The organism is Blautia sp. NSJ-140, assembly GCF_022868965.1.
Taxonomy (GTDB): domain Bacteria; phylum Bacillota; class Clostridia; order Lachnospirales; family Lachnospiraceae; genus Blautia_A.
Map to the genome: position 1 here is coordinate 57672 of NZ_JALIFS010000001.1, position 115343 is coordinate 173014.

Sequence of the window (115343 nt, forward strand, 5' to 3'; positions counted from 1 at the left end):
ACAGCCAGTTTTTTTGACACTTCCCTGTTGGTCATCCGGCTCATCTGTTCATGTTCCAGATATATCGTTCCACTGATCAGAGAAAGCTGTCTTGTGATACTCTTCAAAATAGTAGATTTTCCGGCACCGTTGGGACCGATCAGTGTCAGGATCTCTCCTTTATTCAGCTGAATATTGATCTCTTTGATCAGTGGTTTTCCATCATAGCCTACGGTCAGCTGATCTGTATAAAAAAAATATGATTTCATCGTTTATATCCTCTGCTGTCTGCGAATCATGATATAGATAACTACCGGTGCCCCGAAAACTGCCGTCACAGAACTGATGCTCAGCTCCGTCGGTGCAAATACAGTTCTTGCGATCAGATCACAGAACAGGCAGAACACTGCACCGCCCAGAAAACAGGCCGGGATCACAAGCAGCGGTCTGGCAGTCTTCAGGAGACTTTTTGCAATGTGAGGCACAGCGATCCCCACGAAAGAGATTGGCCCTGCAAAAGCAGTCACACAGGCAGAAAGAATACTGGAAAGCAGGATCAGAAGTATCCTGAAAACCTTGATATTAACTCCCATATTCTGCGCGTAAGTCTCCCCCAGCTGATAGGCGCTGATCGGTTTTGACATAAAAAATACGATCACCATGGTAAGAAGTACCACAACAGCCATAGTCTGCACATTCCCCCAGGTCATACCGGAAAAGCTTCCCAGTGACCAGTTGTGAAGATTGACTATGTTGGAATCATCTGCAAAGGTCACCACAAAGTCTGTGATGGCCGAACAGATATAGCCAATCATAACACCACTGATGACCAGCATGGACATGTTGTGGACTTTTTTTGCCACAAGGAGCACAAAGCCCATGGAGATCATTGAGCCCGCAAAAGCAGCCAGGATCATGGCACCGGAACCGATGGACACCGATCTGCTTAAAAAGAAGATCATCAGAAGCGCCACGATCAGCTTGGCACCGGAAGAGATTCCCAGTACAAAGGGTCCCGCGATAGGGTTGTTAAAAAAGGTCTGCAGCAAAAATCCGGAAACAGAAAGTGCTCCGCCAAGGATGATCACTGCCAGTATCCTGGGAAGACGGATCTCCCAGACGATATTATAAGAAATTTCATCTCCCTGATGCCGGAATATGATGTTCAGGATCTCCTTCACAGAGAGGTGGATACTTCCGGAATTTACATTCCATATAAATAAAAAGATCAAAAGTACCGCAAGGATCACAAACGAGACCCCGTATCGGACTGCGCGTTTTCTGTCATTCATTTTTTCTGGTACACTCCTCTTCTGTTTTGTTATCATATCCTTTCGTTTCCTGCTCACAGGTGGAAACCGGCAAAGGAGTTAAAGCGAACACTGGAATTTATTTCAGTTTATGCATATAGGTCAGCTCATCCAGAAAATCATCATCTGTAGTCAGCATGGTGTGGATATCCTCGATCATGGTTCCAAGTCCGGTGGTTTCCTGGAAAAGATTTTTGCCTGTGCACCAGACATTTCCGTTCTTCACTGCCTTGAAATCTGCAAGAAGCTTACTTTTGGAAAGAAGCTCATCAATGGTCTTAAGTTCCCCGTCGATCGTACTGTTGTAGATGATATAGTCTGCATCCTTCGCCTTGGCATAAAATTCTTCCATCTGCATATTCATGGTAGAAAGAGCATTGTCATTTACTCCCGTATCCTCCGGAACATAATTTCCTCCTGCGAGGGAAATCATTTCCGAAACATAGTCGCCGCTTTTTCTTATATTTACCGCACCTACGGAGTTGATATAAAAGAACGCCACGGTCTTGTCTGTTTTATCTGCGGTGAGAACCTTATCCAACTTGTCCGTCTGCTCTTTGAATACCTTTTCTGCCACATCTTCTTTTCCCAGAAGAACTGCGTAAAGTTTCATCCACTCGGTTCTTCCAAGAGGATGACTCTCATAGCTGGAACGCTCTACCATTACAGGGATCCCGAACTGCTCCAGCTTCTCCTGTACCTCCGGATTGTGATGGATCATGGTGGATTCAATGGCAAGATCACAGCCCTCGTTCAGGATCAGCTCGTAATCCGGAGCACTGTACTTGCCGGCATAGATCATCTTTTTCTGTTCCATGGCGTCCTTTGCTTCCTGGATATACCATCCGTCTTCCTTGGTTCCGGAAAGCTTGATGCTGTCAATCCCGTCGATAGCGCGGAAAAGATCCATGGCCGAGGTTGCTACCAGATAGATATTGTTTATGGGCTGCTGCAGAACCGCAATGTCAGGATCCAGCCCCTCCGGTGCTTTCCTGCCCTCGGGAACTACAAGAAACTGTCCTTCCTGATCAATGGTGAGCAGCGCATAGCCATCGTTGTAGTAATCCACATTAAATTCCTTTGCGTAGGAAAGATCCATACTGTGGTCAAAGGTAAGGCCTGGAATATCCGCAGGCTTATGTTCTGTCTCTGCTGCCTGCACTGCAAAAGCACACCCCAGGATCAGGGTCAGCGTCAGAAATATGTATGAAATTATTTTTTTCATTTTTCTTCCTTTTTCATACTTGAAGAATCAAAATTCAGAGTATACTCAATCTCGTGAGGCGTACTCATGGCTACAGTATCTGCAGTCACTTCCATTTCTGCATCAAAGACAGTGACCGGGATCTCAAATGTGGAGTTTCCGTCTTTGTTCACCGGCTCATATTTTTCGCCGTCCACGATCATATAATCATAATTCGGACTGCTCCAGATGATGGTTGCCGTAGCTTCTTTGTCCTTGATCTCTACTTTGGCCGGAGATTCTACAGATGCTCTTCCTGATCCGCCTGTAAGGGTTACATCAGTCTCATAGGTTCCATCCTCCAGCTTCAGATCTTCCGGCTTTTTCCCTTCGGATTTCTTGTCGTCAGAGGTTTCTCCATCTTTGGACTCATCTGACTTTTCTGCTGTCTTTTTGTCAGAGGCAGCTCCTTCTTTTTCTGTATCGTCCGCTGTTTTTTCAGCAGTATCCTCTGTTTTTACAGGATCCTTTACGCTGACTTTATGGTCGTACCATTTGCCTTTTTCTCCCAGGATCGCCACGTTAAATTCCTCACCAATGGCCGATACCGGGATATCAAATCCGTAAACCTCTTCTGTATAACCATCGCTGTACTTAACTGTATCTGTGGTCGGATCGATAATCTCTGCTCCGTCCTTCTGGGCATCCTCGGCAGTTCCCGCAAACAGGTTAACGATCTTCTTGGAAACCAGACTTACGTGGATGGTCATTTTACCATCTTTGACCGTGAGTTCTCCTTTTTTGTCATTGGCCTCATTTACATGAAACATGCTGCTGTCTGTATCAAACTCTGCTGTATAAACGCCATCTTCCAGTGTATCTGCTTTGTCTGCATCCGTATCCTTTTCTCCGGAAGTTTCTGCTTCCTCACCGGACTCGGTTTTTGTTTCGTCTGTTTTTGCCATCGCAGGCACAGAACCCAGCACCAGGACTGATGCACTTGCCATTGCAAGAATTAAGTTTACATAGCGTTTTTTCATGATAATCTTCTCCCTTCCATAGATACAGCAATCTGCCCGGAAAACAGTCTTCCTGATCTTTCCGGGCAGTTACATTGATTTCTTATAGGTATCTGAACTCACTCAGATATTTTTGTATTTATTATTCTGCGGACTCCTCAGCAGAATCAGCCTCTGTATCTGCTGCATCAGAATCTGCGGATTCATCAGTGCTTCCCAGAGAATCGATTGCTGCCTTTGTATGCTCTACATAAAGCTTCTCAACGGCTTCGATCCTTCCAAGACCCTCGATCTGGCAGTCAACCTTATCGAAGTTTCCGGATGCTACAAACTGGCTCTTCCAGGAATCCTCATCATCACCGGCCATATCGTTGTTTGCATGGTCTCCGGCAACAACCATCAGCGGACGAAGAACAACGTTCTTGTATCCTGCTTCTTTTACTTTCTCGATAACCTTGTCGCAGGCTGTGTCTTCCGGCTCACCCTCTACAGTACCGATGAATGCGTTCTTGAATCCAAGGTCTTCCATCTGTGTCTGCATCTGATCGTATGTAATATTAGCTGTATGGGATGTTCCATGTCCCATAAATACGAATGCTGTACCAGCCTCAGCTGCTGCATCCATACTGTCAAATCCTGCCTCTTTGCAAGCCTCATCTGTGATCGCCTGAGCAACTGCTTTCTTGTCATCGTTGATCACTGTTGCATCATCTCCAACCTCGCCGAGCATTGGCTCTGCGATAGCTACAGACTCGAATTTATCTTTATATTCATTGATCGCTTCTGTCATCTCATCGTACTCAGCACCGTGCATCAGGTGAGTAGGCTGTACAACCAGGTTCTTAACACCATTCTCTACTGCACGGTCAAGAGCCTGCTGCATATTATCGATCACTTCATCATCTCTTGCCTCTACATGGTTGATGATGATCTGTGCTGTAAATGCTCTTCTTACAGACCAGTCCGGATAAGCTTCTGCAAGAGCATCCTCGATTCCCTTGACATCCTCTGCACGGCTGTCATTGAAGGAAGTACCGAAGCTTACAACAAGAAGCTCATTCTCACCGATCTCATCCTGGTTACGCGGATCGTCCTTGGAAGCATCTCCTGTGTCACGTCCAAAGTAATCCGGATCTGCATTCTCACCCTCTACCAGCTCTTTCTGAGCGTCTGTCAGAGCATCCCATGCTTCTTTGGCTGCCTTGCAGTCCTCATCTGTTGTGTCGTTTCTTTCCTGTACATAGATCTTGTCGATCAGAGCTGCTACATTATCTGCTGCTTCCTGATCTGCATCGGAAGCCTCTGTGGTATCAGCTGCCTCAGCGTTCTCTTCTGTAGCAGAATCCTCTGCTGCCATTGCTGTTGTAGCTGCACCCATAGAGCATGTCATGGAAACTGCGAGCATCAGAGCTAACATTGTTTTTCTTTTCATTTCTTATTGTCCTCTTTTCATGTATTTCCAGAATACTGATATGTACAAAAAACGGCAGCTCTCTGCGGCTGCCTGCTCACACATGATTCTCTGCGCAATACAAATACATAAAAAGAAGTTCTGTATTGTTATGGAGAATACAGATTCGTAAACCGCGAACCCTTGAATCTCGCAATAAGGCAGTTCTCCTGACTTGGTTCCACGCTGCTTTCCCTTCCCGGTCTCCCAGTGGTTATAAAAGCAGCTCCCCTTTCACAGTGACGGTATCGTTCCGGATTCTCACCGGATTCTCTTTTGCACATCCGACTGGATGCAACCTTATCGTTATAACATTTGCACATATTTTCTTTTATCTGGTTATCTAATTTTTACCACAAACTCACAAATTTGTCAAGATTGATGTCGGACGATTCACGGTTTTCTGTGACCTTCAGTTACTGTTCACTCCGTTCTCAGTAACACGCTTCGCGATGCACAGAATTTATGCTGATCGCATAAATTCGCGCGGTATGTCTCGGTTTTTCTGTGACCTTCGCTCACAAAAAACACCTCGCGGGACATTACCAGTGAACAGTAACGACCTTCACTCACAAAAACAGCCCCTTTCTGTCATCACCCTGATATCAGAAAAGGACTGTTTTGCTCATAATCGATAAACTGCTTCGCAGTTTATCTGGTTAAACGGATATTCGCAATCCGCTTCGCTACTTGCTCATAACAGATAAACTGCTCTGCAGTTTATCTGTTAAAATACTTCTGCTCCAGGTATCTGGCTACGTAGATTCCGCTGGCAGATGCATGGGAAAGAGAGTGTGTCACACCGCTGCAGTCTCCGATAACAAAGAGACCCTTGTGGCAAGTTTCCAGATTTTCGTCGATCTCAACCTCCATGTTGTAGAATTTAACCTCCACGCCATAAAGCAAAGTATCGTCATCCGCGGTTCCCGGTGCGATCTTGTCCAGGGCATAGATCATCTCGATGATGCCATCCAGGATACGTTTCGGCATAACAAGGCTTAAATCTCCCGGTGTCGCAGAAAGTGTAGGTGTTACGAAGCTTTCCTCAATACGGGCTTTTGTGCTTCGTCTTCCGCGGATCAGATCTCCGAACCGCTGTACCATAACACCACCGCCAAGCATATTGGAAAGTCTTGCAATGCTCTCACCGTATCCGTTGCTGTCATGGAACGGCTCTGAGAAATGCTTGGATACCAGAAGGGCAAAGTTTGTATTGTTGGTATGCTTTGCCGGATCTTCGTAGCTGTGACCGTTTACTGTGATGATACCGTTGGTATTTTCATTCACGACAACACCTCGCGGGTTCATGCAGAAGGTACGGACCATATCCTCAAACTTCTCAGTTCTGTAAACGATCTTGCTCTCATAAAGCTCATCTGTCAGACGGCTGAAAACCTCTGCCGGAAGCTCCACACGGACTCCGATGTCCACACGGTTGGAAAGAGTCGGGATCTTAAGCTCTGTACATACAGTTTCCATCCATTTACTTCCGCTTCGTCCTGCGGAGATGATACAGTAAGTTCCCTCGTAACGCTCATCGCCTACAACAACTGCGTAACCATCTTCTGTTTTCTCCACTTTATCAACAGATGCGTCAAAATAGAAATCCACATGGTCTTTCATTTTTTCATAGAGGTTCTGCAGCACCACATAGTTGATATCTGTTCCCAGATGACGGACTGATGCATCCAGAAGATGCAGGCCATTCTGAAGGCAGAGCTTACGAATCTCACTGTTTGTGGTGGAATAAAGCCTGGTTCCTTCACCGCCATGCATCAGGTTCAGTTTATCTACATATTCCATCAGCTCTGTGGCTGTATCCTTGCCGATATGCTGGTACAGAGTTCCGCCAAACTGATTGGTGATATTATATTTTCCATCGGAAAAAGCACCTGCACCGCCAAATCCCTTCATGATCGCGCAGGTTTTGCAGTGGATACAGGATTTTACTTTCTTTCCGTCGATGGGACATTTTCTTTTTTCCAGAGGATGACCTGCTTCAAAAACTGCGATCTTTTTCTCCGGATCATTATTCATCAGTTCATAGGCTGCAAAGATCCCACCGGGACCTGCCCCTACGATCAGTACATCATACTTCATAAATAAAAACTCCTTATTTTGTATTGCACATTTTCAGTGCTTTGTTTTTGCACAAACCCTGTCTATTCTACAACAAACGTGTTCAAAAGTCACCGTTTTTTTTCGGTTTTGGAAAAAAATCCTCAATCCTTCCGGAACCTTCCGATCTTAAGCTTTTTTCCATCTGTTTCCACAGTGATAGCACCGTTTTTCATGGTGTATTCCACCTGACTTCCGGCCTCTTTAAGCCGCTCTACGGTTTCCGGTGACGGATGTCCGTAGGTGTTGGCGGAAGAACAGGAAATGATCGCCACTTCCGGCTTTATTTTCTCAAGAAATGCTTCTGTGGTAGAATAACGGGAACCGTGATGTCCCACCTTCAGACAGTCAACATCCTCAAGCACCCCGGCTGCCAGAAGCTTTTTCTCCGTATCTGCACCGATATCTCCGGTAAAAAGCATCCGGAATTCTCCAAAAGACAACTTCATCACCATTGCTTCCTCATTCACATCTTTTCCCGCAGCATTTTTTTCCGGCCACAGAACAGAAAAAGATACCCTTCCGCAAAGCAGCTCATCTCCCTTTTCTGCTGTCACTACCTTAACTCCGGCAGTTTTTGCTGTCTCTGCAAGCTCCCTCCACGCATCTGGTCTTTCAACCCAGGCAGGCAGGATCAGATATCCGGCCCGGATGGTTGTGAGACCTTTTCCCATATATTCCAGAAGTTCCTTCACACCGTTGATGTGATCCTGATCTGTATGAGAAATAAAAATCCCATCCAGCCAGGAAATCCCCTGACTTTTCAATGCCGGCAAAAGACAGTATCTTCCAAGGTCCGACTGGCTGCTGCTTCCTCCGTCGATCAGAAAATGGTGATCCTCCGGGGTCTCCACAAGAATACCGTCCCCTTGTCCTACATCCAGGCAGATCACCTTCAGACTTCCTGCCGGATGATATCCCAGTATCAGGATTCCGACTGCCAGAAAAATACCGGCTGTTATCCGGATAGCATATAGCTTCCGGCAACCTGCTTCCGACCGCTCCCCTGATAGCTCCGTTTCCTCACAGACTGCTTTTTTCTTCCGGCGCTGTTCTTTTATATACTGTCCCATAAACAGAACTGTGATCAAAAAACCATAATATACCAGGATCTGCCATATTTCCGGCTCCCCTCCGATCCAGGTACTCCATCCCGACCTTCCTGCCAGACTGCAGAGATATTCATAAAAAAGCAGCAGTACCCTTGCCGGCAGGAGCACCAGTTTTGCTGCGGGAATACTGAGAATCCCCAGCAGCAGCGCCGCCATTCCTCCAGTCAGCACTACCCCCACACTTGGAAGCACCAACAGATTCAGGATAAATCCGGCAATAGAGACTTCTCCGAAAAACTTCAGCATCACCGGCAAAGTCACAAGCTGAAGAGCTATAGGACTTACCAGTGCCTTTGTCCATTTTTTCTCCGCTCCTGCAAGGGCACAGATCTTTTCCGCAGCGAGCCCCATTCCCAGAACACAGCCAAAGGACAGAAGAAATCCGCTGTCCAGGAGATAGGCCGGAGATTCCACAAGGATCATCATGGCAGTTACGGAAAGAGCACTCATCATATCATAGATCCGTCCGGTGATCCTGGCTCCCATGGCGATCAGAAACATAGTTACTGCACGCATGGTGGAAACACTCCCTCCGGTCATGATCCCATACTGCAGCATCACTCCCAGAGAAAAAATCCCGGCAGGCCAGATTCCCAGTCCCATCTTCTTTAGAAGGTTGTAAAGCCCCATTCCCAGAATACTGATATGAAGTCCGCTGATGGCAAGGATATGTATGATTCCGGCCAGCTGATAGCGCATCTGTGTTTCCGGATCCAGTTCCTGTTTGTCTCCAAGCGTCATGGCACAAAAAACAGGCGCATCTTTTCCTGCTGCTTCCTTCAGGATCTGTCTGCAGCTTTCTTTTATCTCCAAAAGGAGCTGCCTGTAGCCGGAATACACGGCTGTTTTCTTTTGGAGCACAGCGTTCTTCATGAAATAATAAATATGACGACAGGCATAAAAGTGTTGGCTATCAAAGCCCCCCGGATTCGCAGGACCTTCCACTCTTTTCAGCGTTCCCTTGACCAGGATCCGCATTCCCGGTTTCAGATCTTCTTCTTTTTTGAGAAATATTCTTACATTTTCAATTGGAAATTTTTTTGACTGATGGATAAGATATGTTTTTTTCAGATAAACAGACTGGGAAAATTCTGTGTTTTCATACTGTTCCACTTCCCCGCAGATCATGGAACCAGGATGCGCTTCGATCTGCTCCTGCACATTTACCGGAAGGGGATTCCCCCTGATCAGAGGAATCCCCATAAGCTCCAGCGTGCCAAGACTCAGCACCATAAGAAAACACAAAAGACACATCGGCCTTTTCACCATAAATGTTCTCCCGTTTTCTGATATTTTGAAATGTTTTATTTTTTCTGTTCTTTTTTAGCCTTTGTGTGTGCCAGCAGGCTGTCGTTCCACTCATAGAACTTATAAAGCTGCATGTTCTGGCCAAAGGTCACTTCCTTGTTTCCTTCGATGGAAATCTCAACTTTGTCCATATCTGTTGCCGCGATCAATGTATTTACCACCGAATACACGGCAACCTGTTCCGAAACATCCAACGCATAATCCTGAAACACAGAATTATAATCTACATAGCAGATACCGTTTGCTCTCGTCAGGGAAAGTACCTCTGAATTCTCCGGTATTGTAGGATAATGTCCTTTTTCCAGCGGACCTCTTGCAAGCTGCTCCAGAACCACCGTAGCTTTCGGAAGATTTCGTCTGTAGCGGACACTTCTCTGTTCCGCTACCAGTTTATCTCCGTTTTTGTTTGTGAAATACAGAGTAAAGGTGTCATAACTGTACACATCCCCATCGGAGCCGGAAAACTCCACAAAGGTGTCGTTATTCATGGCTCCCACTTCTTCACCCCTGGTATCTGTCAGTGGCTTTTTACCCACACAGATCTCAACGGACTCCACTCCTGGAACCTGCAAAAAGATCTTCACTATACCTGCCCGCACCAGAAGTTCCCTGGTACGTGACATTTTATCATAGGCCTCATTGAATTCTATGTTCAGGACTCCATCCTGTATGGAATAAGAAGAAATCTTTACCCCCTCCGGAAAAAGTGAGATTCCGTTTTCCCTGGTCTCTCGGTTATTCAGACTCTCGGAAAAATTGCGCAGCATCACTTCTGTTGTTTCCTTCTCCGGAGTATATTTTTCTTCTTTCAGTCTCGTTTCATCGCTGTTGATATAATAAAATCTATACTGCTGTTCTTCGTTTTTATTTCTTCCCGACAAACCTATAAAAGCAACCAGACCAAGAAGGATGCAGGCAGCGGCCACACAGATGATCAAAATCGTTTTTTTCATTCTGTACCTCCTAGGACGGGATATAGGACAGTGGGATCTTCACGGTAAATGTGGTTCCCTCGCCCTCTTTGCTGGATACCTTGATGATTCCATGATGCATGGCTATGGAACTTCTTGTAATGGCAAGTCCAAGACCGGTTCCGCCGATCTCTCTGGAATGGGATTTATCCACACGATAAAAACGCTCAAATATCCTTTCAATGGAATCTTCCGGTATTCCCAGGCCGGAATCTGCAACCGTTACATAGAAATCCTTATGATCCGCATCCAGTGTTACGCGGACCCATCCCTCATCTACATTGTATTTGATACCATTTTCGACCAGGTTACTGATGGCAAGGGTAAATTTCACCTCATCCACATCTGCGGTTACCGGTCGGAACGAATCCAGGATCAGGTCAATCCTTCTCTGATCTGCAATAGGACGGAGACGCTTCAGAATATTCTCCAGCAGCTCATTGATATTCATATTACTGATATTCATATCTGCTGCTTTTTTGTCCATTTTTACCAGGGAGAGCAGATCGGTGATGATCTTGTTCTCTCTGTCAATCTCTTCTGTGATATCAGAAAGAAATTCCTGATACAGTTCCTCCGGAACCCCCTGCTGTCCTACCAGCGAATCCGCCAGAACCTTCATTGAAGTCATAGGTGTCTTCAGCTCATGAGACACATTGGATACAAACTCCTGTCTGGATTCATCCAACGTCTTCATTCTGGAAAGCATCTTGTTAAATGCATCTGTGATCAAAGCTGTCTCTGTATAATCCGGTACCGAGATCTCCTCATTCTGATATCCGTCTGTAAGGTCCTCGATTGCTTTCGTTACCCTGGCAAATGGCTTCACCAGGATCGTGGAAAGAATATAACCCAGAAAAATGGCCAGCACTACAATGATACCGATGATCAGAATCCCTTTCTGCTCCAGTTCATGGATGGTTGCTGTCACCTCACTGGAAGATGCCATGATCATCATGGCACCCTGCACCTGTTTTACATCCGGACTTTTTACCGGAACTGCCAGGATCAGCTTCTGGCTGTCAGAGTCATATTGGTAGGCATCTTCTCCTCTAAAACAGTTCAATACTTTCTGAGAAACCAGAGTCCTGCCCTCATCCACACCATAGGTATCCTTGATGATCCTGAAATCCCTGTCTACAATGAGAATCCTGCCACCATAGCTGTTGGACAGTAATTCCAGCTTGCTGTTCACCGTCTGAGAGCTGGTATCATTCAGATAATTCTCCTTGATCAGCAGGTCGCACATGATGTCACAGATATTCTCCATGCTCTGCACACGGTTGGCAATGGCACGGTCTTCATAGTTGGCAATGACCATTTCCGTTACAATGACACTCGGTACGATTCCCAGTATGATCAGGATGATCAGAATACGAAAGCGGAGACTTTTAAAAAATTTGCCGTTCTTTTTGATCTTCACAGGTTATGCCTGGAAATAGTATCCCACACCCCATTTGGTGTGTACATATTTCGGCTCACTGGGATTGGCCTCGATCTTTTCTCTCAGGCGGCGGATATGTACATCTACGGTACGGACATCTCCCGGATATTCATAGCCCCATACGATATTCAGAAGATTTTCCCTGCTGTATACCTTATTCGGATTGAATACCAGAAGCTCCAGCACATCAAATTCCTTGGCTGTGAGATTGATCTCTTTTCCGGAGATAAATACGCGGCGTCCTTCGCAGTCCAGCTTCAGTTCTCCGACTTCCACAGTCTTGGCCTTTTCCTGCTTCTCCTGTTTGCTGCCTGCACGGCGGATGATTGCCTTGATGCGGGCTTTGACTTCCAGGATGTTGAAAGGCTTGGTGACATAATCATCAGCTCCGTATTCCAGACCCAGGATCTTATCCATATCTTCTCCTTTTGCTGTAAGCATGATGATCGGAACATTGGAAAATTCACGGATCTGCTGGCATACCTCAAGACCGTCCATTTTGGGAAGCATCAGGTCAAGAAGGATGATATCGTACTCTCCTGCTTTTGCTTTTTCCAGTGCTTCCTCTCCGTCATAGGCACAGTCCACTTCCATTCCGTCCTGCTCCAGACTGAAGCGAAGTCCCTTGACAATCAGTTTCTCATCATCTACTACCAATACTTTCCTGCTCATTTAGCGCTCCTTACTTTATTGCTATTTTATCCTTTATCTTCTCATAGGTTCCTTCTTTGATGCCTGGTACATTCATGATATCCTCTGCTGAAGTAAAGGGACCGTTCTCTTCCCTGTAAGCGATGATCGCCAGGGCCTTGGACTCCCCTACACCTGTGAGAGTAGTAAGCTGGGATACATCAGCGGTGTTCAGATCGATCTTCTGCTCTGTACCGGTATCTTCTCCGGAAGCTTCCTGTCCGGTTCCGTTGTCCGTGTCATTTCCGGATGAAGCTTCTGTTCCATCCTGAGTGACTGCAAGGACCTGACTGTTTACTTCTTCCTGCGTTGGCACATAGATCTGCTGTCCGTCAGAAAGTTCCTTAGCACGGTTGAGATAGCTTGCCGCAGCTTCCGGAAGATATCCTCCGGCCTGCTCGATAGCCTGAAAAACACGGCTGCCATATGGAAGCTCATAGACTCCCGGGCTGGTCACTGCTCCACATATATCTACATAAATGTTCTGAGGAGTGTCTGAGATCTCCGGCAGCTGTTTTTCGACCTCCGGAGCCTGTTCCTCTGCAGACTCATTCTGTTTCTTCTGTGATATATCTGCCTCATCCTCTGCAGATTTCTTCCCGGATACTTCACTTTCCGTATCCTTCGGTTCTTCCTGCTCTGCATCTATTCCGGATGCTTCCGTACTTTCTTCCTGCACCAGTTCTTTCTCCAGAAATTCTGTTCCGTCATCCTTACAGCCTGTCAGCCCTGCCAGGATCAGTAACAAAAATATGGAAAAAACAAGCCGAACACTTCTGATATGTGATCTTATTTTCATAGGTAGGCGGTTCACTCCTTTCCGCCGATATGGCGGCAGGTGCCCCGTTACTCATGCAAAACCATACCTTATTTTAACGAAGTATTACAAATATTACAATACTTTTATTTCTATTTCCATTTGAAAATAACTACACCTGCAATACAAATCAGCATTCCCAACAGCTTTCTCCACTGAAAATCTGCTCTTTCCACACCGAAAATCCCCAGCAATTCTATAAGATACGCCACCGCAAGCTGAGAAATGACAATAAGCATAACCGCCCGCGCAGGCCCCAGACTTCCCATACTCCGGATCACTGTGATAGTGATAAATGCACCGATCACTCCTCCAAGTAAATTATATTTATCCTCCACCTGCCACAGCATGCCGATACTTTCTCTGCCTGTGAAAAACCATGCTGCCACACAGACCAGAAATGCAGAAAACTGTACCCAGCCGGTTGAAACCCACAGACTGGTCTGCTTTGTTACATTTGTGTTAAATACCCCTTGAATACTCATCAGTGCACCTGAGATCAGTGCTGACAAAAATCCCCACATAAAAATCCCTCCATACATGCTCCGTTTCCGGTATTACTGCCTGAAAAAGGCGCTGCATATTTCTGCAACGCCTTTACGGTTTCTTATAGTTTAGTTTATGTGATTTTCCAGCAATTATACACACTGCCGCCCTGTTTTCTCATCCGCATAATATTTATATGCATGATCACAAAACGCTCTTTATTCCTGAAAATATTTTCTGAGATATATCCTTCCGGAAAACGCAATATGCGGCATCTCATAAAAAATGGCTGTTTCCGGACAGATCGGACGATAGAGCGGGTCTGCCACAATGATCCTGGCTGTTTTCAACTTTTCTTCCATGGCTTCCTCGCCACAGATGGCTTCATCTCCCTTGCGCAAAAGTCCCTCCGTGATCTCCAGCGGACAGAGCATCTGAACTTTTTTTCCGTATTTCTGCTCTATGACTGCTGCCAGGGAGCCCATGGTAACCGGTTCTCCGATGATGGTAATGTCCGGTGCGGAAAAAAACAGCTCATCTCCATCGGACAATTCCCTGCTTTCTCCTGAAGGGGCCGATACTGCTGACAGACTGTTCCTTCCCTGAAAATAGATCACCTGCTCCGGAGTTACTTTCCACAGTTCCTCCTGTTTCCCTAAAATCTGCCCTCCGCTTTCCTCTGCGGAATTATCATTCTTATTTGTCCACTCTCCACAGGAGCTGTCCGCTATCCGCTCAAGTGCATCCGAAATCTCTCCCTCATAGTCTTCCACCGGAGTCCCCACAAGAAATGGCGTACCGAATTTTTCTCTCAGCACATTGGCCGCCGGGATCCCCACAGAGGATATCACAAGGTTTACCGCTGCTTCACCGGCATGGGACAAAGCTTCCAGCGTATCCCCCATAGCCCAGGTGGAAAGTATCTCCCAGCCATGGTTTTCCAGACGTTTTTTCATGGCATCTACTGCAGACTGCGGGCCAAGATCAAGGGGTGTTGCTCCAAGAAGATTTAATTTCCGGCTTCTCTTCTCTGCAGATCTTTCCACAGATCCCGTCGGTGCTTCTGAACACCTTCCGATTTTCTCTGCTGCTCCTGTGAAATGTCCTGCGATTTCTGCCAGCGCCAGCCCTGCTCCATATACATAGTCGTGCATGCCGCTGGTCGGAACCGAAAATGCCGGGATTCCGGTCCTTGCTGTAAGTGCACGGGCCAGTCCCGGAAAATCTGTTCCGTTCATAAAGGGGATCGGTGAACTTGCAAGTGCAATAAATTTCGGTTTCAGCTCCTTTGCCGCCTCTTCGACATCCTGAAGAAATTTCTCATCATTTCCCATAATTGCATCGATATCCGTAAGACCTGAGATAAAGATCAGACTGTCCTGGTCGTACCACCGGATCTCGTCATGGGTATTATAGGTAGAATTACAGCCGGAGGGATCATGCATCACTGTCATTCCTCCAAGCTCATACAATGCGGAGCAGACGCCGGACACGTCTGCCGTGTAGATCGGTATGATCCGATATGCCTGTCTCATATGCAGCTTTCGCACCCCCATCCCTTTCGAACGATCAGATCCTCCGGAGCTTTTTCCTCATTAAATGCCTCCAGCATCAGCTGTGCAGTACGTCTGATCCCGTCAAAGCCCCAAAGCCCGCCACCCTGTACCATATTAACAAAATTCCGGCTTCCGGTAAACCAGGCTGCTTTTTGTCCGACAGCAAGGATTTTTCCGGAATGCTGCCGTGGCCGCACTCTCATCTCCGGGCGGACAGTAGAAATCAGCTTCAGCTTCGGATAATTCTCCTTCAGCCAGAAAAATACTTCTTTTTCTTCCGGGCTGATACTGTCCAAAAATACGGACTGTACCTGAAATCCATGAGTAAGGAGAAGCTTTGTAAGTCCCAATGGCCTTGGATGAAAAAGATAATCCACAACTATGGGAGTGTCACCGATGATCTGGTGTGCATAAGAAAGAGTCTCCTCGCATTTTCGGATCTCCGTTTCGATATCCAGGCCATTTTTACCGCCACTGTGCTGATCCAGCAGCTCCAGCAAATACTTTTCCTGCGTCTCTATCTCCTCATAGTCAAAGCTTCCGGGCAGGTATAAAAACGGCCTTCCAAGTCTCTCCGCCTGCTGCTGTACTCCGAATTTTCCTGCCGGATAACAGTTAAGGATCAGGCTTCCCTCTCCCAGGCTCTGATAATCCTCCCAAGTCTTACAGGCCGGTGCTTCCCGGAGACGGATTCCGTTTTTCTTCAGGATCCGGCAGATATCTGCACTCTCATCCAATACAAAATCACTGCCCATGGCTGTGACACATTCCGGATCTGCCTCTCTCTCCGGTACTGCATCATACATGGCACGGCGCAGCTTCTGATCCGGAGTCGGGCCTGTTTTCTGCATGACAGGATCCATAAAACACCGCATAAAAAAAATCTCCGGAAATCTTTCTTCCAGTTCTCCGTAGATGCGATCCAGATCACTTCCCAGAAAATGATGAAGACACACGGTAAAAAGCAATACTGCCTTCGGCTTCTCATCCAGCCGGTTCAGAATGTCCGTCACTCCTTCAATGGTCACATCCTCCAGATTTCCGCCCAGAAGATCCTTTTCCTCCACAATTACAAAGGAAAAACGGTCTGCCGCATTCATCTCTGCGGCAGTCAGCACAACGCCACGCATGCAGTTATCCGCACAAACGTAGATCTGTCTTGCTTCCGGAACCAGCATTCCCGTATGTACAATATTCCAGTTTCCATGGGCCGGTGAATTAAATTCCAGCCCCGGCTGAAAGGGAACCGGAAAAGAGGCTTCCTTTATAAATATTTCTGTTTTTCCCGAAAGCCCTCTGCTACCAACTCTTTTTAACATGGGCTTTCCTCCCTGCATGTACTCAGGATCTGCTCTGCCAGCATCCGGTACTCTTCTGCCATCTCGCTGTCCGGATAGGCTTCCAGAAGAGTTTTTCCCCTGTTCTCTGCTTCCAGGACCAGCTCACTTCTGGAAAGCGTTCCCACAACCTGCGTATGAAAGTCCGCCGCCAGCGCCCGGACTTTTTCTTCCTCTCCCGGCACGTTCCGCCGGTTCAAGATCACGCCACCAAGGGACGCATATCCTCTGTTTCTGAAATTATCCACTGCCATGGCAATATTTGCCCCTGCATGGATGGCCATATTTTCTCCGGAGGTGATGATAAATACCTTATCTGCATACCCCTTTCGCATGGGCATGGAAAATCCACCACAGACAACATCTCCCAGTACATCATAAAAAACAATGTCCGGTTTATAGGTCTCATAAGCTCCGTTTTCCTTAAGCTTCTCAAGAGCGGTAATGATACCTCTTCCCGCACATCCAAGCCCCGGTGCAGGACCGCCGGCTTCCACACAGACCACACCTCCATATCCGATCTGCACCATATCCGTAAGCTTCAGCTCCTGGCGTTTTTCGTTATACAGTTCCAGCACAGTGGGAACTTTTTTTCCATGCCTGAGAAGGATCGTGGAATCTGCTTTTGGATCGCAGCCGATCTGCATCACTTTCATTCCTTTTTCCGCAAGGGCAGCTGCCACATTGGAAACCGTAGTAGACTTTCCGATGCCGCCCTTTCCGTATACCGCAACTTTTATCATTTTCTGTCCTCCGCTTTTGTGATCACATTGGAATATGCCGTTTTGGCGGAAACTCCACTGAGGCGGCCGATCTTTCCGGATAAGGAGCTGATCACATCCTGTGGTGCATCAATGGCAATACTGATGATATTGATGCCTTTTTCCCGGTAAGGGATCCCCATTCTCCCGATAATATATTTTCCCGCTTCATGAAGAAAACGGTTGATATCATCGATCACGTCATTGTTTTCCACAATGATCGAGATCAATGCCACTCTTGTCTCCATAAGATCTGACTCTCCTTTCCGATATTATCAGCAGATCCTCGGCAGAAGCTCTCCTCCCGGCTGCGGAAGAAGTGCCTGCGTTCCGATCTCCGTAGTCATGACAACCTTTCCCGGCTGGTCTTCCGTAACTTCACCGATAATGGCTGCGTCCCTGGAATAAGGACATTTACGCAGTGCTTCCACGATCCTTCCTGCCTCTTCCTTTGGTGCCATGATCACCATTCGTCCCTCACATGCCAGATAAAGCGGCTCCAGGCCAAGCATGCCGCAGACACCCTTTACCTCCGGAGCTACCGGAACAGCTGCTGCATCCAGGCGGATCCCTACGTTACTCTGTCCTGCGATCTCGTAAAGAACCGTTCCGACACCACCTCTTGTGGCATCACGGATCACATGAATGTTATGGGTGGCATCCAGCACCTCTTTTACAGCTCCCCACAGCGGTGCGCAGTCACTTGTCACATCTGCGTCAATGCCGAAATCCTCTCTTGCCAGAAGAATGGTGCATCCATGTCTTCCCACATCACCGGTTACAATAATGGCATCTCCCGGTTTTGCCAGCTCACCGCCTACCTGAACGCCTTCCTGGATCTCACCCATTCCGGTTGTTGTGATAAACACACCGTCAACCTGGCCTTTTCCTGCCACCTTAGTATCTCCGGAAACGATACGCACTCCGGCTTCTTTTGCTGTTTTTTCCATGGCGGCGGCGATCTCCTCCAGCTTCTCCATGGGAAAACCCTCCTCGATGACAAAAGCGCAGGTAAGATACATCGGTTTTGCTCCCATACAGGCAAGGTCATTAACTGTTCCGCAGATGGAAAGCTTGCCGATATTTCCCCCAGGAAAAAATGCCGGAGAAACAATAAATCCATCGGTGGATACTGCCATTTTTCCTGCAGGCGGAACCAGCACTGCCGCATCATCGGCTGTGAGATCCGGGTTTGCAAAATGTGCTTTGAATACTTCATCGATCAGTTCTGAAGTCTGACGGCCTCCGGCACCGTGTGCCATGGTCACTGTTTTATTTTCCATAATATTATCTTCTTTCTATGCTGGGTCAAAGGAATTTCATATCGGTTTCATCCTGTCAGATTTTCCGGATACGATCCTTCGTTTGTACTATATGTAATGTATCATATTTTGCAGTCCATTAAAGCGGACATCAGTTTCCGTACATAAAATATGCGGAACATGCTCCTTCATTGGATACCATACAGGCACCTACCGGATGCTGCGGGGTACAGACCTTTCCGAATACCTTACAATCTGATGGTTTGCAATTTCCCTGAAGCACATCCCCGCAACGACAGGCTGGATTTGGCCTGCCCTGGATCGGCGGCACTGCATATTTTTTTCTGGCATCAAAGGCTTCCCACTCCTTCCGGAGCACCAGCCCGGATCCCGGGATCACACCCAGGCCGCGCCATTCGGAATCGCAGGGCTCCATCAGTTCACCGATCAGCTTCTGCGCCTCCGGGCTTCCCTCACTTTTTACCACACGGGGATAGCAGTTTACAAAGAACGGTTTTCCTTCCTGAAAACGTACCAGTGCAACAGCCAGTGCCGTAAGCAGCTCCTTCGCTGTAAAGCCTGCCACCACACCACTGATGCCTTCCTCTGCCAGATGCTCGCAGAGCGCAGTTCCTGTGATCGCATTGACATGTCCAGGATAAAGGAACACATCCGCACTGCCCTTTAATGCCTGATAAGCCTGGGGCATAGTCTTGTTTGCCACAAGGAGCGAATAGTTGGAAAGTCTGTCCTCTCCGGCCTTTTTCACGGAAAGACAGCCAGCAGGCGTGGTGGTCTCAAAGCCAACGGAAAGAAATACCACCTGCTCTTTTGGATGCTCTTTCGCATATTTTTCTGCATCTGCCGGTGAATAGACGATCCGTATCCTGGCGCCTTCTGCCCTGGCATCTGCAAGGCTTTTCTTTGTTCCCGGTACGCGGACAAGATCACCGAACGTGCAGATCGTCACCTGTTTTTCCAGAGCAAGATAAACGGCCTCGTCAATAAACCCTACCGATGTTACACAGACCGGACATCCCGGTCCTGAGATCAGCTCCACCTGAGACGGCAGAAGCTTGCGGATTCCCAGACGGAAGATCTCGTGGGTGTGTGTTCCGCAGACCTCCATGATCCGCACCGGCGGCCCCTGATATCCTTCTATGATCTCTCTTGCTGTTTTTTTCTTCTCTTCCATCACAGCAGTTCCTCCATCAGCTGGTCTGTCTCTTCCTCGTCATCATCGGTGATCTTTGCAATGGCAACACCAGCATGCACCATCACATAATCCCCCGGCTCCAGGTCTCCCAGAAGCTGGGCGGAAACCTCTCTCTTTGCGCCGCCTGCGTCCACCACTGCTGTTCCGTCACTGATCTTTACTACTTTTGCTGATAATCCTACACACATATCTGTGCCTCCCATCCTGCATTTCTGCTGTATGCTCCATGCATTATCATAAAACATTTATGATCCGTATCTGCATGATATTGTCTATATTTATCTGTGCCGCTGCACATAAGCCATCCCATACACCGCCTGTCCCAGTGCGATCCCTCCGTCATTCGGCGGGATCAAGCTGTGCTTCAGAACTTCAAACCCCATTTCCGTGAGGCCATCATCTACCAGTTCCAGAAGCAGCCGGTTCTGAAAGACACCACCGCTTAATGCCACTTTCCGGATTCCGGTCTGTCTCTCTGCTTCCTCACAGGCTGCAAGGATCTCATCTGCCAGTGCCCGGTGAAATCCATAAGCCAGCTTCCCGGGATCCTCTCCTGCAAGCCTTGCCCGGACCAGATATGCAACGATCTCACCTGTATTTAAAATAAATTTTCGTTCATCTTCAGACGCTTCTGAGATGCCTGTGCTTTCCGTAATGTCTTCCTTTTCTGACACCCGTATCTTCAGATTTTCTTCCGGATTTTTCTTCTGCATCTCCCGCTGCTTTCTCCAGGCTTCCGCCGCAAATTCCAGCGCTGTGGACGCTTCTCCCTCAAAGGTGGACGCTCTCCGGATCCCCAGGATTGCACTGACACCGTCAAAAAGTCTTCCCGCACTGGTGGAAGTCACGGCATTGATCTTCCGCTGTGCCATAGTCACCAGCACCTTTGCTTCCTGGTCTGTGCAAAGTCCCAGTTTACGGACAGTATTCAGGGTTCTTTCCAGATTTCCCGTATTCTGCCAGATCAGGGAAACGGCGATCCGCCAGCCTTCTTTTGCAGAAATATCTCCGCCAACCTGGACAAAGGGTTCTATACTTCCAAGCCTTGTAAATCCCTGACAGTCTGCGGCCAGGATCTCTCCGCCCCAGATGGTTCCATCGGTTCCATAGCCTGTTCCGTCAAAGGAAACCCCTATCACCTTTTCTTTGCAGTCATTTTCTGCCATGCAGGATAAAATGTGTGCATAATGATGCTGCACCCTCAGAACTGGAAGCCCAAGCTCCTCTGCCACTACTGTGGAATTATATTTAGGGTGAAGATCACAGACTACTATCTCCGGCTGCACCTCCAGAAGTGTTTCCAGCCGCCCGATCGTCTCCTTCAGGGCTTTTACCGTTCGAAGATCCTCAAGATCTCCTACATAAGGAGAAGGATAAAAACGGTTATCCACACCAATGCAGAAGGTGTTCTTAAGTTCTCCACCTGCTGCGATCACCTGGCCTTTCCAGGGTGTGGAGACCATAAACGGCAGAGGCGCATACCCGCGGGAACGGCGGATCATATAGGGTTCACCCTTATAGAAATCCATCACCGAATCGTCGGCCCGGATACGTATCTTCCTGTTGTGGGAAAGAATACAGTCACAGAGATGGGAAAGCTCCTCTGCCGCCTCCTCATCATCTCTGCAGATAGGCGCCCCGGAAGTGTTTCCACTGGTCATTACCAGAAGCCCGGGCATCCGGATCCCATCATCATAATGATAAAGAAGCAGCTGAACCGGTGCATAGGGAAGCATGACACCCACCTTGGGATTCCCGGGTGCAATGCTCTCACAAAGCCCTGTTTCTCCCGGCAGCTTATCCAATAGCAGGATTGGCTTCTGATGCCCGGTAAGGATCTTCTCCTGCTCCTCACTGACCTGACAGATCTCCTTCACAGCTTCCATATCCTGTGCCATCACTGCAAAAGGCTTCACCGGACGCCGTTTTCGCTGCCGCAGACGCTGTACAGCCTCCTCACTGGTAGCATCACAGCAAAGGTGAAAACCACCGATCCCCTTGATAGCTACGATCCCGCCGGAAGCAATGATCTTCCTCGTATAAGTGATGGCCTCCCGTCCCCTTTCCTCTCTTCCCGCCAGGTATACCTCCGGACCGCAGTCATTGCAGCACACCGGCTGGGCATCATAGCGTCTGGTGTCCGGGTTATGGTACTCATCCGCACAGGAAGGACACATGGGAAATTCCTTCATACTGGTCCGTTCACGGTCATAAGGAAGCGAATCCAGGATCGTCAGTCTCGGACCGCAGCAGGTACAGTTGATAAAGGGATGAAGATACCGCCTGTTTTCCGGATCAAACATCTCCGCCTTACATTCATCACAGATCGCGATATCCGGGGAGACAAAGATCTCACCCTTTGTCTTCTCACTTTCGATGATATCAAACTGTGTAAATTTCTCCGGCTCCCCCACCGGTTCTTCAAGAAGCTTCAGGATAGCTGCACGCTTCGGCGGCTTATTCCCGATATCTGCGATAAAGGCATCCACATCCTGCTGCTTACCCTGAGCAAAAATCTCCACATAAGGTCCTTTATTGGACACACTGCCACGGATTCCTCTTGCCATAGCATGACGGCTCACCGTAGGGCGAAATCCCACTCCCTGTACGATCCCGTAAACACGAATCATTTTCGTAATTTCCTGCTCCATATGTTTCTCCATTCCCTGCAGCTGTTTCCACTGATCCGGCTGCAGCCTGCATGTAACTTTATGTCCTGCCCTTATGGCCTACCTGCATTTTCCGGATACCGCAAAATGCACTGTATCTACAAACATTCCTGAAAAAGCCTTTGTCATCCGCTTCATACATGGATCTGCAAAGATCACGTAATATCCGCCCTTCTCTGCCAGCTCCATGTAATCTTCCTCATCCCTTAATGACACATCACCCTCCTCCAGGAGATCTTTTTCCATGGAAAACCAGCTTGCCACGGTGATCTCTCCGTCCGCGCCACGTTTCCGGAGTTCATCTCTTATAGCACCGGCTATCACCTGCTGCTGCACGATGAGAATCTTTTTTCCTGCATAGTCCATATCAGGAACCAGCTCTTCCGCCAGAGGATATCCCACCTCATAAGGTGTTCTGAAGGTTTTCTCCAGATATCTGGCACATTCCAGTGCCGCAGGAGAAACTACGATATTTTTTTCCGCAGAGGAGGCTTTTTTTACTTCAGCAAGCCCGTCTCCCATTCCATAGCAGACGGCTCTCTGTCCTCTGGTACGGAACTTTTCACGGATCTTATCTGCTGCTTTCAGGTCACTGACATCCTGAGGTGTCATTCCGAGAACTCCTGTCTTACCAGCCTCCACAGGCAGCTTTTCCCGGGCAAAGGCTTTAAAAAGCTCCAGATAAGCTTTCCGCTCTCCCGCATCATAAAGCTCCATTCCGTTGGTATTTACCGCAAGCACCGGAAGATCTGTTTTCTTCTCGCACATCCGCCGCAGTGCCTGATGATCCGTTCCGATCACAGCCGGTACCGGTGTTCCGACAATGGCTGCAAAGCCTGCCTCCACCTTTTCTGCCGCATCCACAAGCTTGGCAACCAGGCGGTCATCCCGTCCCAGGATGGCATCCATATCCCGAAGTCCTGCACTGAATACCGCGCTTTTCTGTTCAAACCATCTTGGTTCATCAAAGCCGCAGACATTTCCCGCACATCCTCCTGCATCACAGATCACGATGATCCCGCCAAGCTCATACAGCACTGACACGGCTCCGGACTGATCTGGTGCAAAGGGTGTCAGATATTTCCGAAGTCCTCTCATACCTTTTCTCCCTTCTGCAAAACTTTCTCTGTCAGTGTCTCAAACAGCCTGCGTACCCCTGCATAGCCATAGGGCTGCCGGTCCTGATTCCACACTGCATTTGGCTGATCCCGGTGATAATATCCTGCATCCTTTCCTATGGTAAGGTTCACTCCGCTCCCGGACGGATCGTAATACAGCATGGTGGGTTCCATATTGGAAAAAACCTTTGTATCCGGACTCAATTCCGCAAGATGCCGTATATATACAAAATTCTCGGCTGTGATAGTTCCGTAGATCTCCGGCACCCGGAAACCATACCGCACCAGGGCCAGGGCCAGCTCAAAGGGATCTCCGTTCATGCACTCCCCTACAGCAAAAGACGCATCCGGACAGACTTCCCGGAATCTCTCCACTGCCTCTTCTGCTGCTTTTTTATACACTCTCTGATCAAAAGAGACTCCAAGAACCTGTCCCAAGGCACGATACTGATTTTCGATCTTATCTGTCTGGTAGAGCCTCCGAAGCTCAATAAAAGGAATCTTCAGCCGGTCATGAAAATCCTCCGCTGCAAACCTTGCTTCCGGATGAAGCACCAGATTAAAATTGGCCTGTGACATAGTCTGATATTCTTCATAATCCTTACATCTTGAGATCTCATGGATGGTCTTTACGCCTGCCTGCTGCAGCAGCTCATAAATCTCGCAGTCATCAACCAGCGGCGAAAAAAATCCCAGAAGATTGACCACATTTCCCTTTTTCTTCTGTGGCTCAAGGAGGGAGTATAAGGACTGGCGCACATGGACCATAGGCGGCTTTCTGCCCTCACGTGTCAGTGCGTACATGTAACAGGGGCGTACCGGAATATCCACCTTTTCCTCTGCCTTCCGGCAGACACGTTCCATATCCGTTCCCAGAAGTGCATCCACACAGGTGATACAGATCATCACCACAGACGGCTTCTTCTCACAGCAGTCGCAGATCTCTTTTACCGCTTTCGGGATCTTTTTCAGGTGACGGCCTGTAACAATATCCGTCTCGTCCATCATCAGATAAAAAAATCGATCATTGTACTCCGGCATGGAACTGATAAGAGAAGTATTTCTTCCGCAGCATCCCGGTGCCACGATCAGCATAATGGAGTCCGGCACTGCAAGCCCGGCCCGCTTTACGCCAAAGCCCTCCGCTCCCGGAGAGTTAAATGCCAGAGTTGCCGGAGAGCTGTAGATCAGATGCTTCCCGGAGATCATCTGCGGAGGGATCATTTCCAGCCCGCCCCGGGCCAGTTCTTCTGCAGTTGCAAAATATGCTTTCTTTTTCATATATCCTCCTTCTCCGTTTCTTCACTTTCCAGTAGCTTCCTCGCCAGTGCAAAAAATTTCTCACTGATCTCAGAATTCTCGTCTCCCTCGATCACTGTTTTGCCCTGATCCTCCCATCGGATGATCTCGTCACTTCTCGGGATCTCACCCACGATCGGGATATTGTTTTTTTCTGCAAAAGCATTTACTTTTTCCGTTTCATTCTCCACATTCCTGTGATTCAGCACGATCCCGAAGATCCTCGCATAGCTTCGATCCTCAAAATTCCGCACAGCGCTGGAAATATTATTGGCTGCATAGAGCGCCATTTTCTCTCCGGATGTAACAATGAGTACTTTTTCCGCATAGCCCTCCCGGATCGGTGCCGCAAAACCGCCGCATACTACATCCCCAAGAACATCGTAAAGCACTACATCCGGCTTCCAGGTCTCAAAAAGCTTCAGATCCTCCAGAAGCTGAAAGGTTGCGATGATGCCTCTGCCTGCACAGCCAAGTCCCGGTGTGGGGCCGCCGGTCTCAATGCAGAGGACTCCACCAAAGCCCTCCTTTGAAATATCCTCCAGCTTTTCCGGCTCCTCATCCTCTTCCCGCATATAATTCATTACCGGTCGTAGAGGTTCTCCCCCAAGAAGATTGATGGTGGAATCCGCCTTGGGATCACAACCGATCTGGATCACTCTCTTCCCCATGGCTGCAAAAGCCGCCGCCAGGTTGGACGTCACTGTAGACTTTCCGATACCGCCCTTTCCGTATACTGCTACCTTCAGCATAAAATCCTCCCTAATTCATTCTGTCCGCTCCCGCAGGTATTTTTCATAAAAAAAGCTCTTTCACGCACAAGGTGAAAGAGTCCCGTATTCCGCTCACAAAACATAGTCAGGCGGATATTCGCGATCCGCATTTGCTGCTTGTTCATAACCGAATAACTGCTTCGCAGTTGATTCGGTTAAGCTGTGCCGGATGAACAACGATTCCTGCTCGGATATTCCTTGCCGTCAAAGTCTGTTTCCTGCTGTATTTTGTTTTAATGCCTCATCCGGATAGAAAGAAAATATTTCATTCCGTCTGAATTTTTCTGTTTTTATTATACAATAGTGTACATTAGTGAGTCAATTGCAACTCTGACTTTTTATACAAAAAAAGACCTCCAGGCGAAATATTTTTAAGCATTTCGCCGAGAAGTCTCTTCTCTGATCTGCCGGCTCAGAAGCTGCGGCAAAGTTATTCTTATGATAAAGCTTTACTGGATAGAAACTACGTGATATCCCCTGTCTTCCACTACCTTCTTAAGCTCTTCGTCGGATATCTCTCTGTCGTAGGAAACCACTGCCTCACCTTTTTTCAGGCTTACTTTTGCTGCCGCACCGTCAATGCGGTTGATAGCTCTTGTGACACTGGCCACACAGTTCTCACAATGCATACCGGTGATCTTCATGGTTTTCTCGCCCAGCTTGGTTCCATCCAGCTTCTTCTTCGGAATCTCCGGCTTGCTGCCGCCTCCGCAGCAGGCACCTTCCCCCTTCAGATGTTTATATGCACCTTTTCCGGCAAACAACATAATGATGATAACAGCAATGACAACAATTGCATTTGCCATGATTTCTTTCCCTCCTGATCACTTATGCATTCCATTGCACCCGGAGCAGCCGGAACAGCCGGAGCAATGGCCGGCACAACCGCCTGTACGTGTATTACCGGCACAGCCGACACAGCTGAGCCCCTGTTTCTTTCTTGAATAGAGATAACTGATCACAAATACGCCATATGCGATCACCAGTGCCAGTACAATAATATCCGCTATCATACTCATATCTGTCACCCTTTCTTTCGCTGTACAGCCGGTAAACTGCTGCCAGCCTCTGATGAATACTTTTGTAAAAAACTTCTATATTTTTTCAGGCTTATTATAGCACAGAAGACCAGGTATTTACATCCCCGGTCTCCTGCATTTCTTATCATATGTACCGGATCGTTACTGTATGACCGGTTTTCAATTAATCTGCTGCCTGTACAGATCTCTTTGTAACATCGTTCTGGTTCTTGTACGGATCTGGTCTGAACAGAAGGAAGAGCAGGATCGCTACAAGGATCAGCGCTACGATCGTTCCGATTCCGAAGGAACCGGCACCTGTGACAACAAGACCGATCTGATATACACAAAGTGTTACAACATAAGCAAAAATGTTCTGGAAGAGAATTGCAAACCAGAACCATTTTCTGGACTGCATCTCATGTGCCATTGTAGAAATAGCTGCAAGGCACGGAGAGTCAAGCAGGTTGAACAGCAGGAAAGAAAATGCTGCTACTGCTGTCGGGAACCATGCTTTGATCGCTGCACCAACAATCATGGTATCCTCTGCATCATCTCCAGCTACGTTTGCAAGAACACCCATTGTACTTACGATGGACTCTTTTGCGGAGAATCCGGAGATGGAGGCTGCAACCGGCTGCCATTTACCAAATCCAAGAGGGGCAAAGATCGGAGCAAGGATACCACCAAGGATAGCCATGATACTGTCGTTGCTGTCCTCAACAAATCCGATTCCGCTTCCTGTATTTCCGATGCTGGAAAGGATCCACATGATAACTGTTGCAAGGAAAAGAATGGTACCGGCTTTGATGATGAAACCTTTCAGTCTCTCCCAAACGTGAAGCAGAACTGTCTTTACAGACGGAATATGATACTGTGGAAGCTCCATTACAAACGGAGCAGGTTTACCGGAGAAAGGTTTGGTTTTCTTCAGAATGATAGCAGATACAAGAACTGCTATAACACCGATAAAGTACATCAGTGGTGTGATGAAACCAGCAGCTACGTAGTCACCGGTTGCATAAGCTGTCATGATGCCACCCATAAGAGCGATAACAGGAAGCTTGGCACCACATGGGATAAATGTCGCTGTCATAATTGTCAGACGACGGTCATTATCTGCCTCGATCGTTTTGGAAGCCATGATTCCAGGGATTCCACAGCCGGAGGAGATAAGAAGCGGGATAAAGCTCTTTCCGGAAAGTCCAAAATGACGGAATACACGGTCCATGACGAATGCGATACGAACCATATAACCGCAGTCTTCAAGGATGGAAAGGAACAGGAACAGAATCGCCATCTGCGGAACAAATCCAAGCACTGCCCCAAGACCACCGATGATACCGTCAGATACAAGGCTTACCAGCCAGTCAGCAACACCAGCATTGCCGAGTCCATCCGATACAACACTCTGGATGGTTCCCACAAAGCTGTCATTTGTCCAGTCTGTTACCATGGTACCAACTGTTGTTACCGATACATAATAAACGATGAACATGGTAAGGATAAAGATCGGAAGGCCGAGAATACGGTTCGTTACAATACGGTCGATCTTATCGGAAACTGTCATCTTATTTCCGCTTCTCTTAACGTTTGCAGAAACAACCTTCTGGATGTACTGATATCTTCCATCCGTTACGATACTCTCTGTATCATCATCCTCTGCCTTCTCAAGCTCAGAAGCGATCTCCTCGATTCTGGACTGTACAGAAACCGGAAGGTTCAGTCCTTCTTTCACCTTGCTGTCTCTCTCAAGAAGCTTTACTGCATACCATCTTCTGTTCTCTTCAGAGATATTTGCAGGAACAAGTCCCTCGATCTCGTTTACAGCCTTCTCAACTGCTTTCGGAAATTCCATCTGCTTCGATGGTACTCTGTGCTGGTTTGCACATTTGATTGCCTCATCAACAACCTCTTTAAGGCCTGTTCCCTTAAGAGCAGATGTCTCAACGATCGGGCATCCAAGTGCGGAGCTTAAGCCTTTTACATTGATATGGATATTGTTCTTCTTCAGAAGATCCACCATATTAAGAGCGATAACAACCGGGATACCGATTTCAAGAAGCTGGGTTGCAAGATACAGGTTTCTCTCGATGTTTGTTGCATCCACAAGATCGATGATCACATCCGGTTTCTCTTTCAGAAGGTAATCACGGCTGACAACCTCCTCAAGTGTATACGGGGAAAGTGAATAGATACCCGGAAGGTCTGTTACCGTTACGTCCTTCTTGTTTTTCAGTTTTCCCTCTTTTTTCTCTACAGTAACACCTGGCCAGTTACCAACGTACTGGTTTGCGCCTGTAAGAGCATTGAACATTGTAGTCTTACCACAGTTCGGGTTTCCGGCAAGAGCTATTGTTACAGACATTTTGCATCCTCCTTTTTTCAGGTCAGAGCCTGACGTTCTGTCATTTTTCGAAGCTTATTTTACTTTACTTCCACACATGCTGCGTCATGCTTACGCAGAGAAAGCTCATAGCCTCTGATGGTGATCTCAACCGGATCTCCAAGAGGAGCTACCTTTCGGATATAAACCTCGCTGCCTTTTGTGATTCCCATATCCATGATACGACGCTTGTAAGCCGGGTCGCCGGTTATCTTGGAAACAACTACTGTAGAACCTACTGCTGCATCACGTAAAGTCATTTCTCTTTTCCTCCCTGTTCATATTCCAATTCCTAATCTATCCTCAACTGCGCCTTCCGCAGTTTGGGGCAAATCCACTACCGGTCACTGCCTCTCAGTCCGGTCACACCATAATGTGTCTGGCCATTTCTTTATTGACTGCTACTCTGGAATCCTTGACATTTACGATCAGATTGCCGTCAAACTGGGAAACAACTGTCACTTCCGCATTCTCAACAAAACCAAGGCCTGCAAGAAATCTTCTTGTATCCTCCGCTCCTGAAATACGCTTGATCGTGCCCGTATCACCTGACTGTAAAAATAAAATCGGCTGCATGGAATCCCTCCGTTTCTTTCTAGTAATTAGCTTAATCTAATTAGTTAATTCTAACTCATAGGTTAGTTTATACTAAGTTTTTTCGAATGTCAATCCCCTAAATGAAAAAAGTTAATCAAGATTAAGTTTTTATAAACAAAATATAAAAAAAGTTCCTGCATTTTGAAGTACTTCTGTCTGGCAGAAGGTTGCCTCTCCTTTGCAGGAACTCTGTTCTGATTCTTTTTTTCTGTTTGCAGCCTGTTAAGCTAAAAACCCCTTCCGGAACTTTTTCTTTCTTCCGTGCTGCTCATATTTTATCTCTTAGTGGATCTGATCATCCAGCAGCTTCAGGATCAGATTCTCCGTTTCATTGATTCCGTAGCTTGCGCTGTTGATACAAAGATCGTAATTATCCGGCTTGCCCCACTGAGCTCCGCCGTAAAAATTGTAATACTGTCTGTGCTGGCTGTCCATCTTTTTCAGGAAACGGACTGCCTGCTTCATATTCATCTTCCTTACATCCATAACATGCTGCACACGGATAGCAAAAGGAGCTGTGATAAACAGACTGATATGTGGAATGTGATTGTTTTTGAGGATCGCATCCGCACACCTTCCCATAATGATGCAATCCTCTTTTGAGGCCAGATCGCAGATCAGGTCACTCATGTTAAAGAATACCGCATCCTGTTTCGGAAGGCCATGGTAACGGTTGAATTCCCGGAACCAGCCCTTGAGATCAAATTTATGCTTCTTCTCATATTTATTGAAATCCGCAAAATATTCCGCATCGTTGACCGCGCCCTTTTCCGCCTCAAGACGCCTTAATACCTGATCAAAGATCTCCACATCATAATAGTTGATCCGAAGCTTGTCTGCCAGTCCGAAACCGATATCATTACCGGCACTTCCCTGTGTACGGCTGATACAGATGACCAGATGGTCATTCTCAGAGATTTTTTCTCTGCGCTTGATCATATGATTCAGCGCCACACGTTCCTTATCCATGATATCCGTAGCAACAAAAGTCTCCGGCAGCGTCAGGATCTCCTGAAAGATCTCATCATATTTCTTCATGAGACGGCTTTTTTCTTCTTTATCCTTGATGGTCCTGGCCATGTTGCTGATCAGTGCCATCTCGCTTCGAAGAAGATGTCCGTCCGGTTTGGTATACATCAGAGCACTTAAGTTCCGGATAGTGCCTTCTCTGTCACCGGTGAAGGTACGTCCAAGGGAAGATCCTACGCTTTCATAAACCTCGCCATCCAGTTCATAAAGTCTGGTGGCAAGCTCTCTGCATTTCTCTCGAATGTTATTATCCTGCATATTGATCCTCCTCCCTTATAAAAAGAATACCAGCATATCGATGATGAACATCGGTACCAGGAAACAAATGGACCATGCCATATATCCGAAGAAGGACGGCATGTTGATACCATTTTCGTCAGAAAGTGTCTTGACCATAAAGTTCGGAGCATTGCCGATATATGTATTGGCGCCCATAAATACAGCACCGCAGGAAATCGCAGAAAGAAGCTTTACAGGAACTGTTCCCAGCGTTGTTGCGATTCCGTTTGTAAATCCAAGAGTTCCTGCTGTTGTCAGAAATACCAGATAGGTCGGCGTATTATCCAGGAAACTGGACAAAGCTCCGGTCGCCCAGAACATCTGGTACGGCTCGGTGATACCAAGATTCGGTCCTACTGCTTTCAGAAGCATCAGGGCTGGCTGCATGGTGATAAAAATACCGATGAAAAGTACTGCAACCTCCTTGATCGCACCCCAGGTAAAATGGTTCCGCACACGGATCCTTTTATCTGTTGTCTTAAAGGACAGAAATGCAGCTGCCAGGATCAGGACGATCTCAATGATCGACGGGAAGCTTAAAGTAACCTCACCGAAAATATGAAGCCCCTTTACATTTCCGGCTGCATCCTGGAATGCAGGCATACCGGGAAGCATTCCACTTAAGATAACACCCACAACGATCATCACAAGGAAGATGATATTATGAAGACCCTCGATCTTAAACTCGGTACCCGGTTTGCTGATATCCGGTTTACGTCCCTCTGCGATATCCTTCTTGTAAGAGCGCATATCCAGATGATAGAACACAAACAGAAGGATCACCATATTAAAGATCAGTACCGGAAAAAGATGAAGGCTCCAGAAAAACGGAACTCCTCGCATGAAGCCCATCAGAAGCGGCGGATCACCGATCGGTGTCAGGCAGCCACCCATGTTGGATACCATAAAGATGAAAAAGATCATAATATGACCCTTTCTCTTTCTCCAGGAATTCATTTTGATCACCGGACGGACCATCAGCATGCTGGCTCCGGTAGTTCCGATACAGCTGGAAAGCAGGGTTCCCAGTGCAAGAAGTCCTACATTTACTCTTGGCGAACCCGCAAAATCGCCCTCAACTGTAATGTTACCGGATACACAGAACAGTCCAAATAACAGGATGATAAATGTAAGATAGTCATTGATCACGCACTCCAGTACTGTTTCCGCAGTTTTTCCGGCACCGTAAACAACTGCAAACGGAATGATCATAAGAACGATCCAGAATGCAACCACAACGGGCTGATGTGACTCCCACCACTCACCCTTTACCAGCGGCATCACTGCAACACACAGAAGGAGGCCCGCAAAAGGGATACAAAGCCACACCGGCACACCAGATCCTGTCCCACCGTTTCCAGCTGCCCATACACCCACAGGACATGCCAGAAATACTGTCAGAAAAGTACACATGACGGTTAATAATTTTTTCAAAATTTTCACCCCTCACATAAAATTTTTTTACCAGTGAAATTATAACATATGGCGTCCTAAAATCAACTGTGTAGATGTGCAATTTATACTCGAGCCCTCTCGCTTTTTTGTGCATTTTGTCGGTGTGTCATAGCAGTTTTTGTTTGTTTTCAAACACACGACCAGATTTTCGGATATTGTTTTCTATATCTGTTATATAATTTATATATATTGTCTCTCTGACAAAAAAGCAGCCGTATTCTCCATCGGCACACTGCCCTTTCCTGAAAATACTGCTGCTTTTGTATCTGTTATTTTTTATTCCATACACTCGTCAAGGATCTCTGCCATCTTGTCGATATCCTCTTTTGTGATCACAAGAGGAGGAACGAGGCGGAGAACATCACTTCCTGCTGAGATCACCAGAAGGCCTTTTGCAAGAGCTTTTTTCACCACGTCTCCTACCGGACGTCCCTTGATCACGATACCCTGCATGAAGCCTTTGCCTCTTCTTGTTTCTGCACAGTCATGCTTTGCAACCAGTTCGTCCAGCTTCTCCTCAAAATACGGAGTAAGTCCCTGCACATGGGAAAGAATCTGATCTTTTTCAAAAATGTCAAATACCTTGCTGACTGCTGCACATACGAAGGGATTTCCGCCGTAAGTGGTTCCGTGATCGCCTGGCTTCAGGGAAGCTGCAGCTGCTTTTTTGTTCAGCACAAAAGCCCCTACCGGAACACCACAGCCAAGTGCTTTGGCACAGGTCATGATATCCGGCTGTACTCCATATGCCTGCCATGCAAAATAATGTCCGGTACGTCCCATACCGCACTGGATCTCGTCCAGGATCAGGATGATATCCTGCTCATCACAAAGCTTACGTAAGCCTTCCAGGAACTCTTTTGTAGCCGGATAAATACCGCCTTCTCCCTGTACGGTCTCGGTGATGATGGCACAGGTCTTATCTGTGATCTGAGCCTTTACACTCTCAAGATCATTGAAATCTGCAAATTTTACCCCACCCATCAGCGGCTCAAAGGGCTCTCTGTAATGTGCATTGCCTGTCACGGAAAGAGCGCCGATGCTGCGGCCGTGGAAGGAATGGTTCATGGCAATGATCTCATGGTCTGCATGGCCATCTCTTTCGTAGGCATATTTCTTGGCAGCCTTCAGAGCACCCTCAATGGCCTCTGTACCACTGTTTGTAAAGAAAGCCTTTTCCATATGGCTTGCCTGTACAAGTCTGGCTCCTGCATCAATGATCGGCTCATTGTAGTACAGGTTGGAAATATGCATCAGCTTGTCGATCTGGGATTTCAATGCTTCGTCATAGCCCGGATAATGATATCCCAGAGCATTTACAGCGATACCTGCCGCAAAATCCAGATATTCCTTTCCTTCGGAATCATAGAGGTAACAGCCCTCGCCTTTTTCAAAAACTACCGGAAAACGGTTATATGTATGAAGAATACTGGCTTCAGATTCTTCCATCTGTTCATTCATGCTCATTGTAATATTTCTCCCCATCATCTTTTAAAATTGCAGTACCAATACCTTTGTTTGTAAATATCTCAAGCAGTAAGCTGTGCGGGATCCTTCCATCCAGGATATGGACTCTGTTTACACCATGCTCGATAGCGTCAATACAGTTTTTCAGCTTCGGGATCATACCGCCGCCCACAGTACCATCTGAGATCAGGTTCTCAGCCTCATCTACACGAAGCTCGGAGATCAGAGTGGAGGGATCATCTGCCTCTCTGTAAACACCCTCAATGTCAGACAGGAAGGCCAGCTTCTCTGCCTCAATTGCCTCTGCAATGGCGCAGGCTGCATCATCCGCATTGATATTGTAGGAATCAAAATTTTCGTCAAAGCCGATCGGGAATACGATCGGAAGGAAATCTCTTTCCAGAAGGTCCTGGAGGATCTTCGGATTAACCTTTGTAACCTCACCTACGTAGCCGATGTCTTCGCCTTTGGAAAGCTTCTTTTTGCACTGGAGAAGACCGCCGTCCTTACCGCTGACACCTACAGCCTGTACGCCGAGAGATTCTACCAGAGTAACAAGCTCCTTGTTTACTTTTGCAAGAACCATCTCTGCGATCTCCATAGTGTCTTTATCCGTTACACGGAGACCGTTTACAAAATGCGGCTCCATGCCGACTTTGCCGACCCAGCGGCTGATTTCCTTGCCGCCGCCGTGAACAATGATCGGTTTGAAACCGACTAATTTCAGAAGGACTGCGTCCTTGATGACGTTACGCTTTAATTCTTCATCAAGCATGGCGCTTCCGCCGTATTTGATGACTACGATCTTGCGGTTGAACCGCTGGATATATGGCAGAGCTTCTATGAGCACCTCTGCTTTGTCAAGATATTTCTGATTTACCATGTGGGTGTCTCCTTTTTTTGAAAAATGATATGGGTGAAAAAGGTTTTGTTGTTGTGTGTTGGACGGATTTGTTTTTTGTTGTAATTTTGTCTCAGCTGACAGCTGTGGGATTTGCGAGGAGGGGAAGCACTCGGAGTTCCGAAGGCCGTTTCCCCTCCTCGCGCTCCTCCCCTCCGGCCACGGGAAACGGGCTGTTGCCCGCGTTGCGGGCAAAGCGCCTGCTGCGGACAGGCTGCTGCAAGCAGCCGCTTCCGACGCGCTTTCGCCGAAGGCGAACAGCCCGTCAGGCAGTCTTCGTCGACTGACGTTTAACACGACACAACTTCCGAGTTCCCGCCCTGAGGTTCCTCACGTTCGTCACTCAGTCTTCGTCGACTGAAGTTCAACACACCACAGCCAAGCGTGCCCAACGGAGGGGGTTCTTAGGGGGAGCGTGCGGGCTTCGCAACTTTGAGCTCGCTCCCCCTAAGGGTTTTCTCAGCTTACAAACTGAAACAAAACTACAACCAAAATCCACCCATAAAAACCATTCTACAGAGTTCTTACATCAAGAACGATAATCCGCATTGATCTTTATGTAATCATAGGTGAGGTCGCATCCCCATGCAGTTGCGGATGCATCTCCCATCTTCATATCCGCAATGGCTGTCACTGCCTCTTCGGAGAGGATCTTAGTAGCTTCCTCCTCGCTGTAGCCTGTAGAAACTCCATTTTCAATGATCTTGATCTTTCCTGCTTTGCTCTCAAAGTAAAGATCTACCTTTTCCGGATCGAACTGAACGCCGGAGTAGCCGAGGGCGCAGAGGATTCTTCCCCAGTTTGCATCGTGACCATAAATGGCTGCCTTTGTTAAGGAAGATGTTACTACGGATTTACTTAAGGTTACGGCTTCTGCCTTGGTGGCTGCGCCGATGACCTTGACCTCGAAGAGTGCAGTTGCACCTTCTCCGTCACCTGCGATCTTTTTGGCAAGAGTTGTGTTTACGTAGTTAAGAGCCTTTTTGAATTCTTCATAATCTGCGTTTTTCTCTGTGATCTTCGGATTGCCGGCCTGTCCGTTTGCAAGGAGGAGGACGGTATCGTTTGTGGAGGTATCTCCGTCAACGGATACCATATTGTAGGTGTCCTTGATATCCTCACTGAGTGCTTCCTGAAGAAGCTCCTTGGTGATATCCACATCACTGGTGATAAATCCAAGCATCGTGCACATGTTGGGGTGGATCATTCCGGAGCCCTTGCACATACCGCCTACCGTTACGGTTTTTCCACCGATCTCGATCTCTACCGCTGCCTCTTTCTTCTCGGTATCTGTTGTCATGATGGCTTTTGCTGCCTCAAGGCCTGCCTCGCGGCTTCCCTCAAGCTTCGGTGCCATGGCTTTTACTCCGTTTGCGATACGGTCAATAGGAAGCTGCATTCCGATAACACCTGTGGATGCTACCAGAACACTATCCTCCGGGATCCCAAGGCTTTCGGATGCTGCCTTGGCTGTTTCCCTGCAATAGCCAAATCCTTCCTCACCGGTACATGCATTGGCGATTCCGCTGTTGCAGATCACGGCTCTTGCGCCCTGATGATTATATACAATGTCCTGATCCCATCTTACCGGAGCTGCTTTTACCACATTGGTTGTGAAGGTTCCTGCAGCCACACAGGGAACCTCACTGAATACCATAGCCATATCAGTACGGCCTTTATATTTGATCTCTGCTGCAGTTGACGCTGCCTTAAAACCTTTTGCGGCTGTAACGCCGCCGTCGATGATCTTCATATTATATATCTCCTCTCAACGGTGATGCCGGATCCTGTCCGCTGTACCAGATCGAATATCTCAGTCTATTCAGTCAAAATCCTTCGGCATCCACCATATTTTATTTGTGATCCGCCTGTTTTACGGGCACATCGGGATCTGTTTCAGTCCTTCGTTCTCGTCAAATCCAAACATCAGGTTCATGTTCTGAACAGCCTGTCCTGCTGCACCCTTTACCAGGTTGTCGATAGCGCCCATCATGATGACTCTCTTTGTTCTCGGATCGATCTTGAAGTTCACGTCCACAAAATTGCTGCCTTCTACATTTCTTGTCTGCGGGCATACATCCTTGTTCAGGACACGTACAAAAAACTCGTCCTTATAATATTTGTCATAGGCTGCTTTTACTTCCTCGTAGGTAACATCCCTGGTCAGGGAGGCATATGCTGTTACCAGGATTCCACGGTTCATCGGAACAAGATGTGGGGTAAAATTGATCATCACTTCCTGTCCGCATGCATATCCAAGCTGATCCTCAATCTCCGGTGTATGCCTGTGTGTGGCAACACCGTAAGCTTTGATGCTCTCGTTTACCTCGCAGTAGAGATTCGGAACCTTGGCTCCTCTTCCTGCTCCGGAGGTTCCGGACTTGGCATCAATGATAATGGTGTTCGGATTAATGAGGCCTTCCTTTAACAACGGATAAATAGACAGTGTGGAGCATGTCGGATAGCATCCCGGGTTGGCGATCAGCCTTGCATTCTTAATATCCTCACGGTTGATCTCGCAGAGACCATAAACAGCTTCCTCGATAAACTGCGGAGCCTTATGCTCGATCCCGTACCACTTCTCATATTTTTTCACATCTTTAATACGGAAATCTGCGCTTAAGTCGATCACCTTACATTTGGAAAGGATTTCTTCATTGATAAGGGATGCACAAAGGCCCTGTGGTGTTGCTGTAAAGATCACATCTACCTCATCTGCAAGTGCAGCCATGTTGTCATCCATACATTTGGCATCCACCAGCCTGAAAAAATTCTGATAAATATCTGCATACTGCTGATCTATGTAGCTTCGGGAGCCGAACCATTTAATCTCAACGTCTCTGTGTCCAAGAAGAAGTCTTACGATTTCATTTCCTGCGTATCCTGTCGCACCGATAATTCCTGCTTTAATCATCTTTTACATTCCTCCTCTGCCGTTTTTCCTACGGCTTAATACCCCCTGCAGAAGCGTTTGCTATTCTTATTTATGCCTCTTTTTTATGTCTTCTGATATCTGAATCTTCTGCAAAGGTCAGACAGACATCTTAAACCTGTCCGTACTGCCAGTTCATATGTCCGCCTTGTCAATGGATAGATTATACATCTTATCTGCATATTATGCAATAGTCATTTTTTTGATTTTTCACGGCCTTTTCTGTTTTTCCTGTATTTTCTTATAATAACGCCTACTTCCAGATGTATTTTTATGCAAAATTTTTTTCATATTTTTCAAATTATCTCTTGCATATTTATAAAATCTGGTGTATATTAAGCCATGTCGACAGGACAGCCGAAAATTTTGTTTTGTTGTACATGAATATTTATTCACTCTGGTAAAGTTGTAAAACGGTATAATTTTTTCCAGATAACGTAAAAAAATCCACCGTCCCGGAAATGTCCGGAGCGATACAAAATCAAAAAAATCCCAGGAGGACATATATTATGAAAGAAAAAGTTGTTTTAGCGTATTCCGGTGGTCTTGATACCACAGCCCTGATCCCGTGGCTGAAAGAAACCTTTGATTACGACGTTGTCTGCTGCTGTGTAAACTGCGGACAGGGAAACGAGCTGGACGGTCTTGAGGAAAGAGCAAAAATGTCCGGTGCTTCCAAATTATATATCGAGGATATCGTTGATGAATTCTGCGATGACTTCATCATGCCATGTGTAGAGGCTGGTGCTGTATACGAGCATTCCTATCTTCTCGGAACTTCCATGGCTCGTCCGGTCATTGCCAAGAAACTGGTTGAGATCGCACGTAAAGAGGGTGCCGTTGCTATCTGCCACGGTGCTACCGGTAAAGGAAATGACCAGATCCGTTTCGAGCTTGGCATCAAGGCTCTTGCTCCGGACATCAAGATCATTGCTCCATGGCGTATGACAGATCTGTGGACCATGCAGTCCCGTGAAGATGAGATTGAGTTCTGTAAGGCTCATGGCATCACTCTTCCATTTGATGCAAGCCACAGCTACAGCCGTGACAGAAACCTCTGGCACATCAGCCATGAGGGACTCGAACTTGAGGATCCATCCCAGGCTCCGAACTATGATGACATGCTTGTATTAAGCGTAACACCTGAGAAAGCCCCGGATAAAGAAACTGAGATCACCATGACATTCGAGCAGGGTGTTCCGAAAACACTCAACGGAAAAGCAATGAAGGTTTCCGAGATCATCACAGAGCTGAACAAGCTTGGCGGCGAGAACGGCATCGGTATCGTTGATATTGTTGAGAACCGTGTTGTTGGTATGAAATCCCGTGGCGTTTATGAAACTCCTGGCGGAACGATCCTGATGGCAGCACATGACCAGCTTGAGGAACTGATCCTTGACCGTGAGACAATGGAAGCCAAGAAAAAACTTGGCAGCCAGTTTGCACAGGTTGTTTACGAAGGAAAATGGTACACACCTCTCCGTGAGGCTATCCAGGCATTTGTTGAGTCTACTCAGAAATATGTTACCGGCGAGGTTAAATTCAAGCTTTACAAAGGAAACATCATCAAGAATGGTACAACCTCTCCGTACAGCCTTTACAATGAGTCTCTCGCTTCCTTCACAACCGGTGATATGTATGATCACCATGATGCAGACGGATTCATCACTCTGTTCGGTCTGCCGCTGAAGGTTCGTGCCATGAAGCTTGCAGAAGTTAAGAATAACCAGAATCAGAACTGATCTTGCCGGATATTGCTCCGACAGATCATAAAAATGCCCCGGGAAGCTATATAAGTTCCCCGGGGTCTTTTGTTATGTACTGCTTTGATCTTATAATAGATTTGATCACATAATATCTAATAAACGAAAGGTTTTTTATCATGAACTCACAGAAAATGCCTCTGAAAAATTCTCTCTGCCTGCTTCTGGCCGCAACGATCTGGGGAATCGCCTTCGTTGCCCAGAGTGTAGGCATGGAATATGTTGGCCCCTTCACCTTCAACGGCGTCCGTTCCCTGATCGGTGCCGCTGTCCTGGTTCCGGTGCTCTTTATCCTGAACCGTTCCGGAAATAAATCCTCTGCTGCCACAGATTCCGCAATACCGGAATCCTCATCAACACTTTCAGAAAAAGCTGTATCCGCCACTCCATATAACAGCCGTGACCTGTGGCTGGGCGGCATTGCCTGCGGATCCGCTCTTTTTGCTGCGAGCAGCTTCCAGCAGTTTGGTATCCAATACACAACTGTAGGAAAAGCCGGCTTCATCACCGCCTGCTACATTGTCATCGTCCCGATCATCGGAATTTTCCTGAAAAAGAAATGCAGTCCCTTTATATGGGCAGCCGTTGTCATGGCACTGGCCGGGCTTTATCTTCTCTGCATCACAGACGGATTTTCCATTGGCCTCGGAGATATTCTTATGCTGGTATGTGCTTTTCTCTTTTCCCTGCACATTCTGGTCATTGACTATTTTTCTCCGAAGGCAGACGGTGTAAAGCTTTCCTGTATCCAGTTTCTGGTCTGCGGGATCCTGTCCATGATCCCGGCACTTATTCTGGAACATCCGCAGATTTCTTCCATTCTCACTGCCTGGCTGCCGATCCTGTATGCCGGTGTAATGTCCTGCGGTGTTGCCTACACCCTGCAGGTCGTAGGCCAGAAAAATGTGAATCCCACAGTTGCTTCTCTGATCCTTTCTCTTGAATCCTGCATCTCCGTGCTTGCAGGCTGGGTGCTCCTGGATCAGAAGCTTACCATAAAAGAGCTCCTTGGATGTGTCATCATGTTTGCAGCCATCATCCTGGCACAGCTGCCGGAAAAAGAAAATAAATAAAAAACAGGCAGCCGGTTTGGTATTTTACCTTCCGGCTGCCTGTCTGCATGCATGTTTCTTATTCTGCTGCTTCTTCCTTCTTAATGAAGTTATTATAATGTGCCTTGATCTTATCAAAGCTCTCCTGGCTGATGTCGTGCTCCATCTTGCAGGCATCCTCCATTGCAATCTCGGCCGGAACCCCAAGTCCCTCCAGCATCCTGGCAAGAACAATGTGACGCTCATAAATCTGATTGGCGATCTCTGCCCCCTTCTCCAGAAGTGTCACGGTACCGTAACGGTCCATAGCAATATAACCATCCTCACGAAGAAGCTTCATTGCGTGACTGACGCTTGGCTTGGAAACACCAAGTCTGGTCGCAATATCAATAGAACGGACTCCTCCACCTTTTTTGGATAAAACCAGAATTGATTCAAGATAATCCTCTGCTGACTGTCTGATCTCCATACAAAATCCTCCCTGCAAAAATTTAACTCTATATAGACCCTCTGAAGGGATCTGAATCCCATTCCTTCCCTGTTCTACAGGCAAATATTAACTTTTAATATACCGCTTAAAGGATGTTGTGTCAAGCATTTCGTACATGTTTATCTTGACATTAAAAATAATTTCCCCGATAATAGTAGCTGAACAATACAGCTGTTCTATAGCAGCCCGGAATCCTTTCCAGTGGTGCTGTCTTTTTGAACAGTAAAGAAAGGAGATTTTTTATGCTCAAAACCCTTCTGGCCCAGGTCAGGGAGTTTAAAAAGGCATCGTTTCTCACGCCTTTTTTCATGATCCTGGAAGTTCTCTTTGAGACTCTGATTCCCCTGGCCATGGCTTCCATCATTGATAAGGGTGTGGAAGCCGGAAATATCGGCCATATCTATCGGATGGGTGCAGTTATGGTAGTTCTTGCCCTGTGCGGACTCTGGTCCGGCGTCATGGGAGGAAAATACGGAGCACTGGCCTCCACAGGCTTTGCCAGAAACCTCCGAAAAGCCATGTACACCAACATCCAGACCTTTTCTTTTTCCAACATCGACAAATACAGCACTGCCGGCCTGATCACCCGTCTTACCACAGATGTGACCAACCTGCAGAACGCTTATCAGATGATCCTTCGTATGTGTACCCGTGCACCGGCCAGTCTGATCTGTGCCATGGTCATGGCATTTCTTATCAATGCAAAGCTTGCAAGCATCTATCTTGTCGCTGTTATCTTCCTCGGAGGCTGTCTGATCTTTATCATGCAGAAGGCCACTGTATACTTCCAGGCCGTATTCCGTAAATACGACGATCTGAACGCAAGTGTCCAGGAAAACATCGGCGCTGTGCGTGTGGTCAAGGCCTATGTCCGCGAAGACTACGAGATCAGTAAATTCCAGAAAGCCTGCAACAAAGTATACGAAATGTTCTTAAGTGCTGAGAAGATCGTTGTCATGAACATGCCCCTGATGCAGTTTACCGTTTATGCCTGTATCCTGGGGATCAGCTGGCTCGGCGCCAAAATGATCGTAGGCAGCTCCCTTACTACCGGTGAGCTTATGAGCCTTCTCACCTACTGCATGAACATTCTCATGAGCCTTATGATGCTTTCCATGGTTTTTGTTATGGTGACAATGAGTATTGCCAGCGCAGAGCGTGTTACGGAAGTTATCAATGATACTGCTGACATCACAGATCCGGAAGATCCGGTAACAGATGTCCCTGACGGAAGTATCGTCTTCGATCATGTGAATTTCAGCTATAAGAAAGACAGTCAGGAACCCGTTCTGAAGGATATCAATATCTCGATCTGCTCCGGCGAGACCATAGGGATCATCGGCGGTACCGGAAGTGCAAAATCCAGCCTTGTCAACCTGATCAGCCGTCTTTATGACGTAACGGATGGTTCTGTTTCCGTAGGAGGCATCGACGTCCGTAAATACCATCTGGAATCTCTCAGAAATCAGGTTTCCGTTGTTCTTCAGAAAAATGTACTTTTCTCAGGAACCATTCTGGAAAATCTCCGCTGGGGTGACAAAAATGCCACAGAGGAGGAATGCCGCCGCGCATGCCAGCTTGCCTGTGCCGATGATTTCATCGAAAAAATGCCGGACAAATACAACACCTTCATTGAACAGGGCGGCTCCAATGTTTCCGGAGGCCAGAAGCAGCGTCTCTGTATCGCCCGTGCTCTTCTGAAGAAGCCAAAGATACTGATCCTGGATGACTCCACCAGTGCAGTAGATACTGCCACAGACGCAAGGATCCGCCGTGCTTTTGCTGAAGAGATCCCGGATACCACCAAGCTGATCATCGCACAGCGTGTTTCCAGCATCCAGAATGCGGACCGGATCATCGTTATGGATAACGGGGAGATCAACGGTTTTGGTACCCACGAGGAGCTTCTTAAGACCAACGCCATTTATCAGGAAGTATTTCATTCACAGACCGGCGGTGCCGGTGATTTTGACGAGGGAGGTGAGCCGGCTTGAAAAAACAGAACATGAAAGGCCCGGGCGGTCCTGGCCCAAAGGGTATGGGAACACCGGAACAGCCGGGAAAGCTTCTGGGACGCCTTGCCCGTTATATCTTTAAAAACTACAGTATCCATATCGTGATCGTGGTGATCTGCATTTTTGTCAGTGTTCTTGCCAATGTACAGGGAACCATGTTCATGAAAACCCTGATCGACCAGTACATCACACCTCTTCTCTCAGCAGATACACCGGATTTCGGGCCTCTGGCTGCAGCCATCGCACGTGTGGCATGCTTTTACGCCATTGGTGTTATTGCCACCTATACTTATAACCGTATCATGATCAATGTTTCCCAGGGAACCTTACGTAACCTCCGAAACGATATGTTTGCAACGATGGAAACGCTTCCCATCAAATATTTCGACACTCACGCACACGGTGATATCATGTCCATCTACACCAACGACATTGATACCCTGCGCCAGATGATCAGCCAGAGCTTTCCGCAGCTGCTTTCCAGTGTGATCACCATCGTCAGCGTTCTTGTAAGTATGCTGATCCTGAATGTTCCGCTTACTGTAGTTACCCTGCTTATGGTTGCCATTATGATGACTGCCAGCCGGAAGCTTGCAGGCTTAAGCGGAAAATATTTCCTGGAGCAGCAGACCAACCTTGGTATTGTCAATGGTTATATCGAAGAGATGATGGAGGGTCAGAAGGTTGTCAAGGTCTTCTGCCATGAGGACGAAAGCATCCGGAAATTCGATGAACTGAACGACCAGCTTTTCACCAGCGCAGACAATGCCAACCGTTTCGCCAACATCCTGATGCCTGTGGTCGCACAGCTTGGAAATGTCAGCTATGTGATCTGTGCCATGGTGGGCGGTATCCTTGCCATCAACGGCATTGGCAGCTTCACACTTGGCGGGCTTGCCAGCTTCCTGACCTTCAATAAGAGTTTCAACATGCCTATCAACCAGGTCAGCCAGCAGTTCAACAGTATTGTTATGGCTCTTGCAGGTGCAAAACGTATCTTTGATCTTCTGGATGAAAAGCCAGAAGTGGATGAAGGCTACGTTACTCTCGTCAATGCAAAAGAGGAAAATGGTGTTCTTACCGAATCCGACAAACGTACCGGCCGCTGGGCATGGAAGCATTTCCACAAAGCTGAGGGTACCACTGATTATATCGAGCTGAAGGGTGATATGGTCCTGGAGGATGTAGACTTTGGTTATAATTCCAACAAGATCGTTCTCCATGACATCAACATGTATGCACAGCCAGGCCAGAAGATCGCTTTTGTAGGCTCTACCGGCGCCGGAAAAACCACCATCACCAATCTTCTGAACCGTTTTTACGACATTCAGAAGGGTAAGATCCGTTATGACGGCATCAACATCACCAAGATCAAAAAAGATGATCTCAGACGCTCCATGGGCATCGTTCTTCAGGATACCAACCTGTTCACAGCAACCGTTATGGAAAATATCCGCTACGGAAAGCTGGATGCCACAGATGAGGAGGTTATCGCAGCAGCAAAGCTTGCCAACGCCGACGGTTTCATCCGCAGGCTTCCGCAGGGTTATAATACCCTTCTTCGCGGGAACGGTGCAAACTTAAGTCAGGGCCAGAGGCAGCTTCTCTCCATTGCCCGTGCAGCCGTTGCAGACCCACCCGTCCTGATCCTGGACGAGGCCACCAGCTCCATTGATACCCGTACCGAAAAGCTTGTACAGGATGGTATGGATAAGCTGATGGAAGGCAGGACGACCTTTGTGATCGCCCACAGACTTTCCACAGTACGCAACAGTGACTGCATCATGGTCCTGGAGCAGGGACGCATCATCGAGCGTGGTTCCCACGAGGAACTGCTTGCACAGAAGGGCCGGTATTATCAGCTGTATAACGGCTGATCCAGGCTCACAGTTATTTTCAATCTAAAATATTCAATACAAAAAACATGCAGGTTGTATCTTTCACGATAGTCCTGCATTTTTTTTTATGCTATAATCTTTGATTGAAATCTATTTTTCCGGAAAGGAGTCTCCGTATTTTTATATATGAAACAAACTGAAGAATATTACTACGGCAGAATGCCGAAAGATAAACAAAACGTGTACCGTGCAATGCTTCATGGGCTTATGGAGCTTTCTGATGAGTTCCTGATCCCGCAGGTACCAACCACCGATGGAAACTGGCTCTATGATGTATTTTTCCAGCTTCGTCTTGATCACCCGGAGATTTTCTGGGCTGTGGGGTTTAAATACCGTTATTACAAGGACTCGCCAAATCTGATACTGATTCCTGAATACATCTTCGACAAAAATAAAATCCGGGAGCACCAGAAAGCCATGGGCGCCCGCGTAGACAAGCTTGTGCGCCCCGCCATGAAGTTTTCCGAGTGGGATAAGGAAAAATATGTCCATGACTTCATCTGCGAAAATATCCGCTACGACAAGCTGAAAAAGCCATATTCCCACGAGATCATCGGGCCTCTGGGCCATGGTGTCGGTGTCTGCGAGGGAATTGCCAAATCTGTAAAGGTCCTCTGTGATACTCTCGGTGTGTGGTGTATTATCGCCATCTGTGGGAACAATCCGGAAAAAGGGATCAAATACCGTCATACCTGGAACATTGTCCGGATCAACGGACAGTACTATCACCTGGACGCCACCTTCGACAATACTCTGGGCAAAAGCGAAGATGGTTCCGTCAGCATCCGCTATGATTATTTCAACCTGGATGACAAAAATATCTTCCGGGACCACGAGCCTCTGATTGCTCCGGCCCCTCCCTGCCCGGACGGAAATCACTTCTACTACCGCGAGAAAAAGCTGTCCTTCACAAAGCCGGAGGACGTATACAAACGTGCCCTCCAGGCTGCCAAAAAGAGCCGTGAATTCACGTTTCACTGGAGAGGCGGTTATCTCACCCGCGAGATCCTGTCCGACCTTGTAGACCAGATCCAGGCCGCCGGAAAGACCCGAGACAAAAAAGCCATCATCACCCTCAACTGGCCCCAGGCTGTACTACGGTTTCATTTTGTGGAACAGCATGCGGAAGGAAAGGTGTTTATTGAGGAAGTGAATGAAGGGGAAAAATTGTAAAGTCATTCATAAAATTTCCACATCAAAATGCCACAGATGCATCAGTAATGATCTGTGGCATTTTATTATGAACATTATTCTGAAAATACAAAAGACCTTCTATAAAATCAAATTTACAGAAAGTCTCTCAGCTATAGCGATGCGCTAATTTCCCGGATCGCTATGATGCGGATAACAGGACTTGAACCTGCACGGTTGCCCACTGGTACCTAAAACCAGCGCGTCTGCCAATTCCGCCATATCCGCATATTCAATTATGTTTTCATCCTGTCTGATGATAAAAAAATAACGGAAAGCAAATGCTTTCCGCTAATGAGGCATCGGGGATTCGAACCCCGGACAACTTGATTAAAAGTCAAGTGCTCTACCGACTGAGCTAATACCCCATAAAAAAGGACTGGGCTAGCTGGATTCGAACCAGCGAATGCAGCAGTCAAAGTGCTGTGCCTTACCGCTTGGCGATAGCCCAATGGGCGAAGGGTGGATACAGGGATTCGAACCCTGGGCCTCCAGAGCCACAATCTGGCGCGCTAACCAACTGCGCTATACCCACCACAACGTGCCTGAAGGGATTCGAACCCCCGACCCACGGCTTAGAAGGCCGTTGCTCTATCCAGCTGAGCTACAGACACATGCTCTCTTCTCAGAGAAGCGGGTGATGGGAATCGAACCCACGTATCCAGCTTGGAAGGCTGGTGTTCTACCATTGAACTACACCCGCATGCTTGCGGTAATAAGTTTACAGCAGTCGGGGTGACAGGATTCGAACCTGCGGCCTCCTGGTCCCAAACCAGGCGCTCTAGCCAAACTGAGCCACACCCCGATGTACCATTTACTTATGGTTTTTATTAAGTTGTTGTCGCCTTCGTTTGTGTTTCGTTTTCGTTTCCTGCCTGACGACAAGTGATATTATATTATAGCAATCTACAAATGTCAACACCTTTTTTGAATTTTTTTAAAAAAACTTTTTTTCACGTTTTTTCCGCCTATTTAAAGGTTTTCTTGTCATTTGTGACTGGCTTATGGTATCATGAAACCATAATTTAAGTCAAGAAAAAAAGCAAACAATAAGGAGATGTTTTTACATGGATATAAAATTATTTCAGCAGAAGCTTAATGACATCTGTGCCATCGCTGAGGAAAACAATAAGCAGCTCTCCCAGCAGCAGATCCGTGACCATTTCGATGAATCGGATCTGAGCACTTCACAGCTTGTAAAGATCCTGCAGTATCTCAAATTAAAAGGGATCACCATCGAAGGCACCGATGAGGGCACCGGTGCTGACAGAGCAGATGCTGTTTCATCCGAATCCCAGGGCAAGGAAGAGCTTCCGGGTACCCGTGCTGCTCTTACTGCCGAGGAACAGGCTTATCTCAGTGACTATATGGAAAGCTTTTCCCCGGAGGGACTTGATCCGGACGATCTTGCTTCCCTCTTTCAGGCCTTTGCAAAGGGAGACACTGCTGCCGAAGGTGCACTGACACAGTTCTACATGGCTCAGGCAGCCCAGATGGCCGCTGAACTGAACTGTGAGGAAATCCACCTGGCCGATCTCATTCAGGAGGCAAATCTGGCCCTTCTGGCGTCTCTCAAAGAGACAGACCCACAGGAGAAAAACGATACCTGGATGCGTGGTCGTATCCGCAGCGGAATCCTTCATGCCATCGAGGAACAGACACAGCAGAAATTCCGTGACGACTATCTGGTATCCAAGGTAGAAAACCTGGAGGCTGCGGTCAAAGAACTCACAGACGATGATGACGCCACTAAATTCACCATTGATGAGCTTGCCGTGATCCTGGATATGAATGTGGATGAGATCCGGGATGTACTTCGCCTTACCGGCGATGATAAATAAAGCTTTCTTCATATGCTTCACAAAAACGGGCCTGACATAGCTTGTCAGACCCGTAATCTTAATATTCTTTATGCTTTTTCTTCCCGTTTCAGCTCCGCCGGTTCTGCCAGATGAATCTTGCCTTCCCGAAATATGTGGATAAATACCTCCGCCATATCCGGATCGAACTGTTTTCCTTCCTCTTCTCTTATGATCCGAAGAGCTTTTTCCACCGGCATCAGTTCCTTATAACAACGTTTGGATGTCATGGCATCAAAGGAATCTGCGATGCAGAGGATCCTTGCAGATGCCGGGATATCTTCTCCCGCGATTCTCCTTGGATAGCCGTTTCCGTCATAACGTTCGTGATGACCGATAACTGCAGGGATAACATAATCCAGTGACGGAAGGTGGCGGATGATCCCGATGGATGCTTCCACATGACCTTTCATGATCTCATACTCTTCATCCGTAAGCTTGCCTTCTTTGTTCAGGATATGCTCCGGAATCCCGATCTTTCCAACATCATGAAGAAGCGCCGCCTGACGGATGATCTCCACCATTTCCGTTGTATAGTTCAGCGCCTTCGCAAGACTCGTTGCGTAATAAGCCACATTGTTGGAATGTCCGAAGGTATAATGATCTTTGGTATCAATGGCTGCAGTCAGCGCATAGATCGTGGATTCATAGGACTGATAAATATGTTCATGATCAGATTTCTTTCCCGCATTTTCTTCATCCAGGCTTTCCTTCAGCATGGTGTCAAAAATCTCGATGCCGTTTTTACCGCTGCGCTTTACATGATATACTGCCAGATCCGCATTATCCAGAAGCTCCTTTGCTGAGCGGGCTGCATAAGGTGCCGCACTGATCCCCACACTTACCGTAAGGATCTTCAGCTTGTAGTCTGCAGAATCGTTGCGCATATACAGAATCTGCTTCTGTATGGATTCTGCCAGATTTCTGGCGGAAAATACATCGTAATTTGGCATCAGGACCGCAAATTCCTTGGCACTGTGACGTGCCACATATCCCTGTTCTCCCACACTTGCATGGATGATATCTGCCACCTTTCGAAGTGCAACATCTCCCTGCTGATTTCCGTACAGCTGATTGTACAGCTTGAAATCATCAATATTGAACAGGATCAGTGCAAGCGAACCCTCTTTATTTTTTCCGTATTCCTCATCCAGGATCTCATAAAAATATTTCCGGTTCAGAAGGCCCGTCAGTTCATCGGTCCTTGCCTCAGTCCATGCCGCCTCATAGAGTCTGGCATTTTTGACGGCAATGGAAGCTACCGAGCTGACCGAAGACAGCATGGCAAGGTCATTATGGTTCAGGTTCCTGTGTCCGTCACCGGAAATCGCAATGATCCCGGCCAGATCATCATTTTGTCGAAGACCTGCACAGTATTCGATACCCAGCTCTGAAAACATATGTTTCTCCGATTCCCACATGGATTTGTAGGCTGTGGAAGAACGAAAATCCCGGATCACCACACAGTCCTCATTTCTGGTAAGCCAAGTAACCACCGGATTATCCGCTTTCAGCGAAAAGGTCAGGTCGTTCAACGGACGGTTGCTGTAAACAGCCTGATATTCCCCTGATTTTTTGTCTTTCAGGCAAATATAGATCCGTCCTGCATTGGTAGTTTCCTTCAGCACATTTACCGTATTACGCAGGATTTCTCCTACCCGGAGCGTCCTGGATACTGACTGGCTGAAATCTTTCAGCTCCTGAGACTGCTGGATCTCTTTTTTGATAAAAACATTGTTCATCAGACATTTCCACAGCACTATGACCAGCCATGCAGATATGAGAAAAACGAAAGAAAAGATCAGCACATGATACTCACTGGCTGCAGGGAGCAGCATTCGGATATAGTTCATCAGATACGGTGAAAGATTGATAAACAGTACTACCGTCAGAACCACTCCCACACCAAAGCAAACCCCATCTGACGCAAGACGGCGCATCTGGAACAGCCGTCTTCTGGTCAGTGCATAAAGCATCAGGACAGCATTGATCAGACCGCTGACAATATCGATGGGGAATCCGGAAAATGCCGGCACTGCCAGCGCAAGGTTTCCCACAAAAATGATCAGTATCCCCACAAGGATCGGTTCGATCTGTTTGCGGTATTCGGGGTGTCTCCGGCATCCGCGGTACATGGTAATAAAAATCTGGATAATGGTGATCCCTGCTACCACAAAGAACAGAAGGAACCAGGGGGTGATCTTATAAACAAAATGCGCACCACCGTTTTTACGGATCAGATCTGGCCAGCGCAGGATGATCCCGCCCGGGATGTTGATCACAAAAAGCAGCAGCATCAAAAGCAATGGGATTCTGCTTTTTCTGCCCATACGCACTCCCATGAATGCGCTGATGAATACATAATAAAAATATGGCAGAAACAGGATTCCTGCCAGAGACACATAATACCACAGGATGTAAGAGGGTCCTGCTTCCATACGCATCAGAAAAGAGCCCAGCGTCCAGCAGAGCATTCCTCCCAGCACACACATGAAGCTGTTGATGATCCGGCTGCGCTTACCAGCCAGAAGAGTCAGTATCATAAATGTATAGAAAAAAACTGAAATGATTGAAAATGATATATAGCTTTCCATAGTTACTTCCTCATATTCCCGAATCCGATCTCATCCTGCAGTCTCAAAAGTTCCGCCACCTCATAATAAGGAGTGCTCATATGCCGTGGTTTCCGTCCTTTTCTGGACTCATAAAGATGAAAGGTACCACAGCGCAGGATGGTCACCACAAGGGGATCCATTCCCAGGATTTTCTTCAGATCCCGGTAATCCTGATCGATATATTTGAAATACGTGGTCAGAAGCTCTTTCAGAATGTCCGTGCTCATAGCCTGATACATCAGCGCTTCTTTTTTTACTTCTATATAAAGATGCAGATATGGGCGTTTTTTCTCATTATATTCTTTCACTGCGATCCAATCCGTAACCGGCTGCCCAGACAACTGAATCACACTTTTGATACCATTTTCCGAAATCCTGGTGAATCCTGCGATATCAATGATCCACGGAACACGATCTATGTACTCAAATCTTGGAATCTGTGTCCGGTCCTCCTGGTTGGTAAGACCCACGCACCGATACATATCTCCCACACGGTACCTGGCAAAGGCTCCGCCCTTCAGCACAGTGATCACAAGCTCATATTTCTCCCCGGGAACAACTTCATCCATAAGATAGGTCGGAGGAGTGAACGTGGGATCCTCATAATTATGGAGCATATCCTTTTCGGTGATAAATTCATAAAAGCAGGTATCCGGAAAAAAGTACATTCCGTTCCTGGTCCAGGTCTCGGTTCCTATAATAGAAGGTTCCGTTCCTGCAAAAAGCTCCATGGGCCGAACTCCCCACATTTTCTCCAGATCATCCTTATAGCACTGATTGTCGGTTCCTGCCACCATAAATCCCTTCAGGTGAAAAAGGTCTTTCGGAAGAAGCTCCCGTTTCTCCCTCTCACAGATCTTTTTGGCATTCAGGATCCTTTTCAGCATCTTTGGTTTATACTGCAAAAGTTCCGAAAAGGAGGTTTTGCTTTTTCCTGATGATACGCTTCCGGTGAGACTCTGGCTTACTGCATAAGCTACACTTCCAAGTCCGAAGAAAAATTCCACGTCCTGTTTCATGGCCATCTTAAAGCCCTCTTTGTTCCGCTCACTAAAGCTCATATTTACCGCATCTTCCACCTCAGGAAGAAAACGGATGTCGATATCTTCTTTCAGCGCCAGCGGAAAAAGGCCGGTAGCAAAAGGCAGCGGTGCCAGTCCGTAAAGGATCTTGTCCGTTTCCTCCACATCAAATTTGCCCTTTTCGCGGCTTGTAGCTAATATGAGGCAGGCAACTACATTGTTCCTGTAGGTATCCAGCATACTTCTCGTGTATGGTGCTACCTTTATCGGATGGCGCCCGCCTTCCCAGGTCGTCTGTATCCAGATGATCGGGTTCCCCGGAAGAGTTTCACTTCTCTTCTGGAGGAGCATATCCGCATAATCCTCATAAGTGGTAAGGGGTACCAGCCGGCGGAACTCGTCGATCCCGGATGGCCTCCTGCCCTTCAGAATGCTTTTGCCCAGTTCACAGTCTGACCAGAGCTGGATCTGCTCTTCCATCAGGCGATTCTGGATCTTCATGTAATCCTGCATTGTCAGATCAAGAAATCCGCAATATTCTTTCCAGATAGCATCATACTGCTGTTTTCGAAGCTTTTCGCCAAGACTCACCGCCTTTCCCCCCCTTTTCGCCACGTTTTTATACAGGCAGCTGTACTGTTTCGGTCCGGGATCAGAAAGGGAGTTGTCTGCTGATACGCTCCGTAATTACTGAATGTTTCCGGAAACACGATCCTGTCCTGGTAAAAAATGTACAATATGTTCCACACGATAAGAACCCCAAAAGCCCTCAGTGCCTTCCCGGATCCCAGAAATCCGGCCAGGCAAAAATAAAATCCGGCGAACCACAGAACGCCAGGATGTCGGCAGAGTGCATAAACACCCTCTGTATAGGCCAGCCTTTCATGATTTTCTTTGACATATGTCTCATCAAAGGGCAGCGCAAAAAACAATGTATAGATCAACAGTCCCAGAAACAGGATCGCTGCTGTCAGAAAAACAGCAGAAATAAAAAAAGAACTTCCCTGCCGCGGCCAGCAGCTCCGGATCACCAGACCTGTTGACACTGCGATCAGGAAACATCCTATGCTAAAAAACGGATGAAGAAAGCTTTTTTTCAATCGGATACTGTTATGATCATACAGGAAGCAGCATAAAAAGCCGATACTCCCTATAATAACCGCAGTCATGTGTATTTTCCCCCTTCATTTATGTAAAGCGGACCTTCCCATTCCGCTCTGATGCATTCTCAGAAACGAGACCCTTTCATAGTCAGTACCCTAAAGAATGCTCTATATTACTAAAAACAACTACTTGTTCATTATATAGCACATAGCTGACTTTCGCAATCGTTTTTGACTAATATATGCTGAATATTGGCACAAATTTTATCAATTATGACAGTTTATATGTTTTTTCTGCCAGAATCAGAGGTAACGGATCTCTACGTGCATTTCGCCCTTTCCCTCTGTCTCCATTACTGCATAGCTTGGACGGCGTCCCCGTTGTCTGGGAAAAGCCAGACTTCCGGGATTTACCAGAAGCACACCTGCTTCCTTTTCAACAACCGGCACGTGGATATGTCCGAAAAAAGCCGCATTGCATCCCCTTGAGCGGGCAGCTTCTGCCAGCTGATCAAAGGCTATGGATACACCGTAGTAATGACCGTGAGTTACCAGGATCTTATTTCCCTCGACCTCGATCACGTCTTCTCTCGGGAGATCCGAGAAAAAATCATTATTTCCGGACACAATGCTGCAGGGACATTCTGCAAGGGCTTCGATATAAAATTCTCTGCCTTCCACATCTCCGCAATGTACCAGCATGTCAAAAGGAGCCTCCCGGTTTATCACGATCTCCAGGTTTTCATCTCTTCCGTGAGTATCGCTTACGATCAGCACCTTCATACAAGCTCTTCCTTTATAAGGCAAAGAGCTTTTCCACGATGGCTGATCCTGTTCTTTTCTTCCATGGAAAGCTCTGCGGAAGTGCAACCATATTCCGGAAGATAAAAGATCGGGTCATAGCCAAAGCCATTCTCCCCTTTTTCCTCGTAGCCGATGCGGCCTTCCATGGCAGCACGGACTGTCTTTCTTCTGCCATCCGGGAAAGCTGACGCAATAGCACATACAAAACGTGCGGTACGTTTCTCATCGGGTACACCTTCCAGACGCTGGATCAGGTTTGCGTTTTTAATATGATAGGAAGTATCCTCACCCATATAGCGTGCGGAATAGATTCCAGGCTCTTTGTTCAGATAGTCGATCTCCAGACCGGAATCATCTGCCAGAACGATCTCGCCGGTCATTTTACTGATTGCTTCTGCCTTGATCATGGCATTTTCTTCAAAGCTTTTTCCGTTTTCATCAATATCCGCATGGATCCCGGCATCCTTCAGGGAAAGGATCTCCAGAGAAGGATCCGCAAGTATCCTTCGGATTTCCTTCATTTTATCCTCATTTCCGGTAGCAAAAATGATCTTTTTCATTCTTTAATACTTCCTTTCTTCGGCGGACGTGGTCCAAGAAACTGGTAATAGTAGGTTTTCATCATTCCGTTATAGATCTTACGGTTTTTATCTGCCTTTCGGCCGATATCATTCTCTGCCTTGTCATAGGCAGTGATCAGATACATGGACCAGCGATCCAGCCCCTTATAGCTTTCACCGATCTCACGGTACAGTGCAGGGAGATTGGATTTTTCTTCGATCCTCTCACCATATGGCGGATTTGTCACGATAAAACCAAAGGGTTTGGAATGGCGGAGTTCATTGACCGGGCGCTGCTGGAAATGGATCAGTTTGTCCACTCCGGCCATTTTTGCGTTGGCGCGTGCTGCCTTGATGGCAGCTGCATCGATATCAAAGCCCTGGATATCGGTTTCAATATCAAGATTTACACGTTCTCTGGCTTCTTCTCTTGCATCCTCCCAGCATTCCTTCGGGATCAGATGCTCCCAGCTCTCGGCCAGAAAATGACGGTTCAGTCCCGGTGCCATATCCGCTGCCATCATTGCCGCCTCAATAGGAAAGGTACCGCTTCCGCAGAACGGATCGACAAGAATACGATCCTTTTTCCAGGGGGTGAGCATCAAAAGAGCGCTGGCAAGAGTCTCGGTGATAGGTGCCTTGACAGTCATCTGGCGATACCCTCTCTTATGAAGGGATACTCCTGAAGTGTCGATTCCGATCAGAGCTACGTCTTTCATAAAGGCCACACGGATAGGAAATTCCGGACCGTCTTCCGGAAACCAGGAAATCCCGTAGATGCCTTTGAGACGCTCTACAATGGCTTTTTTCATAATGGACTGGATATCAGATGGACTGAAAAGCTTACTTTTGATGGAGTTTGCCTTGGCTACCCAGAATTTACCGTTTTTCGGTATGTAATTCTCCCATGGGAGAGCCTTGGTCTTTTCAAAAAGCTCATCAAAAGTCTCGGCTTTTACTTCGCCTACTTTCAGAAGCACACGTTCTGTGGTACGAAGGAACAGATTGGCGTCTGCCACACCCTGGGCATCAGCCTCAAAGGTCACTCTTCCGTCTTCCACCCTGGTCACTTCATAGCCAAGATCCAGTATTTCACGCTTCAGCACCGCCTCTGTTCCAAAATGACAGGGCGCTGTTAATTCCCACAGATTCATAAAGTGATCTCCCGTACTGTATTTCCTTCAAAATCTTTAATAGTAAAACTTCCGTTCTCAAGGATTGCATAGGTCGGCGGATTGCCTTCCTTTGGAATGGATACGGAACCTGGGTTCAGAAGGATATAATTCCCCATATTTTCTGCCTTCAGCACATGTGTATGGCCGTGGATCAGAATGTCTCCGTCCATCATCGGCGGAAGATTATCCTTATTATAGATGTGACCGTGTGTGGCATACATCGTTTTTCCCTCGATGGCAAGGATACAGTAATCTGCCATAACCGGGAAGTCCAGGACCATCTGATCCACCTCTGCCTCACAGTTTCCGCGTACTGCGTAGATCTGTTTTTTTCTCTCATTTAAAAGGCGGATGACTTCCTTTGGTGCGTATTCCTTCGGAAGGTCATTTCTTGGTCCGTGATAAAGCAGATCTCCCAGAAGCACCAGTCTCTCCGCCTTCTCCGCGTCATATGCTTCCAGCATTTTCCGGCAGTAATATGCCGAACCATGTACATCGGATGCAAACATATATTTCATAATCTTTTCTCCTTGTAATTTGTGTTGGTTTTTATCTCTGTTCTTTACATTATCATGATTTACTTTAAAATACAAGATTTGTTGTTTTATCCGCGCACAAGATTTCTCCCTCTGTAGGCGGCAAATCCACCGATCACGGATCTGGTACGGCAGCCCTGTCTTGCCAGGCTCCGGGCAGCCTGCATGCTGGCACCGCCGCGATCGCAGTAAAGTATCAGCAGTTTATCTTTGGGAAAACGGTATTTCTGATCCTGTTTTTTCTCAAGATATTCCTCCAGCTCTCTGTATGGAATATTTGCCGCGTTCCGGACATGTCCCCTTCTGTAGGCGGCAGGATCCCGGAGATCTATGATAACAGCGTCACTGCGTTCCACATAATAATCCATCATTTTTGCAGAGATAGTTTCGATCTGAAACATGGAAAAAATCTCCTCTTTTTGGTATATTATATGGAAGCTTCCGGGTGAATGTTCCCTTATATGTATTTAAGCGGGAAAAGCCATCTCTGGCTTTTCCCGCTTTTCTTATCATTTAATATCTGTCAGAGCCTCTATCCTTCTCAGAATCATATTCATCGGAAATTTTGTTTCCGTAGCTGCTTTTGGAACTGTTCCTGGAAGAATTTCCCGAACTGTTCTTAGAGCTGTTTTTTCCGCAGTTTCTGGAAGCACTTTCCCCGTGATTTTTTCCTGCATAATTAGACTCATTTCTGTCTGTTTCGTAATTTTTCGCCATTTGAATTACCTCCTGATGAAGTTGATTTTACGGCTTTCCGAAGCTTTCTGCCGCTTTTTATTACAGGAAATAGTATCCCAAAAAGTTTGGAGATTATTCGCCAAAATCATGTTGCTTTTTTTTCCAATTTATATTATAATCATTCTTGTAAAAAGAATTTACCCTTCAAAAATTTTTTTACATAACCCCTTATTTAATTATTTATACTCCCCTCGAAACACCCGGTAGCTCCCCTACCGGGTGTTTCTCTATACAAAAATAAGCCGCCGGATGACGATCACAAGGTCGCTCCGGCAGCTTGTTTTTTTATCCGTTGATCGGATTTACATGCACCATACAGTGCTTTACATTTTTGAATTTATTCTCGATCGTATGATGTACATTTTCCGCAATATCATGTGCATCGCAGAGGGAAATATTTCCATCTGCTGCGATCTCGATATCCACATACATCTTGGATCCGAAAAGACGGGTTTTAAGAAGGTCTACTCTTCTGACGCCCGGTACCTTGAGGATCTCTCTCTTCATGGATTCCTCAGTTTTTACATCACAGGAATGATCTACCATCTTGTCAATGGCATCCCTGAAAATGTCGATCGATGCCTTAGCGATCATAACGCAGATCACGATGCTGGCGATCGGATCCAGGATCGGGTATCCCAGTCTTGCACCGAAGATGCCGACAAACGCTCCGATGGAGGAAAGTGCATCTGAACGATGGTGCCATGCATCTGCCATCAGAGCTCCTGAATTAATCTTCTTTGCGGCACCTCTTGTATACCAGAACATCCACTCTTTTACCACAATGGATACCACTGCAGCAACCAGTGCAAGTGTTCCCGGAATGGCAATGGTTCCGCCGGATGTGCTTTTTACAATGTCACGGGCACCGGTAACTCCGATCCCAATACCAGTGACAAGCAGCATTCCTGCAAGAACAATAGAAGAGACACATTCCATTCTTTCATGTCCGTACTGGTGCTCTTTGTCTGATTTCTTTGCAGAAAGACGGACACCGATAATCACGATGAAGGTACTTCCCACATCTGATGCCGAATGAATGGCATCAGAGATCATTGCTCCTGAATGTGCCACAATACCGGCAACCAGTTTAAATACGGACAATAAAAGATTTACCAGGATACTGATCCCGGATACCTTCATTGCTGTCTGCTGTTCCCATGAAGCTGTTTTTTCTGTATCATGTATAATTGTTTTGTTTTCTTTGTGTTCCATAAACAGGACCTCCTTTTAATATATGATCAGGTTCTTCTTATGGCACAACATTTTCCGTGAAAAAACCGGCGGTTCCTTCACTACTCGCTGCAGTGCGATTTCCGCCGGTGTTCTTTCTTTTCTGTATAGGGATATCCCAGCTTCTACCTTCTGTTCCATCCATATTTTTGCAGTAAAAAAGACATACCTGCGAAACATACACTGTCCCGCAGATATGTCTGAAAGCAAAGTCACATTCTGCTTCACCTCATATTCCGTGAATGCAGGTTCTTTGCAATTACGTTTAAATCCATATCCGCTGCCGCTTCCTGCGGCCCGGCCCCATGCCTTCGGATAAATATTTTCGATTCCGAAAAGCATCGCCTGCTCAGTTTGTACTGTTGATCTCGCATCCTGTTCGAATGTAATGCAGTGCAAAGAGAATTGCAGTCTTACGGGTCTCCCGTCCGACTTCTCAGCAAGGATACACCATGAACGCTCTGTTAGTCAAGTCAAAGTTTTTTATTTTACAGGTAGATATCTTCAACTTTCTGTTTATTCCATGTCTGAAAACATGCTTCGCACTGCACAGCTCTATATCAAATAACAGATCCGCAGTTGTTTGTCAAAAAACCGGGAGCGAATAAATCCGCTCCCGGTTAAGTCTACGATCTGTATTCTGTTGAAATGAATGATTATGCCTGAGGACCAGCTGCAACGAGTGCTTTACCAGCCTCATTTCCCTCATACTTAGCAAAGTTCTTAACAAATCTTGCAGCAAGATCTTTAGCCTTTGTCTCCCACTCTGCAGCATCTGCATATGTGTCACGTGGGTCAAGGATTGCAGGATCTACGCCCGGAAGCTCTGTCGGAACCTCGAAGTTGAAGAATGGGATCTTCTTTGTAGAAGCTTTAAGGATAGATCCGTCAAGGATAGCATCGATGATACCACGAGTATCTTTGATGGAGATACGTTTTCCTGTTCCATTCCATCCTGTGTTAACGAGGTATGCCTTCGCACCGCTCTTCTCCATTCTCTTAACGAGCTCCTCAGCATATTTTGTCGGATGAAGCTCAAGGAATGCCTGTCCGAAGCATGCGGAGAATGTAGGAGTAGGCTCTGTGATTCCACGCTCTGTACCAGCAAGTTTAGCTGTGAATCCGGAAAGGAAGTAGTACTGTGTCTGCTCCGGTGTCAGGATAGATACTGGAGGAAGTACGCCGAATGCATCTGCGGACAGGAAGATAACCTCTTTCGCTGCCGGTGCAGAAGATACAGGGCGAACAATGTTCTCGATGTGGTTGATCGGGTAGGAAACACGTGTGTTCTCTGTTACGCTCTTATCAGCGAAGTCGATCTTGCCCTCAGCATCAAGTGTTACGTTCTCAAGAAGAGCGTTTCTCCTGATCGCATTGTAGATGTCCGGCTCAGACTCTTTGTCAAGGTTGATAACCTTAGCGTAGCATCCACCCTCGAAGTTGAATACTCCGTTGTCATCCCAGCCATGCTCGTCATCACCGATCAGGAGACGCTTAGGATCTGTGGAAAGTGTTGTCTTACCTGTTCCGGAAAGACCGAAGAAGATTGCTGTGTTCTCTCCGTTAAGGTCTGTGTTTGCAGAGCAGTGCATGGAAGCGATGCCCTTAAGCGGCAGATAGTAGTTCATCATGGAGAACATACCTTTCTTCATCTCTCCGCCGTACCATGTATTAACGATAACCTGCTCACGGCTTGTAATGTTGAACATTACAGCTGTCTCAGAGTTCAGTCCTAATTCTTTATAGTTCTCAACTTTAGCCTTGGATGCGTTGTAAACAACGAAATCCGGCTCAAAGTTCTCAAGCTCCTCAGCTGTCGGCTGAATGAACATGTTTGTTACGAAGTGTGCCTGCCATGCAACCTCAACGATGAAACGGATAGCCATACGTGTGTCTTTGTTAGCTCCGCAGAATGCATCTACTACGAAAAGTTTCTTGTTGGAAAGCTCCTTCTTGGCAAGATCTTTAACTGCATTCCATGCTTCCTGAGTTGCCGGATGGTTATCGTTCTTGTACTCATCGGATGTCCACCAAACTGTGTCCTTGGAGTTCTCATCCATAACGATGTATTTGTCTTTAGGGGAACGTCCTGTGTAGATACCTGTCATTACATTGACAGCACCAAGCTCACTGACCTGACCCTTCTCAAATCCTTCAAGCTCCGGTTTGGTCTCTTCCTCAAATAATGTCTCGTAGGAAGGATTGTACACGATCTCAGTTGTTCCGGTAATACCATACTTTGTTAAATCGATTTTTGCCATCTTAACATTTACCTCTCTTCTTTAATAGTAATTATGATAGCCACCTACTGCTGCAGGTTTTTGTCATCCTGCCATAGGAATTGGTCATTCCAACATCCCTATCCACAATTATACATAAATTGTACGTAAAAGCAACCAAAAAAATTCATTTTCCGCAAAAAAATGATAAATCTTTAACAGTGACGTTTTAGTACTGTCAGATTTTATTTCATCTACACTTGACTTTTTCAGAATAATGGCTACAATATATCTGATTATAGTTATTATATATATTTATAATAATAACTATACTATTTTAATATATAGAAAGAAGTGATTTCTGTGTCAGATATTCCGGTTAAACGTAATCATATGAAAATCCCCTGGCACAACTACGTAAGCGCCAGGAACAGCCAGCCCATCACCGAGGCTTCTCTTTCCGAAAAAGCTTCCCTGATCGGCCGTACAGGCATGATGCTTCTCTCCTGTGGGACCGGTGCCTGGCGGGTACGGAGTTCCATGAATACATTGTCAGAAGCACTTGGCATCACCTGCTCCGCAGATATCGGACTAATGTCTATAAGCTACACCTGCTTTGACGGTGAGAGCAGTTTTTCCCATGCACTTAGTCTGACTACCACCGGCGTAAATACTTCCAGACTGAACAGGCTGGAACATTTTGTCAGTGATTTTCCTGTGGAGGGTATCCATATGAGCGGTGAAGCACTGCACAGTCAGTTAGATGAGATCGAGCGGATCCACGGGCTTTATTCCCCTGCAGCCCTGGGACTGGCTTCTGCACTGGCCTGTAGTGCATTTACTTTTCTTCTGGGCGGTGGCCCGCTGGAAATGATCCTGGCTTTTGCAGGCGCAGGCATCGGAAACGCCATCCGCTGCAAGCTTGGCAAGCATCATTTTACTCTGTTTATGTGCATTGCAGTTTCTGTTTCCTCCGCCTGTCTTGTATATGCAGGCTTCCTGAAGCTGGCAGAGCTTCTGTTCCACATTTCCGTCCAGCATGAGGCCGGGTACATCTGTTCCATGCTGTTTATCATTCCGGGCTTTCCGTTTATCACAAGCGGGATCGACCTTGCCAAGCTGGATATGCGTTCCGGTCTGGAACGACTGGCCTACGCCATTATTGTTGTAATGGTGGCTGCTGTCTCTGCCTGGCTGATGGCACTGCTTCTTCATCTGAAGCCTGTGGATTTCCTGCCTCTGGAGCTTTCGGCAGCTCAGAGGATCCTGTTCCGGCTTCTGGCAAGCTTCTGCGGGGTATTCGGCTTTTCAGTCATGTTCAACAGTCCTGTGCGGCTAGCCGCAGCTGCCGCCTTCATCGGCGCACTGTCCAACACTTTGCGTCTGGAGCTTGTTGATCTTGCCGGTTTCCCACCTGCTGCCGCGGCTTTTTTCGGAGCACTGACAGCCGGACTTCTGGCCTCCCTCATCAAAACAAAAGTGGGATATCCCAGGATTTCCATTACCGTACCATCTATTGTGATCATGGTTCCCGGACTTTATCTCTACCGGGCGATCTACAATCTGGGGATCATGTCCCTGAATGTTTCCGCCTCCTGGTTTGCAGCTGCGATCTTGATCATCGTTGCTCTTCCCCTGGGCCTTATTTTCGCCAGGATCCTTACGGACAAAATGTTCCGCTACTGCACCTGATGGGCATACAAAAAGGACTGCTTTCTGTAGCTTCCGGTCATCAGCTATCCTTCTGATAACCGGAGCAATACAAAAGCAGTCCTTTTTTGCACACTCTATTTCATTACGATCTCATCAGCGATTCCGATCATTTTTTCCAGGCGGTCCGCAAATTTATGGATGGGGAGAAAAACGCCCAGTCCATCATAACGTTTTCCACCATCCTCCACAGAATCCTGCCCATAATACACAAAAGCTCTTGGAAGCTTCTTCTGAATTGCCATCATGATATCCCATACAGCCGCATAGGCCTGTGCCTCCGTTTCTTTTTCCTTTACGCTGTTCGGAAGCTCATACACCAGCAGCACACCGATATGTTCGCCCATTTTGTACTCTTCTACTTCCATGGTAGCTTCATCATAGGCATGTCGCTTCCGGTAGCCATACGCCAGATACATCTTTACACCAGGTTTCTCCCTGTATATCCTGCGAAATCGGTCGTAATCCCTGTCACTTACATGGATTCCCTTTTCCCGCAGAAAATTTCCTTTTTCATCTGTGAGAAATACCGGATTCTCCTGTCCATCTGCATTGAACCTGAACGGTGCCAGAAAAGAATTTCGCAGAAGATCAAACATACTGTTCTGGCAGATCGCCATAAGGAGAGCAGTCAGATCACGGTTTTTATATGCGTCCAGCAATGCATAGGCGAATTTTTCCGGAGGAAGATATCCGCATTCTATGTCTGTATCCGCATCCATGGATTCATAGAAGGTCTCCGTCAGCCGTCTGCACGCCTCCGGATCCTTCAGGATCTTTTCAAATAAAAGCTCCGCCTTTTCCTCTCTTGGGAATAATGTGCTGTTTTCCACAATTCCTCACCCTTTCTAATCTCTATGTTTACTGGAAAACATCAGAATAAAGCTGATCAGAAGCAAAACATCCGATACCCAGATTGCCGGGATTCCCAGCCTCATGGACAGATTTCCTCCGCCACCGGCTCCAATGGCAAAAAAGAAAATTATTCCAAAATAATAAAGAGCCTGCTTCAGCTGTTCCGGACGTTTTTCACGACAATACACGGACAATGCCGCCGTGCCGCTTCGTAAATTTCCGATGCACATAGTGCTTGCATAGGAATAACCGCCTACCTTCCGGAATGTCTGTACCTGCATGGCGCAGGAAAAGGATACCAGTGCGGTTGCCAGCATATCCAATTCTCCCGGCATAAATCCCACCACAAAAAGGATCAGGATCTCGATCAGCAGGATCATCTGCCTCCAGTGAAGTTTTTTTGCATATTTAAAGGTGTTCTGGATTCGCTCCGCCGCTACAACACCAATGGCAAAGGCTAAAATAGGGAACAGATACCTTAAACCGTCTCCCCACTGTCCTGTCATAAAATTATGGCTCATCAGAACCACATTGCCTGTCTGGGCGTTGGAAAACACCTCATCTCTTGTAAAGTATGTGTAGGCATCCTGAAATCCGCCGGACATTGCCAGAAATGCACTTGTGATAAAAGCTTCTGACATCTGCCGGTCTGCGTTCTGCAGCTTTCTGCCTCCTGAAACCACTCTAAATCACTCCTGTCATTGATTTTTTTCCTCGGGTGTATTATAGTTTGCTCAGAAGCAAATGTAAAAAGTATTATTAATATCGTAAACATATTAAAATCATATCACAGGATGGAGACTATACATGATCACTTACGACTACTACCGGATCTTTTATTATGTAGCCCAGTATAAGAGTTTCACCAAGGCAGCACGGGCTCTTCACAACAACCAGCCAAATATCACCCGCTGTATGAACAACCTGGAGCAGGAGCTGAAATGTACTCTCTTTCTCCGATCCAACAAGGGAATCGCACTTACCCCGGAGGGACGCCAGCTTTATGAACACGTTGCCCTGGCATTTGAGCAGCTGTCCATCGGTGAGGAGGAGATCCGCCAGAACGGAGAGCTGGAACATGGTCTGGTTTCCATCGGTGCCAGCGAAAATGCCCTGCGTCTGATCCTTCTGGAAAAGCTGGAGCTGTTCCGCGAGCAATATCCCCATGTTCGCCTGCGCCTCTTCAACCATTCCACTCCACAGGCTGTACAGGCACTGAAGAATTATGCGGTAGATTTCGCTATTGTCACCACTCCGATTTCTATCCGCAAGCCTTTACAGAAAAAAAGTCTCCTGCGTTACCGGGAGATTCTTGTATGCGGAAGCAAATATAAGGATCTGACCACTGCCCCCATCAGCATCCATGAGCTTCAGGACCTGCCCTTTGTAGGTCTTGCGGAAGGGACCAGCACAAGAGAAATGTATATGAATTACTTTATGGAAAACCGTGTTTCTTTTCATCCTGATATCGAGGCCGCAACTACAGACCAGGTCCTTCCCATGGTTGTCCACAATCTAGGAATCGGCTTTTACCCGGAACCCCTTGCCCGGGAAGTGATCAATGACGGTAAGGTTTTTGCCTTTCAGCTTAAGGAGCCGCTCCCTCAGAGAGAGGTCTGCTTAGTCACAAACAGCAGCACTGCCATGAGTACTGCTGTCAAAAAAGCTATTGAATTTATCGTATAAATCCCTGAGGCGGATCAGCCATTTATGTTTATTGCTCCACTGTCCTCTCAATATGCATGGCAAGATAACCGATCTCGATAGGGTCCAGCTTTTTCCCAAGGCTTTTGCCCAGGCTCTCGCAGACATCCTCTGCGATCCTGTAAGATTCCGGATATTTTTCTTCTATATATTCATTCATATCCAGCTTCAGTGTCTCCCCTGTGGAGACACGGGCTACCATATATTTGATATGGTTCATCATACGGTTGTAGGACAGGGAGATCACATCGATCTTTCTTCCTGTGGCCATCTCGATCATGGCGATGCATTCCCGCACCGTTCTTGCTGTCTGCATGGCAACAGACACCTTCTCATCTCCAAGTGCTGAGTGAATATGAAGTGCCACATATCCCACCTCATGCTCGTCGATCTCAATATCCATCCGCTCCTTCAGGATCTTCTTCAGTACCTCCGCCACCTTGAATTCGCTGTAAAAAAGCACCTTGATATCATCGGTCAGAGGATTGCTGATCTGCTCATGATTCCGGATACGTCCCACCGCAAAGGAAATATGATCAGCAAGGGAAAACAGGATCCTTCTGTCTATGGTATCCCCAAAGGTCTTCTCAGCTTCTCTCAATATCTCATCTGCGATCTCCAGAAATTCCGGTGCTACGCTCTTTGCCAGTTCTTTTGCTGAGCCACGTTCTGTCTCCTGAGCCAGCCTGTAAAGGGTACAGTCTGCCGGAGCCTCCAAACGCTGACTGACCTTCTTTCCAAATCCCACACCTTTTCCCAGAAGCACATATTCCTGGTTTTCCTCCATATCTATGGCAATGATGCCGTTATTGTTCAATACCTTGCTCACTCTGTACATCTTTTTTCCCCACCATTTTTATATATCCTGCTGCTTTTCCACATTCCACCACTGTCTACCCCGGATTTTCAGTCAACATTTTTGTCTGCAGCTATCGATTTTCTTTATCGTAACAGAATCTGTCTTTTGTGTAAAGTCCTTCTGACGGACAGTTATTTTCTTTGCCACAGGAAAAGCGCGCCCGGGCATTAGGCGCGCTTTTCACAAAACCAATCATCTATATTATTGCTGAAAAATTTCTTATTCTTCCACAGTCTCCACTGCGAACAGCGGCTCCCCTGCCTTGATCTCTCCATTGGCAAGAAGGCGTACTCTCTGATTATCCTCGATCTCTGTACAAAGGATCGGAGAACATAAGGACGGAGCGTTTTCTGTAAGATATGGGATGTCGATCCGCATCAGCGGCTCACCCTTTTTCACATGCTGTCCCTGCTCTACCAGGATCTCAAAGCCTTTTCCTTCCAGCTTTACAGTGTCAATTCCGATATGGAGAAGCATTGGAAGATCTGTATCTGTCTGGAATCCGATAGCATGCTTTGTGTCAAAAATAAACTCTACCTCGCCGTCTTCCGGAGCACAGATCACCGGATCCTTCGGTGTGACTACCGCACCCTCTCCCATCATTCCTTCTGCGAAGCCTTCATCCGGCGCTGTGGAAAGGTCTGCTGCGATACCGGTTACCGGGCTGTAGACGATAGCTGTTCTGAGGACCTTTTTCTCCGGCTGCGTGTTGGCTTCGGATGTCGGAGCTGTGTTCTGAACAGCCTCACCTGTACTTTCTGCTATGCGCTCTGTATCAGACTGAGCCTGATTTTCCGTATTGTCTGTTTCTGTCTCATTTGCACCTTCAAAATATTCATTTGGCGCTGTCTCCAGATAATCCTCCAGCTTGGATTTAATCACAGTTACCTGCGGACCGTAGATGATCTGGACACCCTGGCCTTTTTTCACGATTCCTCTGGAACCTGTTGTTTTCAGAATATCGTCGTTGACTCTTGCTGCATCATGGACGGTGATACGGAGTCTTGTTGCACAGCAGTCCACATCACTGATGTTTTTCTTTCCTCCAAGGCCGGCTGTGATGGCTTCGCTTACCGGGTCTGCGGATGTGCTTCCTGCTGCTTCACCGGCTTTTCCGGCTTCTTTTCTTGCGTTTACATCTGCTTTTGTATAAAGCTTTGTTTCTGTGTCGTCATCCTCACGTCCCGGAGTCTTGAAGTTGAACTTTTTGATCAGGAAGGTGAAGATCACATAGTAGAGAATAAAGTAAATGATACCAACCGGGATAATCCTGAGCCAGCTTGTCTTTGCATTTCCCTGAAGGATTCCGAACAGGAACAGATCAAGGAAACCGCCGGAGAAGGTAAGTCCTACTGCAATGTTCAGCATATGTGCGATCATATAAGCCGCGCCTGCAAGAACAACCTGTACCGCAAACAATGCAGGAGCTACAAACAGGAAGGAAAACTCCAGTGGCTCTGTGATTCCTGTAAGCATACATGCAAGGGCTGCGGAAAGAAGAAGTCCGCCTGCTGCTTTTTTCTTCTCAGGCTTTGCACAGCGGTACATGGCAAGAGCAGCTCCCGGAAGACCGAAGATCATGAAAATGAACTCTCCGGAAAAGTACCTTGTTGCATCTGCACTGAAATGCGCCACATTTGCGGAATCTGCAAGCTGAGCGAAGAAGATGTTCTGTCCGCCCTGTACCATCTGACCTGCAACCTCCATAGTCCCTCCAACGGCTGTCTGCCAGAATGGCATATAAAATACGTGATGAAGTCCGAAGGGGATCAGCGCACGTTTGATAATACCAAAGATCAGAGTTCCGACATAACCGCTGCCTGTTACAAGACCGCCCAGAGCATAAATACCGTTCTGAACTGCCGGCCATACGAAATACATCAGGATTCCAACAAACATATACACAATGGTGGAAATGATGGGCACAAATCTGGAACCACCGAAGAAGGAAAGTGCGTTTGGAAGCACGATCTTATGAAAACGGTTGTGCAGAGCCGCAACACCAAGGCCGACGATAATACCGCCAAACACACCCATCTGTAAGGACTGAATACCGCAGACAGATGTTACAGTACCTTCCAGAACGCTTTTTGCGATCTGTCCGTCTGCTGTGATCTTACCATTTACTACCAGCATACCATTGATGGCTACATTCATAACGAAGTAAGCAATCAGTGCAGAAAGAGCTGCTACCTCTTTCTCTTTTTTTGCCATACCGATGGCCACACCTACTGCAAAGATCAGCGGCAGGTTATCAAATACCGCGCTTCCGACTTTGTTCATAATGATCAGGAGTGCATGTAAAATCGTTCCGTCTCCCAAAAGCTTCTGAAGTCCGTAGGTTGCAATGGTTGTTTCATTTGTGAAGGAACTGCCGAATCCAAGAAGCAGGCCTGCCACAGGAAGGATTGCTATGGGAAGCATAAAGGAACGTCCCACTCGCTGCAAAACTCCGAAAATCTTGTCTTTCATGTTCTCTCTCCTTTTCTTTCGACGTTTTGGAGCGGGAGTCTTTTAAGTGGGCAACAAAAAAAGACACCAACCCCCATAAACGTCAAATAAAAATAATAACATTTATGACTGGTTAATGCCTGCTTATCAGTTACACACCAAATCTGAAATACACTATACGGGTTTTGTTCTTCTGTGTCAAGGAGTAATTTGATTTTTTCCAAAAAAGATATCTCCTCATATCACTATCCGCTCCGTTGCCAACAATCCCTCGCGGAATATTTCCTGTGAACAGCGGCCGTATAGTTTCTATTCTCAGAAAGTATGCAGAAACGAAACAGACCTGAAATTCACTTATCTTGACTTTATTCTTACTTATGATAAGATGAACATAGAATGTCCGGCAGCAATGTTTTTTGCTCAGACAACACTATACATTTCATAAAAACGGAGGTACTTTTTCCGATGAATACCATCAAGAAATTCATCCACTACTACGGCCCGTACAAAGCGGTCTTTTTTATTGACCTGATCTGCGCGGCCGTTATCAGTCTGGTAGATCTTGCTTATCCCCAGATTCTTCGTACTATGACAAAAACTCTCTTTACACAGGATAAGGATATTATTCTTCATGCCCTCCCTGTGATCGCAGCTTCTCTTTTTGTTATGTACATTGTGCAGAGTCTCTGCAAATATTATGTAACCTATCAGGGACATATGATGGGTGCAAAGATGGAACGTGATATGCGCCGGGAGCTTTTTGACCATTACCAGGAGCTGTCTTTTTCCTATTACAGCAGGAATAATTCCGGTCAGATGATGAGTAAGCTGGTCAGTGACCTTTTTGACATTTCCGAGTTTGCACATCATGGTCCAGAGAATCTTTTTATCTCCCTGGTAAAGATCGTCGGTGCTTTTATCTTCCTGTTCTTTATCAACAAAAAACTTGCACTGCCGCTGATCCTCCTGGTGATCGTGATGTTTGTGTTTTCCTTCCGCCAGAATGCAAAAATGCAGGAAACCTTCATGGAAAACCGTCGTAAGATCGGAGATGTAAATGCCAGTCTTCAGGATACGCTTTCCGGAATCCGCGTGGTGCAGTCCTTCGCAAACGAGGACATCGAGCGTGCCAAATTTAAGAAAAGCAATGAGGCGTTCCTTATTTCCAAAAGAGATAATTATCACTGCATGGGAAGCTTCATGAGTTCCAATCTTTTCTTCCAGGGCATGATGTACCTGGTAACTCTTGTTTACGGCGGCTATCTGATCGCTCAGGGTGAAATGCAGACTGCAGATCTTGCCATGTATGCCCTGTATATCGGAATCTTTATCAGCCCCATCCAGATCCTGGTGGAACTTGTGGAAATGATGCAGAAGGGTCTTTCCGGTTTCCGCCGTTTCCTGGATGTGATGGAAACAGAATCCGAGATCAGGGATGCAGACAACGCTGCAGAGCTTACGGACGTGAAAGGACATGTGCGTTACGACCATGTTTCTTTTCATTACAGCGATGATGAAACTCCTGTGCTTTCCGATATCTCTATTGATATCCCGGCAGGAAAATCCATTGCCCTGGTGGGACCTTCCGGAAGCGGAAAAACCACGATCTGCTCTCTCCTGCCCAGATTTTATGATGTGACCGGCGGTTCCATTACTGTAGACGGAAAGGATATCCGCGGGCTGACTCTTAAGAGCCTTCGAAGCCAGATCGGTATGGTACAGCAGGATGTCTATCTTTTTGACGGAACCATCAAGGATAATATTGCCTACGGAAAGCCAGGAGCTTCCGATGAGGAGATCATCAAAGCCGCCAAATGTGCGAGTATCCATGACTTTATCATGGAGCTGCCGGATGGATACGATACTTATGTGGGAGAACGTGGCACACGCCTTTCCGGCGGACAGAAGCAGCGAATCTCCATTGCACGTGTATTCCTCAAGAATCCTCCGATCCTGATCCTGGATGAGGCCACCAGCGCTCTGGATAACGAAAGCGAACGTTGGATCCAGAAGAGTCTGGAAGAGCTTTCGAAAAATCGTACTACCATTACGATCGCGCACCGGTTGTCTACCATTCGCGATGCGGATGAGATTATTGTGATCACAGAGGATGGTATTGCTGAACGCGGTACTCATGCTGAGCTGCTTGAGAAGAATGGATTGTATGCTGCGTATTACAATATGTAAATAAGATACGAGGGAGGGTCATCTCAGAGTTGCGAAGCCCGAAGACAATGTCATTTAGTTAGGGACTTTTTATTAAAAAATATTTTTAGGATATAAGTTATGCTGTAAGTTTTCATCATATAATACCCCAAAACGCACAGACTTCCCCCTTGGCAGGCAATTACAGTTTTTAAACAACCTCTTTTCTATTCTTAAAAATTATAGTATTCTTATATTAAGATACTCTATATCCAAAGGCTACAAAACCTTTCATCTTCTTGGAACGGGGGAATTTCCGGCCGGGTCTGACCGGAGTCAGGTATTGCAGCAAGAGTGTCTCGATATGCGGCGGGATTGTGGAACAGCTTTTTTGCAGGAAAATTTTGCAGATATGTACAGCCATTGTGAAATTTATCTGATAAACGTATTTTTGGTCTTTCTGTTTGACAGTTACATGTGCGGTAACTGATTCGCAGAAATTGTACATGATGATACGTGCGTATATTTCCTGTTCTACATATTCCGCCTTCTTTGAATGAAGATTCGATACCCCGATATTATATTTCAGTTTTCGGAATGAAGTCTCGACCCCCCATCTTAAATGATATAGTTCTTTTATTTTTTCCGGAGGAAAACGGTCTTTTCCCAGATTCGTGACAATACATTCATATTCCCCTGTATCCAGCGGAAAACGTACCAGCCGCAGGTGCATGGGATAAACAGCCTGTTTTCCATCTTTTTCCAGATTCAGAAAGTCAAATGCAGATCCGGGAGAAAGTTTTTTATATCTTATCGGGTCCCGTTTAGAGTGGACCGTACTACGCGTAATAAAAAAATCCAGCTCTTCATCCAGTTCCCGGTCCGGAAGACGAAAGCCGCGGGAAATGCCCCCTTTGCTGAAAATATCTTTTGTACGGATGACAAAGGAGAGACCTTTTGCCATGATGTGTGCAAAGACATGGTAAGTTTCATATCCGCGATCGGCCAGTATGATCGTTCTGTCAGGGTGAGGTATATTCCGCAGCATTTGTATCAATGCACGGGATTCATTGCTGACCATTGTTTTTTCAATAAGGACATCCACATATTTTTTATTACAAAGATCATATAGGGCATGAAGATGAAGCTGATTGGAGCCTTTTTTTCCGGAACCGGAAGGCTTACAGCTGTCTTTATCATCCGGATTATAAAAGATGTTCAGATCCGAGCCATCACATGCAAGAAGCTGAAAACCCTCATAATCATGTTCAGAGGGAAGTGATCGTGAAAAACGGTGCAGAAGATGATAAAAAGCATACGGATGTATCTTGGCCCGTTGCTGCTGGAGAGCAGAAAGGGATGGGAGATCTTTTTGAGACCGGCATGAAAAGAAATCAAAAAATGCTGTATTGAGAGAACCGCCCCTCATAGTTAAAAGAAAAAGGATCGTATCCTGAAAAGATATCTTACGTTTCCTGGAAAAATCAATACCAGGTCTGGTGACAAAAGAGTTTATTTCGCTCTCCAGTTCAGAAATGAGTGACATGAGCAATTCATAATTATAAGTAAACGCTGAATTCATAGGCACATCTCCTTTGCATAATAAAAAAGTTACAGTGTATAGTCTTTTTTTACCATACACTGTAACTTTTGGGAATAGGGCGTCCCTAACTAAATGACATTGGCCCGAAGACCCTCCCTCGAGCTCCCACCCTCTTGGGCACGCCAGATTCATCAAGACAGAATGGGTTGAATGATGACTGTGACGTACGGACGTGGGAGGCGCTTCGCTGTCCCACTGGATGTAGCAATATATAAAAACTGCCGCAAACGCTGTGTCTGGATTATGGCACAGAGTCTGCGACAGTTTTTTTAATGAACTTTGCGAATATTCCTTCTGTATTACAATTACAGCAAATAAACCGGAAGCTCATCCTTGATTCCTACCGGCTGGTTGTTGTCCGGCTCGTCTTTCTTTGGGGTGAGGAACTTGGCCTGGAGTTCGTCGGCGTTTCCTCCACTGATCACATTCTGAGCTACGGTTCCTGTTGTGGTTTCTGCGGCGGCTGTTTTCTTAGCTGCAGTTTTTCGTGTTGTTGTCTTTCTGGTGGTGGTTTTCTTTGCTGTTGTTTTTGTTGTGGCTGCCTTCCTTGCTGTGGTCTTCTTTGCCGGAGCTTTCGCTGGGGTTTTCTTTTCGACTGTTTTTTCAGCAGCTTTCTCTCCTGTTTCTGTCTTTACTTCTGTCGGCTTTTCTGCCACTTTTACCTCTGTAACTTTCTCTTCTGTCTTTGCTGTTTTCTCTGCATTTACTGCTCTTGCGATGCTTGCTTTACCTACTGACACGATTCATTACCTCCTCTGCCAATGCTATATATTCTTTTGCGCTGCGGCTGCTTTTTTTGAATTCCACAACCGGCTCGCTGCTGTCCTGTGACCATTCGATAGAGCTGTCCACACGGATAAAGGATTCGAAAAGATAGATTCCTTCCATCTCTTTCAAAGTCTCCATGGTCTGTTTGAAATAATTCTTTCTGGCATCTGCCTTGGTCACCACGATTCCCAGAACCTGAAGCGCCGGAGCGATCTCACGGACCTCATTCAGGAAATCAAACATATTTGCAAGACCAAACATGCCCCACGGGCTGGCCTCCACCGGAACCAGAACGTAATCCGATGCGCACAGGATATTCATCACCCAGCCGCCAAGAGTCGGCGGTGCATCGATGAGAATGTAATCATACACCCCGGAATCCTTGATCTTCTGCAGGCATTTCCGCAGGATAAATTCTCTCTGCCATTTCGTAAAGAGCTCATATTCCACGGAGCTCATCAGCGTAGACGACGGAACCAGATCCAGATTCTCATACTTCGTATGCACGATAAAATCGCTGAGATCCGACTGATGACCAATGGCATAGTAGAGATTTTTTTCCCCGGCAGCCATTTTCAGAACTTCTTCTTCATCAAAAAACGAAAGGGAAAGATTCAGCTGCATATCGCCGTCCACGAGAAGAACCTTCTTCCCCATACCGGCCAGTGCCGCACCTACATTGGAACAGCTGGTGGACTTTCCGCTGCCGCCCTTATTATTCGCAAAACAAATCGTCACTGTATTTCCCATCACAGCCTCCCGACAACACAAAATCGTAAATCACTAACTTTCCCTTATTATAATATAACGCTCCCCCAAAAACAAGCATATCCCCCATAAAACCACAAAATCTGACAAAAAACTCTCACATAAAACAACAGCAAAAAAGAATCCTGTTGCAGAATGATTTCCTATGCAAAAAAGCAGCAGACTTCAGATCTTTCCGAAAGCCTGCTGCTAAACTTCATTCATTTTTATTATTTTACGATAAAGGATTTTCTCTTACTTACAACATCAAAGATAACGGCTGCAAGAAGAACCATACCTTTGACAACCTTCTGGATATTCTGGTCAATACCCATGATACTCATACCAAGGTTCAGAACACCCATAAGGAGGGCACCAATGATAACACCGGGAACTGTACCGGTACCACCATAAGCAGAAGCACCACCGATGAAACATGCACCGATCGCATCCATCTCGAAGTTTGTACCAGCCTGTGGGTTGGATGAATTCAGTCTCGCCATAGTAACCATACCGGCAATCGCAGCCAGAAGACCCATATTCAGGTAAGCCAGGAAATAAACTTTATTGGTATCAATACCGGAAAGCTTTGTTGCCTTCTCATTACCGCCAACTGCATAAAAATAACGACCTGTTGTAGTCTTGGAAGCAATATATGTATAGATTGCGATGATCACTGCAACCCAGAGAAGGGAATTTGGGATACCTTTATACTGAGCAAGTCTGAACATGAATGCAAGAACAACTACACAGATCAGAACCATCTTCACTGCAACACCACCGAAAGACTCAACACTGTAGCCTTTCTTTGCACGGTCTGCACGGTTTTTCATAACAAGTGCAACATAGACGATGCAGACAATAATGCCAACTACGAAACATGTTCTGTTAAATCCTTCACCTCCACCAAGGAAGTCCGGAATATAGTTATTGAACAAAGCCAGATAAGCATCCGGCATCGGAGCCAGGGTCTGTCCTTCCAGAACTACGTTGGAAAGGCCACGAAAAGCAAGCATACCTGCCAGAGTAACAATAAATGGAGGAATTCGTACATAAGCGATCCAGAATCCCTGCCATGCACCAATGGCAATACCCACAAGAAGCATCACGATCATAGTGAGATACGGGTTCATACTGTTGAGAACCATCATCTTACCACCGACAGCAGCAACAAAGCATACAACAGAACCAACTGACAGATCGATGTTACCACCTGTTAAAATACAGAACAGCATACCGGTTGCAAGAATAAATACATATGCATTCTGGGCTACCAGGTTATTTACATTCTGCGGAAGAAGCATAACGCCCTTTGTGTTCACAGAAAACATGATCACAACAAATACCAGAACAATGACCATGGTATATTTTTTTAATATTTCTGAAAAACTAATCTTTTTCTCCATCTTCTTACTCTCCTTTACCTGACTTCACGATCCTGGACATGATCAGCTCAGATGTAGCTTCCTCACCACTTACCTCACCTACGAATCTGCCCTCGTTCATGATATAGATTCTGTCTGACATTCCAAGCACTTCCGGAAGCTCAGAAGAGATCATGATCACAGATTTTCCTGCTGCGACCAGGTCATTGATGATACAGTAGATTTCATATTTGGCACCTACGTCAATACCTCTTGTAGGTTCATCCAAGATCAGAATATCCGGCTCTGCAAACATCCATTTTGCAAGAAGGACCTTCTGCTGATTACCACCGCTCAGGTTTCCGACATTCTGCTCAACTGTCGGACACTTGGTTTTCAGTTTCTTCCTGTATTCCTCAGCAACTGCGTATTCTTTATCCGTATCGATCACTTTTCCATTACTGATACCGGACATGTTTGCAAGCGTAGTGTTCATCTTTATGGACTTGGAAAGGATCAGCCCGTTTCCTTTTCGATCCTCTGTAACATAAGCAAGCTTGTTGTCGATGGCTTCCTGAACTGTATTCAGCTTCACTTCTTTTCCGTTCATGAACACCTGTCCAGAAATTTTAGTTCCATAGCTCTTGCCAAAAATACTCATAGCCAGTTCTGTACGTCCTGCTCCCATCAGTCCTGAAATACCGACAACCTCTCCTTTATGTACTTTAAAGGATACGTTATTTACCACCTTACGTTCTGTATACAGCGGATGATAAACATTCCAGTTTTTAATCTCCATGGAAACATCGCCGATCTTTACATTTGGACGTTTCGGGAACCGGTCTGTCATCTCACGTCCAACCATTCCCTGAATGATCCTCTGCTCAGAAAAATCGTCTTTATTTTTATCCAGTGTTTCAATGGTAGATCCATCTCGGATAACTGTGATCTTATCTGCTACATAGGAGATTTCATTTAATTTATGGGAAATGATGATAGAGGTCATTCCCTGCTTCTTGAATTTCAGAAGAAGATCCAGAAGAGCTTTGGAGTCATCTTCATTCAGTGATGCGGTAGGCTCATCCAGAATGAGCAGCTTTGCATTCTTTGCAAGTGCCTTTGCGATCTCAACCAGCTGCTGCTTACCTACACCAATATCCTTGATCAAAGTTCTGGAGGATTCCTCCAGTCCTACTATTTTCAAATATTTATCTGCTTCTCCATAAGTTTCATTCCAGTTGATGGAAAAGCTTTTGCCTCTTTCATTACCCAGATACATGTTCTCCCCGATGGTCATGTACGGGATCAGAGCAAGTTCCTGGTGGATGATTACAATTCCTTTATGTTCACTGTCTTTGATAGTGTTAAACTTACAGATCTCACCATCATAAATAATATTTCCTTCATACGAACCGTACGGATAAATACCACTTAATACATTCATCAATGTAGATTTACCGGCACCGTTTTCACCTACCAGTGCGTGGATCTCGCCTTCCTCGACCTGGAGATTAACATTATCCAGTGCCTTTACACCTGGGAAAGTTTTGGTGATATTTTTCATTTCCAGAAGTATCTTAGCCAACTCAATTTCCCTCCCTTTCCACTGTTCATGCAGGCGGTTATATTCCCCGCCTGCATGTGATAAATTTCTTTCTTAAAAATTCTGATTATTTGATCTGATCCTCTGTGTAGTATCCGGAGTCGATCAGGATCTCTTTGTAGTTATCTGTTGTAACAACAACCGGATCGCAAAGGTATGTCGGGATGACACCGGTTCCGTTATCATAGGATTTTGTATCGTTCACTTCCGGCTCCTCACCTTTCATGATGGAGTCAACCATTTTTACTACTGCAGATGCAAGAGCTCTTGTATCTTTGAATACAGACATTGCCTGTTTTCCTGCTACAAGGTTCTTAACGTTTGGTGTGTCACAGTCCTGACCAGTAATGATCGGATATTCTCCTGTGTAGGAAGCTGCCAGTGCATTCTCAACACCAAGGGCTGTGGAATCGTTGGAGCAGAGAACTGCGTCAAGGTTTGTTCCGTCAGAGTAGTTACCTGCGATGATAGTATCCATTCTGTCCTGTGCTTTTGCACTGTCCCAGTTAGCTGTAGCAACCTGCTCGAACTCTGTCTGACCGGATTTTACTACCAGCTTACCGTCATCGATGTATTTCTGGAGAACATCCATTGCACCACCGAAGAAGAAGTTACAGTTGTTATCGCCAGGATCTCCTGTGAACAGCTCAATATTGAATGGTCCGTCCTGATTGTCAAGATCCAGTGCATCTACCAGGTACTCGCCCTGTTTCTGACCTACTTTGTAGTTATCAAATGTTGCATAATAGGTTACTGCATCGGAATTCATAAGAAGACGGTCATAAGAGATAACCGGAATTCCTTTTTCTTTGGCCTGTTTCAGAGGCTCGCCAAGGCTGCTTCCATCGATGGATGCCACAACCAGAAGGTCACATCCGTTTGCTACCTGGTTCTCAAGCTGGGAAACCTGTGTGCTTACATCATTGGATGCATACTGAAGGTCTACCTCATATCCTGCTGCCTCCAGCTCTTTCTTCATGTTATCGCCATCCTGGTTCCATCTCTGGAGATCCTTGGTCGGCATGGTAACACCGATCAGTTTCTTGTCTGCTGCCTGTGCTGTTGCTGCCGGAACTACCACCATACCAGCTACCATTGTTGCGCAAAGAAGTGCAGATACCATTTTTCTTTTCATTGTAAAATCCTCCGTTTCATTATTTGTTTTTGGAATCACGTTTCCTTTGATGATGTTACTATAGCACAGGACTGTCTGGACATAGTTGGCAAGGACAGAGACATTTTTTTGCAAAAGAAAAATGCCCTGCATCAGGCAAGACATTTTTGCACCAAAAATCTGCTATTGATTTTTGTCATAATTGTGTATTATTGCGCATATGGATACACTGCCACATTACTTGCAGAATTTCACTGCCACATATATGCCGGTATGTAATCTGTTCTGCATTACTCTGTATCGTAATCTATATTGAGATATACTTCATCTCGTCTGTGGAAACCGCCGTCAATGATCACCTCATCAATATTATCCCTTGTAACGGCAACCGGTTCCAGCACCTTCGCCGGGATATCGTAGCTTCCATCGTTCATGGTATCTGTCACATCTGACGAAATCTTTCCCTCTTCTGCCATCTTCACCGCATATTCAGCTGCCTGGCGTGCCAGATCTTCGATAGATTTAAATGCTGTCATGTACTGGGTTCCTTCCACAATACGCTGACATGCAGCCAGATCACCATCCTGGCCTACCACGATCACCTGTCCGGCAAGCTGGTTTTCCGCAAGAATCTGTATCACCTGGCTGGCAATATCATCATTTCCGCACATGATTCCCTTTACATCAGGATACTCTTCCAGTGCTTCCTCCACATAATCTGCTGCCAGCTCCGCGATCCAGCCTTCACAGTTGGCTTTGTAAACCACCTTCAGATCACTGTTTTTCAGAGTGTCTTCAAATCCCTCTTTTACCATGTCCACATTGTTATCTGAAGCAGATCCCTGGATCATAAAAATCTTTCCGCCATCAGGGATCGCTTCCATCATGGACTGTGCCATAACCTCTCCGACTTTCCGGTTATCAAAGGAAATATACATATCTGTATCCGCATCATTTACCATACGGTCATAGGAGATCACCCTGATTCCTACATTATGGGCACGCTCCACAGCCTCAGATAATGCCTTGCAGTCTCTGGCAATGATCACGATCACATCCATATGCTTCTTGATAAAATAGTCGATCTGGCTGATCTGCTCTTTTGTATCTGCTCCCGCATCCTGAACATTCACTTCCGCTCCCAATTCCCTTGCGGTTGCCACGAATACATCCCTGTCACGGATCCACCTCTCAATAACAAAGGAATCCACTGTAAGACCGATCTGAATTTTCTTTTCACCACTGTCTTCCTCTGTATCGTTTTCCTGTGCAGCTGTCTGCTTTGTTTTTTCGGAAGCGCAGCCATTCAGCATCAATGTCAACAGACACAGCAAGATCAACAGCTTCCTGATCATTTTCCCCCCGCTCATATTGTCTACCTCAACCTCTCTCTGAATTCACTTGGTGTCACGCCTTCGTATTTCTTGAATATCCTGCTGAAATAATTGGGGTCGCTGTATCCGGATTCCGCACAGATCTCCTTGATGGAAAGCCCTGAATCCTTGAGAAGTTCTCTTGCATTCCGAAGCCGCACTTCTGTAAGATACTCGATAAAATTTCCTCCGGTCTCCTGCTTAAAAAGCTTGCTGAAATAATAAGGGCTGATATCCACCTCCCGTGACACCTCATCCAATGAAATATCTTTTTTGTAATTATCCCGGATATAGGACTTTGCTTTTTCGATAATGGAAACCGCTTCTTTTTCCCTTGCACTTTCCATGTTACTGCAGATTTCTGATGTTTTGCCCAGGAACCATTTTTTCATCCCTTCTATGTCTGTATATTCCTGGATCTCATGAATATAATTTCTGCGGCAGCTGATCGCATATTTCACGGTACCTGCAAAAAAGGCCTTTTTTTCCACTCCCATCACAAGCTCCAGGATCTTGATGCGCATGTCCTCCAGATCTACTCCCGGCTGCTTCTCCATCCACCGGATAAATTCCTCGGCACAGCTTAAAGCTCCTGCCACATCCTTATCCATCACCCGCTTTTCATAGCGACGTTCCAGATCTCTTGGATATTCGCCGTCATATTTCTGTGCAGCCGGAACATCCTCAATATGTATCACATGGCTGGTGCTTTCCCGAAGTGCGATCATGGCCTCCTTGAAGGATTCTTTCATGGTGCTTCCCATCTCCTTCACCCGGCCGATACCACAGCGAAATTTACTGTCAATCCTGCTTTCCAGCTTATGTACCATGTTTCTGGTTCTTGTTACAACCTCCACACGTTCCTCATAGGACTCCCTGGAATTACGGTACGGAACAAGCAGTACAATACGGTTTCCCATAATGGGTCCTACCAGACATTCAAAAAATCCCTGAGTGATTTCCCGGAATGTGGAATAAAATTTGTTTGCCTTCACACTGGCCCCCACCGCATTGGTAAGAACACCATTTTCCGTAGAATCCCCGAATTCAGCCACGATCATATATCCATATTCTTCCCGGATATCCAGAAGCTCCCTGTAATTATCCTGATATGTCTGAAAATCATCCTGCAGAAGAATATTATTAATATATCCGCTTTCGATCATGGGCACAACTGTCTCCAGTTTTTCACGGATACGGAGATCATCGCTTCGCTTCTGTCTTGTGGAATCTACCTTTTCCATAGCTTTGGAGCATATTTCCAGAATCACCTTTTTGTTTACCGGCTTGGTAAGAAATTCCATAACTCCAAGACTTACCGCTTCCTTGGCATAATTAAATTTATCATAGGCTGTAATGATCACAAAGACCACAGATCTGTTAAATTTCTGGATTTCCCGGATTGCCTGGATCCCACTTAAGCCCGGCATCTGAATGTCCATAAAGCAGATATCCGGCGGATATTTCTCCGCCTCCTCCACAACCACACGGCCTGTCTTGGCTGTATGGATCTCACATTCATTTCCATAGTTGGAACTTATAATATTTTTCAGGGATTCCAGCATGATCCCCTCATCATCAGCAATCAGGATTCTGTACATTTTTTTCGCTCCTCTCCAGAGGAATATTGATCACTACCTCTGTTCCCATTCCTTCACCTTCACTGTATATTTCCATTAATCCGTCCCGCTCATAATACAGTTCCAGACGGCTGATCACATTATTCATTCCGATTCCCGTGGAATCACCCTCGCCTGAACTGCTGTGGACTTTTTTTGACAGTACTCTTTGTATCTGTTCTCCGGTCATGCCCAGTCCGTTATCCCGAACACTGATCTCAATATGGTCGTTCCATCTCTCCACACTGAGATCAATATGTCCTTCCCAATCTATATTCCGGATTCCATGATTGACTGCGTTTTCCACAACCGGCTGCAGGATCATACTGGGAACACGTACATTTTCCACATCACATTCCACTTTTTTTGAAAAATGGATGTCCCCGGCAAACCGTACATTCAGAATATAAATGTAATTGTCCACAGCCTCCAGTTCTTCCTCCAGTGTGGCATCTTCCTCACCCTTCTTTACATTGTAGCGAAAAAAATCCGCCATCTTTTCCACAAAGATACTGGTTTTTTCTGCATCCTCCATCATTGCAAGCTGTACTCCTGCATTCAGGGAATTAAAAAGGAAATGCGGGTTGATCTGAGACTGGAGATATTTAAGCTGTGCCTCCTTGAGATGTGTTTCCATCAAAAGCTCCCTCTCTATCATCTGCTGTTCTTTTTCCATGCTGGCCTTTGTCCTGGCAATGTAAAGACCAAGATTATCCACCATGGTATTAAAGGCTCTTGTTACCGTTCCAAGCTCATCCCTGGAATCTGCTGGGGGCATCTTTACATTAAAATTCCCCTGACCTACCAGCTGTGCAGTTTCTGCCATATTAGTCAGCGGCAGGAACATCTCCCTTGTTGCCATGATCAGAAAGAACATTCCACAGATCACCACCAGAAGCATGATCATCATATTACTGATCTCCAGATATCTCATAACCGCCCGGAGAGCTGCATAAGTCTGGGAATTTTCTTTAAAAAGCTGCTTGTTCAGCTCATCCATAGAACTCTGGATATAACTGTAAAGCTCCAGACTTTCATCATATTCCTGCTTATATTTCTCCACATTCCTGCCTCTCTTGGCAGCTACAGTTCCTGCGGTACAGGAAAGATATGATTCCGACATCTTACGTATCTTCTTCTCCAGAAGTTTTACGGAATCATCAATATTCCGTTCATTTAACTTCTCCAGCTCCTGCCTGTATTTCGCCTCATTCTGATAATAATCCATCAGTGCCTGGGAGCTTTTTACCTTCAGATACTGGTACATACTGTCCTGCACATCGTCAAAAACCTGCCCAAGCTCTGTGATCTGGGCATTGCTGGCATACACATCATCCATCTCCTGCATGGAGTTGTTGATCCGCGCATAAAACAGCATGTTGATGCTGAACAGTAAAACTGCCAGCACTCCAACCTCGATCATGATCTTGCTTACAAGAGAAAAGTCACTCCAACGGATCTTTTTCATCTGTGACTGCCTCCCTCCTCATCTTCTCCACTGCTGTTCTGTCAAGAAAATTAATGTCTACATTGTAGAAAGAATTGGTTCTTCCATCTTCTATATAGCTGGTAACTGCCTCCACACTGTACTGTCCCAGTTGGGTCGTGTCCACATCACAGGTAACTGAAATAACACCTTTTTCAACTGCCGCCAGAATATCCTCAGATGTATAATAACCAATGATCTTCACTTTTCCTGCAAGGTTGAAATCCAGAATTGCCTGTCTTGCACACTCCGTTGTCTCCTCATCCATACACACAAGTATATCCGGAACATTCCGCTTCTGCTGAAAAATATCAGTAACTGCCTCCTCTGTTTCAAAGGTTCCTGTTGACAGAAGATTCCTTCCCTTGATCTCAATATCCTCAGAACCAGCTGCCATCTTCACCGCATTGCTGATCTGAGTGTATATCTGACTTTCGTTCATATCATCAATGTCCCGTTTCTGCAGGATCAGGATCTTCTTCGTGTTCTCATTCACATATCTGGCAACAATTTCCCCGTAAGCCATGCCAAGCTGATAATCGCTGACTCCCACAAAGCTCTGGCGGCGGCTGTGCACCGCATCACTCATGACTGTAACCACCGGTATTCCGTTTCTTACTGCAGTATTGATTGCTTCTTCCAGACCGGCTTCTCCATTATACTGCAGGATAATACCATCCGCCTTGGCCGCAATGCTCATATTCATATAATCAAGTTTATTATAGGATGTTTCTCTATCCGACCCCATGATCTCAAGCAGTACATTATTGGAAGCTGCTTTTTTCTTCGCACTGTCATATACTGCCTGCCAGAACTGGGAATCAGGGCTGTCCACGATCATGTCGTACTGGTATTTATATATTTTCTCTTCCTGTTCATCCAACCCTGCTTTTTCACTGATTCCTCTGTAATAGGATTCTCCTGTCATATAAGTAAGTACTATCACGGCAGCAAAAACCAGCAGGATGCAAGCTGATTTCTTTTTCATAATACACTCCATTCTGTTTCACAAAACATTCCGGGTTTCAGTTTATCATAATTTCACAGAAAAGTCACTGTTTGACATGGATTTCCTGTGCACTTTCATGTTATATTAATAACCACAACATTACCAAAGGAGGCCGCAAAACATGACAAATGCAACCAAGCTTGCCCTGGAAGAATCCCTGAAGCATCTGCTTCTTAAGAAACCTTTAGATAAGATCACCATCAATGACCTGACTACGGACTGCGGTATCAGCCGCATGACTTTTTACTATCATTTCAAAGATATCTATGATCTTGTGGAGTGGTGCTGTCTGGAAGATGCCAGAATTGCCCTTCAGGGCAAAAAAACCTCTTCCACATGGCATGAAGGGCTTCTGCAGATCTTTGATGCCGTGATGGAAAACAAGCCGTTTATCTTAAATGTATACCGCTGCGTGGGGCGGGAACAGATCGAGAATTATCTGTTCCAGCTTACCTGCGGTCTTCTTATGGGCGTGGTAACAGAAAAATCAAAAGACATCTCCATCACGGATGAACAGAAAATTTTTATCGCAGATCTGTATAAATACAGCTTTGTAGGGATCATGCTGGACTGGATCAAAAACGGCATGCGTGAAGATTATCGCGAAATCGCAGATGATACCGCAACCGCACTGTACGGAAGCATCGACAACGCCATCCGCAATTTTGCCACCAGAAACAAAACAGCAGAAATGACTACAGAATAAAAACTTATCAAAACAGACATAATGATAAAAAACTGAACACTTTCGGTGTTTTGTAAATAGAATCTTTTTTCCGGATGGGCTATCATAGCCTCAACAGCAACAAAGAACAGTTAATCCGATACAAACAGGTATCTCATTTACGAAAGGTGGATGTCATATGTCAGATAAAAAAGGATTCATGGGTCTTGCAGCACTTGCGGCAGCCGGAGCCGGCGCAGCCATGCTGATGAAAAAAACAAAAGAGATCAACGAAGAGGAAAACTTCCATGTAAAAGAAACTACTGCAAACTACCGCAACACCGAGCGTGGAAAGCATGACAAAAACAGCAAGGGGATTTATTATTCCAACGGTAACTATGAAGCTTTTGCCCGTCCGGAAAAGCCGGAGGGTGTGGACGACAAGCATGCCTACATCGTAGGAAGCGGTCTTGCTTCCCTGGCTGCTGCATGCTTTCTGGTAAGAGACGCACAGATGCCAGGTGATCATATCCACATCCTGGAAGCCATGGATATTGCCGGCGGTGCCTGCGATGGAATCTTTGATCCGTCCAGAGGATATATCATGCGTGGCGGTCGTGAGATGGAAAACCATTTCGAGTGCCTGTGGGATCTTTTCCGCAGTATTCCTTCTCTTGAAAAACCGGGTGCTTCTGTTCTGGACGAGTTCTACTGGCTGAACAAGCACGATCCGAACTATTCTCTCTGCCGTGCAACCGTCAATCGTGGACAGGATGCACATACTGACGGAAAATTTAACCTGAGCCAGAAAGGCTGTATGGAGATCATGAAGCTTTTTATGACAAAGAATGAGGATCTTTACGATAAAACCATCGAAGATGTATTCGATGATGAAGTGTTTGATTCCACCTTCTGGCTGTACTGGAGAACCATGTTCGCATTTGAAAACTGGCACAGTGCTCTGGAGATGAAGCTTTACTTCCAGCGTTTTATCCACCACATTGCAGGTCTTCCTGATTTCAGCGCCCTGAAATTCACCAAGTACAACCAATACGAATCCCTGATCCTTCCCATGAAAAAATATCTGGAGGATGCAGGTGTTGACTTCCAGTTTAATACTGAGGTCACAAACGTGATCTTTAATTTCAAGGATGGCAAAAAGATCGCCACTGCTATCGAATGCAAGGTAAAAGATGTGGAGCAGGGTATCCTTCTTACAGAGAATGATTATGTTTTCGTCACTAACGGAAGCTGTACAGAGGGCACGATCTACGGTGACCAGAACCACGCACCAAACGGTGATGCAGAGGTCCGTACCAGTGGTGTATGGTCTCTGTGGAAAAATATCGCAGCTCAGGATCCTTCCTTCGGACATCCGGAAAAGTTCTGCTCAGACATTTCCAGAACAAACTGGGAATCCGCTACTGTCACCACTTTGGATGACCGTATTATCCCTTATATCACCAATATCTGCCAGCGTGACCCACGTACCGGCAAGGTTGTTACCGGTGGTATCGTAAGCTGCCAGGATTCCAAATGGCTCTTAAGCTGGACCATCAACCGTCAGGGACAATTCAAGGAACAGGATCCGAAGAAGGTCTGTGTATGGGTTTACGGACTGTTCACAGATGTTCCCGGTGATTATATCAAGAAGCCGATGAAGGATTGTACCGGTAAGGAAATTACCGCCGAGTGGCTGTACCACCTCGGTGTTCCGGTAGAGCAGATCGACGATATGGCTGAAAACAGCGCTGTCTGCGTTCCGACTATGATGCCATACATCACCGCCTTCTTCATGCCACGCACAAAAGGTGACCGCCCGGATGTCATCCCGGATGGCTGTGTAAACTTTGCATTCCTGGGCCAGTTTGCGGAAACTCCTCGTGATACCGTATTCACAACAGAGTATTCCGTACGTACTGCAATGGAGGCTGTATACGGACTTTTCGGTGTAGATCGTGGGGTTCCGGAAGTATGGGGAAGCGTTTACGATATCCGTGAGCTTCTGGACAGCAGTGTAAAACTGATGGACGGAAAATCTCCTCTTGAGATCCAGCTGCCAGGGCCGCTGAATGCACTGAAGAAACCACTTCTTAATGTTGTGAAGGGTACCGTGGTTGAGAAAGTACTGCGGGATCATGATGTGCTGAAGGATTATATGTAAGATATACAGCCTGCCAGGCAGATATTCTCAATCCGAAAATTAAGATTTGAAAACAGTAAATGAACCTCCGGTTCTATTAGTGCAGCAATCCCCCGGAAATACTTCTCGCGCGGTATTTCCGGGGGATTATTTTGATTTTCATATTTTTATTTTTCCAATGTTTCATTCATACTTCCGGAACGGAATCCCTGAAGATCCAGTGTCACGTAAGAAAATCCCAATGTGTGGAATTTCTCTGTGATCTTTGTTCTTGTTTCATTATCTGCAATTTTCAGGATCTCTTCTGCCGGAACCTCGATCCTTGCCATGGTACCGTGGATGCGAACGCGGAACTGGTGGAATCCCAGATCCATCAGAAACTGCTCGGCCTGATCTACCATGTGAAGCTTCTCCTCGGTAATGGTCTCACCGTATACAAATCTGGAAGCAAGACAGGCAAAAGACGGCTTGTTCCAGGTTGGAAGATTCATGTCTTTTGACAGCTCCCGGATTTCTTCTTTATAGAGTCCGGCTTCCTGAAGGGGACTTCGCACACCAAGTTCCTGGATGGCCCGGCGGCCGGGACGGTAGTCGCCCAGATCATCCATGTTGGAACCTTCCGCAAGCACATTGATGTTGTTCTTTTTCGCTACTTCCCATAATCTGGTAAAAATGCCTTTTTTGCAGATGTAGCAGCGATCCGGAGGATTCTGGCGAAATCCCGGAATCTCAAATTCATTAAGCTTGCATATCTCCTGATGAATGTGATTTTCCCTGCAGAAATCCTCGGTTTCTTTCCTCTCTCTTTCTGTAAAGGAGCAGGGGCATGCAGTGATGGCTATGGCCTTATCGCCAAGTGTCTCCTGTGCCACCTTCAAAAGAAAGGTAGAATCCACTCCGCCGGAAAAAGCCACGGCTACACTCTCCAGGGAGCGGAGGATTTCCTGAAGCTTCTGATATTTTTTTTCAAGGGTGATTCGGTCTGTTACTGGCATATGTTCTGTCACCTCAAAACCGGGAATGCCACCACAGTCTCATTCCCGGTCCTTTATCTATATTTCTTACATTTCGATCACATCAAGATCATCCGGAATAAACAGATTTCCGTGATAATACTCTCTGCCTTCTGCTCCGTAAAGCTCTTTACGTTTCTTAATGTTCTTATCCTCTGTGTGATACAGGACAAGATTCTTAACTCCAAGGTTCTCAGCCAGCTCACTGGCATCCTTAACTGTGGAGTGGTGTTTCTCATAAGGATTGAAGATATCACGCTGTCCATACAGACAGAATGCTTCGTGGAACATCCAGTCGCTGCCTTTTGCGTATTTCTCCTCACATTCATTGTATGGCTCGTCTCCGCAGCAGGTAAGTACCTTACCACCGTCATAGATCATCTGGAAACCGAACTGTTTCGCCTTGGTGGAACCGATATCAAAGAAGGTCACTTTCTTATTAAGAATTGTTTTTTCCTCGCCGTCTTTTACCTCGATCAGATGAAGTCTGTCACCGATGTACTGTGTCTCCTTCTTATTCAGAAGCTTAAATGCCATGTCTTTCAGAAGTCCGATCACTTCATCATGTGCATAGATATTTGCCTCGCCCTGATAAGTGCCTTTTTTCATGTTCTGGCAGATGATGCGGATCACCCACACGATTCCCATGATATGGTCTACGTGCTTATGTGTAACAAAGATCTCATGAACATCCATCAGATCAATGCCTGCTTTTTTCAGCTGGGAAAGCACCGTATTTCCGCCGCCTCCGTCAACCAGAAAATGGCCGTACTCATCGCTGAGTACAAAGCAGGTATTGTAACACTCTGTTACCAGTGCGTTACCGGTTCCAAGCATGGTTAATTTCATTGTATTCTCCTCCTGTATAGCCCTGGTCATCAAACATTTTGCCACCCATCATTCTGTTCTCTGACCGGCTGCCTCTGATCGTATTACAGACACATATACAACCGTTTAATTTTTTTGTTTTTTAATTTTTTCTGTGTTTTTCGTGTCCAATGATAACATTATGAAGAAATATTTTCAATAAGATCCATTCATTTTCATAGCAGAAAAATCAATCCACAAATCTTCATAGATTCCTGTTTTCACAGAGTCCTGTAATGTATATGGTTCCGAGGTTCCATGCTCAAAATTATATACCAGAACAAGATTCTTATCCGAATCTACCAGCCAGTATTCTCTTACTCCGGCAGTTCGATATTTAAACAGTTTCGTATAATAATCCATCTGCTTACTGGAAGGAGATACAATTTCCACGATCCAGTCCGGTGCTCCCTTGCACCCTCTATCATCCAGTTTATCTGCATCGCAGATAACAGAAATATCCGGTTCAACGTAGGTATTTGATTTTCTTATTCCAGCATTTCTATTTCTGTCTCAAAATACTGCTCCTGAAACTGAACCTGTGCCATGATCTCCTTGGCTGTCATATTCATATCTTCCGGCACTGCCACCCATTTATCTTCCACATCATTGAGGCGGTGGACGATGGCGATCACTTTTCCTGTAAATTCTTTTACAGGGTGATCAATGCCAAGAACGTAGACGTCCTGTTCCTCTCCGTCCGGGGCGATGATTCCTTCAATGTAACCATAATTTACCGGATAAAAAAGATCTTTGTGTTCCGGATGGCAGGTATTCATTGGACGATCGATCACGACATGAACCATCTGGCCGGATGTTGGTTTCTTTTCGTGGCTACTCTCGTTCATTCATTTTCCTCTCTGGACACAGAGCAGAAATCCGACAGATTTCCCTCTGTTTTTCCTCGTATCCGAAAACAGGTATTCTCATTTCCGTACATCCTGCATTTTACCAGATTTTGGATTCCACTGCTGCTCGCTCAATGCCAAGACCTTTCATATATCTGTCCATAAATGCGTTGAATCCTTTCACGCCTTCGGCTTTCGGTGTCAGTGTGCTGCCTTCATTTCCCTTGAAGACATTTTCATCCAGGAAGTCTGCAAGATCTTCGCCGTCTTTTTTGTTGATCAGATAGGAAGCCAGAAGTGCGATTCCCCAGGCTCCGCCTTCTCCTGCTGTGGACATTACAGATACCGGTGCATCTACCGCATCTGCAAGGATCTGCTGGCCGACACCCTTTGTCTTAAAGAGGCCGCCGTGGCCCAGAAGCTTGTCGATCTTTACCTGTTCCTGATTCAGAAGGATATCCAGACCTACACGCATGGCGCCGAGGCAGGTATAAAGATTATTTCGCATAAAGTTTGCCAGTGTAAATCTGCTCTCAGGAGAACGTACAAACAGTGGACGTCCCTCTTCAAAACCAGTCATATGCTCACCGGAAAAATAGCAGTAGGAAAGAAGTCCGCCACAGTCCGGGTCGCCTTCCATGGCTTTGTTATAAAGAGTTCCGAACAGTTTGTTCATATCTACTTCCATGCCCATAGCTTCTGCAAATTCCTTAAACACATTTACCCATGCGTTCAGATCCGACGTACAGTTGTTGGAATGTGCCATGGCAACCGGATCTCCTGCCGGAGTTGTTACCATATCGATTTCTTTGTACGGTTTGGAAAGAGCCTTTTCCAGAACGATCATGGCAAATACGGATGTTCCTGCCGAAACATTTCCGGTACGCCGGCGGACACTGTTTGTGGCAACCATACCGGTTCCTGCGTCTCCCTCAGGCGGGCACATGGGAATTCCGGCTTTCAGCTTTCCGCTTACATCCAGAAGCTTTGCGCCTTCCTCAGTAAGAACTCCTGCATCCTGACCTGCCACCAGAGCTTTCGGCATAATATCGCGGAGTTTCCATGGGAATCCATAAGGCGCAACCAGTTCATCGAACTTCTGCACCATCTCCTCGTTGTAATCCTTCGTTTCACTGTCGATCGGGAACATACCTGCCGCATCGCCGATACCAAGAACTCTTTTTCCAGTGAGTTTCCAGTGTACATAGGCCTCCAGAGTGGTGATGTAATCGATATCTTTTACATGCTCCTCACCTCTCAGGATTGCCTGGTACAGGTGTGCGATGCTCCATCTCTGAGGGATATTGTAATGGAAAAGCTCTGCCAGCTTCTCAGAAGCTTCTCCCGTGATATTGTTTCTCCAGGTGCGGAAAGGAACCATCAGCTCTCCCGCTTTATTAAAGGGCATATATCCGTGCATCATGGCACTGACACCGAAAGCACCTACGCTTGTCAGTTCCACGCCGTATTTCTCCCGGACATCTTTTGCCATATCCTGATAGCTGGCCTGAAGGCCCTTCCAGATCTCCTCCAGGCTGTAGGTCCAGATTCCGTCCACATACTGGTTCTCCCATCCGTAACCGCCGGATGCGATCGGCTGATTTTTGTCATCTACCAGAACTGCCTTGATCCTTGTGGAACCAAACTCAATACCAAGAGCCGTGCGGTTCTCAAGAATGGCTGTTTTTGCTTCATTTACTCCCATTGTAAAAAACCTCCTGTATTATTTGCTGAAATACATGCTATTCCATCTCAGCTCATTCTGCAGATTCCGGATCGTTGTATCGCCATCAATATAAACCGCTTCAATACCCATAGCTGCTGCCCAGTCACCCATCTGCTCTGCAGTAAGGTCATAGGTAAATGCAGTGTGATGTGCGCCGCCGGCAAGGATCCATGCTTCTGCTGCTGTGGAAAGATCCGGCTTCGGTGTCCAGAACGCAGTACCTACCGGAAGTGCAGGCATCGGTTTCTCTGTTTTCTTACACTCAACCTCATTGATCAGCAGACGGAAACGGTCGCCAAGGTCAACCAGGGATGTTGCGATTCCAGGGCCTGTCTTAGAAGTAAATACCAGTCTTGCAGGATCTTCACGATCTCCCATGGAAAGCGGGCATACACGCATGCTGATCTTTCCATCAGCAACGGATGGGCAAACCTCCAGCATATGTGCCTCAAGGATTCCCTCTTTACCAGGTACCAGATTATAAGTATAATCCTCCATAAAGGAAGTGCCCTTGGCGTCCTTTTTGCCTGCTGCCATGATTTTCATCAGGCGAACCATAGCTGCTGTTTTCCAGTCACCCTCGCCACCGAAGCCATAGCCTTTTTCCATCAGTCGCTGGATCGCAAGTCCCGGAAGCTGCTTCAGGGATCCCAGATCACCGAAGTGTGTTACGATAGCCTGGTAGTTTTTTTCCTCAAGAAAGCGCTCAAAACCAATCTCAATTCCCGCCTGGACTGCTACATGCTTCTTAAATTCCTCAGGGTCACGTCCATCCAGAATCATATCATATTTATTATAATATTCTTCTACCAGAACATCAATATCTCCCTGGCTTACATCCTGAACATATTCTGCAATCTCATTAACCGGATAAGCATCGATCTCCCATCCGAATTTCATCTGAGCCTCAACCTTATCGCCCTCTGTTACGGCTACATTTCTCATGTTATCCGCAACACGGCATACACGAATATGGCTGCTTTCCATGATACCAACTGCAGTACGCATCCAGGATGCCAGACGCTCCTGGACCTTTTTGTCTGCCCAATGTCCTGCAATGACCTTACGCTCGATTCCCATTCGGGTTACCATATGGCCAAACTCACGTCCGCCGTGTGCGGACTGGTTCTCATTCATAAAGTCCATATCAATGGTGTCATAGGGAATCTCCACATTGAACTGTGTATGAAGGTGACACAGCGGTTTACGATACTCTTTGAGACCAAGAATCCAGGATTTTGCCGGGGAAAATGTATGCATCCATGCAATCACGCCGGCACAATTTTCATCTGCATTGGCATCATTAAAGGTTTTACGGATCAGCTCATTTGTGATCAGCGTTGGTTTCCATACAACCTCAAACGGAAGTACGCCGGATTTGTTCAGCTCCTCCACAATGATCTTAGAATGCTCGGCTACCTTGCGGAGACACTCATCTCCGTAAAGATCCTGTGAACCTGTGCAAAACCAGAATTTGTAATCTCTTCCTGTTTTCATGCGAAAAATCCTCCTTAAAATAAAATTAATATCATATGCATAACATTCCTGAAAATCTGCTGTCCAGTTCTGCTGCCAACATGCGTCCGATCTTCTGAAATGTTATAGGGTTCTCTGTAATCTACATCGCTTCATTCTCTAATAAAACGATCTGATAAAACGGTTATGTATCTGTGCTCATGCCCCTGCTTTCACACTGCTGCCCCGCACGATCAGTTCCGGCCGGATCAGCCGTTCCACTGTACTTTCTTCATCCGGCACGCCACTTAATTTTTCCAGGAGAAGCTTCGCCGCCATCTCCCCCAGTTTTTCCTGGGGATGGGTGATGGTGGTAATGCCCTGTCCCTGTCTTGCGTACAGTGAATTGTCATAGCCGGTCACTGCAACATCTTCCGGGATCTTTTTGCCCTGACGTTCCAGTTCTTCCATGACCTGGACAGCGATCTGATCGTTGTAACATACGATCCCATCCGGAAGACTGTTCTGTCGGACCATGTTCCGTACCATAAGAGCCGGCTTTTTTCGCCGGTCCTCGGTGTGAAACCAGACCACCTTATCCGGGTCATAGGCAATTCCATGCTCCTGCAAAGCCTTCACATAGCCCTTATGCCGTTCGATGCCCTGACGGTCATCTGCCTTGAAAAAACCTGCGATGTCACGTCTGCCGGAATCCAGGAGATGCTTTGTAACAAGATAACCGCCACCTGCATCATCCATGAGGATATGGGGTTTTTCCTGCATCTCTGTATACAGTCCCTGGATAAAAATATATGGGATCTGATACTTGTCCAGTGTTTCGTACAGACTTACGTGTCTGCACAACAGCTCGCTTTTGCTGGGTTCAATAATCAGTCCGTCAATCCCCTTACTGATCAGCTCTTCCAGGAATCTTGCCTCCTTCTGACGACTGTTTCCTGTATTTTTGAGGATGATACTGTACCCATTATCGGACAGTACCTCATCAATCCCCTGGATCAGCCTGGGAAAAATATAATCCGAGATATATGTAGTTACCACTGCGATGTTTCCGGTCCCGTGGATCTGACGGAGTACATCCGCACAGAAGGTTCCTTTTCCCTGAAAGGATTCTATGTATCCATCTCCTGCCAGAATCCCCAGAGCCTTTCGCACCGTATGCCTGCTCAGCCCGTAACGGACACTGAGCTGGTTTTCAGAAGGAAGCTTCTCACCCGGACGGATCTTTCCGGAAAGAATGTCTGTTTTCATTTCTTCCATCAGTGCATAATATTTTGCTTTTCCGTTTTCTGCCATAAGCTTCTCCCTTCGTTTGTATTATTCTTCCTTCAAACATCGGATGTAAAACGGATATTTATATTTTGATCTGTATTTATCCTGTTAATTTCATCTGTAATCATTTTATAACTTGTATATACATACGAACAAGTTGTTTTTATTATTTATCAAAAGTTCCATATAAAGAAAGACCGGAACACCCTCCCCATTCTGGTGTTCCGGCCTTTATATGCCGCCTTGCATATTTATTTCAAAGTTTTTGCTGCCTTTCGATCATTTCCTGCCTTAGCGGTACATCTTCATATAATCCCCATGTGCCTCGATCAGCTCATCACACATTGCCTGGATATCTTTGATGTTCAGCTCTGCACCTGTGTGCGGGTCCATCATGGCTGCCTGATAGATTTTCTGGCGGTCTTTGGTCACTGCTGCCTCAATAGCAAGGAGCTGCGGGCTGACATTGGATGAGTTCATAGCTGCCAGCTGTGTAGGAAGCTTGCCCACTTTTACCGGATGTACACCGGTTCCGTCGATATAGCATGGAACCTCTACGCAGGCATCCGGCGGAAGGTTATCAATGTAACCGTTGTTAAGAACATTTCCACCGATCTTGTACGGTGTGTTTGTAACAACAGCCTCCATGATATAAGAAGCATACTCTTTACTTCTCTCATGACCGATCTTGCCATCCTTGAGGATATCCTCGCGCTCTTTTTCCCAGCCCTCGATCTGTTTGATACATCTTCTCGGATATTCGTCGAGCGGAATATTGAACTCCTCGATCATCTCCGGATATTTGGATTTAATGAAGAACGGATTATACTCTGCATTGTGCTCACTGGACTCTGTGCAATAGTATCCAAGATGACGGATATACTCATAACGCACCATGTCCTCATGCTTCTCACCGGAGGTATTCTTCTCCTCGGCAATTCTGCGGATCTCCGGATACAGATCATTTCCGTCTTTGTCGTGGATCTCAAGGAGCCACGCCATGTGGTTGATACCTGCGATCAGCTCAGTACGTCCCTCAATCTTGTCTTCCATTCCCATTCCCTCAAGAAGCTTCTGGGAACATACCTGTACGCTGTGGCAGAGACCTACCGTGCGGATCTTTGTGAAACGCTGCATATAGCCGGTAAGCATTGCCATAGGGTTGGAGTAGTTCAGGAACAGAGTGTTCGGGCAGACCTCTTCCATGTCGCGCGCAAATTCTTCCAGAACCGGAATGGTACGAAGTGCACGCATGATTCCGCCGATTCCCAGGGTATCTGCGATTGTCTGTTTGATGCCGTATTTCTTCGGGATCTCAAAGTCTGTTACGGTGCATGGCTCATAGCCGCCTACCTGGATGGCATTAACTACGAAATCTGCATCACGAAGTGCATCTTTACGGTTCTCTGCACCAAGGTAGGTCTTGATCACTGCGCGGTCCTCGTTTACGTTGTGGTTGATGGCACTTAAAATAATTCTGGAATCCTCCAGCCTCTTCTCATCGATATCATAAAGTGCGATCTCGCTCTCGCGAAGTGCCGGTGTACACATACAGTCACCAAGTACATTTCTTGCGAAAACCGTGCTTCCTGCTCCCATAAATGTAATTTTGATCATGTTCGTTCCTCCTATTGATCTTTTTGGATTTTTCTGTGACAGATTTTTCTGTTCTTGGCAAAAATCCTGATTTTCTGCTGATTCTGCGGCGCAGCCCCGCTTCGTTATTATTATGGTTTTATGATACTACCGGAAGCATCTTTAAAATATGTACTTTGATGTCAATAATTGTTGTTTTGTTGCATGAAATATATCCTAATTCAGACAGAGAGTTGTTATTTTTTATCGCAAAGATCTGCCAGCAACAAAAGGTACTGCCAGTTATCAGGCCTCAGATTCCGTATAATCGCCCTTCTTTCCATTCACTACAAGTCTTCTCTTTTCTTCCTTGTATTCTCTCGGACTTCTTCCTGTTCTTGCCTTGAATACCTTGGAAAAAGCCAGCGGATCTCCATACCCTACTCTTGCAGCTACTTCACTGACCTGAATATCTCCGTTTTTCAGAAGAGTTTTCGCCTTCTCAATGCGAAGATTCATAAGATATTCCTGCGGCGAGCATCCAAGGCTTTTTTTAAATGAACTGGTAAGATAGCTCCGGTTGACGCCAATGCGGTCTGCCAGCTCATTGATCTTCAGCCTCTTGTCAAAGTTGGCTGCAATGTAATCCACTGCCTGCTCCACATAAACGGAATTTGGATATCTGTGGGATGGAAGAAGCTTGCCTTCTCTCAAACATGCATCCCGGTTATCTGTGATCAGGTCAGAAAAAAGAAGCAGCAGAAGTCCGTTTCGTTTCAGCTCATTTTCAAAAACGAGCTTGTTGGTCCGTACCATTGCATCAATATACTTCGCAGCATTTTCCATGCAGTGGATCCTTCGGACCGGATTTTCCCGGCTAAAACCACTTACATGAATCACTTCCTCGGCAATCATTCCCTCAAATCCTACCCAGCGGTACGTCCAGGGATTGTCCATGTCTGCCTCATACCAGGCCTCCACACTGGGTGGGATCAGAAATGCTTCTCCACCGGTCAGATGATACTGATAGCCATCCATCTCAAAAACTCCGCTTCCGGATTCCACGATATGAAGTACATGGGAGATCCTTTTATTTGGTCCAAATCGATATCCCGGATCACATTTTTCCCACCCACAGTAAGTAAGACAGAGATCCACCGCACCTTTCTTTAAATTCTCCAGACATTTATAGCTGTCTGAGTTTGTAAAACCAACTGTATGAAGCAACTTGCCACCTCCCTGATGTCATATATTACATTTCCGACCGTGCGCTGCTTCGCCACCCAATAACAGACCGCCATATCCGGCGGCCTGTTATTTTTCTGGTCAGGCGGATGTTTTTTCTACAGACAGTTTTTATTCCATCACTTGCAGAAATCAGTCCTCTGCTTCAATTGTATACAATACAGAATGGAAGTCACCGTTTGTCTTATTGCAGTAGTCACGATCAACCGGGATTCCTGCATACATCAGCTCATTTCCGTAAGCTTTCAGGCACTTATCTTCCCATTTTACTTTGTAAAGCTGATCCTCGTCAAGACCTTTGAACCGCAGACGCATCCAGGAAGCATTTACCTTGTTCAGTCTCTCATAGTATCCGGCAACTGCCTGTTTTTTGTCTCTGGAAACAACCATCCATGCAGTATCATTTCCTTCGAACGGGCTTAAGATACGGTAGAAATCACCCTCCACCTGGATCAGATCACGATGTTCCTTCATGAATTCCACCTGTGCCTTTACCTCTTCGATCTCTTCATCACTTAAGAGGTTCAGATCCAGCTCATAGCCAAAGGTTCCGAAATATGCCACATTTGCTCTTGTGGAAAGCGGTGTGGTACGGTGCAGCTGATGATTCGGTACTGCTGATACATGAGATCCCATGCTGACGATCGGATAGACAAAGGAGGTACCGTACTGGATCTTTTCTCTCTCAGCTGCATCGGTATCATCACTGGTCCATGTCTGCGGTGCAAAATACAGCATTCCCGGATCAAATCTTGCTCCGCCGCTTGCGCAGGATTCAAAGAGGATGTCAGGGAATCTCTCTGTCAGTCTTGTATACAGCTCATAAACACCAAGGATATATTTATGCATAGTCTTGCCCTGATCTGCTGCAGATGCGCCGCGGCTGAAAGGCTCAGACATATAACGGTTCATATCCCATTTAATGTAGGAAATGGAAGATTCCTCGATAACCTTGGAGATGGAATCATAAATGAAATCCACAACCTCAGGTCTGGAAAAATCAAGAACGTGCTGATGTCTTGAGTGAGACTCAAAACGGTCCGGTGCTCCGATGAGCCAGTCCGGATGTGCTCTGTAGCAGTCACTGTTCTTATTTACCATCTCAAGCTCTACCCAGAGACCGAATTTCAGGCCCATCTCCTCGATCTTACGGGAAAGTCCGGAAATTCCGTTCGGAAGCTTATTCTTATTTACGAACCAGTCGCCAAGGCCCTGGTAATCATCGTTTCTGGTTCCGAACCATCCGTCATCCAGAACGAACAGCTCTACTCCAACCTCTTTGGCTTTTTTTGCAATATTGAGGATTTTTTCCTCATTAAAATCAAAATAGGTCGCTTCCCAGTTATTGAGGAGGATCGGGCGTGCATGATTTCTCCATTTTCCACGCATCAGACGGTCACAGTACAGTCTGTGGTAAGCCTGGCTCATTCCGTTTAAGCCCTTATCACTGTATACCATAACAACCTCCGGAGTCTGGAATTCCTCATCTCTGGAAAGCTCCCAGGAAAATCCCTGTGGATTGATTCCCATCATAACTCGTGTCATCTCGTAGGTGGAAACCTCGACCTGTGCAAGGAAGTTGCCGCTGTACACAAAGCTGAATCCAAAAACCTCGCCTGTGTCTTCTGTTGTATGAGGACGCTTCAGTGCGATAAACGGATTCTGCTCAGAGCTGGAACCGGTTCCTGCAAGACTCTGTACAGCCTGTGTACCCATCTCAAGTTTACGTGTTTTTACATAGCGCTCACGTGCCCACGCACCGGAAAGATGGATCATCTCATAATCCATATCCGGAAACTCCACTGCTGCACTCATCACATTCTCAAGGCGGATCTTCTGATCCCCTTTCTGAACAAGGCGTGCGCTTCTGGTGATCACCGGGTAATCCTCATATACGGAATATGTAAGAACAAGGTCTGTGTCCATCACAGAATCATGAAGTGTGATATCCAGAGATGTTGCTTCCTCATCACTTTCTGTATAAGTTGCCGGAAGACCTGCAAGCTTCTTCTTGCCGCCATAGATCTCATGAGAAACATATTTGAAATCTACGATCTCGCTTCCGTTCTCCTGACGAACAGTAAGGGCAGGGTTTCTATAATCACCGGTTCCGTAAACAGGATACTCCTGTTTGGTATACTGCATGGAAAGAAGTCCTGGCTCCGGAACGCATACAGCCATCAGGGAACGCATGATCTCTTCATGAAGATAACTGAAATCCTCTTTATCGCGGATAGCTTTTCCATAGTACAGATTCTCCATCTGACCATTTTCCATGATACAGGTGATGTAGCTTAAATGTTTGTTATAAATGTGGAATGTCTTTGATCCCTCGTGAAATTTAATCGGCATAATTTTCTCCTTTTTTCATTTACTGCAGATAAAAATATCCGCCTCTTTCCTTAAGAATCATCAAATAGCTGTGCATTTTGGCATTTGCTTCGATAAAAATACCGCTGACAACCTCAATAACCAAATCCTCAGTTATATACATTGTCAGCGGTCTTGTATTACCTTATGTAATATTTCTGATTACAGTTTTCCACCGCTGGTAGCAATACCTTCGATAAACTGTTTCTGGAAGATCATGTAGATCACGATCATCGGAATGCAGGCGATCAGAGATGCAGCCATCAGTTCCGGGAATTTGGATACGTACTGGCCCTGCATCTTTGCAAGTGCGGAAGAAAGTACCAGCATATCCTTATCTGTATTAACGATCATCGGCCACATCAGGTCTTTGAATGCGAATACAGCTGTGAAAATTCCAAGTGCGACCATACTGGATCTTGTAAGTGGTGCCATGATGTAAAGGAAGGTCTGACCGATGTTACATCCGTCAAGTCTGGCAGCCTCCTCCAGATCCTTCGGCAGTCCCATGTATCCCTGTCTCAGAAGGAAAGTACCGAATGCAGTAACAATACCTGGGAATACAAGGGCAAAGATCGTATTCAGCATACCCATCTTGCTGACCATCAGGTACTGCGGGATGATGAAAATCTGTACCGGAACCATCATCTGGAACAGTACAAGACTGAAGCAGAGATCACGGCCCTTGAAGTTCAGTCGTCCAAATGCATAGCCTGCCATAGTTGCTGTAAGAACCGCACACACTACTCGGAAGAAGATCAGAAGCAGTGTATTCTTGTACAGAAGCAGGAAGTTCATGTTATTGATAACAGAAATAAATGCGTCTTTTCTCCATATTTTCGGGAAAATAGTGAAAGGATCTACAGATGTTGCTTCAGTTACAGTTTTAAAAGCTGTCAGGATCATCCAGATAAATGGCACAAGCATCGTTATGGACACAATGATCAGTATGACATGTATTAAAATAGTGGTTAATTTCTTTTTTGTTTCCATACTATCCATGGTTAATCCCCCTTTTTAGTTGTAGAATACCCATTTCTTCTGACCGATCATCTGGAATACTGTCAGGATCATGGTGATAATAAGAAGTACTACTACGATCGTAGCGCCGTATCCCATGTTCTTATTGATAAATGCATATTTATAGAACAGGTAAACCAGTGACTGAGTCTTGGTAAGTGCCGGGTTTGACTTGTCAATAACCATATAGATCAGGTCGAATACCTGAAGGGATCCGATCACACGGGTAACAAGTACGAAGAAAATGGTTGGTGAAAGAAGCGGGATCGTAATGCTGAAGAATGCATTCACACCTGTAGCTCCGTCAATCTCTGCCGCTTCATAATAATCCCTCGGAATTTCCTGAAGTCCTGCCAGAAAAAGAACCATATTGTAACCGATGATAGACCATACACCGATGATCGCAACTGCAAATACTGCAATTTTCGGATTAGAAACCCAGTTTACATGAACATGGAAAACGTTATTGATAAGACCATAATCAGAGTTGAACAGCCATCTCCATACCATGGCTACCGCTGCCGGAGCTGCTACCATCGGAAGGAAGATGATGGTTCTGTAAATAGAACGGCCCTTCATCTTTCTGTTAAGAAGTACTGCAAGAACAAGTGCGATGACAATGGAAAAAGGGACCTCCACGATCGCATATTTGAATGTGTTGATCAGTGCCTGCCAGATCTCTTTATCTGCAAAAACCTTCTGGTAGTTCTGTAAACCGATAAAGATATTTCCTTTACCAAAATCTCCTGTTTTGAAAAAGCTCTGGTAAATAGTCTGGAAGATCGGAATGATGTTCAATACGATCAGTCCGATGGTTGTTGGGAGAATAAACAGCCAGCCCCAGAGGAACTCACTGCGCTCTCTCTTTGTCCGTGCCTGTGACTTGGTAGTTTTAGCCATAAGAATCACTCCTTCTATTCCTTCTATGTATGAGGCCGCTGCACCTGAGTGCGGCGGCCCCTCTCATTACTGCACTTAATTATCGGTGTTTCTTAATGCTTACTCCTCAGCCAGCTTCTCGTTCATCTGATCAGCCATCTGCTTGCAAGCCTCTTCCATTGTGATGTCGCCTGTGTATACGCCCTTAAGGATCTCGTTGTCCTCGTTCTCCCATGTTACAGTAGATTTGGAGTATGGACGGATTACCATGTCATCCATCATGTTCAGATAAGCCTGAAGGTTGAAGTCTGCGGATTTAGCCCATGCATCAGATGTATCCTTGTATGCACTCATTGTAACACCAAGTTCAGCCTGTTTCTCCTGAGCCTCTTTGGATCCGAGGTACTCAATCAGCTGCCAAGCTTCGTCTGTGTGCTCACCGGAAGCAGATGCTGCCCATCCAAGTCCGTTATATAAGGAAGCTCTTCTTCCTGTCTCAGCGTTCTTAGGAAGCTCTACACAATCACAGTTCGCTGCTGTGTACTCGTTCTCTTTAAATGCTGCAAGCATCCAGGAGCCCTGGCATGTCATAGCGATCTTGCCAGCCTCGAAAAGTACGTCCTCGTTGTTCTCGGACATTGTCTCAAGAGACGGGATCACGCCATCCTTGATCCATCCTTCCAGTGTCTGCATAGCTGCGATCGTCTTCTCATCATCCCAGCCGGATTTTGTCTTGTCATCACTGATGATGTATCCGCCGTTATCATAGATCAGGTTGTAGTACCCGGCCTGGTTGTTATCATTTCTCATTGCGAGACCGTACTGGGAACCATCATCCTTGGTAAGCTTCTTAGCTGCCTCTGTAACATCATCCCATGTCCAGTCAGCTGTCGGATAATCAAGTCCTGCCTCGTCAAATAATGTCTTGTTGTACCAGAGAGCGATTGTATCTACATCCTTCGGTACTGCATAATATTTATCATCGTATGTATACAGTCCCCAGATATCCTCCGGATAGTTCTCCGGATCGATCAGATCGCTGTCTTTGATCTTATCGGTCAGATCAAGAAGCATATCGTTGGACATGTATCTCTGACTCTCGTTGGAGTGCATCCAGAATACGTCCGGAAGGGAACCACCCTGTGCACCGGCCTCGAGCATTGTCCAGTACTCATCCCATTTAACAACGGAGATCTCTGTCTTGATTCCTGTCTTCTCTGTGAAGTCTGCGAGAATTTCTTTGATTCCCGGCTCCTGGTTGGTGTCCCAGATGGAAACGGAAAGTGTAACGTCATCGCCCTTGGCATATACAGGAACTGCTGTCATTACCATGGCACCTGTTAATAATAAAGCTGCTACTCTTTTGAAATTCATAACTTCTTCCTCCTTTTTGGATCTCTCTTATTTTCCCTCTTTCTTTGGTCAGTTTTTATATTTTTCCACGTCCCTGACCGTTGATATTATTATAATTGCACATGGAAAAATGATAAATGGATTATTGTAATTTCAATATGGAAAAATGTTGTTTTTTATTCATTTTATCCATTTTTCGTTCATGCTTTGTTAATTATTCGTCATTTTTACATGTTTTCTTGTATTTCTTACATATATTTTCATATTTTTCACTATTTATGGGCATATTTTGGCACTCATTTATTTCCTTGTAGCAAAACCAACATTTTTACATATCTGTTTTTGTATGTTTTTACTAACTTAGAACATGTATAAATGTCATTTTCCGAAAAATACACTTTCCCTTACCTAACATAATTCCATGCGTGCCATCATTTTCACATGTGCACGCAAAGTTCCATGTTTTTTTATACAGTCCCATAAACCGTGCTGATACTTATCTGCGTCCCCTCTCTTTACACACAATCAAAAACTATGCTAAGATTAGCTGTATCGGACTTTTCCCATATGGTCCGTTTTTCATTTCTATATTTCTATATAAGGAGGTATTTCGTTATGAATCTTTTAAATGAAGATAATGTCGTTCATGTATTCCTCAACAAACTGGGCGACATCGTGATCGCCAATCTTCTTTTTATTCTCTGCTGCATCCCCGTGATCACCATCGGGCCGTCACTGACTGCCCTCTATCACTGCATGATGCGTACCGTAAAAGGGAATAACAACGGCACAACGAAAACATTTTTCAGAGCTTTTAAGGAAAACTTCAAACAGTCACTGATCATATGGCTGCTGATCCTCGCTGCCGGAGCCGTGATCATCCTGAATATCCGCTTTCTGCTCCATGCCGAAGGAAGCGCTGCACATATGCTGTTTTACCTTTCTGTGGGAGTTCTCACTCTGCTGATAATTTTTACTTTATACATATTCCCAGTGATCGCAACCTTTGCCAATACACTGGGGGCACTTTGCAGAAATGCATTTCTGCTGGCATTTATGCACTTCCCCACAACGATCGCCATTGCGGTGATCACGATCTTTCCATTGTATATGACCTATCTCGATGCAAAACTGCAGCCCCTTTACGTATGCTGTTGGTTTTTCTTTGGATTTGGACTTGTAGCTTTTATAAATTCGATGCTGTTGTATCGATTTTTTAAGAAGCTGCTTCCTCCGGAGGAGGATATTTCGCTTTTGTGATGAAAAGCTTGGGAAAATTGTTATTATTGTTATTATAGATATGATATTTTTTTGCTTTTCAAAGCGGAGGAAATCTGCGAGGGGGAAAGCACTCAGAGTTGCGAAGCCCGCTTTTCCCCCTCGCGCTCCCCCTTTCCGGGCACGCTATATTATCGTACGCTGTGGGAATGTGTTAGTATATCGGCACGGCGATGGATTCTACGGTGTTGGTGATGTTATGTTAAGCCGATCTATGCTACTATGATGCTGATAATGTTACGCTGAAACGGTCTATGCTACTACGATGCTGATATTTATGCTACAGTATTCGTAATATTACACTGAGCTTCTTTATGCTACAGCACTGATAATGTTACGCCACGCCACACCACCTCACCTCCAAGTCGAAAGTGAAGCGCCTCGACCCAATCTCTACCGGTAGGCCACAGGGAAACTCAGCCTTTCGTCCCAGTCATCCAGCGCAGCGCTGATGACCCATCCAACTCCCGTGAAACCACTCTGCTTCTCACTCTGAACCAAATTCACACCCCACCACTTCTCCCCATCTGATTCCCCTTCCGACCAGCCCCCGACGAAGCCCCGGCGACAGACAGCATACACCTTGCGGGCGTCCATTTCATCTACACTCTTTTCAAAACAACCAATCCCTCATTCTCACCAAGAACCACATTCCGGCCACCATTCAGTACATCACCCTCAGTCTCTCCAAGGCTAACACACCTCCACTGCCCCTCAGGCAAAGTCACACTTCTGACAACCTCCCCCTGCTTCCAAACAGGCGCCACCAAAAGCGCATCACCAACCATAAACTGATCCATCACCCTCTCCATACCCTGTCCAGGGAAAACAAACTCCATAGAACGGGCAATCGGCTCACCAGTAACTTTCGCACACTCTACAGCCTTGAAAATCTCCGGCAGACACTTCTCTCTGAGAGCCAGTGCATCCTTAACCTTCTGAAAATCCGCCTCAGGCAGCACTCTCCAAGGAGAAGCCGAAAACTGCATCACCGGCATCAAAGCCGCAATCTGCGCATACCGCACAAACATCTCCGGCGTACACGCATTCTCATTTCCATTCAAAAAACAGGTATACTCACCACCACCGATCATATCCGGGCTGCCAAAAGGATGCCCCGTAAGCCCCTGTATCAACGTATCCGGAATCAATCCCGCAATACCACTCTCATCCCACTTCGTCTGCTTATCACAAAGCCTCTGCATCAGAGAATAACCACCGGCCCTGAAACATACCCTCAGCTCATTAAACACAAACTGTTCCCCAAACTCAGCCCAAAGCCTGGACAGCTCATCCGTAGAAGCATCCCGGAACAGCTTATCCCCAGCATGATAATAACACGGATCCCCAGCATCCAGTTTAAAACCATCCACACCCATATCCATCAGAACATCCAGCTGATTCTTCAGCCACTTCAAAGCATCCGGATTCGTCAGATCCAGAGCCGCAGAATACCCGTTCCACCACTCCAGGATACGAGGTTTCCCCTCCGGAGTCTCAATCAGAAAATGCTTATCCCTGGCCTTCCGAAACTCCAGCGTATCCGGAGTAACAAACGGACAGATCCACAACATCACAGAAAAGCCCATCTCATGCAATTCTTTGATCATCGCCTTCGCATCCTTGAAATTATCTCCCCTGAACTGCCACCTTCCATAATAAGGAGACCAGCCATCATCGATCATCAGAACACCTGATGGAAAACCATTTTCCAGAATACCTTTTGCATATTTCAGGATATTCTCCTGGGTCTGATAATAGGTAAGTTCAATCCAGGAATTATATACCGGTGCTTTGAAAAATCTGTCTGAAAGTTTGATCTCATGAAATGGAAAATGCGCTTTCATGGCTGCCAGGTATGCACCTCTCAGATCATTGAAGCCGTTTTCCAGAACGATAGATTCCGGACCTTCCGCCAGGATCTCACCTTTTTGAAAAGAGATATGAAAACCTGCGTTGCTCCAGATGTAACGGCCTTTCGAGGAAAGGAATAATGGCATGATCTGATTGTGGGTTGGGTTTTCGCGGAAATCCCAGTCCACAATGTCGTCTGCGCCTACGGGCTGGCGGTAGCCTTCGTAGACTGCGCCGCCATACCAGAATTCGTTTTTTAATATAGTTGTTTTCATATCAAAACTCCTTTCTGCTATATATGAATTTATGTTTTTTTGTTTAAATGTTGAGGTTATTTTTTTTGTATTGATGTAAATTTATTAGCTTTTCGAAGCTAAGGAAATTGCGAGGGGGAAAGCACTCGGAGTTAGCGAAGCCCGTTTTTCCCCCTCGCGCTCCCCCTTTCCGGGCACGCAGTTGTTGTACGTTGTGGGAATGTGTTTATGTACTGGTGGGGCGATGGATTCTACGGTGTTGGTGATGTAACGTTGAGACGATTTGTTCTTATTACCTGTAACTTCCTTCCGGTCAATTGCTTACTCCTTCCGGCTGGAAGTACCAGCTGGCAAGGCGTGTGCTGTCTGACGACGGCTCTGCAGGAGGGGTGCTGATTCTTGGCTGGTGGAAATCTGCGTTGTTTTTCAAAAGTTCGCTGTTTGAGCGCAGCGAGTTCGGACTTTTGGAAAACGCTTTTAGCAGATTTTCAGCGGCTTAGAAGCCAGCCCCCGACGAAGCCTCGGCGTCAGACAGCACACGCCTTGCCAGCGTCCGCATATCCACCCCACCCTCTCCGAATCCCTTCCACTTCAGCCCTTGCCCTTCCCACCCCCATATTGTATAATCACCTCATACAACATCCCACCCCATTTTGTGACCCAAAATTGCGTTTTTGTTGCATAACCCAAGAAACCAGGAGGCCCACCTAAATGAAAAACACACACCAGGAACCCAAAACCCAACACACCCTCTCCGTCTACTTCTGCGGTCAGGAAGATTGCGGCCCAAACCACTCCTTCGGCCCGGCCATGCGCCCACACTACCTCCTCCACGTGATCTTCCACGGCAAAGGCATCTACCAGTGCAGCGGCCACACCTACCATCTGAAAGCAGGCGACGCCTTTCTCATCCGCCCCATGGACTCCATCTACTACCGAGCCGACACCTCCGACCCCTGGAGCTATGCCTGGGCAGGCTTTGACGGCTCCGCCTGCAAAGAAATCCTGAAACAAACCGTATTTTCAGACACCCCCATCTTCACCCCCGAAACACCCGCCCGCCAAAACAGCCTCCTCACCCACATGCAAAGCCTCCTTGACACCTTTTCCGAAAACAACGGAAACGACCTTGCCTCCGCAGGAAACCTCCTCCTGATACTATCCGACATGCAAAAAAAGCCCTCCGAAAGCAGGACCGACATCTCAAACCTGTACTTTCAGAAAGCCTCCGAATACATCAGAAACAACTATGCCTACCCCATCCAGATCTCAGACGTGGCACACTACGTAGGAATCGACCGTTCCTATCTTTACCGGATCTTCATGGAACACGAAAACACCTCCCCAAAACAATATCTCCTGAAACACCGCCTCCAGATGGCAACCCAGCTCCTCTGTTCCTCAACCTGCACCATCACAGAAGCAGCCCTCTCCTGCGGCTTCCGGGACGCACCCTCCTTCTGCAACTACTTCCGCCAGGGAACCGGCTACACCCCAAAGGAATTCCGCAAAGCCTACAGCGGAACCATCTACCCCTGACTAGCCACCTGTACTCCGTCATTTCCCTGCCTGCCAAAAGATAACCGCTCACAATCACAAGCAGACCAAAACAATTCCATAACAGCAAAAAAAAGACGGAAACCATCACGCAGACTCTGCAAATGATCTCCGTCTCTTATTTTCCGGAAAAAAAATGCTTGATAAACACATACAAAACAATGATAAAAGCAAACACATAGCCAAAAGCACCCAGAGCCGGGATTCCCCACAGCTTCGGCTTCATATCCGTAGTACAGATAATACTGGAACTGATCAGAAGTGCCATCACCCACAGCCCCATCACAATATTCCGCACCAGCCGCCGCAAAAGCCACGCCAGATCATCCGAGGCATGAAGATCCAGATTGATCTTCGTCTGCCCCTTCATACAGCCCTGAAGAAAATCCGCCGCCAGAGAAGGAATATCCACCGCACGTTTCAGGGACCATGCAAAATTTTTTCCACCTTTTTTGATCTCACGCTTCCAGTTTCCATTGCTCAAAAACTGCTCTTTAAGCCTTGCCGCAGCAATCTGTGTCATATTGATATCCGGGCAGATCTCAGCCAGAACCCCCTCCACATGAGTCAGTCCTCTCGCAAGCATGGTCAGTCCGTGAGGCATCATGATCTTATTCTCCTTCATGACCTCCATCAGGTCCACCATCACCTCTGCCACATCAATATTTCCCATATCCGCAGTACCGTATTTCTCCATAAGTCCGCGGATATCCTCATAAAGCTTGCTGGAATCCGGCTTTCCCTTAAAATCACCAAGAGCCAGAACCGCATCCTGGATCTTACCGATGTTGTTCATGGCAACCCCTTCAATGGCTTCTCCGATCAGCTGACGGTCATGCTCTGTAAGCCGTCCCATCATCCCCATATCGATCCAGACGATCTTTCCCTCCTGAATCCGTACATTTCCGGGATGAGGATCTGCATGGAAGAAACCATCTTCCATCACCTGCTTGATAAAATTGTCCACATATTTCGTTCCGACCTCATTGAGATCATATCCATTCGCCAGAAGATCTGCCCGGTCATTGATCGCAAAGCCGTCAATATATTCCATCACCAGAACATGTGGTGAAATATATTCGCGGTAAAGAACAGGCACCTTCACAAATGCCACATCTTTATTCTTCTTCGCAAATTCCGCCATATTGGCTGCCTCTGTGAGAAAATTCATCTCCTCCTGGGTCACGGTCCACAGCTCACTTAAGACCATGTTCAGATCTACCATGCCTTTGATACTTACCGGCGGCATCAGACGCACTGCCTTATGCATCAGTCCGATATCCCGGGCCATAGTCTCATAGATTCCTTTTCGCTGAACCTTGATCACAACCTCTTCCCCTGTTTTCAGAGTTGCCCGGTGCACCTGTGCAATGGATGCAGCTCCAAGGGGCTTCTCATCAATGCGCTGAAATTCCTCCTGCCATGGACAGCCCATGGATTCCTCCAGAACTTCTATCACCTGTGAAAAAGGCATGGGCGGCACATCGGAACAGAGTTTCATCAGCTCATCACAGTATATTTTGGGCAAAATATCGGAACGCAGGGACATAATCTGACCCAACTTGATATAAGTTGGGCCCAGGTCTTCCAGTATGAGCCGGAGCTTCTCAGGAGAAACACCCCGGGTAATGGCATGCTTTTTCAGAACGGCTGTGATCTCTCTCAGCCGTTCTCCATATCCGCTTTTTTCTTTTTTCTCCTGTTCTTCTCTGGCCATAAAATTCTCCGTTTACGTTATTAATCTCCGACAGCTTTCATACTTCCTCTTTGTGCTTAAACTGCCTTTTTGTTTCTGTTCCACCGTCTTGTTCTGTCCGGCTTCTTCCATGAGTTCTGCTGTTTTCTCAGAAGTCTCTTTTTATTCTGCCTCCGGAGCTTCCTCACTCCCGCCGGCTGCTTCTGTTTTCTCTTCTTCAACAGTCTCTGTGGCTGCATCCTCAACAGGCTCTGCTACAGGTACTTCTTCCTCTTTTGCAGCTGCCTCAGCCTGCATGCTCTCGATCTGTGCCTTCACAGCTGCAAGCTGCTCCGGTGTGAGCTTGGAGATCGTCGCCTTAAGCTCCTCCTGCTCGTTCTTTCTGGCTGCGGATTCTTTCACAGAATCAGCTGCATTCTTAACTGTTGACTTGATGTTGTGCTTCAGCTCCTGATTGAGGACCTTTCCCTGCTCAACGGTAAGCTCACCTTTTTTTACCAGCTCATCCAGAATCTCCTTGGATTTCTCTGCTGTCACTGCTGCTGTACCAATACCCACCAGTAAAATTTTCTTCAGTCCTTCACCTAATTCCATAATGTTTTCTCCTTTCCTGAAACCGGCAGCTGCCCGACTATCATCCTGCTGTCCGACACCAGCCCCTGTCATGAAACAAAATTTCCTGTTCCTGTCATATTCCCAGAAAAACAAGTCCCTTGGGAACAAAAATGATCAGTCCGACGATTGCTGCCATGATCGCTGCGATCAGTACTGCCCCGGCCGCTGTGTCCTTGGCGATCTTTGCCAGAGGATGACGTTCCTCTGTGACCAGATCCACCACAGCTTCCACTGCCGTATTCACCAGTTCCAGCGCCATCACCATTCCGAACAGCCCCAGGCAGATGCACCACTCTGTCACGGAAAGCCCAAGGATCAGTCCTGCGATCACCACAAGTGCTGCCACCATGCAGTGGATCTTCATATTTCTTTCCTTGCGGATGCAGGTAAAAATCCCCTGAAATGCATATCCGAAGCTTTTATACAGCGGATCCTTCTTTCTGCCTGCCATGTTCCTCACCTGATTTCCTGTTTGAATTATTCCCTCCAACGGGAAGTATGGGATTATTATAACAAGTTTGTAGTAATATTTCCAGTATTCCGAAAAATTTATGAATATTTAAGGAGTATATGTGGCTATTCACAGATAACTGTTTGAGCGGATAAAAGCATCCGCATTCAGTTAAACCACACATACTCCTGATCCTGTTGCATATTATGTAAGATTTCCGGATATCCTGAATTATTTTTCCGGATATATATACGGATGTCACATATTATTCCACATTTTTCAGTGCTTCATCCATGGGCACATGACGGATCCTCCGGAATTCCAGCACTGCTACCACCCCATAAGCTGCGATTCCGATCGCTGTCATTTTCACATAGATCATGGGATCCACCCACATAGTGATCCATCCCGAAATACTGGAAAGCATCATCTCTCTGAATAGCATTTCCATGATCTGCCGTTCAACCGGAAGGCTTAACAGCAGGCAGAACACCACCACAAGTGATGTAGAAAGTATATACAAACGGCTGATCTCACCATTTGTATAACCCAGAATCTTGGTCATGGAAATCGACTGGGCATTTTTTTCGATGATAACCTTGGAAAGCAGATAGATCACCACCAGAAAAATGGTCACGGAAAATCCATACATCATTCCCATCATATCTCCCATGGAAACATCCAGCTGCCTGGATATTTTTGTAAGAGCTTCCAGGTCAATGACAGAACCGATATATTTTGAAGGGATATCCCTGATCTCTGTATCGGAAAAATATCCTCCAAAATAATCATCCCCAAGATCAAACGCCTCATTCAGCTTATCACGCTCCATAAATACACAGAGGCTTGCCGTATAATCATAGATTCCGTCTACTTTAAAGGAATACTCATCCTTCTCATATTTTTCCTTCAGAGTTATGGTATCCCCCTCCTTGATCCGGAATTTGTCCGCATAAGCACTAGAAATATAAACGCCGTCTCCTGAAAGATCCGCATGGATATATTTACTATCCGGCTCCACCCCGTAAAAGGTGATCTCCTCACTTTTATATTTATCAGGCATGGTATTCAGGGAATAGACAGAAAATTTTTCCGCATCTTTATTGTCCGTTCTGGTATCCGTATAATATTCCAGAAGAGAATTCATGGCATCCGCTTTATTCCCTGAATAGGCACTTGCCGGAACCGAAAGTATGTACTGATATTTTGCCAGCATGTTCTCCTGGATCTCCATCTGATAATGATCCAGAGCAGACGGCAAGAGCATTCCAAAAAACAGCAGCAGATTGGCAAAAACAACTCCCACAAACAGCACCAGATAATTGCTGATATTCTGAAAGATCACCCGGAGGCGAAACCTGGAAAAAATTCCGATCTTCGGGCTTAAATACACCGCCCGTTTCTGTTTGTTTCTGGAAAAATCCCTTCTCAGAAGTTTCAGAGGCGAAAGCTTCAGACGGTACCAGAGCACTGCATGATCGATCAGTATCATAATGATGACCGGAACTATGGTTGTCAGAAGAAAGGCATCTGCATTCCATACCGTCACATAAGTCGGCAGACTATAGCTCCCGTAATACATGTCTGCACATACCCCCTTAAATACGGTATAGCCAAGAATATTTCCGATCAGGGCACCGACCAGCGTGACCAGAACCGGAAGCATCATATAATGAAGGATCAGCTCACGCCTGGTATAACCGGATGCACGTAACGTACCGATAACACCGGCTTCCTTTCGGATCGTATTGCTGATGGTAATGCCAAACACAAACGCCATTATCACGATCACAATATAAAGAAGCGTGATGACCATTGCCCTGTCTCCACCCATATCATCACCGGTAAACATGATCGCCTGGTTAAGATAACGTGGGACAAAAGCCTCCAGAGTTACCACTTTGCCAATATCTTCCACGAGATCCTCGGAAACCTTCTTCTCCTCTTTTTCGTCCTTTGGCTGATGAGCGTAGATCCAGGCATAATTATACCGGAGCTTTTCCTGATCCAGAGTTTCAAATTCCTCCGGAGCTACGATTGCCACACCAAACTTTACAGAATCAAACATGGAATCGTTATTATTCTGAAACAGAGCACTGTAATCCGAAAGTGCCACAAGGCCTGTGATCTTCCAGGATTTTTCACCCCTGGTCAGGATATCTCCTACCTTAAGACTGTTGTTATCCGCATACATACGGTCAATGGCGATCTCGCCCTGCCCTGACGGCATTTCTCCTTTCATCAGGCAGACCTTATTCACCTTCTCACGATTTTTAAAGAAACGCATGGTGCTTCCGTTATCCAGATCTTCTTCTATATAGTAATTCTCGTAAAGCTTAACACCGGCCGCTTCAATGTCCTTCCACTGAGAACTGTAAATCTTCTCCGCAGTACGGAAATTTCCGTTTTCGATGTTATATTTGTCAAAGCTTTCATCATAGGCCTTCAGCATGCTTCCATCGGCTACCAGGAAGCCGGATACAAAACCTATGGTCAGTACCATCAGCAGAAAGACCACCAGATATTTTCCAAATTCCCCCTTCAGTTCCCTGGGGATACGCTTACGTAAAGGATTCTTCATAATGCCCCCTTACCATTCCAGGTCAGCAGCCGGAATCTTCTGCTCATTCTGATAATTTCTGCGGATCATACCGTCACGAAGCTTTACCACACGGTCTGCCATATCCTTGATGGCATCGTTGTGAGTAACCATGACTATGGTATTTCCATATTTGTGATTGACTGTTTCAATCAGCTTCAGGATTTCCTTGGAGGTGTTGTAATCCAGCGCACCGGTAGGCTCATCACAAAGCAGGATATCCGGATTTTTTACAATGGCACGGCCAATGGCAGTTCTCTGCTGCTGGCCTCCCGAAAGCTGGTTCGGAAGCTTCCGCTGATGTTCATAAAGTCCCAGTGTCTCCAGCAGCTCATCCACATCCAGCGGTCTGTCACTTAAATAAGCACCAACTTCAATATTTTCCCTCACAGTCAGATTGGGAATCAGATTATACATCTGAAAAATATATCCCAGATGTTTTCTGCGGTAGAGAGAAAGCTTTTTTTCTTTCATATCCTCCAGCTGTTCTCCCTGAATGGTAATGCTGCCTGCATCTGCCCCGTCAATGCCGCCGATGATATTTAACAGCGTAGATTTTCCGGAACCGGACGGTCCCAGAAGCACACAGAATTCTCCCTTTTCAATCTCCAGATCAATCCCCTTCAGAACATCTACGTGGCTCTCTCCGGACCCGAAGGATTTTTTTATTCCTTTTATTTCCAGAAACATAAACCTCTCCTTCCATTCCTGATCATTTCTTCTTTATATATGAATACAAATATATGTTAGTTCAGACTTACTCTTTTGTCAAGATGCAGGCTTATTTTTGTAATTCGCTGTATCAGTCCGGCTCTTGCCAAAATCCGATAAAACGTATATAATGGGAGAGTATCTGTATATTTTTAACCAAATAATCTTATTTTTAAAGGAGTGAATATTGAAAGTGGACCCCAGCGACACTTACCAGATAATCATATTACTTATTCTGCTGGCATTGTCAGCCTTTTTCTCATCTAACGAAACCGCGCTGATGTCGGTAAACAAGATCCGTCTCCGCTCTCTTGCAGACGAAGGAAACAAGCGTGCAGCCATGGCTCTCGATATCCTGGAGAACCAGACTCCCAAGCTTCTCAGTGCGATTCTCATCGGAAACAACATTGTGAACATTTCGGCTTCTTCCCTTGCAACCACACTTGCATACAGCTTTGGCGGATATATGGTCAGCATCGTAACGGTGATCCTGACGGTTCTGATCCTGATCTTCGGCGAGATCACCCCCAAGAACTACGCAACCATTAACTCAGAAAAGATCACCCTCCGCTATATCCCGGTCTTTAAATTTCTTATGACCATCATGACACCGGTGATCTTTATCATCAATCTCTTTTCAAGAGGTGTGATGCGCCTGATGCGTGTAGATCCGGATGCAGCCGACAAGGCCATGACCGAGGAGGAGCTTCGTACCATCGTGGACGTCAGCCACGAGGACGGTGTCATTGAATCCGACGAAAAAGAAATGATCTACAATGTGTTTGACCTTGGAGATGCCACAGCCAAGGATATCATGGTTCCAAGAGTACATGTTACCTTTGCAGATGTGGAATCCACCTATGATGAGCTGATCGATATTTTCCGCGAGGATAAGTTCACACGTCTGCCGGTTTATAAGGACAGCCAGAACAACATTGTGGGAATCATCAACATGAAGGATCTTCTTCTTTACGACAAAAATGAGGAATTTGTTATCGATCATTTCCTCCGAAAGCCGCATTTTACTTACGAAACAAAAAGCATTTCCGATCTTCTTGTGGAAATGAAGGACTCCACCTTCAATATTGCCATTGTACTGGATGAATACGGTGATATGGCCGGACTGATCACACTGGAGGACATCCTGGAGGAGATCGTGGGTGAGATCCATGACGAATACGATGAGAAGGAAGACGAACTTGTCCAGAAAATTTCCGACCGTGAATACATCATCGAAGGCTCCATGCATCTGGATGACGTAAATGATCATCTGGATACGGAACTGGATTCCGAGGATTATGATTCCCTGGGTGGATTTATCATCGAACATCTGGATCGTCTGCCTGTTGCCGGTGACGAAGTGATCACCGAGGACGGAATTCGTCTGATCGTAGAAAAGCTGGATAAAAACCGTATCGAGAAAGTGCATGTCTACCTTCCGGAAAAAGAGCCTGAAACACCGGGAAATACCGAAGCCTGAGCAAGCAGGCTCCAGCTCCGTAACAATAAACAGCTGATGCACCGGAAAATACTTAATATTTAATACTTAATATCATCCATATCGGAACTGTTATCGGAATCCCCGGCTCACCCATTGAGCCATCATGATTTCTGATTGACAGTTCCGATATTTTATATTATAATGATAAAAAATTTTTATCCATATTTACTAAATGCAATGACAGGGAGTAGTACACAGTCTCCGGATGCACAGAGAGAAGATGGCCGGTGAGAATCTTCGTGACTGAACTGTGGAAGTAGCCCTCGAGCAGTGGACTGAACCATGAATCTTCATGCAGTAGGCTTCATCGTCATTCCCACGTTACAGGGAGGCAGTATAATTTTGTACTGACAGAGAGCAGAGTTTTACCTCTGAAAACAGGTGGTACCGCGGAATTGTCCGTCCTGAGCATATTTTATCCGATATGCCGGGACTTTTTTATTGGAAAAATTTCTCGCGGCAGCCCTTATCTGCTTAACTTTTCACATCATCAAAGGAGGGAACCAATTCATGAAACAGATTTCCGGAAACAAATTGCTTGTAAAAGCCTTAAAAGAAGAAGGCGTTGATGTTCTGTTCGGCTATCCCGGTGCCTGCACCATCGATATCAGCGATGAATTATATAAACAGAGCGGCATTGACATCATCCTGCCACGTCACGAGCAGGCCCTTGTACACGAAGCAGATGCCTATGCCAGAACTACCGGAAAAGTTGGCGTATGTCTCGTTACCAGCGGTCCCGGAGCTACCAACCTTGTTACAGGTCTTGCAACTGCCAACTATGACAGCGTTCCGCTTGTATGCTTTACCGGACAGGTTGCCCGTCACCTCATCGGAAACGACGCGTTTCAGGAGGTTGATATTGTCGGGATCACCAGAAGCATCACAAAATACGGTGTTACCGTCCGCAACCGTGAGGATCTTGGACGTATCATCAAGGAAGCCTTCTATATCGCACGCACCGGACGCCCAGGCCCGGTTCTCATCGACCTTCCAAAGGATGTAATGGCCGAGCTGGGAAGTGCTGAGTATCCGAAAACTGTCAATATCCGTGGCTACAAGCCTAACACCAGCGTGCATATCGGACAGCTGAAGCGTGCCCTCAAAATGCTGCAGAAGGCCAAAAAACCTCTGTTTCTTGCCGGCGGCGGTGTGATCATTTCCCGCGCGCAGGAGATTTTTACCCAGGTTGTTGAGAAAACTCAGATCCCGGTTGTCACAACCGTTATGGGACGTGGCGCCATTTCCACAAAGAACCCTCTGTTTATCGGAAATCTTGGTATGCACGGCGCTTATGCCGCAAATATGGCAGTGAATGAATGCGATCTTCTGTTTTCCATCGGAACCCGTTTTAACGACCGTATCACAGGCAAGCTCCATGAATTTGCTCCACATGCACAGATCGTCCACATTGATATTGACACCGCTTCTATTTCCAGAAACATCCATGTAGATATCCCCATTGTTGCCGATGCAAAAGAAGCTATCACAAAAATGGCTGAATATGTCCAGGAATGTAATACCGGCAAATGGCTGAAGCAGATTCAGGAATGGAAGGAAGAGCATCCTCTTACCATGAAGGACCGTGGTATTATGGGACCGCTGGATATCATCAGCGAGATCAACCGCCAGTTTGACAAGGCCATTCTTGTTACCGATGTAGGTCAGCATCAGATGCTGGTGAGCCAGTATGCGGACATCACCGGGAACCGTCAGCTGATCATGTCAGGCGGACTTGGGACCATGGGTTACG

At 46.3% G+C, this 115343-nt stretch carries 93 protein-coding genes, 7 tRNA genes, 1 pseudogene, 2 riboswitches and 1 other annotated feature (2 of these 104 cut by a window edge); of the genes and pseudogenes, 15 read left to right on the forward strand and 86 right to left on the reverse strand.

From position 1 onward, the window contains the following. The 34 genes from MUB50_RS00255 to argC form a co-directional block, all read right to left on the reverse strand. Positions 1–248, reverse strand: the beginning of a protein-coding gene (locus MUB50_RS00255) for an ABC transporter ATP-binding protein (RefSeq protein ID WP_118623576.1). 856 nt of this gene lie to the left of the window's left edge; 248 of the gene's 1104 nt are visible here — the first part of the coding sequence; its start codon is at positions 246–248; its stop codon lies beyond the left edge, outside the window. A 3-nt stretch (positions 249–251) separates the two neighbouring features. Beyond that, complete coding sequence (locus MUB50_RS00260; RefSeq protein ID WP_244791356.1) at positions 252–1271, reverse strand: FecCD family ABC transporter permease; 1020 nt, start codon at positions 1269–1271, stop codon at positions 252–254. A gap of 97 nt (positions 1272–1368) precedes the next feature. Beyond that, on the reverse strand, positions 1369–2514 hold the full coding sequence (locus MUB50_RS00265; protein ID WP_118623574.1) for an ABC transporter substrate-binding protein: 1146 nt from the start codon (positions 2512–2514) through the stop codon (positions 1369–1371). Beyond that, the gene (locus MUB50_RS00270) at positions 2511–3512 is read right to left on the reverse strand and encodes a hypothetical protein (protein WP_244791358.1); all 1002 of its coding nucleotides are present in this window, start codon (positions 3510–3512) and stop codon (positions 2511–2513) included. Before MUB50_RS00270 ends, MUB50_RS00265 begins: the two co-directional genes overlap by 4 nt. 121 nt (positions 3513–3633) lie before the next feature. Continuing rightward, positions 3634–4923, reverse strand: coding sequence for a sirohydrochlorin cobaltochelatase (locus tag MUB50_RS00275; protein WP_118513176.1), 1290 nt, complete (start codon positions 4921–4923; stop codon positions 3634–3636). A gap of 161 nt (positions 4924–5084) precedes the next feature. Beyond that, positions 5085–5259, reverse strand: a riboswitch (cobalamin riboswitch). Positions 5260–5661: 402 nt separating this feature from the next. Continuing rightward, positions 5662–7041, reverse strand: coding sequence for an NAD(P)/FAD-dependent oxidoreductase (locus tag MUB50_RS00280; protein ID WP_118513177.1), 1380 nt, complete (start codon positions 7039–7041; stop codon positions 5662–5664). A 122-nt stretch (positions 7042–7163) separates the two neighbouring features. Further along, positions 7164–9440 carry a DNA internalization-related competence protein ComEC/Rec2 gene (locus tag MUB50_RS00285; protein ID WP_118623570.1) on the reverse strand — a complete coding sequence of 759 codons (2277 nt, stop codon included), beginning with the start codon at positions 9438–9440 and terminating at the stop codon, positions 7164–7166. 35 nt (positions 9441–9475) lie between these two features. After that, complete coding sequence (locus tag MUB50_RS00290; protein WP_118623568.1) at positions 9476–10432, reverse strand: GerMN domain-containing protein; 957 nt, start codon at positions 10430–10432, stop codon at positions 9476–9478. Between the two features lie 10 nt (positions 10433–10442). Next, a complete protein-coding gene (locus MUB50_RS00295) occupies positions 10443–11873 on the reverse strand; it encodes a sensor histidine kinase (RefSeq protein ID WP_244791360.1) in 1431 nt (476 codons plus the stop codon). 3 nt (positions 11874–11876) lie between these two features. After that, positions 11877–12566, reverse strand: coding sequence for a response regulator transcription factor (locus tag MUB50_RS00300; RefSeq protein WP_118513180.1), 690 nt, complete (start codon positions 12564–12566; stop codon positions 11877–11879). Positions 12567–12576: 10 nt separating this feature from the next. Next, positions 12577–13383 (reverse strand): helix-hairpin-helix domain-containing protein, encoded by an 807-nt coding sequence (locus MUB50_RS00305; protein ID WP_244791362.1) that lies wholly within the window; start codon positions 13381–13383, stop codon positions 12577–12579. A gap of 110 nt (positions 13384–13493) precedes the next feature. Further along, positions 13494–13925: a DMT family transporter gene (locus tag MUB50_RS00310; RefSeq protein WP_118513181.1), complete on the reverse strand. Its 432-nt coding sequence runs from the start codon at positions 13923–13925 to the stop codon at positions 13494–13496. Between the two features lie 180 nt (positions 13926–14105). Further along, on the reverse strand, positions 14106–15422 hold the full coding sequence (locus tag MUB50_RS00315; protein WP_118623566.1) for a nitrogenase component 1: 1317 nt from the start codon (positions 15420–15422) through the stop codon (positions 14106–14108). Beyond that, complete coding sequence (locus MUB50_RS00320; protein ID WP_118623564.1) at positions 15419–16762, reverse strand: nitrogenase component 1; 1344 nt, start codon at positions 16760–16762, stop codon at positions 15419–15421. The genes MUB50_RS00315 and MUB50_RS00320 overlap by 4 nt, the downstream gene beginning before the upstream one ends. Beyond that, the gene (locus tag MUB50_RS00325) at positions 16756–17523 is read right to left on the reverse strand and encodes a nucleotide-binding protein (protein ID WP_118623562.1); all 768 of its coding nucleotides are present in this window, start codon (positions 17521–17523) and stop codon (positions 16756–16758) included. The genes MUB50_RS00320 and MUB50_RS00325 overlap by 7 nt, the downstream gene beginning before the upstream one ends. Beyond that, positions 17520–17789: a TM1266 family iron-only hydrogenase system putative regulator gene (locus MUB50_RS00330; protein ID WP_015525986.1), complete on the reverse strand. Its 270-nt coding sequence runs from the start codon at positions 17787–17789 to the stop codon at positions 17520–17522. Before MUB50_RS00330 ends, MUB50_RS00325 begins: the two co-directional genes overlap by 4 nt. A gap of 27 nt (positions 17790–17816) precedes the next feature. Beyond that, positions 17817–18824: a hydrogenase expression/formation protein HypE gene (hypE, locus tag MUB50_RS00335; protein WP_118513183.1), complete on the reverse strand. Its 1008-nt coding sequence runs from the start codon at positions 18822–18824 to the stop codon at positions 17817–17819. Positions 18825–18954: 130 nt separating this feature from the next. Continuing rightward, positions 18955–19998 (reverse strand): hydrogenase formation protein HypD, encoded by a 1044-nt coding sequence (gene hypD, locus MUB50_RS00340; RefSeq protein ID WP_244791364.1) that lies wholly within the window; start codon positions 19996–19998, stop codon positions 18955–18957. Next, on the reverse strand, positions 19998–20207 hold the full coding sequence (locus MUB50_RS00345; protein ID WP_022426401.1) for a HypC/HybG/HupF family hydrogenase formation chaperone: 210 nt from the start codon (positions 20205–20207) through the stop codon (positions 19998–20000). The genes hypD and MUB50_RS00345 overlap by 1 nt, the downstream gene beginning before the upstream one ends. 90 nt (positions 20208–20297) lie before the next feature. After that, a complete protein-coding gene (hypF, locus tag MUB50_RS00350) occupies positions 20298–22670 on the reverse strand; it encodes a carbamoyltransferase HypF (protein ID WP_244791366.1) in 2373 nt (790 codons plus the stop codon). Between the two features lie 78 nt (positions 22671–22748). Further along, entirely contained in the window at positions 22749–23786 is a 1038-nt protein-coding gene (locus MUB50_RS00355) for a nitrogenase component 1 (protein WP_244791368.1), read from the reverse strand. After that, complete coding sequence (locus MUB50_RS00360; RefSeq protein ID WP_118513187.1) at positions 23783–25087, reverse strand: nitrogenase component 1; 1305 nt, start codon at positions 25085–25087, stop codon at positions 23783–23785. Before MUB50_RS00360 ends, MUB50_RS00355 begins: the two co-directional genes overlap by 4 nt. Then, the gene (locus MUB50_RS00365; RefSeq protein ID WP_021651581.1) at positions 25084–25857 is read right to left on the reverse strand and encodes a nucleotide-binding protein; all 774 of its coding nucleotides are present in this window, start codon (positions 25855–25857) and stop codon (positions 25084–25086) included. Before MUB50_RS00365 ends, MUB50_RS00360 begins: the two co-directional genes overlap by 4 nt. A gap of 470 nt (positions 25858–26327) precedes the next feature. Next, positions 26328–26684 (reverse strand): heavy-metal-associated domain-containing protein, encoded by a 357-nt coding sequence (locus MUB50_RS00370; protein ID WP_118513188.1) that lies wholly within the window; start codon positions 26682–26684, stop codon positions 26328–26330. Between the two features lie 18 nt (positions 26685–26702). Continuing rightward, complete coding sequence (locus MUB50_RS00375; RefSeq protein WP_118513189.1) at positions 26703–26897, reverse strand: FeoB-associated Cys-rich membrane protein; 195 nt, start codon at positions 26895–26897, stop codon at positions 26703–26705. A 184-nt stretch (positions 26898–27081) separates the two neighbouring features. Beyond that, positions 27082–29265 (reverse strand): ferrous iron transport protein B, encoded by a 2184-nt coding sequence (feoB, locus tag MUB50_RS00380; RefSeq protein ID WP_244791370.1) that lies wholly within the window; start codon positions 29263–29265, stop codon positions 27082–27084. A 59-nt stretch (positions 29266–29324) separates the two neighbouring features. Next, the gene (locus MUB50_RS00385; RefSeq protein WP_015525998.1) at positions 29325–29543 is read right to left on the reverse strand and encodes a FeoA family protein; all 219 of its coding nucleotides are present in this window, start codon (positions 29541–29543) and stop codon (positions 29325–29327) included. 103 nt (positions 29544–29646) lie between these two features. Then, positions 29647–29859 carry a FeoA family protein gene (locus MUB50_RS00390; RefSeq protein ID WP_118513191.1) on the reverse strand — a complete coding sequence of 71 codons (213 nt, stop codon included), beginning with the start codon at positions 29857–29859 and terminating at the stop codon, positions 29647–29649. Positions 29860–30162: 303 nt separating this feature from the next. Then, positions 30163–31167 carry a cytidylate kinase-like family protein gene (locus MUB50_RS00395; RefSeq protein ID WP_118513192.1) on the reverse strand — a complete coding sequence of 335 codons (1005 nt, stop codon included), beginning with the start codon at positions 31165–31167 and terminating at the stop codon, positions 30163–30165. A 15-nt stretch (positions 31168–31182) separates the two neighbouring features. Next, on the reverse strand, positions 31183–32622 hold the full coding sequence (locus MUB50_RS00400; RefSeq protein WP_118513193.1) for a sodium:proton antiporter: 1440 nt from the start codon (positions 32620–32622) through the stop codon (positions 31183–31185). Between the two features lie 297 nt (positions 32623–32919). Next, positions 32920–34110: an aspartate aminotransferase family protein gene (locus tag MUB50_RS00405; protein WP_118623556.1), complete on the reverse strand. Its 1191-nt coding sequence runs from the start codon at positions 34108–34110 to the stop codon at positions 32920–32922. Continuing rightward, on the reverse strand, positions 34097–34993 hold the full coding sequence (gene argB, locus MUB50_RS00410) for an acetylglutamate kinase (protein ID WP_244791372.1): 897 nt from the start codon (positions 34991–34993) through the stop codon (positions 34097–34099). Before argB ends, MUB50_RS00405 begins: the two co-directional genes overlap by 14 nt. Before the next feature lie 547 nt (positions 34994–35540). After that, entirely contained in the window at positions 35541–36764 is a 1224-nt protein-coding gene (argJ, locus tag MUB50_RS00415; protein ID WP_118513196.1) for a bifunctional glutamate N-acetyltransferase/amino-acid acetyltransferase ArgJ, read from the reverse strand. Between the two features lie 120 nt (positions 36765–36884). Beyond that, positions 36885–37925, reverse strand: a complete 1041-nt coding sequence (gene argC / locus MUB50_RS00420; protein ID WP_244791374.1) for an N-acetyl-gamma-glutamyl-phosphate reductase — start codon at positions 37923–37925, stop codon at positions 36885–36887. A gap of 527 nt (positions 37926–38452) precedes the next feature. Between argC and MUB50_RS00425 the strand changes: the two genes are divergently transcribed. Together MUB50_RS00425 and MUB50_RS00430 are read left to right on the forward strand one after the other, a co-directional pair. Next, positions 38453–39685, forward strand: coding sequence for an argininosuccinate synthase (locus tag MUB50_RS00425; protein ID WP_015526007.1), 1233 nt, complete (start codon positions 38453–38455; stop codon positions 39683–39685). Between the two features lie 155 nt (positions 39686–39840). Next, positions 39841–40779, forward strand: coding sequence for a DMT family transporter (locus MUB50_RS00430; protein WP_442863189.1), 939 nt, complete (start codon positions 39841–39843; stop codon positions 40777–40779). Between the two features lie 58 nt (positions 40780–40837). Here the strand turns inward: MUB50_RS00430 and MUB50_RS00435 are convergent, their stop codons facing one another. Beyond that, positions 40838–41227, reverse strand: coding sequence for a metal-dependent transcriptional regulator (locus MUB50_RS00435; protein ID WP_118513198.1), 390 nt, complete (start codon positions 41225–41227; stop codon positions 40838–40840). Between the two features lie 263 nt (positions 41228–41490). Between MUB50_RS00435 and MUB50_RS00440 the strand changes: the two genes are divergently transcribed. From MUB50_RS00440 to MUB50_RS00450, 3 genes are all read left to right on the forward strand, one after another. Further along, positions 41491–43242 carry an ABC transporter ATP-binding protein gene (locus tag MUB50_RS00440; protein WP_118623552.1) on the forward strand — a complete coding sequence of 584 codons (1752 nt, stop codon included), beginning with the start codon at positions 41491–41493 and terminating at the stop codon, positions 43240–43242. Positions 43243–43253: 11 nt separating this feature from the next. Beyond that, positions 43254–45140, forward strand: coding sequence for an ABC transporter ATP-binding protein (locus MUB50_RS00445; protein ID WP_118623666.1), 1887 nt, complete (start codon positions 43254–43256; stop codon positions 45138–45140). Positions 45141–45287: 147 nt separating this feature from the next. Beyond that, complete coding sequence (locus MUB50_RS00450) at positions 45288–46334, forward strand: transglutaminase domain-containing protein (protein WP_118623550.1); 1047 nt, start codon at positions 45288–45290, stop codon at positions 46332–46334. 166 nt (positions 46335–46500) lie between these two features. Here the strand turns inward: MUB50_RS00450 and MUB50_RS00455 are convergent. The 7 genes from MUB50_RS00455 to MUB50_RS00485 form a co-directional block, all read right to left on the reverse strand. Next, positions 46501–46580, reverse strand: a tRNA-Leu gene (locus tag MUB50_RS00455). A gap of 67 nt (positions 46581–46647) precedes the next feature. Continuing rightward, positions 46648–46720: transfer RNA gene (locus MUB50_RS00460), tRNA-Lys, on the reverse strand. Between the two features lie 11 nt (positions 46721–46731). Then, positions 46732–46803, reverse strand: a tRNA-Gln gene (locus tag MUB50_RS00465). Between the two features lie 10 nt (positions 46804–46813). Continuing rightward, positions 46814–46887 (reverse strand) — tRNA-His (locus MUB50_RS00470). 5 nt (positions 46888–46892) lie between these two features. Continuing rightward, positions 46893–46966 (reverse strand) — tRNA-Arg (locus MUB50_RS00475). 18 nt (positions 46967–46984) lie between these two features. Next, positions 46985–47055 (reverse strand) — tRNA-Gly (locus tag MUB50_RS00480). A 27-nt stretch (positions 47056–47082) separates the two neighbouring features. Continuing rightward, positions 47083–47157: transfer RNA gene (locus tag MUB50_RS00485), tRNA-Pro, on the reverse strand. Between the two features lie 262 nt (positions 47158–47419). On the opposite strand from MUB50_RS00485, the gene MUB50_RS00490 reads away from it, so the two are divergent. Continuing rightward, the gene (locus MUB50_RS00490; RefSeq protein ID WP_118623517.1) at positions 47420–48193 is read left to right on the forward strand and encodes a hypothetical protein; all 774 of its coding nucleotides are present in this window, start codon (positions 47420–47422) and stop codon (positions 48191–48193) included. Between the two features lie 68 nt (positions 48194–48261). On the opposite strand, the gene MUB50_RS00495 is transcribed toward MUB50_RS00490, so the two are convergent. The 11 genes from MUB50_RS00495 to pckA all read right to left on the reverse strand — a co-directional run bounded on the left by MUB50_RS00495 (position 48262) and on the right by pckA (position 60258). Then, positions 48262–50805, reverse strand: a complete 2544-nt coding sequence (locus MUB50_RS00495) for an HD domain-containing phosphohydrolase (protein WP_244802487.1) — start codon at positions 50803–50805, stop codon at positions 48262–48264. A gap of 2 nt (positions 50806–50807) precedes the next feature. Next, positions 50808–52439, reverse strand: a complete 1632-nt coding sequence (locus MUB50_RS00500) for a GH3 family domain-containing protein (RefSeq protein ID WP_118513203.1) — start codon at positions 52437–52439, stop codon at positions 50808–50810. Beyond that, positions 52436–53017 carry a hypothetical protein gene (locus MUB50_RS00505; RefSeq protein ID WP_244791380.1) on the reverse strand — a complete coding sequence of 194 codons (582 nt, stop codon included), beginning with the start codon at positions 53015–53017 and terminating at the stop codon, positions 52436–52438. The genes MUB50_RS00500 and MUB50_RS00505 overlap by 4 nt, the downstream gene beginning before the upstream one ends. Positions 53018–53254: 237 nt before the next feature. Next, positions 53255–53734, reverse strand: a complete 480-nt coding sequence (locus tag MUB50_RS00510; RefSeq protein ID WP_118513205.1) for a metallophosphoesterase family protein — start codon at positions 53732–53734, stop codon at positions 53255–53257. Beyond that, positions 53731–54315, reverse strand: coding sequence for an XTP/dITP diphosphatase (locus MUB50_RS00515; RefSeq protein WP_244791382.1), 585 nt, complete (start codon positions 54313–54315; stop codon positions 53731–53733). Before MUB50_RS00515 ends, MUB50_RS00510 begins: the two co-directional genes overlap by 4 nt. Beyond that, positions 54312–55469, reverse strand: coding sequence for a THUMP domain-containing class I SAM-dependent RNA methyltransferase (locus MUB50_RS00520; protein ID WP_244791384.1), 1158 nt, complete (start codon positions 55467–55469; stop codon positions 54312–54314). Before MUB50_RS00520 ends, MUB50_RS00515 begins: the two co-directional genes overlap by 4 nt. Continuing rightward, entirely contained in the window at positions 55466–56008 is a 543-nt protein-coding gene (gene yfcE / locus MUB50_RS00525) for a phosphodiesterase (RefSeq protein ID WP_118513208.1), read from the reverse strand. Before yfcE ends, MUB50_RS00520 begins: the two co-directional genes overlap by 4 nt. 86 nt (positions 56009–56094) lie before the next feature. Further along, the gene (locus MUB50_RS00530) at positions 56095–56427 is read right to left on the reverse strand and encodes a rhodanese-like domain-containing protein (RefSeq protein ID WP_244791386.1); all 333 of its coding nucleotides are present in this window, start codon (positions 56425–56427) and stop codon (positions 56095–56097) included. 112 nt (positions 56428–56539) lie between these two features. Continuing rightward, a complete protein-coding gene (locus MUB50_RS00535; protein ID WP_022426534.1) occupies positions 56540–56743 on the reverse strand; it encodes a hypothetical protein in 204 nt (67 codons plus the stop codon). 306 nt (positions 56744–57049) lie between these two features. Next, the gene (locus MUB50_RS00540) at positions 57050–57979 is read right to left on the reverse strand and encodes a cation diffusion facilitator family transporter (protein ID WP_118513210.1); all 930 of its coding nucleotides are present in this window, start codon (positions 57977–57979) and stop codon (positions 57050–57052) included. 199 nt (positions 57980–58178) lie between these two features. After that, positions 58179–58360, reverse strand: a riboswitch (NiCo riboswitch). A 293-nt stretch (positions 58361–58653) separates the two neighbouring features. Next, positions 58654–60258 (reverse strand): phosphoenolpyruvate carboxykinase (ATP), encoded by a 1605-nt coding sequence (gene pckA / locus MUB50_RS00545; protein WP_118623509.1) that lies wholly within the window; start codon positions 60256–60258, stop codon positions 58654–58656. Between the two features lie 351 nt (positions 60259–60609). Between pckA and MUB50_RS00550 the strand changes: the two genes are divergently transcribed. Further along, a complete protein-coding gene (locus tag MUB50_RS00550) occupies positions 60610–61908 on the forward strand; it encodes a threonine/serine ThrE exporter family protein (protein ID WP_182433932.1) in 1299 nt (432 codons plus the stop codon). A 95-nt stretch (positions 61909–62003) separates the two neighbouring features. Here the strand turns inward: MUB50_RS00550 and MUB50_RS00555 are convergent, their stop codons facing one another. Continuing rightward, a complete protein-coding gene (locus MUB50_RS00555) occupies positions 62004–62759 on the reverse strand; it encodes a DUF4866 domain-containing protein (RefSeq protein WP_182433925.1) in 756 nt (251 codons plus the stop codon). 15 nt (positions 62760–62774) lie between these two features. Beyond that, positions 62775–63422 (reverse strand): YoaK family protein, encoded by a 648-nt coding sequence (locus MUB50_RS00560; protein ID WP_118513257.1) that lies wholly within the window; start codon positions 63420–63422, stop codon positions 62775–62777. Positions 63423–63588: 166 nt separating this feature from the next. Between MUB50_RS00560 and MUB50_RS00565 the strand changes: the two genes are divergently transcribed. Further along, positions 63589–64467 (forward strand): LysR family transcriptional regulator, encoded by an 879-nt coding sequence (locus MUB50_RS00565; protein ID WP_118623505.1) that lies wholly within the window; start codon positions 63589–63591, stop codon positions 64465–64467. A 28-nt stretch (positions 64468–64495) separates the two neighbouring features. Here MUB50_RS00565 and MUB50_RS00570 read toward each other — a convergent pair whose 3' ends face one another. Continuing rightward, a complete protein-coding gene (locus MUB50_RS00570) occupies positions 64496–65323 on the reverse strand; it encodes a PRD domain-containing protein (protein WP_118623503.1) in 828 nt (275 codons plus the stop codon). 240 nt (positions 65324–65563) lie between these two features. Further along, positions 65564–67816 (reverse strand): PTS transporter subunit IIABC, encoded by a 2253-nt coding sequence (locus MUB50_RS00575; protein ID WP_118623501.1) that lies wholly within the window; start codon positions 67814–67816, stop codon positions 65564–65566. Positions 67817–68260: 444 nt separating this feature from the next. On the opposite strand from MUB50_RS00575, the gene MUB50_RS00580 reads away from it, so the two are divergent. Continuing rightward, complete coding sequence (locus tag MUB50_RS00580; RefSeq protein ID WP_118623499.1) at positions 68261–69982, forward strand: ABC transporter ATP-binding protein; 1722 nt, start codon at positions 68261–68263, stop codon at positions 69980–69982. A 214-nt stretch (positions 69983–70196) separates the two neighbouring features. Here the strand turns inward: MUB50_RS00580 and MUB50_RS00585 are convergent, their stop codons facing one another. The 10 genes from MUB50_RS00585 to MUB50_RS00630 all read right to left on the reverse strand — a co-directional run bounded on the left by MUB50_RS00585 (position 70197) and on the right by MUB50_RS00630 (position 82605). Next, on the reverse strand, positions 70197–71522 hold the full coding sequence (locus MUB50_RS00585; RefSeq protein ID WP_182433924.1) for an IS4 family transposase: 1326 nt from the start codon (positions 71520–71522) through the stop codon (positions 70197–70199). Between the two features lie 326 nt (positions 71523–71848). Next, entirely contained in the window at positions 71849–72283 is a 435-nt protein-coding gene (locus MUB50_RS00590) for a hypothetical protein (protein WP_147419607.1), read from the reverse strand. Beyond that, positions 72270–73061, reverse strand: a complete 792-nt coding sequence (locus tag MUB50_RS00595; RefSeq protein ID WP_118513220.1) for a ParA family protein — start codon at positions 73059–73061, stop codon at positions 72270–72272. The genes MUB50_RS00590 and MUB50_RS00595 overlap by 14 nt, the downstream gene beginning before the upstream one ends. A gap of 227 nt (positions 73062–73288) precedes the next feature. Continuing rightward, the gene (gene mmsB, locus MUB50_RS00600; protein WP_092070224.1) at positions 73289–74464 is read right to left on the reverse strand and encodes a multiple monosaccharide ABC transporter permease; all 1176 of its coding nucleotides are present in this window, start codon (positions 74462–74464) and stop codon (positions 73289–73291) included. A gap of 4 nt (positions 74465–74468) precedes the next feature. Continuing rightward, positions 74469–76007 carry a multiple monosaccharide ABC transporter ATP-binding protein gene (gene mmsA / locus MUB50_RS00605; RefSeq protein ID WP_092070227.1) on the reverse strand — a complete coding sequence of 513 codons (1539 nt, stop codon included), beginning with the start codon at positions 76005–76007 and terminating at the stop codon, positions 74469–74471. 85 nt (positions 76008–76092) lie between these two features. After that, a complete protein-coding gene (gene chvE / locus MUB50_RS00610; RefSeq protein WP_227588556.1) occupies positions 76093–77121 on the reverse strand; it encodes a multiple monosaccharide ABC transporter substrate-binding protein in 1029 nt (342 codons plus the stop codon). A 308-nt stretch (positions 77122–77429) separates the two neighbouring features. After that, positions 77430–78509, reverse strand: coding sequence for a sugar ABC transporter substrate-binding protein (locus MUB50_RS00615; RefSeq protein ID WP_243101075.1), 1080 nt, complete (start codon positions 78507–78509; stop codon positions 77430–77432). Between the two features lie 5 nt (positions 78510–78514). Next, entirely contained in the window at positions 78515–80113 is a 1599-nt protein-coding gene (locus MUB50_RS00620; RefSeq protein ID WP_118623493.1) for a response regulator transcription factor, read from the reverse strand. Beyond that, complete coding sequence (locus tag MUB50_RS00625) at positions 80091–81599, reverse strand: sensor histidine kinase (protein ID WP_118623491.1); 1509 nt, start codon at positions 81597–81599, stop codon at positions 80091–80093. The genes MUB50_RS00620 and MUB50_RS00625 overlap by 23 nt, the downstream gene beginning before the upstream one ends. Next, positions 81577–82605, reverse strand: a complete 1029-nt coding sequence (locus MUB50_RS00630; RefSeq protein ID WP_118623489.1) for a sugar ABC transporter substrate-binding protein — start codon at positions 82603–82605, stop codon at positions 81577–81579. The genes MUB50_RS00625 and MUB50_RS00630 overlap by 23 nt, the downstream gene beginning before the upstream one ends. A 142-nt stretch (positions 82606–82747) precedes the next feature. Between MUB50_RS00630 and MUB50_RS00635 the strand changes: the two genes are divergently transcribed. Together MUB50_RS00635 and MUB50_RS00640 are read left to right on the forward strand one after the other, a co-directional pair. Next, the gene (locus MUB50_RS00635; RefSeq protein WP_118623487.1) at positions 82748–83332 is read left to right on the forward strand and encodes a TetR/AcrR family transcriptional regulator; all 585 of its coding nucleotides are present in this window, start codon (positions 82748–82750) and stop codon (positions 83330–83332) included. A 157-nt stretch (positions 83333–83489) separates the two neighbouring features. Further along, positions 83490–85454: an oleate hydratase gene (locus MUB50_RS00640; RefSeq protein ID WP_118623485.1), complete on the forward strand. Its 1965-nt coding sequence runs from the start codon at positions 83490–83492 to the stop codon at positions 85452–85454. Positions 85455–85600: 146 nt separating this feature from the next. On the opposite strand, the gene larE is transcribed toward MUB50_RS00640, so the two are convergent. The 13 genes and pseudogenes from larE to MUB50_RS00705 form a co-directional block, all read right to left on the reverse strand. After that, positions 85601–86428 (reverse strand): ATP-dependent sacrificial sulfur transferase LarE, encoded by an 828-nt coding sequence (gene larE / locus MUB50_RS00645; protein ID WP_118623483.1) that lies wholly within the window; start codon positions 86426–86428, stop codon positions 85601–85603. A 66-nt stretch (positions 86429–86494) separates the two neighbouring features. Beyond that, complete coding sequence (locus tag MUB50_RS00650; RefSeq protein WP_118513226.1) at positions 86495–87295, reverse strand: MBL fold metallo-hydrolase; 801 nt, start codon at positions 87293–87295, stop codon at positions 86495–86497. 174 nt (positions 87296–87469) lie between these two features. Beyond that, positions 87470–87796: pseudogene (locus MUB50_RS00655) on the reverse strand (Uma2 family endonuclease); the annotation flags it as partial. Between the two features lie 5 nt (positions 87797–87801). Beyond that, entirely contained in the window at positions 87802–88161 is a 360-nt protein-coding gene (locus MUB50_RS00660) for an inorganic diphosphatase (RefSeq protein WP_244789953.1), read from the reverse strand. A 100-nt stretch (positions 88162–88261) separates the two neighbouring features. Continuing rightward, positions 88262–89866: a xylulokinase gene (locus MUB50_RS00665; RefSeq protein WP_118623479.1), complete on the reverse strand. Its 1605-nt coding sequence runs from the start codon at positions 89864–89866 to the stop codon at positions 88262–88264. Between the two features lie 18 nt (positions 89867–89884). Then, on the reverse strand, positions 89885–91384 hold the full coding sequence (gene araA, locus MUB50_RS00670; protein WP_118623477.1) for an L-arabinose isomerase: 1500 nt from the start codon (positions 91382–91384) through the stop codon (positions 89885–89887). Between the two features lie 177 nt (positions 91385–91561). Continuing rightward, positions 91562–92656, reverse strand: coding sequence for a GntR family transcriptional regulator (locus tag MUB50_RS00675; protein ID WP_118623475.1), 1095 nt, complete (start codon positions 92654–92656; stop codon positions 91562–91564). A 267-nt stretch (positions 92657–92923) separates the two neighbouring features. Next, positions 92924–94249, reverse strand: coding sequence for an alpha-glucosidase/alpha-galactosidase (locus MUB50_RS00680; protein ID WP_118623473.1), 1326 nt, complete (start codon positions 94247–94249; stop codon positions 92924–92926). 264 nt (positions 94250–94513) lie between these two features. Beyond that, the gene (locus MUB50_RS00685; protein WP_118623471.1) at positions 94514–95434 is read right to left on the reverse strand and encodes an AraC family transcriptional regulator; all 921 of its coding nucleotides are present in this window, start codon (positions 95432–95434) and stop codon (positions 94514–94516) included. Between the two features lie 150 nt (positions 95435–95584). Next, positions 95585–97804 (reverse strand): alpha-galactosidase, encoded by a 2220-nt coding sequence (locus MUB50_RS00690; protein ID WP_118623469.1) that lies wholly within the window; start codon positions 97802–97804, stop codon positions 95585–95587. Between the two features lie 180 nt (positions 97805–97984). Continuing rightward, positions 97985–98824: a carbohydrate ABC transporter permease gene (locus MUB50_RS00695; RefSeq protein WP_021650444.1), complete on the reverse strand. Its 840-nt coding sequence runs from the start codon at positions 98822–98824 to the stop codon at positions 97985–97987. Positions 98825–98839: 15 nt separating this feature from the next. Continuing rightward, positions 98840–99742, reverse strand: a complete 903-nt coding sequence (locus MUB50_RS00700) for a carbohydrate ABC transporter permease (RefSeq protein WP_118513233.1) — start codon at positions 99740–99742, stop codon at positions 98840–98842. Positions 99743–99841: 99 nt separating this feature from the next. Beyond that, the gene (locus MUB50_RS00705) at positions 99842–101095 is read right to left on the reverse strand and encodes an ABC transporter substrate-binding protein (protein WP_118623467.1); all 1254 of its coding nucleotides are present in this window, start codon (positions 101093–101095) and stop codon (positions 99842–99844) included. Positions 101096–101689: 594 nt separating this feature from the next. Between MUB50_RS00705 and MUB50_RS00710 the strand changes: the two genes are divergently transcribed. Continuing rightward, the gene (locus tag MUB50_RS00710; RefSeq protein ID WP_118623465.1) at positions 101690–102334 is read left to right on the forward strand and encodes a YesL family protein; all 645 of its coding nucleotides are present in this window, start codon (positions 101690–101692) and stop codon (positions 102332–102334) included. Positions 102335–102954: 620 nt separating this feature from the next. Here the strand turns inward: MUB50_RS00710 and MUB50_RS00715 are convergent. Then, positions 102955–104481: a glycoside hydrolase family 31 protein gene (locus tag MUB50_RS00715; protein WP_118623461.1), complete on the reverse strand. Its 1527-nt coding sequence runs from the start codon at positions 104479–104481 to the stop codon at positions 102955–102957. Positions 104482–105171: 690 nt separating this feature from the next. Here MUB50_RS00715 and MUB50_RS00720 point away from each other — a divergent pair. After that, positions 105172–105999: an AraC family transcriptional regulator gene (locus MUB50_RS00720; RefSeq protein ID WP_118623459.1), complete on the forward strand. Its 828-nt coding sequence runs from the start codon at positions 105172–105174 to the stop codon at positions 105997–105999. A 136-nt stretch (positions 106000–106135) separates the two neighbouring features. Here the strand turns inward: MUB50_RS00720 and MUB50_RS00725 are convergent, their stop codons facing one another. From MUB50_RS00725 to MUB50_RS00745, 5 genes are all read right to left on the reverse strand, one after another. After that, a complete protein-coding gene (locus tag MUB50_RS00725) occupies positions 106136–107734 on the reverse strand; it encodes an ABC1 kinase family protein (protein WP_118623457.1) in 1599 nt (532 codons plus the stop codon). Positions 107735–107875: 141 nt separating this feature from the next. After that, a complete protein-coding gene (locus tag MUB50_RS00730; RefSeq protein ID WP_280520113.1) occupies positions 107876–108307 on the reverse strand; it encodes a phasin family protein in 432 nt (143 codons plus the stop codon). Between the two features lie 94 nt (positions 108308–108401). Beyond that, complete coding sequence (locus MUB50_RS00735; RefSeq protein WP_118513239.1) at positions 108402–108779, reverse strand: diacylglycerol kinase family protein; 378 nt, start codon at positions 108777–108779, stop codon at positions 108402–108404. 265 nt (positions 108780–109044) lie between these two features. Next, the gene (locus MUB50_RS00740; RefSeq protein WP_244789951.1) at positions 109045–111360 is read right to left on the reverse strand and encodes an ABC transporter permease; all 2316 of its coding nucleotides are present in this window, start codon (positions 111358–111360) and stop codon (positions 109045–109047) included. A gap of 9 nt (positions 111361–111369) precedes the next feature. Continuing rightward, positions 111370–112068: an ABC transporter ATP-binding protein gene (locus MUB50_RS00745; protein ID WP_118513241.1), complete on the reverse strand. Its 699-nt coding sequence runs from the start codon at positions 112066–112068 to the stop codon at positions 111370–111372. 214 nt (positions 112069–112282) lie between these two features. Here MUB50_RS00745 and MUB50_RS00750 point away from each other — a divergent pair, with 214 nt between their 5' ends. Continuing rightward, the gene (locus MUB50_RS00750) at positions 112283–113569 is read left to right on the forward strand and encodes an HlyC/CorC family transporter (protein ID WP_118623660.1); all 1287 of its coding nucleotides are present in this window, start codon (positions 112283–112285) and stop codon (positions 113567–113569) included. Positions 113570–113758: 189 nt separating this feature from the next. Beyond that, positions 113759–114000: a binding site (T-box leader), on the forward strand. 100 nt (positions 114001–114100) lie between these two features. Further along, positions 114101–115343: the 5' portion of a biosynthetic-type acetolactate synthase large subunit gene (gene ilvB / locus MUB50_RS00755; RefSeq protein ID WP_118623453.1), read on the forward strand. The gene runs 476 nt beyond the window's last position; 1243 of the gene's 1719 nt are visible here — the first part of the coding sequence; the start codon lies at positions 114101–114103; its stop codon lies off the right edge, out of view.

Bases quoted from the DNA above. Each gene is read 5' to 3' on its own strand.
- MUB50_RS00635 (WP_118623487.1), top strand. From the start codon at position 82,748: ATGACAAATGCAACCAAGCTTGCCCTGGAAGAATCCCTGAAGCATCTG.
- MUB50_RS00710 (WP_118623465.1), top strand. From the start codon at position 101,690: ATGAATCTTTTAAATGAAGATAATGTCGTTCATGTATTCCTCAACAAA.
- argC (WP_244791374.1), bottom strand. From the start codon at position 37,925: ATGATTAAAGCAGGAATTATCGGTGCGACAGGATACGCAGGAAATGAA.
- MUB50_RS00575 (WP_118623501.1), bottom strand. From the start codon at position 67,816: ATGAAAGACAAGATTTTCGGAGTTTTGCAGCGAGTGGGACGTTCCTTT.
- MUB50_RS00515 (WP_244791382.1), bottom strand. From the start codon at position 54,315: ATGAAAAAGATCATTTTTGCTACCGGAAATGAGGATAAAATGAAGGAA.
- MUB50_RS00640 (WP_118623485.1), top strand. From the start codon at position 83,490: ATGTCAGATAAAAAAGGATTCATGGGTCTTGCAGCACTTGCGGCAGCC.
- MUB50_RS00630 (WP_118623489.1), bottom strand. From the start codon at position 82,605: ATGAAAAAGAAATCAGCTTGCATCCTGCTGGTTTTTGCTGCCGTGATA.
- MUB50_RS00735 (WP_118513239.1), bottom strand. From the start codon at position 108,779: ATGGCAGGCAGAAAGAAGGATCCGCTGTATAAAAGCTTCGGATATGCA.
- MUB50_RS00440 (WP_118623552.1), top strand. From the start codon at position 41,491: ATGCTCAAAACCCTTCTGGCCCAGGTCAGGGAGTTTAAAAAGGCATCG.
- MUB50_RS00675 (WP_118623475.1), bottom strand. From the start codon at position 92,656: ATGGCAGAAAACGGAAAAGCAAAATATTATGCACTGATGGAAGAAATG.
- MUB50_RS00310 (WP_118513181.1), bottom strand. From the start codon at position 13,925: ATGTGGGGATTTTTGTCAGCACTGATCTCAGGTGCACTGATGAGTATT.
- MUB50_RS00290 (WP_118623568.1), bottom strand. From the start codon at position 10,432: ATGAAAAAAACGATTTTGATCATCTGTGTGGCCGCTGCCTGCATCCTT.
- MUB50_RS00435 (WP_118513198.1), bottom strand. From the start codon at position 41,227: ATGGAGATCAGACAGTCAGCAGAGGATTATCTTGAATCAATTCTGGTT.
- MUB50_RS00285 (WP_118623570.1), bottom strand. From the start codon at position 9,440: ATGGTGAAAAGGCCGATGTGTCTTTTGTGTTTTCTTATGGTGCTGAGT.
- MUB50_RS00725 (WP_118623457.1), bottom strand. From the start codon at position 107,734: ATGGCCAGAGAAGAACAGGAGAAAAAAGAAAAAAGCGGATATGGAGAA.
- MUB50_RS00740 (WP_244789951.1), bottom strand. From the start codon at position 111,360: ATGAAGAATCCTTTACGTAAGCGTATCCCCAGGGAACTGAAGGGGGAA.
- MUB50_RS00720 (WP_118623459.1), top strand. From the start codon at position 105,172: ATGAAAAACACACACCAGGAACCCAAAACCCAACACACCCTCTCCGTC.
- MUB50_RS00625 (WP_118623491.1), bottom strand. From the start codon at position 81,599: ATGAAAAAGATCCGTTGGAGTGACTTTTCTCTTGTAAGCAAGATCATG.
- MUB50_RS00300 (WP_118513180.1), bottom strand. From the start codon at position 12,566: ATGAGCAGGAAAGTATTGGTAGTAGATGATGAGAAACTGATTGTCAAG.
- MUB50_RS00660 (WP_244789953.1), bottom strand. From the start codon at position 88,161: ATGAACGAGAGTAGCCACGAAAAGAAACCAACATCCGGCCAGATGGTT.
- MUB50_RS00495 (WP_244802487.1), bottom strand. From the start codon at position 50,805: ATGGAAAGCTATATATCATTTTCAATCATTTCAGTTTTTTTCTATACA.
- MUB50_RS00650 (WP_118513226.1), bottom strand. From the start codon at position 87,295: ATGAAATTAACCATGCTTGGAACCGGTAACGCACTGGTAACAGAGTGT.
- argJ (WP_118513196.1), bottom strand. From the start codon at position 36,764: ATGAAGATCATCGACGGCGGCGTTACAGCCGCAAAAGGTTTTAAGGCA.
- argB (WP_244791372.1), bottom strand. From the start codon at position 34,993: ATGGTAAATCAGAAATATCTTGACAAAGCAGAGGTGCTCATAGAAGCT.
- MUB50_RS00680 (WP_118623473.1), bottom strand. From the start codon at position 94,249: ATGATCAAAATTACATTTATGGGAGCAGGAAGCACGGTTTTCGCAAGA.
- MUB50_RS00490 (WP_118623517.1), top strand. From the start codon at position 47,420: ATGGATATAAAATTATTTCAGCAGAAGCTTAATGACATCTGTGCCATC.
- MUB50_RS00550 (WP_182433932.1), top strand. From the start codon at position 60,610: ATGAAAATCCCCTGGCACAACTACGTAAGCGCCAGGAACAGCCAGCCC.
- MUB50_RS00275 (WP_118513176.1), bottom strand. From the start codon at position 4,923: ATGAAAAGAAAAACAATGTTAGCTCTGATGCTCGCAGTTTCCATGACA.
- MUB50_RS00305 (WP_244791362.1), bottom strand. From the start codon at position 13,383: ATGAAAATAAGATCACATATCAGAAGTGTTCGGCTTGTTTTTTCCATA.
- MUB50_RS00260 (WP_244791356.1), bottom strand. From the start codon at position 1,271: ATGAATGACAGAAAACGCGCAGTCCGATACGGGGTCTCGTTTGTGATC.
- mmsB (WP_092070224.1), bottom strand. From the start codon at position 74,464: ATGGAGAAAAAGATTAGTTTTTCAGAAATATTAAAAAAATATACCATG.
- MUB50_RS00530 (WP_244791386.1), bottom strand. From the start codon at position 56,427: ATGTTTCAGATCGAAACTATCTCTGCAAAAATGATGGATTATTATGTG.
- MUB50_RS00430 (WP_442863189.1), top strand. From the start codon at position 39,841: ATGCCTCTGAAAAATTCTCTCTGCCTGCTTCTGGCCGCAACGATCTGG.
- MUB50_RS00520 (WP_244791384.1), bottom strand. From the start codon at position 55,469: ATGAATCTGTGGGAATTAACAGCGCCCTGTCATTTTGGAACAGAGGCG.
- chvE (WP_227588556.1), bottom strand. From the start codon at position 77,121: ATGGTAGCTGGTATGGTGGTAGTTCCGGCAGCAACAGCACAGGCAGCA.
- MUB50_RS00580 (WP_118623499.1), top strand. From the start codon at position 68,261: ATGAATACCATCAAGAAATTCATCCACTACTACGGCCCGTACAAAGCG.
- MUB50_RS00450 (WP_118623550.1), top strand. From the start codon at position 45,288: ATGAAACAAACTGAAGAATATTACTACGGCAGAATGCCGAAAGATAAA.
- MUB50_RS00370 (WP_118513188.1), bottom strand. From the start codon at position 26,684: ATGGCAAATGCAATTGTTGTCATTGCTGTTATCATCATTATGTTGTTT.
- MUB50_RS00690 (WP_118623469.1), bottom strand. From the start codon at position 97,804: ATGCCGATTAAATTTCACGAGGGATCAAAGACATTCCACATTTATAAC.
- MUB50_RS00405 (WP_118623556.1), bottom strand. From the start codon at position 34,110: ATGAGCATGAATGAACAGATGGAAGAATCTGAAGCCAGTATTCTTCAT.
- MUB50_RS00390 (WP_118513191.1), bottom strand. From the start codon at position 29,859: ATGCAGCCGATTTTATTTTTACAGTCAGGTGATACGGGCACGATCAAG.
- MUB50_RS00615 (WP_243101075.1), bottom strand. From the start codon at position 78,509: ATGAGCGGGGGGAAAATGATCAGGAAGCTGTTGATCTTGCTGTGTCTG.
- MUB50_RS00665 (WP_118623479.1), bottom strand. From the start codon at position 89,866: ATGGGAGTAAATGAAGCAAAAACAGCCATTCTTGAGAACCGCACGGCT.
- larE (WP_118623483.1), bottom strand. From the start codon at position 86,428: ATGCCAGTAACAGACCGAATCACCCTTGAAAAAAAATATCAGAAGCTT.
- MUB50_RS00695 (WP_021650444.1), bottom strand. From the start codon at position 98,824: ATGGATAGTATGGAAACAAAAAAGAAATTAACCACTATTTTAATACAT.
- MUB50_RS00560 (WP_118513257.1), bottom strand. From the start codon at position 63,422: ATGTCAGAAGCTTTTATCACAAGTGCATTTCTGGCAATGTCCGGCGGA.
- pckA (WP_118623509.1), bottom strand. From the start codon at position 60,258: ATGGCAAAAATCGATTTAACAAAGTATGGTATTACCGGAACAACTGAG.
- MUB50_RS00445 (WP_118623666.1), top strand. From the start codon at position 43,254: ATGAAAGGCCCGGGCGGTCCTGGCCCAAAGGGTATGGGAACACCGGAA.
- MUB50_RS00595 (WP_118513220.1), bottom strand. From the start codon at position 73,061: ATGGGAAATACAGTGACGATTTGTTTTGCGAATAATAAGGGCGGCAGC.
- MUB50_RS00505 (WP_244791380.1), bottom strand. From the start codon at position 53,017: ATGACTGCGGTTATTATAGGGAGTATCGGCTTTTTATGCTGCTTCCTG.
- MUB50_RS00705 (WP_118623467.1), bottom strand. From the start codon at position 101,095: ATGAATTTCAAAAGAGTAGCAGCTTTATTATTAACAGGTGCCATGGTA.
- MUB50_RS00345 (WP_022426401.1), bottom strand. From the start codon at position 20,207: ATGTGTGTAGGATTATCAGCAAAAGTAGTAAAGATCAGTGACGGAACA.
- MUB50_RS00730 (WP_280520113.1), bottom strand. From the start codon at position 108,307: ATGGAATTAGGTGAAGGACTGAAGAAAATTTTACTGGTGGGTATTGGT.
- MUB50_RS00270 (WP_244791358.1), bottom strand. From the start codon at position 3,512: ATGAAAAAACGCTATGTAAACTTAATTCTTGCAATGGCAAGTGCATCA.
- hypD (WP_244791364.1), bottom strand. From the start codon at position 19,998: ATGGAAGAGAAGAAAAAAACAGCAAGAGAGATCATAGAAGGATATCAG.
- MUB50_RS00585 (WP_182433924.1), bottom strand. From the start codon at position 71,522: ATGAATTCAGCGTTTACTTATAATTATGAATTGCTCATGTCACTCATT.
- MUB50_RS00315 (WP_118623566.1), bottom strand. From the start codon at position 15,422: ATGAGACAGGCATATCGGATCATACCGATCTACACGGCAGACGTGTCC.
- MUB50_RS00360 (WP_118513187.1), bottom strand. From the start codon at position 25,087: ATGAAAAAGAAAGCATATTTTGCAACTGCAGAAGAACTGGCCCGGGGC.
- MUB50_RS00425 (WP_015526007.1), top strand. From the start codon at position 38,453: ATGAAAGAAAAAGTTGTTTTAGCGTATTCCGGTGGTCTTGATACCACA.
- MUB50_RS00280 (WP_118513177.1), bottom strand. From the start codon at position 7,041: ATGAAGTATGATGTACTGATCGTAGGGGCAGGTCCCGGTGGGATCTTT.
- MUB50_RS00395 (WP_118513192.1), bottom strand. From the start codon at position 31,167: ATGCAGGATAATAACATTCGAGAGAAATGCAGAGAGCTTGCCACCAGA.
- MUB50_RS00355 (WP_244791368.1), bottom strand. From the start codon at position 23,786: ATGAGAGGACTTCGGAAATATCTGACACCCTTTGCACCAGATCAGTCC.
- MUB50_RS00715 (WP_118623461.1), bottom strand. From the start codon at position 104,481: ATGAAAACAACTATATTAAAAAACGAATTCTGGTATGGCGGCGCAGTC.
- MUB50_RS00365 (WP_021651581.1), bottom strand. From the start codon at position 25,857: ATGCTGAAGGTAGCAGTATACGGAAAGGGCGGTATCGGAAAGTCTACA.
- araA (WP_118623477.1), bottom strand. From the start codon at position 91,384: ATGAAAACAGGAAGAGATTACAAATTCTGGTTTTGCACAGGTTCACAG.
- MUB50_RS00620 (WP_118623493.1), bottom strand. From the start codon at position 80,113: ATGTACAGAATCCTGATTGCTGATGATGAGGGGATCATGCTGGAATCC.
- MUB50_RS00265 (WP_118623574.1), bottom strand. From the start codon at position 2,514: ATGAAAAAAATAATTTCATACATATTTCTGACGCTGACCCTGATCCTG.
- MUB50_RS00565 (WP_118623505.1), top strand. From the start codon at position 63,589: ATGATCACTTACGACTACTACCGGATCTTTTATTATGTAGCCCAGTAT.
- hypE (WP_118513183.1), bottom strand. From the start codon at position 18,824: ATGGAAAATAAAACAGTGACCATGGCACACGGTGCCGGAGGCCGTCAG.
- MUB50_RS00330 (WP_015525986.1), bottom strand. From the start codon at position 17,789: ATGGAGACAAGAGTGGCATTGATCTCGATCATTGTGGAAAACAATGAC.
- MUB50_RS00700 (WP_118513233.1), bottom strand. From the start codon at position 99,742: ATGGCTAAAACTACCAAGTCACAGGCACGGACAAAGAGAGAGCGCAGT.
- MUB50_RS00540 (WP_118513210.1), bottom strand. From the start codon at position 57,979: ATGGAACACAAAGAAAACAAAACAATTATACATGATACAGAAAAAACA.
- MUB50_RS00745 (WP_118513241.1), bottom strand. From the start codon at position 112,068: ATGTTTCTGGAAATAAAAGGAATAAAAAAATCCTTCGGGTCCGGAGAG.
- MUB50_RS00320 (WP_118623564.1), bottom strand. From the start codon at position 16,762: ATGTTAAAAAGAGTTGGTAGCAGAGGGCTTTCGGGAAAAACAGAAATA.
- MUB50_RS00570 (WP_118623503.1), bottom strand. From the start codon at position 65,323: ATGTACAGAGTGAGCAAGGTATTGAACAATAACGGCATCATTGCCATA.
- hypF (WP_244791366.1), bottom strand. From the start codon at position 22,670: ATGGAGCAGGAAATTACGAAAATGATTCGTGTTTACGGGATCGTACAG.
- MUB50_RS00535 (WP_022426534.1), bottom strand. From the start codon at position 56,743: ATGGCGAAAAATTACGAAACAGACAGAAATGAGTCTAATTATGCAGGA.
- yfcE (WP_118513208.1), bottom strand. From the start codon at position 56,008: ATGAAATATATGTTTGCATCCGATGTACATGGTTCGGCATATTACTGC.
- MUB50_RS00325 (WP_118623562.1), bottom strand. From the start codon at position 17,523: ATGATAAAAGTTGCGGTATACGGAAAGGGCGGCATCGGAAAGTCTACT.
- MUB50_RS00385 (WP_015525998.1), bottom strand. From the start codon at position 29,543: ATGACTTTACGTGATGCAGCAGTAGGTTCTACAGTAGTTGTTTCCAAG.
- feoB (WP_244791370.1), bottom strand. From the start codon at position 29,265: ATGTCTGTAACAATAGCTCTTGCCGGAAACCCGAACTGTGGTAAGACT.
- MUB50_RS00510 (WP_118513205.1), bottom strand. From the start codon at position 53,734: ATGAAGGTGCTGATCGTAAGCGATACTCACGGAAGAGATGAAAACCTG.
- MUB50_RS00375 (WP_118513189.1), bottom strand. From the start codon at position 26,897: ATGAGTATGATAGCGGATATTATTGTACTGGCACTGGTGATCGCATAT.